Source organism: Pseudorhodoferax soli, assembly GCF_003337555.1.
Lineage (GTDB): Bacteria > Pseudomonadota > Gammaproteobacteria > Burkholderiales > Burkholderiaceae_C > Pseudorhodoferax > Pseudorhodoferax soli.
The window spans coordinates 332,042-442,792 of sequence record NZ_QPJK01000004.1 but is presented as its reverse complement, the minus strand read 5'-3'; the positions used below and the strand labels follow the sequence as shown (position 1 = coordinate 442,792).

The 110,751-nt window shown below is 69.6% G+C and carries 108 protein-coding genes and 1 pseudogene (2 of these 109 only partly in view); 63 read left to right on the top strand and 46 right to left on the bottom strand.

Annotated features, from left to right (window positions below; all coding sequences use genetic code 11):
* The 8 genes and pseudogenes from DES41_RS16825 to DES41_RS16790 form a co-directional block, all read right to left on the bottom strand.
* Positions 1-719, bottom strand: partial view of a TRAP transporter large permease gene (locus tag DES41_RS16825; protein WP_114469023.1) — the 5' portion only. Its footprint begins 565 nt before the window's first position; only the first 719 of its 1,284 coding nucleotides appear in the window; the start codon lies at positions 717-719; the stop codon falls past the left edge of the window.
* Positions 720-724: 5 nt separating this feature from the next.
* Positions 725-1,354, bottom strand: coding sequence for a TRAP transporter small permease subunit (locus DES41_RS16820; RefSeq protein WP_114468799.1), 630 nt, complete (start codon positions 1,352-1,354; stop codon positions 725-727).
* 25 nt (positions 1,355-1,379) lie between these two features.
* Positions 1,380-2,426, bottom strand: coding sequence for a TRAP transporter substrate-binding protein (locus tag DES41_RS16815; protein WP_114468798.1), 1,047 nt, complete (start codon positions 2,424-2,426; stop codon positions 1,380-1,382).
* 63 nt (positions 2,427-2,489) lie between these two features.
* Positions 2,490-3,302, bottom strand: a complete 813-nt coding sequence (locus DES41_RS16810; protein WP_114468797.1) for a putative hydro-lyase — start codon at positions 3,300-3,302, stop codon at positions 2,490-2,492.
* A 1-nt stretch (position 3,303) separates the two neighbouring features.
* Positions 3,304-3,696 (bottom strand): cupin domain-containing protein, encoded by a 393-nt coding sequence (locus DES41_RS16805; protein ID WP_114468796.1) that lies wholly within the window; start codon positions 3,694-3,696, stop codon positions 3,304-3,306.
* A gap of 127 nt (positions 3,697-3,823) precedes the next feature.
* Entirely contained in the window at positions 3,824-4,741 is a 918-nt protein-coding gene (locus DES41_RS16800) for a LysR family transcriptional regulator (protein ID WP_114468795.1), read from the bottom strand.
* Between the two features lie 211 nt (positions 4,742-4,952).
* A pseudogene (locus tag DES41_RS16795) lies at positions 4,953-5,159 on the bottom strand (type II toxin-antitoxin system RelE/ParE family toxin); the annotation flags it as partial.
* An 85-nt stretch (positions 5,160-5,244) separates the two neighbouring features.
* Complete coding sequence (locus tag DES41_RS16790; protein WP_114468794.1) at positions 5,245-5,517, bottom strand: YlcI/YnfO family protein; 273 nt, start codon at positions 5,515-5,517, stop codon at positions 5,245-5,247.
* Positions 5,518-5,611: 94 nt separating this feature from the next.
* Between DES41_RS16790 and atzF the strand changes: the two genes are divergently transcribed.
* From atzF to DES41_RS16715, 15 genes are all read left to right on the top strand, one after another.
* On the top strand, positions 5,612-7,354 hold the full coding sequence (atzF, locus tag DES41_RS16785; protein WP_114468793.1) for an allophanate hydrolase: 1,743 nt from the start codon (positions 5,612-5,614) through the stop codon (positions 7,352-7,354).
* 34 nt (positions 7,355-7,388) lie between these two features.
* Positions 7,389-8,396, top strand: coding sequence for an ABC transporter substrate-binding protein (locus DES41_RS16780; RefSeq protein ID WP_114468792.1), 1,008 nt, complete (start codon positions 7,389-7,391; stop codon positions 8,394-8,396).
* Between the two features lie 3 nt (positions 8,397-8,399).
* A complete protein-coding gene (locus DES41_RS16775; RefSeq protein WP_114468791.1) occupies positions 8,400-9,227 on the top strand; it encodes an ABC transporter permease in 828 nt (275 codons plus the stop codon).
* Positions 9,224-10,045, top strand: coding sequence for an ABC transporter ATP-binding protein (locus DES41_RS16770; RefSeq protein ID WP_114468790.1), 822 nt, complete (start codon positions 9,224-9,226; stop codon positions 10,043-10,045). Before DES41_RS16775 ends, DES41_RS16770 begins: the two co-directional genes overlap by 4 nt.
* A gap of 19 nt (positions 10,046-10,064) precedes the next feature.
* Positions 10,065-10,268 carry a DUF4089 domain-containing protein gene (locus DES41_RS16765; RefSeq protein ID WP_114468789.1) on the top strand — a complete coding sequence of 68 codons (204 nt, stop codon included), beginning with the start codon at positions 10,065-10,067 and terminating at the stop codon, positions 10,266-10,268.
* Positions 10,265-11,677 carry an AtzE family amidohydrolase gene (locus DES41_RS16760; RefSeq protein WP_114468788.1) on the top strand — a complete coding sequence of 471 codons (1,413 nt, stop codon included), beginning with the start codon at positions 10,265-10,267 and terminating at the stop codon, positions 11,675-11,677. The genes DES41_RS16765 and DES41_RS16760 overlap by 4 nt, the downstream gene beginning before the upstream one ends.
* A 348-nt stretch (positions 11,678-12,025) precedes the next feature.
* Entirely contained in the window at positions 12,026-12,406 is a 381-nt protein-coding gene (hpxZ, locus tag DES41_RS16755) for an oxalurate catabolism protein HpxZ (protein ID WP_114468787.1), read from the top strand.
* 127 nt (positions 12,407-12,533) lie between these two features.
* A complete protein-coding gene (locus tag DES41_RS16750) occupies positions 12,534-13,637 on the top strand; it encodes a BMP family ABC transporter substrate-binding protein (RefSeq protein WP_425466373.1) in 1,104 nt (367 codons plus the stop codon).
* A gap of 19 nt (positions 13,638-13,656) precedes the next feature.
* Positions 13,657-14,763, top strand: a complete 1,107-nt coding sequence (locus DES41_RS16745) for an ABC transporter permease (protein WP_114468785.1) — start codon at positions 13,657-13,659, stop codon at positions 14,761-14,763.
* Positions 14,760-15,680, top strand: coding sequence for an ABC transporter permease (locus tag DES41_RS16740; RefSeq protein ID WP_114468784.1), 921 nt, complete (start codon positions 14,760-14,762; stop codon positions 15,678-15,680). The genes DES41_RS16745 and DES41_RS16740 overlap by 4 nt, the downstream gene beginning before the upstream one ends.
* A 13-nt stretch (positions 15,681-15,693) precedes the next feature.
* Positions 15,694-16,722, top strand: a complete 1,029-nt coding sequence (locus DES41_RS16735; protein ID WP_114468783.1) for a formamidase — start codon at positions 15,694-15,696, stop codon at positions 16,720-16,722.
* Between the two features lie 2 nt (positions 16,723-16,724).
* Entirely contained in the window at positions 16,725-17,417 is a 693-nt protein-coding gene (biuH, locus tag DES41_RS16730) for a biuret amidohydrolase (protein WP_114468782.1), read from the top strand.
* 79 nt (positions 17,418-17,496) lie between these two features.
* Entirely contained in the window at positions 17,497-19,068 is a 1,572-nt protein-coding gene (locus DES41_RS16725) for an ABC transporter ATP-binding protein (RefSeq protein WP_114468781.1), read from the top strand.
* 10 nt (positions 19,069-19,078) lie between these two features.
* Positions 19,079-19,774, top strand: a complete 696-nt coding sequence (locus tag DES41_RS16720) for a cysteine hydrolase family protein (RefSeq protein ID WP_211332994.1) — start codon at positions 19,079-19,081, stop codon at positions 19,772-19,774.
* Positions 19,775-19,811: 37 nt separating this feature from the next.
* The gene (locus tag DES41_RS16715) at positions 19,812-20,540 is read left to right on the top strand and encodes a GntR family transcriptional regulator (RefSeq protein WP_114468780.1); all 729 of its coding nucleotides are present in this window, start codon (positions 19,812-19,814) and stop codon (positions 20,538-20,540) included.
* On the opposite strand, the gene DES41_RS16710 is transcribed toward DES41_RS16715, so the two are convergent.
* Entirely contained in the window at positions 20,525-22,351 is a 1,827-nt protein-coding gene (locus DES41_RS16710; protein WP_114468779.1) for a sensor domain-containing diguanylate cyclase, read from the bottom strand. The two genes, DES41_RS16715 and DES41_RS16710, sit on opposite strands and share 16 nt — an antisense overlap.
* Before the next feature lie 194 nt (positions 22,352-22,545).
* Positions 22,546-23,430: a LysR family transcriptional regulator gene (locus DES41_RS16705; protein WP_114468778.1), complete on the bottom strand. Its 885-nt coding sequence runs from the start codon at positions 23,428-23,430 to the stop codon at positions 22,546-22,548.
* Positions 23,431-23,506: 76 nt separating this feature from the next.
* Here DES41_RS16705 and DES41_RS16700 point away from each other — a divergent pair, with 76 nt between their 5' ends.
* Positions 23,507-24,754, top strand: coding sequence for an SGNH/GDSL hydrolase family protein (locus tag DES41_RS16700; protein ID WP_114468777.1), 1,248 nt, complete (start codon positions 23,507-23,509; stop codon positions 24,752-24,754).
* A 37-nt stretch (positions 24,755-24,791) separates the two neighbouring features.
* On the opposite strand, the gene DES41_RS16695 is transcribed toward DES41_RS16700, so the two are convergent.
* Positions 24,792-25,583, bottom strand: coding sequence for an exodeoxyribonuclease III (locus DES41_RS16695; protein WP_114469021.1), 792 nt, complete (start codon positions 25,581-25,583; stop codon positions 24,792-24,794).
* Between the two features lie 10 nt (positions 25,584-25,593).
* Between DES41_RS16695 and pyrE the strand changes: the two genes are divergently transcribed.
* The gene (gene pyrE / locus DES41_RS16690; RefSeq protein WP_114468776.1) at positions 25,594-26,310 is read left to right on the top strand and encodes an orotate phosphoribosyltransferase; all 717 of its coding nucleotides are present in this window, start codon (positions 25,594-25,596) and stop codon (positions 26,308-26,310) included.
* Positions 26,307-26,951, top strand: a complete 645-nt coding sequence (locus DES41_RS16685) for a DUF4124 domain-containing protein (RefSeq protein WP_245965741.1) — start codon at positions 26,307-26,309, stop codon at positions 26,949-26,951. Before pyrE ends, DES41_RS16685 begins: the two co-directional genes overlap by 4 nt.
* 15 nt (positions 26,952-26,966) lie before the next feature.
* On the opposite strand, the gene gatB is transcribed toward DES41_RS16685, so the two are convergent.
* Genes gatB through gatC form a run of 3 tightly spaced genes read right to left on the bottom strand, consistent with a single transcriptional unit; the run spans position 26,967 to position 30,243 of the window.
* Positions 26,967-28,460 (bottom strand): Asp-tRNA(Asn)/Glu-tRNA(Gln) amidotransferase subunit GatB, encoded by a 1,494-nt coding sequence (gene gatB / locus DES41_RS16680; protein WP_114468775.1) that lies wholly within the window; start codon positions 28,458-28,460, stop codon positions 26,967-26,969.
* A 2-nt stretch (positions 28,461-28,462) separates the two neighbouring features.
* Positions 28,463-29,929 (bottom strand): Asp-tRNA(Asn)/Glu-tRNA(Gln) amidotransferase subunit GatA, encoded by a 1,467-nt coding sequence (gene gatA / locus DES41_RS16675; protein ID WP_114469019.1) that lies wholly within the window; start codon positions 29,927-29,929, stop codon positions 28,463-28,465.
* Between the two features lie 14 nt (positions 29,930-29,943).
* Positions 29,944-30,243 carry an Asp-tRNA(Asn)/Glu-tRNA(Gln) amidotransferase subunit GatC gene (gatC, locus tag DES41_RS16670; protein WP_114468774.1) on the bottom strand — a complete coding sequence of 100 codons (300 nt, stop codon included), beginning with the start codon at positions 30,241-30,243 and terminating at the stop codon, positions 29,944-29,946.
* Between the two features lie 203 nt (positions 30,244-30,446).
* On the opposite strand from gatC, the gene DES41_RS16665 reads away from it, so the two are divergent.
* From DES41_RS16665 to mrdA, 4 genes are read left to right on the top strand one after another with little or no spacing between them, the layout of a single operon-like run.
* A complete protein-coding gene (locus DES41_RS16665; RefSeq protein WP_056671509.1) occupies positions 30,447-31,490 on the top strand; it encodes a rod shape-determining protein in 1,044 nt (347 codons plus the stop codon).
* A 16-nt stretch (positions 31,491-31,506) separates the two neighbouring features.
* Positions 31,507-32,451 carry a rod shape-determining protein MreC gene (mreC, locus tag DES41_RS16660; protein ID WP_114468773.1) on the top strand — a complete coding sequence of 315 codons (945 nt, stop codon included), beginning with the start codon at positions 31,507-31,509 and terminating at the stop codon, positions 32,449-32,451.
* The gene (gene mreD, locus DES41_RS16655) at positions 32,448-32,978 is read left to right on the top strand and encodes a rod shape-determining protein MreD (protein WP_114468772.1); all 531 of its coding nucleotides are present in this window, start codon (positions 32,448-32,450) and stop codon (positions 32,976-32,978) included. Before mreC ends, mreD begins: the two co-directional genes overlap by 4 nt.
* A 25-nt stretch (positions 32,979-33,003) precedes the next feature.
* Complete coding sequence (mrdA, locus tag DES41_RS16650; protein WP_114468771.1) at positions 33,004-35,034, top strand: penicillin-binding protein 2; 2,031 nt, start codon at positions 33,004-33,006, stop codon at positions 35,032-35,034.
* 209 nt (positions 35,035-35,243) lie between these two features.
* Here mrdA and DES41_RS16645 read toward each other — a convergent pair whose 3' ends face one another.
* On the bottom strand, positions 35,244-35,699 hold the full coding sequence (locus DES41_RS16645) for a hypothetical protein (RefSeq protein ID WP_114468770.1): 456 nt from the start codon (positions 35,697-35,699) through the stop codon (positions 35,244-35,246).
* Positions 35,700-35,780: 81 nt separating this feature from the next.
* A complete protein-coding gene (locus tag DES41_RS16640) occupies positions 35,781-36,260 on the bottom strand; it encodes an Lrp/AsnC family transcriptional regulator (RefSeq protein WP_114468769.1) in 480 nt (159 codons plus the stop codon).
* A gap of 151 nt (positions 36,261-36,411) precedes the next feature.
* Between DES41_RS16640 and DES41_RS16635 the strand changes: the two genes are divergently transcribed.
* From DES41_RS16635 to DES41_RS16615, 5 genes are all read left to right on the top strand, one after another.
* A complete protein-coding gene (locus DES41_RS16635) occupies positions 36,412-40,020 on the top strand; it encodes an indolepyruvate ferredoxin oxidoreductase family protein (RefSeq protein WP_114468768.1) in 3,609 nt (1,202 codons plus the stop codon).
* Between the two features lie 162 nt (positions 40,021-40,182).
* Positions 40,183-40,518 carry a preprotein translocase subunit YajC gene (gene yajC, locus DES41_RS16630; RefSeq protein ID WP_114468767.1) on the top strand — a complete coding sequence of 112 codons (336 nt, stop codon included), beginning with the start codon at positions 40,183-40,185 and terminating at the stop codon, positions 40,516-40,518.
* A 42-nt stretch (positions 40,519-40,560) separates the two neighbouring features.
* A complete protein-coding gene (secD, locus tag DES41_RS16625) occupies positions 40,561-42,444 on the top strand; it encodes a protein translocase subunit SecD (RefSeq protein ID WP_114468766.1) in 1,884 nt (627 codons plus the stop codon).
* A 15-nt stretch (positions 42,445-42,459) separates the two neighbouring features.
* Entirely contained in the window at positions 42,460-43,410 is a 951-nt protein-coding gene (gene secF / locus DES41_RS16620) for a protein translocase subunit SecF (protein ID WP_114468765.1), read from the top strand.
* 21 nt (positions 43,411-43,431) lie between these two features.
* Positions 43,432-45,795 carry a DUF1631 family protein gene (locus tag DES41_RS16615; RefSeq protein ID WP_114468764.1) on the top strand — a complete coding sequence of 788 codons (2,364 nt, stop codon included), beginning with the start codon at positions 43,432-43,434 and terminating at the stop codon, positions 45,793-45,795.
* A 231-nt stretch (positions 45,796-46,026) separates the two neighbouring features.
* Here DES41_RS16615 and DES41_RS16610 read toward each other — a convergent pair whose 3' ends face one another.
* Genes DES41_RS16610 through DES41_RS16600 form a run of 3 tightly spaced genes read right to left on the bottom strand, consistent with a single transcriptional unit; the run spans position 46,027 to position 48,872 of the window.
* The gene (locus DES41_RS16610; protein ID WP_114468763.1) at positions 46,027-46,476 is read right to left on the bottom strand and encodes a Smg family protein; all 450 of its coding nucleotides are present in this window, start codon (positions 46,474-46,476) and stop codon (positions 46,027-46,029) included.
* Between the two features lie 35 nt (positions 46,477-46,511).
* Positions 46,512-47,642: a DNA-processing protein DprA gene (gene dprA / locus DES41_RS16605; protein WP_114468762.1), complete on the bottom strand. Its 1,131-nt coding sequence runs from the start codon at positions 47,640-47,642 to the stop codon at positions 46,512-46,514.
* A gap of 24 nt (positions 47,643-47,666) precedes the next feature.
* Positions 47,667-48,872, bottom strand: coding sequence for a LysM peptidoglycan-binding domain-containing protein (locus DES41_RS16600; RefSeq protein WP_211332993.1), 1,206 nt, complete (start codon positions 48,870-48,872; stop codon positions 47,667-47,669).
* A 183-nt stretch (positions 48,873-49,055) separates the two neighbouring features.
* Here DES41_RS16600 and def point away from each other — a divergent pair, with 183 nt between their 5' ends.
* From def to DES41_RS16570, 6 genes are all read left to right on the top strand, one after another.
* Entirely contained in the window at positions 49,056-49,574 is a 519-nt protein-coding gene (def, locus tag DES41_RS16595) for a peptide deformylase (RefSeq protein ID WP_114468760.1), read from the top strand.
* A 5-nt stretch (positions 49,575-49,579) separates the two neighbouring features.
* Positions 49,580-50,050 (top strand): hypothetical protein, encoded by a 471-nt coding sequence (locus DES41_RS16590; RefSeq protein ID WP_114468759.1) that lies wholly within the window; start codon positions 49,580-49,582, stop codon positions 50,048-50,050.
* 3 nt (positions 50,051-50,053) lie between these two features.
* Positions 50,054-51,004, top strand: coding sequence for a methionyl-tRNA formyltransferase (gene fmt, locus DES41_RS16585; protein ID WP_114468758.1), 951 nt, complete (start codon positions 50,054-50,056; stop codon positions 51,002-51,004).
* Positions 51,004-51,744, top strand: a complete 741-nt coding sequence (locus DES41_RS16580) for an AzlC family ABC transporter permease (protein WP_114468757.1) — start codon at positions 51,004-51,006, stop codon at positions 51,742-51,744. The genes fmt and DES41_RS16580 overlap by 1 nt, the downstream gene beginning before the upstream one ends.
* Positions 51,741-52,079 (top strand): AzlD domain-containing protein, encoded by a 339-nt coding sequence (locus DES41_RS16575; protein ID WP_114468756.1) that lies wholly within the window; start codon positions 51,741-51,743, stop codon positions 52,077-52,079. The genes DES41_RS16580 and DES41_RS16575 overlap by 4 nt, the downstream gene beginning before the upstream one ends.
* A 69-nt stretch (positions 52,080-52,148) precedes the next feature.
* Entirely contained in the window at positions 52,149-53,342 is a 1,194-nt protein-coding gene (locus DES41_RS16570; RefSeq protein WP_114468755.1) for a phosphoglycerate kinase, read from the top strand.
* On the opposite strand, the gene DES41_RS16565 is transcribed toward DES41_RS16570, so the two are convergent.
* The gene (locus DES41_RS16565) at positions 53,343-54,278 is read right to left on the bottom strand and encodes a DUF3014 domain-containing protein (RefSeq protein WP_114468754.1); all 936 of its coding nucleotides are present in this window, start codon (positions 54,276-54,278) and stop codon (positions 53,343-53,345) included.
* A 70-nt stretch (positions 54,279-54,348) separates the two neighbouring features.
* On the bottom strand, positions 54,349-55,449 hold the full coding sequence (locus tag DES41_RS16560) for a fatty acid desaturase (RefSeq protein ID WP_245965760.1): 1,101 nt from the start codon (positions 55,447-55,449) through the stop codon (positions 54,349-54,351).
* A gap of 133 nt (positions 55,450-55,582) precedes the next feature.
* Between DES41_RS16560 and pyk the strand changes: the two genes are divergently transcribed.
* Positions 55,583-57,031, top strand: a complete 1,449-nt coding sequence (gene pyk / locus DES41_RS16555) for a pyruvate kinase (protein WP_114468752.1) — start codon at positions 55,583-55,585, stop codon at positions 57,029-57,031.
* Positions 57,032-57,037: 6 nt separating this feature from the next.
* On the opposite strand, the gene DES41_RS16550 is transcribed toward pyk, so the two are convergent.
* The gene (locus DES41_RS16550; RefSeq protein ID WP_114468751.1) at positions 57,038-57,808 is read right to left on the bottom strand and encodes a DUF481 domain-containing protein; all 771 of its coding nucleotides are present in this window, start codon (positions 57,806-57,808) and stop codon (positions 57,038-57,040) included.
* Between the two features lie 279 nt (positions 57,809-58,087).
* Here DES41_RS16550 and DES41_RS16545 point away from each other — a divergent pair, with 279 nt between their 5' ends.
* Both DES41_RS16545 and DES41_RS16540 read left to right on the top strand, forming a co-directional pair.
* On the top strand, positions 58,088-58,975 hold the full coding sequence (locus DES41_RS16545) for a fructose bisphosphate aldolase (RefSeq protein WP_245965740.1): 888 nt from the start codon (positions 58,088-58,090) through the stop codon (positions 58,973-58,975).
* A 121-nt stretch (positions 58,976-59,096) separates the two neighbouring features.
* Complete coding sequence (locus DES41_RS16540) at positions 59,097-59,993, top strand: phosphoribosylaminoimidazolesuccinocarboxamide synthase (protein ID WP_114468749.1); 897 nt, start codon at positions 59,097-59,099, stop codon at positions 59,991-59,993.
* Here the strand turns inward: DES41_RS16540 and DES41_RS16535 are convergent, their stop codons facing one another.
* Positions 59,994-60,962, bottom strand: coding sequence for a tetratricopeptide repeat protein (locus tag DES41_RS16535; protein WP_114468748.1), 969 nt, complete (start codon positions 60,960-60,962; stop codon positions 59,994-59,996). It lies immediately after the preceding gene.
* 35 nt (positions 60,963-60,997) lie between these two features.
* Between DES41_RS16535 and purE the strand changes: the two genes are divergently transcribed.
* Genes purE through DES41_RS16515 form a run of 4 tightly spaced genes read left to right on the top strand, consistent with a single transcriptional unit; the run spans position 60,998 to position 64,707 of the window.
* A complete protein-coding gene (purE, locus tag DES41_RS16530) occupies positions 60,998-61,489 on the top strand; it encodes a 5-(carboxyamino)imidazole ribonucleotide mutase (RefSeq protein WP_114468747.1) in 492 nt (163 codons plus the stop codon).
* A complete protein-coding gene (locus DES41_RS16525) occupies positions 61,486-62,670 on the top strand; it encodes a 5-(carboxyamino)imidazole ribonucleotide synthase (protein ID WP_114468746.1) in 1,185 nt (394 codons plus the stop codon). Before purE ends, DES41_RS16525 begins: the two co-directional genes overlap by 4 nt.
* A 2-nt stretch (positions 62,671-62,672) precedes the next feature.
* Positions 62,673-63,698 carry an L-threonylcarbamoyladenylate synthase gene (locus tag DES41_RS16520; protein WP_114468745.1) on the top strand — a complete coding sequence of 342 codons (1,026 nt, stop codon included), beginning with the start codon at positions 62,673-62,675 and terminating at the stop codon, positions 63,696-63,698.
* 40 nt (positions 63,699-63,738) lie between these two features.
* Positions 63,739-64,707, top strand: a complete 969-nt coding sequence (locus DES41_RS16515; RefSeq protein ID WP_114468744.1) for an SGNH/GDSL hydrolase family protein — start codon at positions 63,739-63,741, stop codon at positions 64,705-64,707.
* Positions 64,708-64,771: 64 nt separating this feature from the next.
* Here the strand turns inward: DES41_RS16515 and DES41_RS16510 are convergent, their stop codons facing one another.
* Positions 64,772-65,929 carry an SGNH/GDSL hydrolase family protein gene (locus tag DES41_RS16510; protein WP_114468743.1) on the bottom strand — a complete coding sequence of 386 codons (1,158 nt, stop codon included), beginning with the start codon at positions 65,927-65,929 and terminating at the stop codon, positions 64,772-64,774.
* 173 nt (positions 65,930-66,102) lie between these two features.
* Positions 66,103-67,545: a D-alanyl-D-alanine carboxypeptidase/D-alanyl-D-alanine endopeptidase gene (gene dacB, locus DES41_RS16505; RefSeq protein WP_114468742.1), complete on the bottom strand. Its 1,443-nt coding sequence runs from the start codon at positions 67,543-67,545 to the stop codon at positions 66,103-66,105.
* Between the two features lie 41 nt (positions 67,546-67,586).
* Between dacB and tsaB the strand changes: the two genes are divergently transcribed.
* Genes tsaB through DES41_RS16490 form a run of 3 tightly spaced genes read left to right on the top strand, consistent with a single transcriptional unit; the run spans position 67,587 to position 69,653 of the window.
* A complete protein-coding gene (gene tsaB, locus DES41_RS16500; protein WP_245965739.1) occupies positions 67,587-68,306 on the top strand; it encodes a tRNA (adenosine(37)-N6)-threonylcarbamoyltransferase complex dimerization subunit type 1 TsaB in 720 nt (239 codons plus the stop codon).
* Positions 68,303-68,773, top strand: a complete 471-nt coding sequence (gene rimI / locus DES41_RS16495; RefSeq protein ID WP_114468741.1) for a ribosomal protein S18-alanine N-acetyltransferase — start codon at positions 68,303-68,305, stop codon at positions 68,771-68,773. Before tsaB ends, rimI begins: the two co-directional genes overlap by 4 nt.
* 13 nt (positions 68,774-68,786) lie before the next feature.
* Entirely contained in the window at positions 68,787-69,653 is an 867-nt protein-coding gene (locus DES41_RS16490) for a uracil-DNA glycosylase (RefSeq protein WP_114468740.1), read from the top strand.
* Here DES41_RS16490 and DES41_RS16485 read toward each other — a convergent pair.
* Positions 69,640-70,533, bottom strand: coding sequence for a DMT family transporter (locus DES41_RS16485; protein WP_114468739.1), 894 nt, complete (start codon positions 70,531-70,533; stop codon positions 69,640-69,642). The two genes, DES41_RS16490 and DES41_RS16485, sit on opposite strands and share 14 nt — an antisense overlap.
* Before the next feature lie 41 nt (positions 70,534-70,574).
* Between DES41_RS16485 and pyrF the strand changes: the two genes are divergently transcribed.
* On the top strand, positions 70,575-71,417 hold the full coding sequence (pyrF, locus tag DES41_RS16480) for an orotidine-5'-phosphate decarboxylase (protein ID WP_114468738.1): 843 nt from the start codon (positions 70,575-70,577) through the stop codon (positions 71,415-71,417).
* A 3-nt stretch (positions 71,418-71,420) separates the two neighbouring features.
* Here pyrF and DES41_RS16475 read toward each other — a convergent pair whose 3' ends face one another.
* From DES41_RS16475 to DES41_RS16455, 5 genes are all read right to left on the bottom strand, one after another.
* Positions 71,421-72,146: an LrgB family protein gene (locus DES41_RS16475; RefSeq protein WP_114468737.1), complete on the bottom strand. Its 726-nt coding sequence runs from the start codon at positions 72,144-72,146 to the stop codon at positions 71,421-71,423.
* A 9-nt stretch (positions 72,147-72,155) separates the two neighbouring features.
* The gene (locus DES41_RS16470; protein WP_114468736.1) at positions 72,156-72,503 is read right to left on the bottom strand and encodes a CidA/LrgA family protein; all 348 of its coding nucleotides are present in this window, start codon (positions 72,501-72,503) and stop codon (positions 72,156-72,158) included.
* Positions 72,500-73,702: an ATP-binding protein gene (locus DES41_RS16465; RefSeq protein ID WP_114468735.1), complete on the bottom strand. Its 1,203-nt coding sequence runs from the start codon at positions 73,700-73,702 to the stop codon at positions 72,500-72,502. Before DES41_RS16465 ends, DES41_RS16470 begins: the two co-directional genes overlap by 4 nt.
* 71 nt (positions 73,703-73,773) lie before the next feature.
* Positions 73,774-75,243 carry an FAD-linked oxidase C-terminal domain-containing protein gene (locus tag DES41_RS16460; protein ID WP_114468734.1) on the bottom strand — a complete coding sequence of 490 codons (1,470 nt, stop codon included), beginning with the start codon at positions 75,241-75,243 and terminating at the stop codon, positions 73,774-73,776.
* An 83-nt stretch (positions 75,244-75,326) separates the two neighbouring features.
* Positions 75,327-76,220, bottom strand: coding sequence for a LysR substrate-binding domain-containing protein (locus DES41_RS16455; protein WP_114468733.1), 894 nt, complete (start codon positions 76,218-76,220; stop codon positions 75,327-75,329).
* An 87-nt stretch (positions 76,221-76,307) separates the two neighbouring features.
* Here DES41_RS16455 and asd point away from each other — a divergent pair, with 87 nt between their 5' ends.
* Positions 76,308-77,168: an archaetidylserine decarboxylase gene (gene asd, locus DES41_RS16450; protein ID WP_114468732.1), complete on the top strand. Its 861-nt coding sequence runs from the start codon at positions 76,308-76,310 to the stop codon at positions 77,166-77,168.
* Here the strand turns inward: asd and purU are convergent.
* The 4 genes from purU to DES41_RS16430 all read right to left on the bottom strand — a co-directional run bounded on the left by purU (position 77,161) and on the right by DES41_RS16430 (position 80,484).
* Positions 77,161-78,015: a formyltetrahydrofolate deformylase gene (purU, locus tag DES41_RS16445; RefSeq protein ID WP_114468731.1), complete on the bottom strand. Its 855-nt coding sequence runs from the start codon at positions 78,013-78,015 to the stop codon at positions 77,161-77,163. The two genes, asd and purU, sit on opposite strands and share 8 nt — an antisense overlap.
* A gap of 28 nt (positions 78,016-78,043) precedes the next feature.
* Positions 78,044-78,847, bottom strand: coding sequence for a ChaN family lipoprotein (locus DES41_RS16440; protein ID WP_114468730.1), 804 nt, complete (start codon positions 78,845-78,847; stop codon positions 78,044-78,046).
* Between the two features lie 42 nt (positions 78,848-78,889).
* Positions 78,890-79,222, bottom strand: a complete 333-nt coding sequence (locus DES41_RS16435; RefSeq protein ID WP_114468729.1) for a BTH_I0359 family protein — start codon at positions 79,220-79,222, stop codon at positions 78,890-78,892.
* A 110-nt stretch (positions 79,223-79,332) separates the two neighbouring features.
* On the bottom strand, positions 79,333-80,484 hold the full coding sequence (locus DES41_RS16430) for a DUF3108 domain-containing protein (RefSeq protein WP_245965738.1): 1,152 nt from the start codon (positions 80,482-80,484) through the stop codon (positions 79,333-79,335).
* A 56-nt stretch (positions 80,485-80,540) separates the two neighbouring features.
* Here DES41_RS16430 and DES41_RS16425 point away from each other — a divergent pair, with 56 nt between their 5' ends.
* From DES41_RS16425 to DES41_RS16405, 5 genes are all read left to right on the top strand, one after another.
* Entirely contained in the window at positions 80,541-81,533 is a 993-nt protein-coding gene (locus tag DES41_RS16425) for a fumarylacetoacetate hydrolase family protein (RefSeq protein WP_114468728.1), read from the top strand.
* Positions 81,534-81,575: 42 nt separating this feature from the next.
* Positions 81,576-82,235, top strand: a complete 660-nt coding sequence (locus DES41_RS16420; RefSeq protein ID WP_114468727.1) for a PhaM family polyhydroxyalkanoate granule multifunctional regulatory protein — start codon at positions 81,576-81,578, stop codon at positions 82,233-82,235.
* A gap of 75 nt (positions 82,236-82,310) precedes the next feature.
* Positions 82,311-83,579, top strand: a complete 1,269-nt coding sequence (locus DES41_RS16415; protein WP_114468726.1) for an FIST signal transduction protein — start codon at positions 82,311-82,313, stop codon at positions 83,577-83,579.
* A 48-nt stretch (positions 83,580-83,627) separates the two neighbouring features.
* Positions 83,628-85,559 (top strand): MFS transporter, encoded by a 1,932-nt coding sequence (locus DES41_RS16410; RefSeq protein WP_114468725.1) that lies wholly within the window; start codon positions 83,628-83,630, stop codon positions 85,557-85,559.
* A gap of 5 nt (positions 85,560-85,564) precedes the next feature.
* Positions 85,565-86,617, top strand: coding sequence for a zinc ribbon domain-containing protein (locus DES41_RS16405; protein ID WP_114469016.1), 1,053 nt, complete (start codon positions 85,565-85,567; stop codon positions 86,615-86,617).
* On the opposite strand, the gene DES41_RS16400 is transcribed toward DES41_RS16405, so the two are convergent.
* The 3 genes from DES41_RS16400 to DES41_RS16390 form a co-directional block, all read right to left on the bottom strand.
* Positions 86,572-87,675, bottom strand: coding sequence for an AI-2E family transporter (locus DES41_RS16400; RefSeq protein ID WP_114468724.1), 1,104 nt, complete (start codon positions 87,673-87,675; stop codon positions 86,572-86,574). The genes DES41_RS16405 and DES41_RS16400 overlap by 46 nt on opposite strands.
* A gap of 127 nt (positions 87,676-87,802) precedes the next feature.
* Positions 87,803-88,780 (bottom strand): Bug family tripartite tricarboxylate transporter substrate binding protein, encoded by a 978-nt coding sequence (locus DES41_RS16395; protein ID WP_114469015.1) that lies wholly within the window; start codon positions 88,778-88,780, stop codon positions 87,803-87,805.
* 26 nt (positions 88,781-88,806) lie between these two features.
* Positions 88,807-89,922, bottom strand: a complete 1,116-nt coding sequence (locus DES41_RS16390; RefSeq protein ID WP_114468723.1) for an aryl-sulfate sulfotransferase — start codon at positions 89,920-89,922, stop codon at positions 88,807-88,809.
* A gap of 110 nt (positions 89,923-90,032) precedes the next feature.
* On the opposite strand from DES41_RS16390, the gene DES41_RS16385 reads away from it, so the two are divergent.
* Positions 90,033-90,983, top strand: a complete 951-nt coding sequence (locus DES41_RS16385; protein ID WP_114468722.1) for a LysR family transcriptional regulator — start codon at positions 90,033-90,035, stop codon at positions 90,981-90,983.
* Between the two features lie 6 nt (positions 90,984-90,989).
* Here the strand turns inward: DES41_RS16385 and vapC are convergent, their stop codons facing one another.
* The 4 genes from vapC to queA all read right to left on the bottom strand — a co-directional run bounded on the left by vapC (position 90,990) and on the right by queA (position 94,211).
* Positions 90,990-91,421 (bottom strand): type II toxin-antitoxin system tRNA(fMet)-specific endonuclease VapC, encoded by a 432-nt coding sequence (gene vapC, locus DES41_RS16380; RefSeq protein WP_114468721.1) that lies wholly within the window; start codon positions 91,419-91,421, stop codon positions 90,990-90,992.
* Between the two features lie 12 nt (positions 91,422-91,433).
* Complete coding sequence (locus DES41_RS16375; RefSeq protein ID WP_114468720.1) at positions 91,434-91,664, bottom strand: antitoxin; 231 nt, start codon at positions 91,662-91,664, stop codon at positions 91,434-91,436.
* A 75-nt stretch (positions 91,665-91,739) separates the two neighbouring features.
* A complete protein-coding gene (tgt, locus tag DES41_RS16370) occupies positions 91,740-92,903 on the bottom strand; it encodes a tRNA guanosine(34) transglycosylase Tgt (RefSeq protein ID WP_114468719.1) in 1,164 nt (387 codons plus the stop codon).
* 201 nt (positions 92,904-93,104) lie between these two features.
* Entirely contained in the window at positions 93,105-94,211 is a 1,107-nt protein-coding gene (queA, locus tag DES41_RS16365) for a tRNA preQ1(34) S-adenosylmethionine ribosyltransferase-isomerase QueA (RefSeq protein ID WP_114468718.1), read from the bottom strand.
* A gap of 81 nt (positions 94,212-94,292) precedes the next feature.
* Between queA and DES41_RS16360 the strand changes: the two genes are divergently transcribed.
* From DES41_RS16360 to ubiA, 5 genes are all read left to right on the top strand, one after another.
* A complete protein-coding gene (locus tag DES41_RS16360; RefSeq protein WP_245965737.1) occupies positions 94,293-95,252 on the top strand; it encodes a TIGR01777 family oxidoreductase in 960 nt (319 codons plus the stop codon).
* Positions 95,246-97,309, top strand: a complete 2,064-nt coding sequence (gene recG, locus DES41_RS16355; protein WP_114468716.1) for an ATP-dependent DNA helicase RecG — start codon at positions 95,246-95,248, stop codon at positions 97,307-97,309. The genes DES41_RS16360 and recG overlap by 7 nt, the downstream gene beginning before the upstream one ends.
* A 21-nt stretch (positions 97,310-97,330) precedes the next feature.
* A complete protein-coding gene (locus DES41_RS16350) occupies positions 97,331-98,284 on the top strand; it encodes a hydrogen peroxide-inducible genes activator (RefSeq protein ID WP_114468715.1) in 954 nt (317 codons plus the stop codon).
* Positions 98,285-98,375: 91 nt separating this feature from the next.
* Positions 98,376-98,906, top strand: coding sequence for a Dps family protein (locus DES41_RS16345; RefSeq protein ID WP_114468714.1), 531 nt, complete (start codon positions 98,376-98,378; stop codon positions 98,904-98,906).
* Positions 98,907-99,848 carry a 4-hydroxybenzoate octaprenyltransferase gene (gene ubiA, locus DES41_RS16340; protein WP_114468713.1) on the top strand — a complete coding sequence of 314 codons (942 nt, stop codon included), beginning with the start codon at positions 98,907-98,909 and terminating at the stop codon, positions 99,846-99,848. It abuts the gene before it with no gap.
* Here the strand turns inward: ubiA and proC are convergent, their stop codons facing one another.
* The 4 genes from proC to DES41_RS16320 all read right to left on the bottom strand — a co-directional run bounded on the left by proC (position 99,849) and on the right by DES41_RS16320 (position 104,446).
* Positions 99,849-100,676 (bottom strand): pyrroline-5-carboxylate reductase, encoded by an 828-nt coding sequence (gene proC / locus DES41_RS16335; RefSeq protein ID WP_114468712.1) that lies wholly within the window; start codon positions 100,674-100,676, stop codon positions 99,849-99,851. It abuts the gene before it with no gap.
* The gene (locus DES41_RS16330) at positions 100,676-101,815 is read right to left on the bottom strand and encodes an esterase-like activity of phytase family protein (RefSeq protein ID WP_114468711.1); all 1,140 of its coding nucleotides are present in this window, start codon (positions 101,813-101,815) and stop codon (positions 100,676-100,678) included. The genes proC and DES41_RS16330 overlap by 1 nt, the downstream gene beginning before the upstream one ends.
* A gap of 12 nt (positions 101,816-101,827) precedes the next feature.
* A complete protein-coding gene (gene glpK, locus DES41_RS16325) occupies positions 101,828-103,321 on the bottom strand; it encodes a glycerol kinase GlpK (protein WP_114468710.1) in 1,494 nt (497 codons plus the stop codon).
* Positions 103,322-103,681: 360 nt separating this feature from the next.
* Positions 103,682-104,446 carry a DeoR/GlpR family DNA-binding transcription regulator gene (locus DES41_RS16320; protein ID WP_114468709.1) on the bottom strand — a complete coding sequence of 255 codons (765 nt, stop codon included), beginning with the start codon at positions 104,444-104,446 and terminating at the stop codon, positions 103,682-103,684.
* A gap of 172 nt (positions 104,447-104,618) precedes the next feature.
* Here DES41_RS16320 and DES41_RS16315 point away from each other — a divergent pair, with 172 nt between their 5' ends.
* The 7 genes from DES41_RS16315 to DES41_RS16285 form a co-directional block, all read left to right on the top strand.
* The gene (locus tag DES41_RS16315; RefSeq protein WP_114468708.1) at positions 104,619-105,695 is read left to right on the top strand and encodes an ABC transporter ATP-binding protein; all 1,077 of its coding nucleotides are present in this window, start codon (positions 104,619-104,621) and stop codon (positions 105,693-105,695) included.
* Positions 105,695-106,783 (top strand): ABC transporter ATP-binding protein, encoded by a 1,089-nt coding sequence (locus DES41_RS16310; RefSeq protein ID WP_114468707.1) that lies wholly within the window; start codon positions 105,695-105,697, stop codon positions 106,781-106,783. Before DES41_RS16315 ends, DES41_RS16310 begins: the two co-directional genes overlap by 1 nt.
* Positions 106,780-107,667, top strand: coding sequence for a carbohydrate ABC transporter permease (locus DES41_RS16305; protein WP_114468706.1), 888 nt, complete (start codon positions 106,780-106,782; stop codon positions 107,665-107,667). The genes DES41_RS16310 and DES41_RS16305 overlap by 4 nt, the downstream gene beginning before the upstream one ends.
* The gene (locus DES41_RS16300) at positions 107,660-108,472 is read left to right on the top strand and encodes a carbohydrate ABC transporter permease (protein ID WP_114468705.1); all 813 of its coding nucleotides are present in this window, start codon (positions 107,660-107,662) and stop codon (positions 108,470-108,472) included. The genes DES41_RS16305 and DES41_RS16300 overlap by 8 nt, the downstream gene beginning before the upstream one ends.
* Positions 108,472-108,780 carry a DUF2160 domain-containing protein gene (locus DES41_RS16295; RefSeq protein ID WP_114468704.1) on the top strand — a complete coding sequence of 103 codons (309 nt, stop codon included), beginning with the start codon at positions 108,472-108,474 and terminating at the stop codon, positions 108,778-108,780. Before DES41_RS16300 ends, DES41_RS16295 begins: the two co-directional genes overlap by 1 nt.
* Positions 108,781-108,856: 76 nt before the next feature.
* Entirely contained in the window at positions 108,857-110,587 is a 1,731-nt protein-coding gene (locus tag DES41_RS16290; RefSeq protein WP_114468703.1) for an ABC transporter substrate-binding protein, read from the top strand.
* A gap of 87 nt (positions 110,588-110,674) precedes the next feature.
* Positions 110,675-110,751, top strand: the 5' end (the start) of a protein-coding gene (locus DES41_RS16285) for a glycerol-3-phosphate dehydrogenase/oxidase (RefSeq protein WP_114468702.1). The gene runs 1,525 nt beyond the window's last position; only the first 77 of its 1,602 coding nucleotides appear in the window; its start codon is at positions 110,675-110,677; its stop codon lies off the right edge, out of view.

Below are 110,751 nucleotides of genomic sequence, written 5' to 3'. Positions count from 1 at the left end.
GTCGGGGTGGCCAGGCCGGCGTAGATGGAGCCCACCACCAGGATGAAGATCGCCAGCGGTGGCAGCAGGTGCACCAGGCTGGCGAAGCGTTCACGCCAGCTGGCCCGCACCGGCTCGCCGCCCCAGGCCGGACGCCACAGGCAGGCGGCCACGATCACCGCCATGAAGAGCAGCGCCGCCAGGATGCCCGGCAGGATGCCGGCCAGGTACAGCTTGGGCACCGAGGTGTTCGTCAGCACGCCGTAGATGACGAGGTTGATCGAGGGTGGGATCAGGATGCCCAGCGTGCCGCCGGCGGCGATGCTGCCCAGGAACAGCGGCTCGTTGTAGCCGAAGCGCTTGATCTGCGGCAGCGCCACCGTGCCCACGGTGGCCGCGGTGGCGACGCTGGAGCCCGAGGTCGCGGCGAACACCGTGCTGGCGCCGATGTTGGCGTGCATCAGCCCGCCCGGCAGCCAGCTCAGCCACTTGGCCATCGCCTCGTACATGCGCTGGGCAAAGCCTGCGCGCAGCAGGATTTCGCCCAGCATGACGAACAGCGGGATGGCCACCAGCAGGAATTCGTTGCTCGAACCCCAGGCCATCTCGCCCATGGCCCGCGCGAGCGGCAGCGACGAATACAGCGGTTCGAGGATCAGGCCCAGCAGGCCCAGTGCGGCCCCGACGGGGATGCACACGCCCAGCAGCACCAGCAGCAGGACGAGGGAGACGCCGATCATGCCCATCACGCACGCTCCGCAGCGACCAGGCGCTCGCCTTCGGCGGCACCTTCCTCGGCTTCTTCGACGGCGGACTTCATGCCCGCCACCGCGCGCAGCGTCTCCCAGTCGCCCGTGACCAGTGCCGTGCTGGCGCGCAGCAGCATCAACGCCAGCACCAGCACGAACCAGAACAGCCCCGCCAGCCACAGCAGCTGCGGAATCCACAGCGGCGTGCCCAGCGGGGTGTTGGCGGTGGAGTTGGCCGTCCAGGAGGTCTGCAGCACGTCGCTGGCATACCAGCCCAGGCACGCCGCGAAGCCGCCCAGGCTGGCCAGTGCCAGCCAGTCGAGCACGGCGGCAAGGCGCGTCGGCAGGTACTGGTAGAGCACGTCGATGCGCACGTTGGCACGCTCCAGCGCGGTGAAGGCCAGGGCCCAGGTCACGCTGATCGCGAAGGCGTAGCCGGACAGCTCGTCCGCGCCGCCCAGGCTGTGGCCGAACAGGCGGCGCACGACCACGTCGTAGGTCACCAGCAGCACGCTGGCGCCGGTCAGCGCGGCGCCGGCCCAGACCGCGGCGCGCGACAGGGTGCTGGCCAATGCCAGGCTGCGCCCCAGCAGGGACGGGCCGTAGGGATGGGGAAGGGGGCTCATGGCCAGGTCGTTCGGTGCGGGCGGACTACTTCTTCGCCACCACGCCCAGCGTCTTGCCGATGGTGGTGTTGAAGTCGTTCACGCACGCGGCCGAGCAGCGCTGCGCCCACTTGGCGACAACCTGCTCGCTGACCTGCTTGAGCAGCGCCTTGTCCTGCTCGGACGGCGTCACCAGCACCATCTTGCCCTTCACCGGCAACGTGCAGGCAGCCGCGCCGGTGTTGCAGTCGTAGCCCTGCTGGGTCTGCTTGGCGGCAGCGTCCCAGATCGTGTTGACCAGGCCGTCGACCTCGGTCTGCAGGAACTTCTGCAGGGCGGGGTCGTACTTGGACCAGGTCGCGCCGTTGACGGCGTGGACCTGCTGGTTCCAGTTGACGGGCAGGGCCAGCAGGTGGGTGGCGACCTCATACCACTTGGCCGAGTAGCCCGAGAGCGAGCCGGTGATGGCGCAGTCCACCACCTTGTTCTGCATGGCAGGCACCACGTCGCCGAAGGCCATCGTCACGCTCGTGCCGCCCAGGGCCTCGATGAAGTCGGCCTGCGTGCGGCTGCTGGTGCGCACCTTCTTGCCCTTGATGTCGCCCAGGCCCTTGATGTCGGCATTGCAGAACAGCACCTGCGCCGGGTAGGTGGAGATGCCCAGCAGCTTGACCTTGTTGCCCTCGCCGTAGGTCTTGGCCAGCACCGGCTGGAACGCGTCGGTCAGCGTGCGTGCGGTCTTCACATCGGTGGCCAGGCCGGCCAGGTCGATGGCTTCGTTGATCGGGTTGTCCGAGGCGAAGTACGACAGCGTGGCGGTGCCGTACTCGATCACGCCGCTGCCCAGCAGGCGCAGCAGCTCGGGGCCCTTCATGCCCATCTCGTTGAAGCCCTTGATCTCGGCCGTGACCTGGCCCTGGCTCTTCTCGCCGATGGTCTTGGTCCAGAACGGGCGTTCGTAGTCCTGGTAGGCCGTCAGGTTGGACAGGCCGCCGGTGACCTTCAGGTGCGTCTTGGGCAGGCTTTGGGCCGAGGCCGTGGCGGCGAGGAGCGTCGTGCAGACCAGGGCGGGCAGGCAGTGGCGGAGCTTCATGGTGTGGTCCTTGGGTGAATGGTCGGGAGCAGGAGCGGGAGCGAAGGCGGGGTGCAGCGGGGGTCAGAGCACGGCCAGCTGGTGGTCGCGCAGGTCGGTCACCAGCATGTGGCCGGGTGCATGGGTGATGCAAAAGGGAAGCCGGGCCGCTTCGATGACGGCCTGCGGCGTGACACCGCAGGCCCAGAATACCGGCAGCTCGCCGTCGGCGATCTCCACGGCATCGCCCCAGTCGGGCCGCCCGGCATCGGCGATGCCGATGCGCGCGGGGTCGCCCAGGTGCACCGGCGCGCCGTGTGCGCCCGGAAAGCGCGAGGTGACCTGCACGGCGCGGATCGCGTCCGCCGCCTTGAGCGGACGCATGGACACCACCAGCGGCCCGTGGAAGGCCCCGGCCGGCACGGTCTGCACGTTGGTGCGGAACATCGCCACATTGCGGCCCTGCGCCACATGCCGCAGCGGCACATCGGCCTGCAGCAGCGCCGTCTCGAAGGTGAATGAGCAGCCGATGGCGAAGGTGACGAGGTCGGCATGCCAGAGCGACGCGATGTCCGTCGGCTCGTCCACCAGCATGCCGTCGCGCCAGACGCGGTAGCGCGGCACATCGCTGCGGATGTCCACGTCGTCGCCCAAGGTGGGTAGCAAGGGGTCTCCGGGTTCGGACACCGCCAGCAGCGGGCAGGGCTTGGGGTTGCGCTGGCAAAAGCGCAGGAAGTCGTCGGCCTGGGCGCGCGGCAGGATCGCCAGGTTGGCCTGCACGTGGCCTGGCGCCATGCCGGCGGTGTGGCCCGTGTGCTGCCCGGTGCGGACCAGGCGCCGTGCCGTGCGGCCGTCGGGCGCGAGCGTCGCCAAGGGAAGGGAGGAGGCTTGGGCCATGTCAGTAGTAGCAGATTTCGAACAGCACACAGCCGGTGCGGGACGTGAACGGGCCGTGCAGCGCGCCGGGCGGGCGGCAGGCGAAGGTGTAGGCGCCGAAGGTCTCGCCGCCCTGGCCTTCGGCGTCGCAGCCGACCACGAAGTCGCCTTCGACGATGAAGACCTCCTCGTGGAAGTCGTGCACCACCGGGCGGTCGATCAGCGCGCCAGCCGACCAGCGGGCCAGCCGCGTGCGCGAGCCGGTGCCGCTGGCGGCATCGAAGTTGTCGGCCAGCACGATCTCCTCGATGCGGCCGGCGGTCGAGTCGACCGCCGTCCAGGCCGCGTCGGCGCGGCCGATGGCGAAGAACTCGCGGTGCAGCTTGGGGCGGGGTACGGAAGAGGAGGAGGGCATGGGGGCGCAGTGTTGTCCCGCACCCGGCCAGGGTCAAACGGGAAATTCTTGCGCCGCTGCAACAGATTTCCTCATGGCACAAGGCTGGCGCACGCGGGCGCCCCAGGCCCGTGCACCGTGCCCGGTTTCAGGGCGCCAGGATGTCGCGCCGGCTGGCCGCGACGAAGTCGTCGTTGGCCGATTGCGCCATGGCCACCAGGGCCTCCGCCATGGGCGAGGCCGGCTCCATGCGGAAGCTGGCGACCACCGGCAGCGGCATCGGCTGCGGTGCCACGTCCAGCAGCACCAGGCGGCCTTGCTCCAGGTCCTGCTGGATCGCGCAGACCGGCAGCAGCGCCGCGCCGAAGCCCGAGCGGGCCATGTCCACCATGGCGCCCAGCGACGAGAAGTAGCTCACGCGCAGGTTGGCGCAGCCGGCCGTGTTCTGCGCGATGTTGCGGTACACGCTGGACTCGCGGTGGAACGAGATGATGGGGTGCTGCGCGATGTCGGCGAACGAGAGCTGTGCGCGCGCGGGAAAGGTCAGCGCGCGCGCCGGGCTGGCGGCCCAGCCCATCGCGAAGTTGGCGAGCCGCCGGTTGTCGATGAAGCCCTGCGTGATCTCTTCCGACAGGATGGCGCAGTCCAGTGTGCCGCGCAGCAGCTCGTCGCGCAGCCGCGGCGTGATGTCGGAGATCAGCTCCAGCGTGGCGTTGGGGTAGCGCTCGGCAAAGCGCGACAGCAGCGCCGGCAGCCAGGTGTGCGCGATGGTCTCGATCACGCCGATGCGCAGCTGGCCCGTGAACGCGGCCGGCGCGCCCATGGCCGCCAGCATGCGCGACTGCATCTCCATCATGCGTTCGGCGTGGGGCATCAGCTCGGTGCCATGCCAGGTCAGCATCACGCCGCGGTGCTCGCGCTCGAACAGGCGCACGCCGAACTGTTCTTCCAGCGTGGCGATGCGGCTGGAGATGCCGGCCTGCGTGGTGTGCAGCTTCTCGGCCGCGGCCTTGAAGCTGCCGAGCTTGGCCACCCAGACGAAGGCTTCGAGGAAACGCACGTTCATGGCGGTGGGCGGCGGGTGTGCAGGAACGGGGGAAACGGAGCTTAGCGGAATGCAGTGGGATGAAGGGGCTGTGTTCGTGCAACCGGGCCTCTCGAAGCTGGCTCGCCCTGCGGTGCTCAGTGGTAGTCCTCTTCTCGCTGATGCCGGACTGCAGCACGACCACGCGTGAGGCGTTGGCGATCTCGTACAACGCCACGTAGCCCGTCGCACCAAACGGGATGATCAACTCGCGCCGGGTTGGGCTCGCGCCCACCTTGCGGAAGATGTAGGGCGTGGTGGCCAATCGCTCGAGGACGGCCGACCGGATGGCCTGCATCGCGGCGTCGGCCCGGTCCAGGTCTTCCAGGGTCTGTGCGCTCGCCAGGAGGTAGGTGAAGAGGCGCTCCAGATCGTCGTCAGCCTCAGGGCTGAACAGCACCTGGAAGCTCACTGGAGCCCCCTTCGGCCTGCGGCCTGCCCAACCGAGGGGGAGCGAGCTTGCTTGGGGCGGCCCGGCGCTCCGCTCATCCGCCCAACTGCTTGCGTCTGGCGTTCAGCCTGGCCTGCAGCTTGCCGAGGACCTGTTCCGCCGGCACGGCCTCGCCGGTGCGCCGGTAGTTCTCCCACGCCGCCTGGCCGCGCTCCTGGAACTGGGTTTGCGCCTGGCGTACCTCGACAGCGCGGCGCACGGAGGCTTCGACGAACTCCGACAGCGTCTCGTCCGGCTGCAACACTGCTTCGAGTTGCGCGCGCAAGCCCGGGTCCACGCGCACTTGGGGAATGACGGCGGTCTTCATCGGTGCAGTGTATTGCGTTCGGATTGCAAGACAGACGGCATGGCTTCGCGCGGCACAGACCGATGGCACGCTGCTTGCATCTCATCATGTACACATGATTGGATGCGTCAAAGTGGTGCAACACGAAACCTCCTCCCCAAGCCCCGCGACCGGCGCGGCCGAACCGCTCGCCCAGCCCGGCAACGCGTGGATCGCCCGCGCGTCCTCTCCCGTGCAGACCGCCACCAGTGGCCCGCTTGCCGGGCTGTCGTTCGCTGCCAAGGACAACATCGACGCGGCCGGTTTCGCCACCACCGCAGCGTGCCCGGCCTTTGCCTACCAGCCTGCGCAGAACGCCAGCGTGGTGCAGCGCCTGCTCGATGCGGGTGCAGCGCTGCACGGCAAGACGAATCTCGACCAGTTCGCCTGCGGGCTGAACGGCACGCGCTCGCCCTACGGCCCGGTGCCCAATGCCATCGACCCGGCGTACGTGTCGGGCGGCTCCAGCTCCGGCTCGGCCTACGTGGTGGCCACGGGCCAGGTCGATTTCGCGCTGGGCACCGACACGGCGGGCTCTGGCCGCGTGCCGGCGGGGCTCAACAACATCGTCGGCATCAAGCCCAGCAAGGGCCTCATCAGTACGCACGGCGTGGTGCCGGCCGCGCAGAGCGTGGACTGCGTCTCCATCTTCGCGCGCACGGTCGACGTGGCGGCGCGCGTGCTGGCCGTGGCCCAGGGCTACGACGCACAAGACCCGTACGCCCGCCGCCTGCCCATGGCCACCACGCCGCTGCCGGCCGCATTCCGCTTCGGCGTGCCGGCGCCGCTGGAGTTCCATGGCGACGCGCTGGCCGCCGACGCCTTCGCCCAAGCCATCGAGCGCCTGCGCGCGCAGGGCGGCACGCCCGTGGAGATCGACTACGCACCGCTGGCCGGCGCCGCCGCGCTGCTGTACGAGAGCGCGCTGGTGGCCGAGCGCTACGCCGCCGTGCGCCCCTTCGTCGACGCGCACGCCGACCAGATCGTCGAGCCCGTGCGCGGCATCCTGCTGGCCGGCAAGGGCTACAGCGCCGCCGACCTCGTGGACGCCCAGACCCAGCTGCGCGCTTTCGGCCAGCAGGCCGCCGCGCTTTGGGACGGCATCGACGTGCTGCTGGTGCCCACTGCGCCCACGCACTACACCGTGGCCCAGATGCTGGCCGACCCGGTGGTGCTGAACCGCAACCTGGGCGCCTACACGAACTTCGTCAACCTGCTGGACTACGCCGCCATCTCGGTGCCCAGCAGCCTGCGGCCCGACGGCCTGCCGTTCGGCATCACGCTGATCGGCCCCTGCGGCAGCGACTGGCAGCTGGCCGACCTGGGCCAGCGCTACCACCACGCCACCGGCCTCGCGCTGGGCGCCACCGGGGCGCCGTTGCCGCCCCCGGCCCCGATCGCCGCGCTGCGACCGGCCGCCACGGTCGACGTGGTCGTCGTCGGCGCGCACCTCTCGGGCCTGCCGCTGAACGGGCAGCTGACCGAGCGCGGCGCCGTGCTGCTGCGGGCCGGCGAGACGGTGCCCGACTACCGCCTGTTCGCGCTGCCCGGCACGGTGCCGCCCAAGCCCGGCCTCTTGCGCGTGGCGCCGGGGCAGGGCGCGCGCATCGCGGTGGAGGTCTGGCGCATGCCGGCCACCGCGTACGGCAGCTTCGTCGCGCTGATCCCGCCGCCGCTGGGCATCGGCACGCTGCAGCTGGCCGACGGCAGCGCGCTGCAGGGCTTCGTCTGCGAGCCCCTGGCGCTGGAGGGCGCGCAGGACATCACCCATTTCGGCGGCTGGCGTGCGTTTCTGCAGGCCCGTGCCACTGCGACCTGACCCTTTCCATCCATCGCCCTTGCAGGAGAGAACCATGCTGAACCGACCCGCTTCCCCGTCCCTGGCGCGACGCCGCCTGCTCAAGACCGCCGGTGCCTCGGCTGCGCTGGCCACGCTCGGCGCGCCGATGGCGCTGCACGCGCAGGCCGGCCCGAAGATCCGCGTGGGCTACTGGCCGATTGCCGCCGGCCTGCCGTTCTACGCGGCGGTCGAGCTGGGCTACTTCAAGGAGGCCGGCCTGAACGTCGAGCCGCTCAAGTTCGCCGGCGCCCAGCAGGTCATGGAAGGCATGCTGTCCGACCGCGCCGACGGCAGCGCCAACGGCACCGGCTCGGCCAACATCGCCATCGGCGAGATCGCCGCGCCGGGCACCTTCAAGATCTTCTGCTCCAACCCCAGCAACGCCAAGAACGTGCTGGACGAGGTCATCGTGCCGGCCGGCAGCCCGGCCAAGGTGATGGCCGACCTCAAGGGCAAGCGCGTGGGCTCGGGCCCCGGCATCCAGAACGTGACGCTGGCCAAGACCGTGCTGGAGCGCGGCGGCGCGACCGGCGCCACGGTGGTCGAGTTGCCCATCGGCCAGCACGTCGCGGCCCTGGCGGCGGGCCAGCTGGACGGCTGCTATACGCTGGAGCCCACCGGCACCATCGGCCGCATGAACGGCACCACCCGTGTGCTGGAGGCCGGCGTGATTGCGCGCTACGTGCTGGGCGACCCGATGGCGCCGTGGTTCGGCGGCTCGGCATCGCTGACATCCGCCTTCATCAAGAAGAACCCGGCCGAGGCCAAGAAGTTCATCGCCGCCTATGCCAAGGGCGTGGCCTACGTGCGCACCAAGCCGGACGAAGCGCGCCAGTACATGAAGGGCTACACCGCCATCGAAGGCCCGCTGACGGGCGAGGTGCCGCTGGCCGCCTACATGATGTACGACGAATTCAAGCCGGCCGACATCGCGCACTTCCAGAAGTTCTTCGACCTGTTCAGCGAGAAGGGCATCTTCAGCTCGCGGCTGATGGTTGAGACCATGCTCTACAAGGGTTGAGCCATGGCCGCCACCTCCCCGGCCGCCAAGCCCTGGACACCGCCTGCGGCCCAGGCCAGCGCCAAAGTGCCGCGCGAACCGGCCTGGAACAAGGCATTGCCCTTCATCGGCCCGGTCGTGCTGTTCATCCTGTGGGACCTTGCGGTGCGCACCGGCATGATCAAGGCGCTGCTGCTGCCGCCCCCGCTCGACGCGCTGGGCGCGCTCGTCAAGGGCCTGTGGGGCGGGCCGCTGCTGGGCGACTTCCTCATGACGGTGTGGCGCACGCTGCAGGCCTTCCTGATCGCCGCCATCGTCGGCATGCCGCTGGGCGTGCTGCTGGGCAGCAACGAGAAGGCCTACCGCAGCGTGGAGTTCCTGATCGACTTCTTCCGCTCTACGCCATCGTCGGCGCTGATCCCGCTGTTCCTGATGATCTTCGGCGTGTCCGACGTCAACAAGGTCGCCATCGCCGCGTTCGGCGCCTTCCTGATCGTGGTGTTCAACAGCGCCTACGGGGTCATCAATGCACGCAAGCAGCGCGTGATGGCGGCCAGGGTGATGGGCGCCACGCGCTGGCAGGTGTTCAAGGACGTGCTGATCTGGGAGAGCCTGCAGCCCAGCTTCGTCGGCCTGCGCTCGGCCGTGTCGATGGCGCTGGTGATCGTGATCGTGGCCGAGATGTTCATCGGCGCTGACAGCGGGCTGGGCAACCGCATCATCAATTCGCAGCAGGTGATGAACGTGCGCGACATGTACGCGTCCATCCTCGCGGCGGGGGCCCTGGGCTACGCGCTGAACATCCTGTTCCTGATGCTGGAACGCAAGATCGTGCATTGGAGCGGACGATGAATGCTGTTGTGAACGCCCCGGTCTTCGCCGACGTGCCGAAGCCCGCCTTCCAGCCCGGCCCGGCCGGCACCCACATCACCATCCGCGGACTGACGAAGTACTTCGCCGGCTGGCCGCTGTACGAGAACTTCGACCTCGACATTCCGAAGCACAAGATCGTCTCGGTGTTCGGGCCCAACGGCTGCGGCAAGAGCACGCTGATCAACATGATCGCCGGGCTGATTCCCATCGATTCGGGGGAGATCTTGTTCGACGGCAAGTCGCTCAAGGACACCAAGATCGGCTACGTGTTCCAGAACTACCGCGAGGCCATGTTCCCGTGGATGCGCACCATCGACAACATCGCCTATCCGCTCAAGCTGGCCGGCAAGAGCAAGGTCGAGGTCGACCGGCGCATGGCCGAGCTGGTGGCCAGCTTCGACGTGAAGTTCGACCTGAACCGCTACCCGTACGAGATGTCGGGCGGGCAGCAGCAGACTGCCTCGATCATGCGGGCGCTGGCGCCCAACCCCGAGGTGCTGTTCCTGGACGAGCCGTTCTCGGCGCTGGACTTCGAGATGACCCTCTTCATCCGCGAGAAGCTGCAGGAGGTGTTCATGCAGACCGGCACCACCATGCTGCTGGTCTCGCACGACCTGGAAGAGGCGGTGTACCTGGCCGACGAGGTGCTGCTGCTGACCAAGCGGCCGACCAAGGTGGCAGAGATCTTGCCTTACAACGATCCGCGCCCGCGCACGGTGGAGACGCTGAGCCAGCCCAGCTTCATCAGTGCCAAGAAGCTGAGCCTGGAGATCTTCCAGCGCGAGGTGCGGCGCTAGCGCGCACGAGGAGCCATCTTTGACACCACAGCAGATCGAAGCCTACGTGGGCGCCGCGGCGCCCGCGCTGGGCTTGACCCTGGACCCCGCGCACCGCCCTGGCGTGCTGCAGTTCTTCGCGCTGGCGGCCGGCATGGCCGACGCCGTGGACCGCGTGCCGCTGGCACCGCACGATGAGACGGCCGTGCATTTCACGCCGATCTCTCCGGAAGGAACCCCATGAGCGCTGCCGACCTGTTGCTCGGCGACGCCGCCGGCATGGCCGCCGCCGTGCGCGCAGGCGCGGTCAGTGCCACGGCGCTGGCCGAGGCCAGCCTGGCCCGCATCGCCGCCACGGACGGCCGCGTCAACGCCTTCACCGACCTGGTGCGCGAGCGTGCACTGGCACGCGCCGCGGCGCTGGATGCGGGCGGTGCGGAGATGGCCGCGCTGCCGCTGCTGGGCGTGCCGTTCGCGGTCAAGAACCTGTTCGACATCGCCGGCCTGCGCACGCTGGCAGGCTCCAAGATCGAGCGCGACAGCGCCCCCGCCAGCGCCGATGGCGTGCTGGTGCAGCGGCTGGAGGCGGCCGGCGCCGTGCTGGTCGGCGCGCTCAACATGGACGAATACGCCTACGGCTTCACGACCGAGAACAGCCACGAAGGGCCGTGCCGCAATCCGCACGACCTGAACTGCGTGGCCGGTGGTTCGTCGGGCGGCTCGGGCGCGGCCGTGGCGGCCGGCCAGGTGCCGATCACGCTGGGCTCGGACACCAACGGCTCGATCCGCGTGCCGGCCTCGCTGTGCGGCATCTTCAGCCTGAAGCCCACCTTCGGCCGCCTGCCGCGCAGCGGCAGCTACCCGTTCATCTCCAGCCTGGACCACCTGGGCCCGTTCGCGCGCTCGGTGCGCGATTTGGCGCTGAGCTACGACGCCATGCAGGGCCCGGAGCAGGGCAGCTTGCGCGACCCGGGCTGTGCGCAGCGCGTGGCCGAGCCCGTCACACCGGTGCTGGGCCACGGCATCGCGGGACTGCGGATCGGCGTGCTGGGTGGATGGTTCCAGCACAACGCATTGCCAGAAGCACTGGACGCTGTCGGCCGCGTGGCCGAAGCACTGGGCGCGCGCGACCGCGTCGAACTGCCGATGGTGGAAGAGGGCCGCGCCGCCGCCTTCCTGATCACCAACGCCGAAGCCGGCTCGCTGCACCTGGAAGACCTGCGCCGCCGCGCCCAGGACTTCGAGCCGCATTCGCGCGACCGCTTCCTGGCCGGCGCGCTGTTGCCGGCCGCCTGGGTGGCGCGCGCGCAGCGTGTGCGCCGCGTGTACGCCGAAGCCGTGGCGCGCGTGTTCTCGCAATTCGACCTGCTGCTGGCGCCGGCCACGCCCTGCGCCGCCACACCCATCGGCACCGAGTGGCTCACGCTGGGCGAACGCCGGCTACCACTGCGCCCCAGCATGGGCTTGCTGACACAGCCGATCTCGTGCATCGGCTTGCCGGTGTGCGCCGTGCCGGTGTGGGATGCGCATCCCAAGCTGCCCATCGGCGTGCAGCTGATTGCGGCGCCCTGGCGTGAAGACATCACGCTGCGTGCTGCGGCGGTGTTGGAGGGGCTGGGTGTGGTGCGGGCGCCTGTCGCCTCTTTGCCATGACGCGGTTTGTCGTTCCTAGGTGGCGAGTGGAGGCGCGAGACCGCGCCGACGGTGTGCTCTCCTCCGCGAATGTCACCCGCCCCGGGCCGCAGGCGGCCCGGGGCTCCTCCTTTATTTCGCTGCGGAGAACACACCATCGACGCGGTCCATGGGCGCCCCGCTTGACCGGCCTGCACGACGCGAAGTGTCCAAGGCCGAGGGTACTGGGTGGCCCCTGCAGCGAAATAAAGGAGGAGCCTGGGCCGCCTGCGGCCCTGGCGGAGGACATTCGCGGAAGGGGCCACCCGGTGGCCTCGGCCCACCCGCAACCCCAGCACGCACCGCGAGCAACACACCGCTGAACCGACCATGACCCAAGAGATCAACATTCCCCACGTGCTGGCCGAAGTGACCGCCGCATTCGCACAGTACGAAGACGCCCTTGTGAACAACAAGGTCGAGGTGCTGGACGCACTGTTCTGGAACAGCCCCCACACCCTGCGCTACGGCGCCGGCGAGAACCTGTACGGCTACGAAGCGATCCAGGCCTTCCGCGCCGGCCGCCCGTCGCAGGGCCTGGCCCGCACCGTCACGCGCACCGCCATCACCACCTACGGCCGCGATTTCGCCACCACCAACATCGAGTTCCAGCGCGAAGGCAGCCCCCGCATCGGCCGCCAGAGCCAGACCTGGGTGCGCCTGCCCGAGGGCTGGCGCGTGGTGTCGGCGCACGTGAGCCTGATGGCCTGAGCGCCCGGCCCTGTCGCAGGCACGCTCCTTGCACGCTTTCATGTATCCAAGTTGAAGTTCAAGACCCGCGCACTGCTTTGATGCAGCCCCCCAACTGATCGCAAATGGAGCCAGCCCCATGGACAAGATGAACCGCCGCGCATCGCTCAAGACCTTGGCCGCCGTTGGCGCCACCGGTGCACTGGGAGGGCTGCACGGCCTCGCCGCAGCGCAGGCGCCGTTGACGATCGGCGTGATCTACGTCGGCCCGCGCGACGACTACGGCTACAACCAGGCCCACGCCCAGGCCGCGGCCGAGGTCAAGAAGATGCCCGGCATCAAGGTGGTGGAGGAAGAGAACGTGCCCGAGACCGCGGCCGTGCAGAAGAGCATGACCGGCATGATCATGCAGGACGGCGCCAAGCTCCTGTTCCCCACCTCGTTCGGCTACTTCGATCCCCACCTGCTGGCGCTGGCCGCCAAGTACCCCGACGTGCGCTTCTCGCATTGCGGCGGCATGTGGACGGAGGGCAAGCACCCCAAGAACGCGGGCAGCTTCTTCGGCTACATCGACGAGGCGCAGTTCCTCAACGGCGTGGTGGCCGGCCACCTGAGCAAGAGCGGCAAGATTGCCTTCGTCGCGGCCAAGCCCATCCCGCAGGTGCTGCGCAACATCAACGCGTTCACGCTGGGTGCGCGCTCGGTCAAGCCGGGCATCACCTGCAGCGTGATTTTCACGGGCGACTGGTCCATGGCCGTCAAGGAGGCCGAGGCCACCAACAGCCTGGCCGACCAGGGCTGCGACGTGTTCACCATGCACGTGGACGGGCCCAAGGTCATCGTGGAGACCGCAGCCAAGCGCGGCAAGATGGTGTGCGGTTACCACGCCAGCCAGGCCAAGCTCGCGCCGCAGGCCTACCTCACGGGCGCCGAGTGGAACTGGATCACGGCCTACAAGACCATCATCGACGCCGCCCGCAGCGGCAAGCCGCACCCGAACTTCCTGCGCGGCGGCATGAAGGAAGGCTTCGTCAAGATGTCGGCCTACGGCCCGGCCGTGACCGACGCCGCGAAGAAGCAGGCCGACGAGACCAAGGCCAAGATGCTGGCAGGCACGTTCGACATCTTCAAAGGCCCGCTCAAGGACAACAAGGGCAAGGAAGTGCTCGCCGCCGGCCAGGTGCAGAAGCAGACCGACCTCGCGCTGGAAGGCATGAACTACCTGGTCGAGGGCGTGCAAGGTTCGTTCTGACGCAGCAGGCACCTGCACCATGAACTCCCTCGCCAAGGACATCGGCCTGCCGGTGGCCGCGATCGCGGCGGCGCTGCTGCTGTTCGGCGTCTTCGTCGGTTTCGCCGGCGTCGACCCGGTGGAGGTCTGGACGCTGCTCTTCAAGGGCGCGTTCGGCGACTGGTTCAGCTGGCAGAACACGTTGCAGCGCGCCGCGCCGCTGATGCTCACCGCGCTGTGCGTGGCCATCCCTGCGCGCGCGGGTCTCGTCATCATCGGCGGGGAGGGTGCGCTGGTGCTGGGCGGCCTGGGCTGCGCCGCGCTGCCCTACCTGATGCCGCTGCCCGGCAACGCGTTGGGCACGGTGCTGGTGTGCGCAGCCGGTGCCGTCTGCGGTGCGCTGTGGATCGCGCTGGCCGGCTGGCTGCGCCAGTACCGGGGCATCAACGAGACCATCAGCAGCCTGTTGCTGGCCTACGTGGCCATCGGCCTGTTCAAGCACCTGGTGGAGGGCGCGCTGCGCGACCCCGCCAGCCTGAACAAGCCCTCCACCTTGCCGCTGGACGAGGGCATCCGCATCACCGGGATGATGGGCTCCGACGTGCACTGGGGCCTGGCCATCGGCGTGGCGGCCTGCCTGCTGTTCTGGGTCTGGCTGCGCGCCACGGCCTCCGGCTTCTCGGTGCGCGTGGTGGGCGGCAACCCGCGCACGGCGCAGCTGATGGGCCTGCCCGCTTCCAGGCTGATCATCGCGGCCTGCGCACTGGGCGGTGCCTGCGCCGGCCTGGCCGGCGCGGTGGAGGTGGCGGCGGTGCACACCAACGCCAACGCCTCGCTGATCGCCAGCTACGGCTACGCCGGCATCCTGGTGGCCTTCATGGCGCGGCACAACCCGCTGGCCATCATTCCCGTGGCCATCCTGTTCGGTGGCTTCGGCGCGGCCGGCAGCCTGCTGCAGCGCCGCGTGGGCCTGCCGGACGCTTCGGTGCTGGTGCTGCAAGGCATCGCCTTCGTCCTGATCCTGGCCAGCGAGGCGCTGCGCAACGTCGACGGCAAGGTGGTGCTGGGCAAGCTGTTCTCGCGTCCGTACGAGGAACTGGAACAGCGGCCGCCACCGGCCGCTGCGTTGAAGGGAGCCGCCACATGACAGCCGACCAATGGATCGCCCTGTTCGCCGGCATCGTCGGCGGCGCGCTGCGCGTGGGCGTGCCGTTCCTGTTCGTGAGCCTGGGCGAATGCCTGACCGAAAAATCCGGCCGCATCAACCTCGGCCTGGAAGGCGTGCTGGTGCTGTCGGCCATGGCCGCGTTCGGCGGCGCCTACTGGAGCGGCTCGCCCTGGATCGGCGTGCTGATCGGCGCCATGGCCGGCGCCGTGCTGGCGCTGCTGCACGGCCTGCTGTGCTCGCTGCAGGGCGTCAACGACGTGGCCACCGGCATCGCGCTGATGCTGCTGGGCACGGGGCTGGCGTTCTACCTGGGCAAGCCGCTGATCCAGCCGCAGGCGCCGCAGCTGCCGGCGATTCCGCTGGGCGGCTGGAGCGATTCGACGGTGGTGCAGGCCGCGCTGCAGATCAACGCGCTGCTGCCCATCGGCATCGTGCTGGCGGTGGCGCTGTGGTGGGCTTTCGGCCGCACGCGCGCCGGCCTGCTGGTGCGGCTGGCCGGCGACTCGGCCATGGCGACCAAGGCCCTGGGCTATTCGGTCAACGGCATCCGCATCGCGGCCACGGCCGCCGGTGGGGCGATTGCCGGGCTGGGCGGCGCCTCGCTCACGCTGTTCTATCCGGGCAGCTGGAACGAGGGCATCTCCAGCGGCCAGGGCCTGATCGCGGTGGCGCTGGTGATCTTTGCGCGCTGGAGCCCGCTGCGCTGCGTGGGTGCGGCGCTGCTGTTCGGCGGCGCCGGCGCCATCGGCCCGGCCATGCAGTCCATCGGCGTGAGCTACGGCTACCACCTGTTCAACACCGTGCCCTATGTGCTGACGCTGCTGATCCTCGTGATCACCTGCAAGCCCGGCGCGGTGGCCACGGGCAGCCCGGGCGAACTGTCGTCGGCACGATGAGAGGAACGAAGCCATGAGTGGACTGGGTGGATTGAACAAGTCGAAGGCCGGCGTGGTGCTGGGCCTGGTGCAGCTGCAGCTGCCCGTGGTGGTGACGCCGGCCGATCTGGCGGCGCAGACGCGCCGCATCTGCGAGATGGTGGGCAAGGCGCGCCGCAACATGGCGACGATGGACCTGGTGGTGTTTCCCGAGTACGCGCTGCACGGCCTGTCGATGGACACCAACCCGGCCATCCTATGCACGCTCGATGGCCCCGAGGTGGCGGCCTTCAAGGCGGCCTGTGTCGAGCACCGCATCTGGGGCTGCTTCTCCATCATGGAGGCCAACCCGGGCGGCAACCCCTACAACAGCGGCCTCGTCATCGATGACCAGGGCGTGATCCAGTTGTACTACCGCAAGCTGCATCCCTGGGTGCCGGTCGAGCCCTGGGAGCCGGGCAACCTGGGCGTGCCGGTCTGCGTGGGGCCGAATGGCGTCAAGCTGAGCCTCATCATCTGCCACGACGGCATGTTCCCCGAGATGGCGCGCGAGGCCGCGTACAAGGGCGCCGAGGTGATCCTGCGCACCGCCGGCTACACCGCGCCGATCCGGCACGCCTGGCGCATCACCAACCAGAGCAACGCCTTCCAGAACCTGGCCTACACCGCCAGCGTGTGCATGTGCGGCAGCGACGGCAGCTTCGACTCCATGGGCCAGGGCATGTTCTGCAGCTTCGACGGCACGGTGATGGTGGAGGGCGGCGGCCGGCCCGACGAGATCGTCACCGCCGAGCTGCGGCCTGACCTGGTGCGCGAGGCACGCGCTGGCTGGGGCGTGGAGAACAACCCCTACCAGCTCTGGCACAGAGGTTATGTGGCGGTGCAGGGCGGTGCGCAGGATTGCCCCTATACCTTCATGCAGGACATGGTGGCCGGGCGCTACCGGTTGCCGTGGACCGACACGGTGCAGGTGACGGATGGCACGTCCTGCGGCTTCGCGCCGCCCACGCGCCAGTACGGCGGCGCCGAGCCCGACCCCCTGACCCTGAGAAAGGTGGCCTGACCATGACACCGCGCCATGTGGACGCCAAGCCCTACGCCTGGCCCTTCGACGGCAGCCTACGGCCCGACAACACCGCGCTGATCGTGATCGACATGCAGACCGACTTCTGCGGCAAGGGCGGCTATGTCGACGTGATGGGCTACGACCTGTCGCTCACGCAGGCGCCGATCCAGCCGATCAAGCGCCTGTTCGAGGTGATGCGGCCGCTGGGCTACACCATCATCCACACCCGCGAAGGCCACCGGCCCGACCTGTCGGACCTGCCCGCCAACAAGCGCTGGCGCTCGCGCCAGATTGGCAAGGACGGCCTGGGCATCGGCGACGCCGGCCCCTGCGGCCGCATCCTGGTGCGCGGCGAGCCGGGCTGGGAACTGATCCCCGAACTCGCGCCGCTGGCCGGCGAGATCGTGATCGACAAGCCCGGCAAGGGCTCGTTCTACGCCACCGACCTGGAGATGGTGCTGCGCACGCGCGGCATCGCCAACCTGGTCCTCGCGGGCATCACCACCGACGTGTGCGTGCACACCACCATGCGCGACGCCAACGACCGCGGCTTCGAATGCCTGCTGCTGTCCGACTGCACGGCCGCCACCGACCCGGCCAACCACCAGGCGGCGCTGAACATGGTCACGATGCAGGGCGGCGTGTTCGGCGCGCACGCGACATCCGCCGCACTCATCGAGGCAATGACATGACCCCCACGCTCATCGCTTCGCGTATCGCTGCCCCCCAGGGGGGCGCTTCGATGCCTTCGGGCGGCCGGGCGGCATCGCCATGATCGCCCCGGTCAACGCACTCCCCGCCGTCGAAGGCGCTCTGGCGCTGGAGACCTACCACCTGACCAAGCGCTTCGGCGCCTTCACGGCGATGGACCACGTGAGCATGCGCGTGGACCCCGGCAGCGTGCACGCGCTGCTGGGCGAGAACGGCGCGGGCAAGAGCACGCTGGTCAAGTGCGTGGCCGGCTTCCAGCAGGCCGAGGAGGGTTCGATCCTCATCGATGGGCGCGAACGCGACATCGCCAACCCCATCGTCGCGCGCACGCTGGGCATCGGCATGGTCTACCAGCACTTCACGCTGGCGCCCGGCATGACGGTGGCCGAGAATCTGCTGCTGGCCGGCGGCAAGACGCCAGCCGTGATCGACTGGAAGGCCCAGCGCGCCGAGCTGGAGGCCTTCCTCGCCACCACGCCGTTCCGCCTCGACCTGGACGCGCGCCCGGCCGAACTGGCGGCCGGCGAAAAGCAGAAGCTCGAACTGCTCAAGCAGCTGTACCTGAAGCCGCGCCTGCTGATCCTGGACGAACCCACCTCGGTGCTGACGCCGCAGGAGGCCGACGAGGTGCTGGGCCATGTGCGCGCCTTCGCGCGGAGCGGCCAGTGCACCGTGCTGATCATCACGCACAAGTTCCGCGAGGTGATGGCCTACACCGACGCCGTGACCGTTCTGCGCCGGGGCAAGGCCGTGCACCACTGCCGCGTGGCCGAGACCGATCCGTCGCGGCTGGCTGCGGCCATGATGGGTGAGGCGGCCACGCCGGCCGAGGTGCTGCATGCGGAGAGCGACACCGCTCCCGCGCGCAGCCCGTTGCCGGCCGGCGCCCGCGTGGCGCTGCAGTTGCGGGGCCTGAGCGCCATGGGCGACCGCGGCACGCTGGCCGTGCACGGCGTCGACCTCGCAGTCAAGAGCGGCGAGATCCTGGGCGTGGCCGGCGTCTCGGGCAACGGCCAGCGCGAACTCGTCGAGGCCCTGGTCGGCCAGCGCCCGCGCCATGCCGGCAGCGTGACCGCGATGGGCGAGCCCTATGCCGCGCGCCGCAGCGAGAACAAGCGCCTGAAGCTGCGCAGCCTGCCCGAGGAGCCGCTGCGCAACGCCTGCGTGGGCGACCTCTCGGTGGCCGAGAACATGGCGCTGCGCGACTACGACGCACCGCCTCTTTCCGCCGGCGGCTGGCTGCGCTTCGGCCAGTGGAGAAGCCGCGCCCGCGAGTGGATCAAGGAGTACGGCGTGAAGACCCAGGGCGAGGGCGCGCCGATCAAGAGCCTGTCCGGCGGCAACGTGCAGCGCGCCGTGCTGGCGCGCGAGCTGGCCGGCGACATCAACGTGCTGATCGCGGCGAACCCGGTGTTCGGCCTGGACTTCGCGGCCGTGCGCGAGATCCACGGCCGCATCGTGCAGGTGGCCGGCAAGGGCGGCGCGGTGCTGCTGGTCAGCGAAGACCTGGACGAACTGCTGGAGCTGTCGGACCGCATCGTGGTCATGAGCGAAGGCCGCATCGTGTACGAAACCGCAGCGGCCGATGCGGAGCGCCACGTGCTGGGCGCCCACATGGGCGGCGGCCACTGAGGAGCAGGACATGAACAGCGACGTGCGCGAGATCCGCAGCCTGGCCGTGCAGGCCCGGCCATTCGACTTTCCGTTCGACCTGGCCACCACGGCACTGGTCATCATCGACATGCAGCGCGACTTCATCGAGCCCGGCGGCTTCGGCGCGAGCCTGGGCAACGACGTGTCGCTGCTCGGGGCCATCGTGCCGGCCTGCCGGCGCACGCTGCAGGCCTGGCGCGCCGCCGGTGGCCTGGTGCTGCACACCCGGGAGGCGCACCGACCGGACTTGCGCGACTGCCCGCCCGCCAAGCGCCTGCGCGGCAACCCGCAGCTGCGCATCGGCGATGTGGGGCCGATGGGCCGGGTGCTGGTGAGCGGCGAGCCCGGTGTGGAGATCATCCCGGCCCTGGCGCCGCTGGCGGGCGAGATCGTGGTGGACAAGCCGGGCAAGGGGATGTTCTACGGCACGCCGGTGCAACTGCTGCTGCAGCAGGCCGGCATCCGCTCGCTCGTGTTCATGGGCGTGACGACCGAGGTCTGCGTGCAGACGAGCATGCGAGAGGCCAACGACCGCGGCTACGACTGCCTGGTGCTGGAGGACTGCACCGAGAGCTACTTCCCGGCGTTCAAGGCGCAGGCGCTCGAGATGGTCCGCGCCCAGGGCGGCATCGTCGGCTGGACGGCCACCAGCGCCCAGCTGCTGGCGGCCCTGCACTCGGAGTAAGGTAGCGCCTTCTCCATTTCCCTGGCTCCACGCGCCCGTGCCTCCTACCGTTTCCAAGAAGCCACCGGCTGCGCCGGCCGTGGCGTTCCGCTCGCGTGCCGACGAGGTCTACGAACAGCTCAAGCGCGATGTGGCCGACTTCCAGCTCGTGCCCGGCGACCGCTTCACCGAGAACGAGATCAGCGAGCGGCTGGGCGTCTCACGCACGCCGGTGCGCCAGGCGCTGTTCCGGCTGCAGCAGGAGGGCTTCGTCGAGGTGCTGTTCCGCGCCGGCTGGCGCGTGCTGCCGTTCGACTTCGACCAGTTCGAGCAGCTCTACGACCTGCGCATGGTGCTGGAGACGACCGCCATCCACCGGCTCTGCGAAGGCGTGGTGCGCGTGGACCACGGCCTGCTCGACGCGCTGGCCGCGATCTGGCTGGCGCCGCAGGCCGAGCGCAGCAGCGACATGGCCCAGGTCTCGCAGTGGGACGAGGAGTTCCACTGCCAGATCGTGGCGGCGGCCGGCAACGCGGAGATGGCGCGCGTGCACCGCGAGGTGACCGAGCGCATCCGCATCATCCGCAGGCTCGACTTCACGCAGCAGATGCGCATCGATGCCACCTACGACGAGCACGCCAAGATCCTCAAGGCGGTGCAGCGCAAGCGCGGCGACCAGGCCGCGATGCTGATGCGGGCCCACATCGAGACCAGCCAGGCCGAGGTGCGCAAGATCACGCTGCACCAGGTGCACCTGGCGCGGCAAGGGGGCTACGCGCCGCGCTGAGGTCCGTGCAGCGTGCGCGGCGTCGGCGTCGGCGCCATCGCGGCGCGGCCCCGGCCTTCGCTCTTGGCGCGGTACAGCATCGCGTCTGCCCGGGCCAGCAGCCCATCCCAGCCGCCGCTGGCATCCAGGCCGAGCGCCATGCCCACGCTGGCCCCGATCTGCAGGTGCAATGCGCCCACATGGAAGGGCCGGTGCGCCACCTGCAGCACTTTGTCGGCCACGGCCTGCAGCCCATGGCCGTCGCGCACGCCGGCCAGCAGCACGGCGAATTCGTCGCCGCCCATGCGCACCACGGCATCGCTGGGCCGCACCAGCATGCGCAGGCGCTCGGCGAAGACCTGCAGCAGCGCGTCGCCGACCGGGTGGCCGTGCTGGTCGTTGACGGGCTTGAAGCGGTCCAGGTCGATGCACAGCAGGCCGATCTGCGCGGCATCGCCGTGCGCCTGCTGGAAGTCGAGCCAGTCCTGCAGGCCGGCGCGGTTGAGCAGGCCGGTCATGGCGTCGCGCTGGGCCAGGCCCAGCAGGCGCTGCGCCTCCTGGCGGTGCTGGGTGATGTCCTGGCCCACCGCGACGAAGCCGTCCAGCGTGCCGTTGTCCAGCCGCAGCGGGATGTAGTTGACGGCCAGGTGCTGGCCATGGCTGCGCCCCGGAAAGTGCAGTTCGAAGCTGACCTCCTCGCCCGCCAGGGCGCGGGCGATCCACGGCCGCACGGGGTCGAACTCGGGCTTGCCGAGCAGGTCGTGCATGGTGCGGCCGACGATCTCGGCCCGCGGAAGGCCGTGCCAGCGCTCGAACGCGCCGTTGACGAAACGGTATCGGCCATCGGCATCCAGCACCGCGACGATCGCCGGGATCAGCTCGGCCACCGAACGCAGCGTGGCCGTCTGGCGCAGCAGCGCACGCTCGGTCTCCGCGCGTTCGGTGATGTCCACGCCGGTCGTGAACAGGCCCAGTACCTTGCCGCCTGCACCGAGGTGCGGGATCAGCTGGCAATCGATGCGGCGCACGGCGCCGTCGTCCTGCGCGTCGTCGAACTCGAAGCGCTGGGCCTGGCCCGTGAGTGCGTCGTCCACGCGCGCGCTGACGCTGGGGTCGGGCTCGCGCTTGATCAGCATGCGCGGGCTCTGGCCGACGATGGCGCCGGGCGGCAGGTCGTAGCGCTCGGCCTGCGCGCGGTTGACGAACTGGTAGCGGCGCTGGTTGTCCACGTAGCCGATGCGCACAGGCAGGTTGTCGGTGATCAGGCGCAGGAACTGCTCGCGGTCGGCCAGGGCGTGCTCGTACTCGCCGCGGATCGCCAGCGCGCGGTCCAGCAGCTCGCGCCGCATGATCAGCGCCTGCACAGCGAGCTGGCCCAGGCGCTGCAGCATGCGGGATTGCTCGGGCGTGAGCGCGCGCGCTTCGAAGTCGATCACGCACAGCGTGCCCACGCGTTCGCCGCCAGGCAGGGCCAGCGGCGCGCCGGCATAGAAGCGGATGTTGGGGTCTTGGCTGACCAGGGGGTTGGCGACGAAGCGCGGGTCCTGGTGGGCGTCGGGCACCTGGAAGACCGTGTCGCCCAGGATGGCGTGGGCGCAGAACGCGACATCGCGCGGCGTCTCGCGCGCCTCGCCGAGGCCGTAGTTGGCCTTGAACCACTGGCGCTCCGCATCCACCAGCGACACCAGGCCGGCCGAGGTGCCGCAGAACTCGGCCGCCGTGCGGGCCAGCGTGTCGAACAGCGGCTCGGGCTCGCTGTCGAGCACGAGCAACTCGCGCAGGCGTTGCAGGCGTTCAGCTTCGTTGTCGGGGACGGCGGCCGGCACGGTCATCGCTTGGACGGGTGTTGATGCAACGGGGCAGCGCCAAATGTAGCGGTCACTGCATGACTTGTCTGTCGGCCGAACGTGTCATGCGTTGCGGGGGCCGATTCACCGGTGGGCCTTGCCGCCCGCTGCGCAACGTGCCGGCCCCGGTCCGGCGACCTGCCTGGCCTGCGCCGGGCCAGTGCGCCACCGCCTGGGCGCTACAGCGCCTGGATCTCGCGGACCAGCAAGTCCTTCATGAGCTGCACCCGCATCGGCTGCCGACGGCGGCGCGGGTGGACCAGCCAGGCGTTCTGCGACGGCCCGTTCCACTGCGGCAGCAGGTGCACCAGCTCGTTGCGCTGGATCAGGTCGTTGACCATCCAGCAAGGCTGGAACGCAATGCCGGCGCCTGCGCGCACCGCGTCCAGCAGCGCGACCGCATGGTTGATGCGGTAGCGCGTGGCGACCGGCAGGTCCACGCGGCCTTCGGCGCTGCTGAGGGTCACCACGTCGTCGGTCCATCCCGGGTAGCGCAGGAAGCTGTGGCGGGCCAGGTCCTCCAGTGCACTGGGCAGGCCGTGGCGCTCCACGTATCCGGGCGAAGCGACGATGTAGCGTGGCCAAGTGGCCAGCGCGCGCGCCACCAGCTCAGGCGGCAGCGTGCCTCCGATGCGCACGGTGAGGTCGAAGCGTTCCTCGACCGGGTCGACGAATCGGTCTTCCAGCACCAGGTCGATCTGCAACTCGGGGTATTGCTGCAGCGTGCGCAGCATCAGCGCGCTGAGCTTGAGCTCGCCCAGCGCCACCGGCGCCGCGATGCGCACCAGGCCGCGCGGCGCGCGGGTGCTGTGGTCCAGGTCGGCGACCGCCTCCTCGTAGTCTTCCAGCAGGCGCCGCGCGCTGTCGGCGAAGCGCAGGCCTTCCTCGGTCAGCGCAGCGCGCGCGGGCCCGCGCTCCAGCAATTGCACGCCGAGCGAGGCCTCCAGCGCCGCGACCAGCTTGCTTGCCGTGGGCTGGGTGGTGGAGAGCGAGCGTGCCGCCGCCGACAGGCTGCCGAGCTCTGCCGCCCTGACGAACATGTGCATCGCACGAAGCCGGTCCATGTCATTCCAGTTTCGAATGGGAAGGCTTCCACTTTGCCATCTTCTCAAGCCGAACGGGAATGGCGACAGTGCGGGCATGCAACGCACCACACGCTTCCTCCTTGCCGCCCCGCTGGCGGCGCTTCTGTCCGTATCGGCTGCCGCCGCGCTGCCCGCGCAGTGGCAGCCGACCTGGTTCTCTGCCGCCCAGCCCGTCTGGGGCGAGGGCTGGGTCGTCCCGCTCGGAATGCCGACCAGCCTGCGCGATGTGACGCTGCGCCAGTCGTTGCGCAGCAGCCTGGGCGGAGCGCAGGTCCGGCTGGTCATCAGCAACGAACACGGCAGCGCGCCGCTGACGCTGGGTGCGGTGGCTCTGCGCAGGGAGGGTGCAGGACCGGCGCACGCGGTCCGCTTCCATGGGCAGGACGGCATGCTGGTGCCCCCCGGTGCGCGGGCGGTCAGCGACCCGCTCGACCTGCCCGTCGCTGCCGGCGAGCGGCTGCAAGTCGATCTCCATCTGCCGCAGGCCACCGGGACCGCCGGCTTCCACTGGGACGCGCAGGAGCAGACGCTGCTCCTGCAAGGCAATGCCGTGGGACGCCCCGAGGCACCGGTGCAGCAGACCCTGAGCACCCGCGCGTTCGTCTCCGGCCTGTGGGTCGACACCGGACATGCGCCGGCGACCGTCGTCGCGATCGGCGACTCCATCACCGATGGCAACGGCTCCAGCCTGGGTGCGGACCAGCGCTGGCCCGACCATCTGTCGCGGCGCCTCGCGCCGTGCGGCGTCGCCGTGCTCAACGCCGGCATCGCCGGCAACCGCCTGCTGCTTGGTGGCTGGGGCGCGAGCGCGCTGGCGCGCCTGGAGCGCGACGCGCTGGGCCACGCCGGCGTGCGCGCGGTCGTGGTGCTGGTCGGCACCAACGACATCGGCTTTCCCGGCAGCCCGTTTGCGCCCGGGGAGCCGCCGGCCGCGCTGGCCGAACTGACCGGTGCGTTCCGCCAGCTGGTCGAGCAGGCGCATGCGCGGGGCGTGCGCGTGGTGGCCGGCACGGTGCCACCCTTCGAGGGTGCGCTGGAAGGCACGCCCCTGCAGGGCCACCACAGCCCACGCAAGGAGGCGCTGCGCCAGGCGCTGAATGCATGGATCCGCCATGCGGGCGTGTTCGACACCGTGGTCGATTTCGACGCCGTGCTGCGCGACCCTGCGCACCCTGCGCGGCTCGATCCGGCGCTCGATTCGGGCGACCACCTGCACCCGGGCGACGCCGGCTACAGGCGCATGGCCGAGGCGATCGACCTGGAGGCCTTGCTCGGAGCGCCTGGCGAAAGGGCAGAACCGTGAGCACGCCCGCGCGTGGGCGTGCGGGCGCGTCAGCGCGTCACAGCGGGAAGTCGTAATCGATCGTCAGCGGGGCGTGGTCGCTGAAGCGCTGGTCCTTGAACACCGCGGCGCTGCGCGCATGGGCGGCCAGCGCCGGCGTGGCCAGGTGGTAGTCCAGCCGCCACCCCACGTTGTTAGCCCAGGCCTGGCCGCGGTTGCTCCACCACGTGTAGCACTCGCTGGTGGTTTCGGGGTGCAGGCGGCGGTACACGTCGACCACGCCGGTCTCGGACAGCAGCTTGGTCATCCAGGCGCGCTCTTCGGGCAGGAAGCCGCTGTTCTTCTGATTGCTGCGCCAGTTCTTGAGGTCGATCTGCTGGTGGGCGATGTTGATGTCGCCGCACAGGATGAATTCGCGTTCCTGCTTGAGCGCGACGAGGTAAGGATCGAACAGGTCCAGGAAGCGGAACTTGGCGGCCTGGCGCTCCTCGCCCGAGGAGCCGCTCGGGAAGTAGCAGCTGATCACCGAGAGCTTGCGGGCCGGCGTGTCGAAGCGCAGCTCGATGTAGCGGCCTTCGTCGTCGAACTCGGGTGCGCCGAAGCCGATCCGTACGTCGCTCGGCACATGCCGGCTGTAGATCCCCACGCCCGAATAGCCCTTTTTCTGTGCAAAGTGGAAGTAGCCTTGCAGCCCGGCCAGCTGCTCGAAACGCCCCTGCACGTCGGCCTGCTGGGCTTTGACTTCCTGTACACAAATACAATCCGGGCCCGTTGCCGAGATCCAGGCTTCGACGCCCTTGGTGGTGGCAGAGCGGATGCCGTTGAGATTCAGGCTGGTCAACTTGAACAAGGAAGCTCCCATGGTGGAACACAAGGCCGGCGCAGAGGGTGCTGGCCAACAAGATGGATTGGCCCAGGACTTCGTGCGCTTCGCGGTCGAGGCCGGGGTGCTGCGCTTCGGGGAGTTCAAGACCAAGGCGGGCCGCATGAGCCCGTACTTCTTCAACGCAGGCCTGTTCGACGACGGCGTCAAGCTGGCCCGGCTCGCAGAATTCTATGCGTCGGCCCTGGAGGCCAGCGGCACCGAGTTCGACATGGTTTTCGGCCCGGCCTACAAGGGCATCCCGCTGGCCGCGGCGCTGGCGGTGGAGTTCGCGCGGCGTGGCCGCAACCTGCCGTTCGCCTACAACCGCAAGGAAGCCAAGGACCATGGCGAGGGCGGCACGCTGGTCGGCGCGCCGCTCCAGGGCCGCGTGCTGGTGGTCGACGACGTGATGTCGGCGGGCACCGCGGTGCGCGAGTCCATCGCGCTGATCCGCGCCGTCGGCGCCACGCCGCATGCCGTGGTCATCGCGCTGGACCGCCAGGAGATGGCGACCGAGGATGGCCGCGACGTACCGCACAGCGCCGTGCAGTACGTGCGCGGCCAGCTGGGCCTGCAGGTCTGCGCCATCGCCCGGCTCGAAGACCTGCTGCAGTACCTGGCCGATGGCAGCCAGGCGGCCGTGGCCGAGCACCATGGCCGCGTGCTGGCCTACCGGCAGCGCTACGGCGTGCAGGAGGGCGCCGGCTCGTGACCCGCGCAGGCGCCCGCATGGGGCTCGGCCTGCTCGGCGCAGGCTGGGCCATGCTGGTGCAGGCGCAGGGCATCTACACCTGCGTGGACGGGCAGGGCCGGCACATCACCTCGGACCGGCCGATCAAGGAATGCATCGACCGCGCGCAGAAGGAGCTCAACCCGAGCGGCAGCCTGCGGCGTGAGGTCGGCCCCTCGCTCACGGCCAGCGAGCGGGCGCAGATCGAAGCGCGCGAGCGCAGGGCGGCGGAAGAGCAGGCCCGCAACAACGAGGAAATCCGCCGCAGCCGCGCGATGTTGTCGCGCTACCGCGACCAGGCCGCCCACGACCGCGCGCGCGCCGAAGCGCTGGCGCCGGTCGATGGCGTGCTGGCGTTGGCCCAGCAGCGCATGCAGGCACTCGACAAGCAGCGCCAGCTGCTGGACCGGGAGCTGGAGTTCTACCCGAACACCCCGCCCGAGAAACTGCCGCCCAAGCTGCGCAGCCTGCTCGACGAGCACAAGGCCAGCGTGGCGGCGCAGCAGCGCGTGATCGCCGAGCAGGATGCCGAGCGCAAGCGCGTGAACGACCGCTACGACGAGGAACTCGCGCGGCTGCGCCAGCTGTGGACCGAGCAGACCCTGCCCGGTCGGCCGCGCTGAGCGGCCGCTGGCGCGTCAGCCTTCCAGCTTCTTGCGCAGGAGCGCGTTGACCTGGGCCGGGTTGGCCTTGCCCTTGCTCGCCTTCATGGCCTGGCCGACCAGCGCGTTGAAGGCCTTGTCCTTGCCGGCCTTGAACTGCGCGACGTTGTCCGGGTTCGCGGCGATGACTTCGTCGAGGATGGCCGCGAGCGCGCCGTCGTCGTTCATCTGCTTGAGGCCCTTGGCTTCGATCACCGCGTCGACTTCGCTGCCTTCGCCGGTCCACAGCGCGTCGAACACCTGGCGCGCTGCGTTGTTGGAGATGGTGTTGTCGGCGATGCGGCCCAAGAGCGCGCCCAGCTGCGCGGCCGAGACCGGCGCCTGGTCGATGGCGAGTTCGCCCGCGTTGAGCCGGCGCGAGATCTCGCCCATGACCCAGTTGCTGGCCAGCTTGGCCTGGCCGCTGGCCTGGGCGGCCTGCTCGAAGTAGGCGGACGTGGCCTTGCTGGCCGTCAGCTGCGCGGCATCGTAGCCCGGCAGGCCATAGTCGGCGACGAAGCGCTGCGCCATGGCGCGCGGCAGCTCGGGCATCTCGCCGCGCACCTGCTCTACCCATTCGGGCGCGATCACCAGCGGCGGCAGGTCCGGGTCGGGGAAGTAGCGGTAGTCGGCAGCGTCTTCCTTGGTGCGCATGGCGCGCGTCTCGCCCGTGTCCGGATCGAACAGCACGGTGGCCTGCTGGATCTTGAGCCCGTCCTCGATCTGCTCGATCTGCCAGCGGATCTCGAAGTCGATGGCCTGCTGCATGAACTTGAAGCTGTTCAGGTTCTTGATCTCGCGCCGCGTGCCCAGCGGCTGGCCGGGCTTGCGCACCGAGACGTTGGCGTCGCAGCGGAAGCTGCCTTCCTGCATGTTGCCGTCGCAGATGCCGATCCAGGTCACGATCTTGTGCAGCTCGCGCGCATAGGCCACGGCCTCGGCCGCCGAGCGGATGTCGGGCTCGGTCACGATCTCCAGCAGCGGCGTGCCGGCGCGGTTCAGGTCGATGCCCGATTGGCCGATGAAGTCCTCGTGCAGCGACTTGCCGGCGTCCTCCTCGAGGTGGGCGCGCACCAGGCGCACTGTCTTGTGCTCGTCGCCGAGGTAGAAGCCCACCGTGCCGCCTTGCACCACCGGAATCTCGTACTGGCTGATCTGGTAGCCCTTGGGCAGGTCGGGGTAGAAGTAGTTCTTGCGCGCGAAGATGCTGCGCGGCGCGATGGTCGAGCCCAGCGCCAGGCCGAGGCGGATGGCGCGCTCGACCGCGCCCTTGTTCATGACCGGCAGCGTGCCGGGCAGGGCCAGGTCGACCGCGCAGGCTTGCGTGTTGGGCTCGGCGCCGAAGGCGGTGGACGCGCGGCTGAAGATCTTGCTGGCGGTGGACAGCTGGGCGTGGGTCTCGAAGCCGATGACGACTTCATAGCCCTGCACCAGCGGGCCCGTGGGACGACCGACCTGCGCGGCCTCGAAGGTGTTGATGGTCTCGCTCATGGTCAGAAGCCCTCCGGCGTGCGGAGGTGAAAGTCGGTCGCCTGCTGGAAGCGGTGGGCTGCGTTGAGCAGCTTTGCCTCGCCGAAGTAGTTGCCCAGCAATTGCAGGCCCACGGGCATGCCGCCTTCGCCGAAGCCGGCCGGCAGGCTCATGCCGGGCAGGCCGGCCAGCGAGCCGGGCAGGGTGTAGATGTCGGCCAGGTAGTTGGCCACGGGGTCGTCGGACTTGTCGCCGAGCTTCCAGGCCACGGTGGGGGCGACCGGGCCGGCGATCACGTCGCACGACTGAAAGGCCCGCTGGAAGTCGTCGGCGATCATGCGGCGGATCTGCTGCGCCTTGAGGTAGTAGGCGTCGTAGTAGCCGTGGCTCAGCACATAGGTGCCGACCATGATGCGGCGCTTGACCTCGTCGCCGAAGCCTTCGGCACGTGTCTTCTTGTACATGTCCAGCAGGTCGCCGTACTGGGCGGCGCGGTGGCCGAACTTGACGCCGTCGAAGCGGCTGAGGTTCGAGCTGGCTTCTGCCGGCGCGATGATGTAGTAGACGGGAATGGCCAGTTCGGTGCGCGGCAGCGAGATCTCGACCAGGCGCGCGCCGAGCTTTTCGTACTCCTTCAGCGCAGCGTCCAGCGCGGCGCGCACATCGGCCGCCAGGCCGTCGCCGAAGAACTCCTTGGGCACGCCGATGCGCAGGCCTTCCAGGCGGTCGCTGAGGCTGCGGCCGAAGTCTTCGGTCGGGCGGTCCAGCGAGGTCGAGTCGCGGTCCAGGTCAGGGCCGCAGATGGCCGAGAGCAGCAGCGCGCAGTCTTCGGCGCTGCGTGCCATCGGGCCGGCCTGGTCCAGGCTGGAGGCGAAGGCCACCATGCCGTAGCGCGAGGCGCGGCCGTAGGTCGGCTTGATGCCGGTGACGCCGCAGAAGGCGGCCGGCTGGCGGATCGATCCGCCCGTGTCGGTGCCGGTCACGGCCGGGGCCAGGCGCGCGGCCACGGCCGCGGCGCTGCCGCCCGAGGAGCCACCCGGGATGCGCGTGGCGTCCCAGGGGTTCTGCACGGCGCCGTAGGCCGAGTTCTCGTTGGACGAGCCCATCGCGAACTCGTCGCAATTGAGCTTGCCCAGCGTGACGGCGCCGGCCGTGGCCAAGCGCGCCACCGTGGTCGCGTCGAACGGCGAGCGGTAGCCCTTGAGCATCTTCGAGCCGGCCGTGGTCGGGAAGTCACGCGTGACGAAGATGTCCTTGTGCGCGATCGGCACGCCGGCCAGCGGGCCAGCGGTGCCGGCGGCAACCGCTGCGTCGGCCGCGCGCGCCTGGGCCAGCGTCTCCTCGGGGTCGACAGCGACAAAGGCGTTGAGGCCGCGGTGCGCCTCGATGCGCGCCAGGAAGTGCTGGGCTGCCTCGACGGCGGACAGTTCACGGGATTGGATGCGGGCCGCGATGGCGGCGACGGAGGCTTGGGTCAGGTCGAAGGCCATGTTCACTCGATCACTCACTCAATCACTTTCGGCACCAGGAACAGGCCGCGCTCGACGGCCGGCGCGCTGCGCTGGTTGGCTTCGCGCGCGTCGGGTTCGCTGACGGCGTCCACGCGCAGGCGCAGCGTCACGTCGGACACCACGTCGGCCGGGTGGGCCAGCGGCACCACGCCGGTGGTGTCCACGGCCTGCATGCGCTCGACGATGTCGAAGAAGCCGTTGATCTGGCCGAGCATGCGCGCACGCTCGGCATCGTGCAGTTCCAGCCGCGCCAGGTTGGCGATGCGCGAGATGTCGTCGGAGGTCAGTGCCATGGAAAAATTGCAAGCAGAAAGGTCGCGGAAACGGCCTGCCACAAGGCTTTGCAGCGGGTTTTCACGGGGGGATCGGGTATTATCCCGCCTTTGCGCGAGGGCCGGTTTCACGCTGCCTGACGCGCCTACACCCACCCGATTCGACCGAAGCCGGGGCGACCGCAAGCCGATGCGCATGCCGTGCCCCCGAGAGGAATTTTTCAATGTTTGGTGCTTTCCGTCGGTATTTCTCGACCGACCTGGCGATCGACCTTGGCACGGCCAACACCCTGATCTACGTGCGCGACAAGGGCATCGTCCTGGACGAGCCGTCGGTTGTCGCCATCCGCCACGAAGGTGGCCCCCAAGGCAAGAAGACGATCCAGGCCGTCGGCAAGGAAGCCAAGGCCATGCTGGGCAAGGTGCCGGGCAACATCGAGGCGATCCGCCCGATGAAGGACGGCGTGATCGCCGACTTCACCGTCACCGAGCAGATGCTCAAGCAGTTCATCAAGATGGTGCACCCGCGCGGCGTGCTGCGGCCCAGCCCGCGCATCATCATCTGCGTGCCCTGTGGTTCCACCCAGGTCGAGCGCCGCGCCATCCGTGAATCCGCGCTCGGCGCGGGTGCCTCGCAGGTCTACCTGATCGAAGAACCCATGGCCGCCGCGATCGGCGCCGGCCTGCCAGTGGCCGAGGCCTCCGGTTCCATGGTCGTCGACATCGGCGGCGGCACCACCGAGGTCGGTGTGATCTCGCTGGGCGGCATGGTCTACAAGGGCAGCGTGCGCGTCGGCGGCGACCGCTTCGACGACGCCATCATCAACTACATCCGCCGCAACTACGGCATGCTGATCGGCGAGCCCACGGCCGAGGCCATCAAGAAGAACATCGGCTCGGCCTTCCCGGGCTCCGAAGTCAAGGAGATGGAAGTCAAGGGCCGCAACCTGTCCGAAGGCGTGCCGCGCAGCTTCACGATCTCGTCCAACGAGATCCTGGAAGCGCTGACCGATCCGCTCAACAACATCGTCGCCTCGGTCAAGAACGCCCTGGAGATGACGCCGCCCGAACTGGGTGCCGACATCGCCGAGCGCGGCATGATGCTGACCGGCGGCGGCGCGCTGCTGCGCGACCTGGACCGGCTCCTGGCCGAGGAAACCGGCCTGCCGGTGCTCGTGGCCGAGGACCCGCTGACCTGCGTGGTGCGCGGCTGCGGCCTGGCGCTGGAGCGCATGGACCGCCTGGGTTCCATCTTCACCAGCGAGTAAGTCCCAGGGGTAGGCGATGCCACTCGGTACGCTGGACAGAACCCCGCCACCGTTCTTCAAGCAGGGCCCTTCCGCGCTCACCAAGCTCATGGTGTTCAGCGCGGTGGCCCTGTTCCTGATGGTGGCCGATGCGCGTTTCGCGCTGATGCGGCCGTTGCGCGCGGCCGTGGCGACCGTGCTCTATCCCGTGCAGTGGGCGGCGCTCGGGCCGGTGCGCCTGGTGCAGGGCGGTAGCGTCTACGTGGACAGCCTGACCGCGGTGCAGGCCCGTGCCGACGCGGCCGAGCGGCGCATGGCCGAACAGTCGCAGCGTGCCGGCCAGTCCGACCTGCTGCAGCTGGAAAACCAGCAGCTGCGCAGCCTGCTGGGCCTGCGCGAGCGGCTCACGGTGCCGGGCCAGGCGGCCGAGGTGCTCTACGACGCGGCCGATCCCTATGTGCGCAAGGTCGTCATCGACCGCGGTCTCACGCATGGCGTGGCGGCCGGCGCGCCCGTGCTCGATGCCGGGGGCGTGCTGGGCCAGGTCACGCGCGTGCTGCCGCTGGTCAGCGAGGTCACGCTGCTGATCGACCGGGACCAGGCGATCCCCGTGCTCAATGCGCGCACGGGCGCGCGCAGCGTGGCCTATGGCAACCCCGGCTACCTGGGCGGCGTTCTGGAGCTGCGCTTCATGGCCGGCAATTCCGATGTGCAGGTCGGCGACCTGCTCACCACCAGCGGCGTCGACGGCGTCTACCCGGGCGGCCTGCGCGTGGCCGTGGTGGAAGCCGTGGAGCGCCAGGCCGATTCGACCTTTGCGCGCATCTACTGCCGGCCGCTCGCGCAGCTGGCCGGCGTGCGCCATGTGATGGTGCTGGAGCCGCTGCGCCCGGCCGCCGAGATGGCCGGGGCCGAGGCGCCGGCGGCCAAGGCTTCGGCGCCGGCGGCGAAGGCATCCGCAGCCCGGGGGGCCACGAAATGATCATGCGCCCAGGCCAGCAGCTGCTGCTGCCGGCCAGCCCGGTCTTCATCTGGAGCAGCCTGGTCGTCGCGCTGCTGCTCAACATGGTCCAGAACATGGGCCTGTGGGGCCGCGCGGCCTGGACGCCCGACCTCGTGGCCGTGGTGCTGGTGTTCTGGACCGTGCACCAGCCGCTGCGCGTGGGCGTGGGCACGGCCTTCGTGTTCGGCCTGTGCATGGACGTGCACCAGGCCTCCTGGCTGGGCCAGCATGCACTGGCCTACACGGTGCTGAGCTACCTGGCCATCGCCATCCACCGGCGGCTGCTGTGGTTCAGCGTGCCTTCGCAGGCCATGCAGGTGCTGCCGCTCTTCGTGGTCGCCCATGCCATCGAATGGGTGCTGCGCCTCCTGGGCGGCGGCATCTTTCCCGGCTGGTGCATGCTGTTGACGCCGGTGGTGGAGGCCGCGCTGTGGCCGGTGGTCAGCGTGGCCTTGCTGCTGCCGCAGCGGCGCGCGCCCGATCCGGACGACAATCGGCCGCTTTGAGGCCAGCCCTCCGCGCGCCACCCGCATGACCGAGTTCAAGGACGTCGAACGCGAGCTCGCCGGCTTTCGGCGCCGGATGGTCGTGATCGGCCTGGTCGTGCTGCTGGCCTTCGCCGGCCTTTTCGCGCGGCTGGTGGTTCTGCAGGTGGGGCGCCACGAAGACCTGCGCGCCCAGGCCGAGCGCAACCGCACGGCCATCGTGCCGGTGGCACCCACGCGGGGCCACATCCTGGACCGCAACGGCGTGGTGCTGGCCAGCAACTACTCGGCCTACACGCTGGAGATCACACCGTCCAAGGTCGGGCCGCTGGAGCCGGCCATCGATGCGCTGTCCGAGGTCATCGAGGTCACGCCGCGCGACCGCCGGCGCTTTCGCAAGCTGCTGGACGAGTCGCGCAACTTCGAGTCGCTGCCGATCCGCACGCGGCTCTCGGACGAGGAGGTGGCACGCTTTGCGGCCCAGCGCTACCGCTTCCCGGGCATGGACATCAAGGCGCGGCTGTTTCGCCACTACCCACAGGGCGAACTCGGCGCCCATGTGGTCGGCTACATCGGCCGCATCAACGCGGCCGAGAAGGCGCGGCTGGAAGAGACCGACGACGAGGGTAACTACAAGGGCACGGAGTACATCGGCAAGCTGGGCATCGAGCAGAGCTACGAGACCGAACTGCACGGCAAGGCTGGCGTGGAGCAGATCGAGACCTCGGCCGGCGGCCGTGCGGTGCGGCGCCTGGCCAGCAGCAAGGCCACGCCGGGCAACACCGTGGTGCTGTCGATCGATGCGCGGCTGCAAAAGCTGGTCGAGGACCTGTACGGCGAGCGCCGCGGTGCGTTGGTGGCGCTGGATCCCCAGACCGGCGAGGTGCTGGCTTTCGTCAGCAAGCCGACCTACGACCCCAACCTGTTCGTCGAGGGCATCGACCAGGAGAGCTGGGCCGCGCTCAGCGAGTCCATGGCCCGGCCGCTGCTGAACCGTGCGCTGCGTGGCACCTACCCGCCGGGCTCGACCTACAAGCCCTTCATGGGGCTGGCCGCGCTGGAGACCGGCAAGCGCCGGCCCGGCGACATCACCAGCGACGGCGGCTCCTGGACCTTCGGTGGCCACACTTACCGCAGCCACGGCGACGGCGGCCTGGGCGCGGTGGACCTGCACCGCAGCATCGTCAAGTCCAGCAACGTCTACTACTACTCCCTGGCCAACGACATGGGCGTGGACGCCATCCACGATTTCATGGCACCGCTGACCTTCGGCCAGCTCACGGGGCTGGACCTTCAGGGTGAGGTGCGTGGCGTGCTGCCCAGCCAGGCCTGGAAGCGCAAGGCCTACCGCCGGCCCGAGCACCAGAAGTGGTATGCGGGCGAGACGATTTCGCTCGGCATCGGCCAGGGCTACAACACCTTCACCATGCTGCAGCTGGCGCAGGCCACATCCATCCTGGCGAGCAGCGGCGTCAAGCACCAGCCGCACCTGGCCCTGGCCGTGGAAGACAGCGTGACGGGCGAGCGGCGCCCGGTGGTGCGCGAGCCCGGCGTGAGCCTCAACTACAAGCCCGAGAACGTGGCGGCGATCCGGCGTGCGCTGGTCGGCGTGACGCAGGAGGGCACGGCCACGCGCGTGTTCTCCGGTGCGGCCTACCTGTCGGGCGGCAAGACCGGCACGGCCCAGGCCGTCACCATCGGCCAGAAGAGCAAGTACAACGCCGCCGCGCTGGCCGAGTACCAGCGCGACCACGCGCTGTACATGGCCTTCGCACCGGCCGACAAGCCCACCATCGCGCTGGCGCTCATCGTCGAGAACGCGGGCTGGGGCGCCGAGGCCGCCGCGCCGATCGCGCGCCGGGTCTTCGATTTCTGGGTGGCCGGCGTGTATCCCAACGAAGCCGACCTGGCCCATGTGCGCGCCGGCAAGGGCGGGCCACCGGTGGGCAAGCCACGGCCGATCGCCGAGGTGCCCGACCTGCCGGCACCGCCCGTCGTGGGCGCGTCCATGGCCGAGGCGGCGGCACCGGGACCGGTGCAGGTGGCGCAGACGCCAACGCCGGCCGTTGCCCGCTGAGCCTGGCTCCCCGTTCTGCGCAGGCAAAAAAAAACGCCGCAGAAGCGGCGTCTTGAAGTTTGGAACATCTCGTACGGATGTCTGAGTGATGTCTTGGACTTGGTTGGAATGTCTCCTCGGACCTCTCGTATCCGGTCGGCAGGGCCGCCGGACAACACAAAGGACTTTAGGACAATTTGTTCGTTGCTGGCCTCGGGATTTACCCTGCGTCAGTTTGCTGTCAGGGAGTGCGGCCGTGTCTCGACGCCGCTGCCGAACGCCAGTTCCTGTTCGGCCATGAAGTCGCTCAGGCTGTAGTCGTCGGCACGTTCGTTCTGCGCGGCCTCGGCTTCGCGGCGCTGGGTCTGGGCCAGCAGCGATTTCAATGCCATGGCGGTGCCGGGGTCGAGTGCACGTTCGCACTCGCGCAGGGTTTGCGCCACGTCTTCGGCGACCAGGTGGGCCTTGGCCGGGTTGCGGTATTCCAGCGCCCGCGTGAGCCGCTGCACCACGCGGCGCGTCGGCAGGAACCGGCTGCGGGCGAACTCGGGGCTCAGACGGCTCAATACCAGCGACAGGCCGCCTGCGGCGATCTGCATCTGCGTGAGCCCGGCATCCTGGGTGATCCGCGGCAGCAGCAGCTCGGTGTTCCAGGGGCTTTCGTGTTGCAGCAGGGGCGAATCCATGGCGCTCGATTCTAGAAATGGCCCACCCCTTCAAATCGCCCGGCAAGCAGGGAAAAGCCTGGCTCTTGCCGGCTTTGGGTGTCAGCGCGGCTGCAGGTGGCCGAGCGGCAGCGCACTGCTCTCCTTGACCTCGCCCAGCGAAAAGCTGGTGTGCAGGTCCTTCACGTTGGGCAGGTTGATCAGCACCTCGCGCGCGAACTGCGCAAAGCTGTCCAGGTCGCGCGAGACCACCTGCAGCTCGAAGGTGCCGGCGCCGCTGATGTAGTGGCACGAGACGACTTCGGGCAGCTTGCGGATCGCGTCTTCCAGCTCGCGCGTGACGTTGCCGTTGTTGCGGTCGGCGTCCAGCCGCACGAAGGCCAGCACCCCCAGGCCGATGCGGCGCCGGTCGATCTCGGCGTGGTAGCCCTTGATGAAGCCGGTGTCTTCCAGCGCCTTCACGCGGCGCCAGCAGGGCGCGGCCGACAGGCCCACGCGCTGCGCAAGCTCGGCGTTGCTGAGCCGGCCGTCGGCCTGCAGTTCTTGCAGGATTGCCAAGTCGAACTTGTCGAGCGTTTCCATAACAGCCAATTTACAGCAAGAAGCTTTCTGAATTGGTCGAAATTAGGGAATCAAAAGAAAGGACATATCTGCGCCATCTCAATACACTGGCCCGCAGAAACCGTCGCCAGCGCCCACGACGCGCAAGCCCTACTTTCAGGAGACCCCCACGATGAACGCACCGCTGCCCGAGCACATCCGCAAGGCGCTAGAAACCGTCACGCTCGACGACAAGTACAGCCTGGACTACGGCCGCGCCTTCATGAGCGGCGTGCAGGCGCTGGTCAAGCTGCCGATGCTGCAGCGGCTGCGCGATGCCCAAGTGGGCAAGAACACCGCCGGCTTCATCAGCGGCTACCGCGGCTCGCCACTCGGGGGCTACGACCAGGCCCTGTGGAAGGCCAGCAAGTTCCTCAAGGCGCAGAACATCGTGTTCCAGCCCGGCGTGAACGAGGAACTGGCTGCCACCGCCCTGTGGGGCACGCAGCAGCTGGGCTTCTCGCCGCCGGGCACCAACAAGTTCGATGGCGTGTTCGGCATCTGGTACGGCAAGGGCCCGGGCGTGGACCGTTGCTCGGACGTGTTCAAGCACGCCAACATGGCGGGCACCACGCCCTGGGGCGGCGTGATCGCGGTGGCCGGCGACGACCACATCTCCAAGAGCTCGACCGCCGCGCACCAGAGCGACCACATCTTCAAGGCCTGCGGCCTGCCGGTGTTCTTCCCGGCCAACGTGCAGGAGATCCTGGACCTGGGCATCCACGCCTTCGCGATGAGCCGTTTCTCCGGCGTGTGGGCCGGCATGAAGACCATCCAGGAAATCGTCGAATCCAGCGCGACCGCGATGATCGATCCGGACCGGGTGCAGATCCAGATTCCCACCGATTTCCAGATGCCCGAGGGCGGCGTGCACATCCGCTGGCCCGACCACGCGCTCGAGCAGGAGGCCCGCCTGTTCCACTACAAGTGGTACGCCGCGCTGGCCTACATCCGCGCGAACAAGCTCAACTACAACGCCATCGAGGGTGCGAACGACCGCTACGGCCTGATCGCCAGCGGCAAGGCCTACAACGACACGCGCCAAGCGTTGCTCGACCTGGGGCTGGACGACGCCACCTGCCGCCAGCTCGGCATCCGGCTGCACAAGGTCGGCGTGGTCTGGCCGCTGGAGGCCCAGCTCACGCGCGACTTCGCCACCGGCATGCAGGAGATCCTGGTGGTCGAGGAGAAGCGCCAGGTCATCGAGTACCAGCTCAAGGAAGAGCTGTACAACTGGCGCTCGGATGTGCGCCCCAACGTGCTGGGCAAGTTCAACGAAGTCGGGGGCGATTTCTCGGGCGGCGAATGGTCCATGGCCAACCCCACGGCCAACACGCTGCTGCGCGCCAATGCCGACCTGTCGCCCGCGCTGATCGCCAAGGCGCTGGCCCAGCGCCTGCACAAGACCGGCGTGCTGGCCGCAGGCGGCGCCGACATGGTGGCGCGCGTGGATGCACAGCTGGCCATCCTGGAGGCCAAGGAGCGCTCCATGCAGGTGCTGGAAGTCGGCGGCGTGCAGGGTGCGGACCGCCTGCCCTGGTTCTGCTCGGGCTGCCCGCACAACACCAGCACCAAGGTGCCGGACGGCTCGCGCGCCATGGGGGGCATCGGCTGCCACTTCATGGCGACCTGGATGGACCGCTCCACCATCGGCTTCACGCAGATGGGCGGCGAGGGCGTGCCCTGGGTCGGCCAGCAGCCCTTCACCACCGACCAGCACATCTTTGCCAACCTGGGCGACGGCACCTACTTCCACAGCGGGCTGCTGGCGATCCGCCAGAGCATCGCGGCGGGCGTCAACATCACCTACAAGATCCTCTACAACGACGCGGTCGCGATGACCGGCGGCCAGCAGGTCGGTGAGCGGCCCGAAGGCCACTCGGTGCTGCAGATCGCCGAGAGCCTGCATGCCGAGGGCGCCAAGAAGGTCGTCGTCGTGACCGACGAGCCCGAGAAGTACCAGGGTGTGGCCATTCCGGGCGACCACGTGACGGTGCACCACCGCGACCAGCTGGACGAGATCCAGCGGCAGTTCCGCGAGATGCCCGGCACCACGGCCATCATCTACGACCAGACCTGCGCCACCGAGAAGCGCCGGCGCCGCAAGCGCGGCACGGCCGTGGACCCGGCCAAGCGCGTGGTCATCAACGACCTGGTCTGCGAGGGCTGCGGCGACTGCAGCGTGCAGTCCAACTGCCTGTCGGTGGAGCCGCTGGAGACCGAGTTCGGTCGCAAGCGCACCATCAACCAGAGCACCTGCAACAAGGACATGAGTTGCCTCAAGGGTTTTTGCCCGAGCTTCGTGACGGTGGAGGGCGGCAAGCTCAAGGGCAAGTCCAAGGCGCAGGCGCCGTCGCCTTTCGAGCTCGGCGCGCTGCCTGAGCCGGCGCTGCCCGCCCTCAACGGCACCTGGGGCATCGTGGTGGCCGGCGTCGGCGGCACGGGCGTCATCACCATCGGCCAGCTGCTGGGCGTGGCCGCGCACCTGGAAGGCAAGGGCATCGTCACGCAGGACGCGGCTGGCCTGGCGCAGAAGGGCGGCGCCACCTGGAGCCACGTGCTGATCGGCAACCACCAGGACGACATCCGCACCACGCGCGTCTCCATGGCAGCGGCCGACCTGATCCTGGGCTGCGACCCGCTGGTGGCGGCGAACGAGGAATCCACGATGCGCATGCGCGAGGGTCGCACGCATGTGGCGCTGAACGTGCACGGCGCGCCGACGGCGGCCTTCGTCAAGAACATCGAATGGCAGAACCCGGCCGACGCCTGTGCCGCCGAACTCGCGCAGATCGTCGGCGACGTTGGCCTGGGCCGCTTCGATGCCGATGCGGCCGCCACCAAGCTGATGGGCGACACCATCTACGTCAACCCCATGATGCTGGGTTACGCCTGGCAGAAGGGGTGGATCCCGCTGGCGTTCGACTCGTTGATGCGCGCGATCGAACTCAACGCCGTGGCCGTGGAGCAGAACAAGGCGGCCTTCGCCTGGGGCCGCCGCGCGGCGGCCGAGCCCGCGGCCATGGAGCAGCTGCTGGCCGGCGCGGGCGGCAAGGTGCAGGTCATCGACTTCAAGAAGCGCGAGACGCTGGAGCAAATGGTCGCCCGCCGCGTGGAGTTCCTGACCGGCTACCAGAACGCCGCTTACGCAGGTGAATACCAGGCCTTCGTCGAGAAGGTGCGCGCACGCGAGCAGGCGATGGGCGCGCCCAAGCACCTGCCCCTCAGCGAGGCCGTGGCGCGCTACCTGTTCAAGCTGATGGCCTACAAGGACGAGTACGAGGTGGCGCGGCTGCACAGCGACCCGGCCTTCCTGGCCCGCGTGCACGGCATGTTCGAGGGCGACTACACCATCAACTACCACCTGGCGCCGCCCATGACGGCCAAGAAGAACGCCAAGGGCGAACTCCAAAAGACCAAGTTCGGCCCGTCCATGCTGACGGGCTTCAAGATCCTGGCGAAGCTGAAGGGCCTGCGCGGCACGGCGCTCGACGTGTTCGGCCGCACCGAGGAGCGCCGGACCGAGCGCGCGCTGATCGGCGAGTACCGCGCCAGCATCGACGAGGTGCTGGCCGGCCTGAACGCCGCCAACCATCCCGTGGCGCTGGACATCGCGCGCATCCCCGAGCAGATCAAAGGCTACGGCCATGTGAAGGAGCGCAACCTGGCAGCTGCCCGCCAGAAGTGGGTGCAGCTGCAGGCCGCTTTCCGCGACCCGGCCAGCCAGGCGCGCGCCGCCTGACCTTGCCCCAGCCCGGCCTTATGCCGGCTGGGGCCTCCGCGACCCGTCAAGGCCAGCGGCATACAATCGCCTGTTTTTCGCTTGCTTCGTGCGTTTACCGCGCGCGGCGTTGCGCGCATTCGCGCGCTTTTCGATCTTTGCATCCTCGTCTGGAGACGCTTCGTGCTGATTTCTTCCGCTTTTGCCCAAACCGCGCCTGCTGCAGCTTCCGGTGGCGGTGACCTGATGTCGTCGCTGGGCAGCATGCTGCCGCTGCTGCTGATGTTCGTGGTGCTGTACTTCATCATGATCCGTCCACAGATGAAGAAGCAGAAGGAGCACCGCGCCATGATCGACGCGCTGGCCAGGGGCGACGAGATCGCCACGGCTGGCGGCCTGATCGGCAAGGTCACCAAGATCGGCGAAGGTTCGCTGAGCGTGGAGATCGCCAATGGCGTCGAGGTGCAACTGCAGCGCCACGCTGTCGTGCAGGTTCTGCCCAAGGGCACCGTCAAGTAAGTCGTTTCCCGTGGAGAGGCGCCTTGCGGGGCGCGGCCGATCATGAACCGTTATCCGGTATGGAAGTACGTGACCATCGTGGTCGTGCTGCTTCTGGGGCTGATCTATGCCCTGCCCAATTTCTATGGCGAAGCGCCGGCCGTGCAGGTGTCTGCCGGCAAGGCCAGTGTGAAGGTGGACGCCACCACGCGTGAGCGTGTCGAGCAGATCCTGAAAGAGGCGGGCGCCACGCCCGATCTGGTGTCGCTGGACGGCGGCTCCGTGCGCGCGCGCTTCGCGACGCCGGACGGGCAGCTCAAGGCGCGCGACGCCCTGCAGCGCGCGCTGGTGCCGGACACGGCCGACCCCTCTTACGTGGTCGCGCTGAACCTGGTGCCGCGCTCGCCGGCCTGGCTGGCCGCACTGAACGCCCATCCCATGTACCTCGGCCTGGACCTGCGCGGCGGCGTGGACTTCCTGCTGCAGGTGGACATGAAGGGCGCCATCGACAAGCGCGCCGAATCGTTCGCCGGCGACCTGCGCACGGCGCTGCGGGACAAGAACATCCGCGGTGCCTCGGTCAACCGCAGTGGCCAGAACGTGGAAATCACTTTCCGCGACGCCCAGGCGCTGGCCGCCGCCAGGAATGTGATCCAGGACCAGTTCCCCGACCTGTCGTCTACCGACAGCCAGGAAGGCAACACCTGGAAGCTGGTCGCCAGCATCAAGCCGGAGGCCGCCCGCCGCCTGCAGGACGCTGCGCTCAAGCAGAACATCACCACGCTGCACAACCGGATCAACGAACTCGGCGTGGCCGAGCCGGTGATCCAGCAGCAGGGCCTGGAGCGCATCGTGGTCCAGCTGCCCGGCGTGCAGGACACGGCCAAGGCCAAGGACATCCTGGGCCGCACCGCCACGCTGGAGGTGCGCCTGGTGGACGAGAGCACCGAGGCCCGCAGCGCCGAGACCGGCACCGGCACCGTGCCGTTCGGCTCCGAGCGCTACCTGGACCGCGCCGGCCAGGCCGTCATCGTGAAGCGCCAGGTGGTGCTGACCGGCGAGAACCTGACCGACGCCCAGCCCGGCTTTGACAGCCAGACCCAGCAGCCCACCGTCAACCTGACGCTGGACGCCAAGGGCGCCCGCATCTTCAAGGACGTCACGCGCGAGAACATCAACAAGCGCATGGCCATCATCCTGTTCGAGAAGGGCCGCGGGGAAGTCGTCACGGCGCCCGTGATCCGCACCGAGATCGCTGGCGGCCGCGTGCAGATCTCCGGCAGCATGACCACCACCGAGGCCAACGACACGGCGCTGCTGCTGCGCGCCGGCTCGCTGGCCGCGCCCATGGAGATCATCCAGGAGCGCACCATCGGCCCGAGCCTGGGCGCCGACAACATCAGCAAGGGCTTCAACAGCGTGCTGTACGGCTTCGTCGCCATCATGGTGTTCATGTGCGCCTACTACGCGCTGTTCGGCGTGTTCTCGTCGATCGCGCTGGCCTTCAACCTGCTGCTGCTGGTGGCCGTGCTGTCGATGCTGCAGGCCACGCTGACGCTGCCCGGCATCGCGGCCATGGCCCTGGCCATCGGCGTGGCGATCGATTCGAACGTGCTGATCAACGAGCGCGTGCGCGAGGAGCTGCGCACCGGGGCCTCGCCGCAGGCGGCCATCCATGCCGGCTACGACCGCGCCTGGGGCACCATCCTGGACTCCAACGTGACCACGCTCATCGCCGGCGTGGCGCTGCTGGCTTTCGGCTCCGGCCCGATCCGCGGCTTCGCCGTGGTGCACTGCCTGGGCATCGTCACCTCCATGTTCTCGGCCGTGTTCTTCTCACGCGCGCTGGTGAACCTCTGGTATGGCCGGCAGAAGAAGCTCAAGAGCGTGTCCATCGGCACGGTCTGGCGGCCCGAGCAGGACGCGCTGGCGGTCCCCGCCAAGTAAGCGCAGGAGCACGACATGGAATTCTTCCGGATCCGCAAGACCATCCCGTTCATGCGCCACGCGCTGGTGCTGAACGCGATCTCGTTCCTGACCTTTGCGCTGGCCGTGTTCTTCCTGTTCCACCGCGGACTGCACCTGTCGGTGGAGTTCACGGGCGGCACCGTGATGGAAGTGGCCTACGAACAATCGGCCGACATCGGCAAGGTGCGCGAGACCATCGGCACGCTCGGCTACTCCGAGGTGCTGGTGCAGGCCTACGGCTCCTCGCGCGACGTGCAGATCCGCCTGCCTGCGCGCAAGGACATGAACGCCACCCAGCAGTCCACCCAGGTCGTGGATGCGCTCAAGGCGGTGGACCCCGGCGTCACGCTGCGTGGCGTGGAATTCGTCGGGCCGCAGGTCGGTGAGGAGCTCACCACCAATGGCCTGAAGGCGCTGGCCATGGTGGTGGTCGGCATCATGGTCTACCTGGCCTTCCGCTTCGAGTGGAAGTTCGCCGTGTCCACGGTGCTCGCCAACCTGCACGACGTGGTCATCATCCTGGGCTTCTTCGCCTTCTTCCAGTGGGAGTTCTCGCTGGCGGTGCTGGCGGCGGTGCTGGCCGTGCTGGGCTATTCGGTCAACGAGTCGGTCGTGATCTTCGACCGTGTGCGCGAGAACTTCCGGCGCTACCGCAAGCTCAGCACGCAGGAGGTCATCGACTCGGCCATCACCAGCACCATCAGCCGGACCATCATCACCCACGGCTCGACGCAGCTGGTGGTGCTGTCCATGTTCTTCTTCGGCGGCCCCACGCTGCACTACTTCGCGCTCGCGCTGACCATCGGCATCTGCTTCGGCATCTACTCGTCGTGCTTCGTCGCCGCGGCGATCGCGATGTGGCTGGGCGTCAAGCGGGAGGACCTGGTGAAGGCCACCAAGAAGGACGAAGACCCGAACGACCCGAATTCGGGCGCCGTCGTCTAGAAGGACAGCCACCGAACGTCCATGCCTACCACCGCCACACCCGACCATCCGCTGGCCCGGCGCACGCGCCAGCATTTCGTGGCCGAACTCAGCCGGCGCCTGGGCGAGGTCGGTGTTGCGGTCAAGGAGCGCCTGACCCAGGCGCTGGAGCAGGTCAGTTCGGTGCGCGAGATGCAGGAACGGCGCGACGCCTGGACGCTGTTCCAGAGCCATGGCCGCGCCTGGGAAGAGGCCGTGGCGGCCGCCTGGCAGCGCGCGGCCCGGGCCGATCCGGCGGCCGTGCCGTCCAAGCCGGTGCCGCCGGTGCTCGAGCTCTCGCTGGTCGGTGACGACGTGGTGGAGAACAAGATCCTGGCCTCGCGGTTGGCGCTGGCCTTGCTGGAGCGCGTCGGCGGGCCGCTGTCCGAACTGCGGGTGCGGGTGCAGCAACTGGAAAAGAGCGACGAGCTCGCGCCGGACGATGTGTTGCGGCCCGAGACGCTGATGCGCTTGCTGATCGAACAATGGCTGGCGACCCGCCTGCCGCGCGCGAGCCTGTTGCTTGTCGTCGAGGCCCTGCAGCGCGAACTGGCGGCGCATCTGCTGGACGCCTGCAAGTCCTGCGAAGCCCTGCTGGTGTCTTCGGGCGTGCAGACCGACGGCGAAACCAAGTACCGCGTGCGCCTGACGCAGATGTCTTCGGCGTCGCCGGGGCAGCCTGCGGCCCAGGCCCAGGCCCAGGCGCAGCGCGATGTGCCGACCGGCCAGGACGCGCTGGACAACGGGTCGTCGGGTGCCGCGCGCCGCGGCCCCGACACCGCGCAACCGCTCGCGCGGGACGACGGCCAGCGCAACCGCCACCTGGCCGACGGCCAGATGGTGGCCGCCATGTCGCCGCTGGCGCGCGCCCGCCGCCGCGCCCAGGGCGTGTTGGGCCAGCTGCGCCGCGTGCTGAGCGAGCAGACCGCCGGCATCTTCGAGGCCACCGCCAAGCAGGAGATCACGCCGACGCTGGCCAATGCGCTGCACCAGAGCCAAAGCCTGGTCGATCCGGACATGCTGATCGGCGACACCGAGTTGGGCAGCGGCGCGGCCTACACCCAGGCCAGCGTGGTCCGCGTGGCCGGCGTGCTGCGCGAGCGCTCCAACGAGCTCAAGAAGAAGGCGTCCACGGACGGCGAGAAGGCCACGATCGAGATCGTGGCGCTGATGTTCCAGAGCATCCTGGCCGAAGAGCGCATCCCGGCGGCGGTGCGTGTCTGGTTCGCCCGGCTGCAGCTGCCGGTGCTGCGCGTGGCGCTGGCCGAACCCGAGTTCTTCGGCACGCTGAACCACCCGGCGCGCCAGCTGATCGACCGCATGGGCTCGTGCGCATTGGGCTTCGACGCCCATGCCATCAGCGGCAGTGCACTGGAGGCCGAGATCCGGCGCGTGGTGCAGGTCATCGAGCAGTACCCCGAGACCGGCCGGCGCGTGTTCCAGCTGGTCTACGACGAGTTCCAGAAATTCCTCTCCAAGTACCTGACGGAAAAGGGCGCGGCCTCCAAGGTGGTCAGCGTGGCGCAGCAGGTCGAGCAGAAAGAGACGCTCGCGATCCAGTACACGATCGAGCTGCGCAACATGCTCAAGGACATGCCGGTGCGCGACGAGGTGCGCGAGTTCCTGTTCAAGGTCTGGGCCGAGGTGCTGGCCATGGCCGCCGTGCGCAAGGGGCCGCAGGATGAGGAGACGGTGGCCTTCAAGCGCTCGGCTGCCGACCTGGTGTGGGCCGCCAGTGCCAAGCCCAACCGGGCCGACCGCGCGCGCGTGATCCAGAGCCTGCCGGCGCTGCTGCAGCGCTTGCGCCAGGGCATGACGTTGCTGGGCTTGTCCTCGCCCGTGCAGGAAGGCCACATCAAGCGCATCAGCGACACGCTGGCCGACGCCTTCATGTCCAAGACCGAAGCCATCCCGCAGGCCCGCATCGACATGATGGCCCAGCGCCTGGCCAACCTGGAGGACTTCGTCAGCGACGAGAGCATGGGCGACCTGCCGCTGGACGCCGACAGCATCGAACTGATGCTGGGCATCGACGCCTCGTCCATCGACGTGATCCCCGACGCCGGCGCCAAGCCCAGCGAGGCCATGCTGGCCTGGGCGCACGAGTTGCAGCTGGGCCACTGGTTCACGCTGGACCACAACCAGAAGATCAGCCAGGTGCAGCTGGCCTGGCGCAGCGAGCGCAGGCAGCTGTTCCTGTTCGCGGCCATGGATGGGCGCAGCACCTTGATCCAGGCCAAGCGCCTGGCGGCCTACCTGCAGGCCGGCCTGCTGATCCCGCAGGAGGAAGAGGCACTCACGTTGCGCGCCACGCGCCAGGCGCTCGAGAAGCTGGACGCCAACCCGGGGCGGCTGCTGGCGGTCTGAGCTGCCGGCTCAGAAGCTGTGAATGAATCGGTCGCGGCCGCGACGGGGTGCGCCGGGCCGCAGGCGTAGGCGCAGGCCGCCGCGCGGGCTTGTGCCCGGGCAAGGACTGCAACGCCCGCATGTGGCCTGGCGTGCCCCGGCCGGAAGGGCGAGGCGCAGGACGCGACGAAGGCGATGGGCGCCGGCAGTCATCGGGCCTTGCGTGGTCGTGAGCGATTCGTTCACAGCTTCTTAGTGGGCCGTGCGTGCCGAGGTGTCCTGCGAGAGTTCGTCCAGCACCAGCGCATCGGGCTCGGTGCCGCTGCTCCAGTAGACCATCAGCACGATCATCTTGAACTCGGACAGCGCCACGGGCGCACCGGGCGCGGCCATGGCCCGGTCCACCACGAGTTCGCGCTGCGCGGGCGGCAGCACGCCGGCGCCCTCGAGCAGGTGCACGAAGCCCAGGCATTCCGGGCCCAGGTGCTCGCGCTCGGCGGGCGTGTAGACCCGCATGGCCGTGCTCGGCGGCAGTGCCTCGTGCACCGTGCCGATGCGCAGACCGCTCAGCCAGTCCAGCGCCTGGCTGATTTCCTCGGCCTCGAAACCCACGGCGCTGAGCTTGCGGCCCAGCTGCTGCGGCTCGGGGCAGGCATCGCCGCGCCAGTAGTTTTCGTAGACGTAAGCGAGCACTTCGAACATGGGCCCAATATAGCGCAGCCGCCCGGCTGCCTTGTTCAGGCTGCCGCGAAGCGTTGGAACAGCGCGCCGGGGAGGCGCACGATGTGGCCGTCCAGCTCCAACTCCAGCAGGCGCGCCTGCAGGACTGCGGTCGGCAGACCGGTGCGGGCCGCCAGTGCATCCAGGCCCATGGGGTCGAAGCCGATATGGGCCAGCACGTCGTCGTCGGGCGGCGGCTCGGGCGGCGCAGCCGTGGGGCGCGCTGCGGTCGCCGGGTCGAATTCCTCGAGCACGTCTTCGATCCGCGTGACCAGCTTGGCCCCTTGCTGGATCAGCTGGTGGCAGCCGCCCGCCTGTGGCGCATGGATGGAGCCGGGGATGGCGAACACCTCCTTGCCTTGTTCCGCTGCCAGCCGCGCGGTGATCAACGATCCCGAACGCAGCGCCGCCTCCACCACCAGCGTGCCGCGGCTGAGCCCTGCGATGAGGCGGTTGCGGCGCGGAAAGTTGGCGGCCAGCGGCGGCGTTCCGAGCGGGTACTCGGAGAGCAGCATGCCGCGCGCAGCGATGACGCGGGCCAGCGCGAGGTGGGCCTTGGGATAGACGCTGTCCAGCCCGGTGCCGACCACCGCCACGGTGGCCGGCTGGGAGGCGTCGTCGGCCGTGCCTTCCAGTGCGCCTTCGTGCGCCGCCCCGTCCACGCCCAGTGCCAGGCCGGAGACGATGGTCCAGCCGGCCGAGGCTGCCCCGCGCGCGAACTGCCGTGCATGGGCCAAGCCCTGGGGCGTGGGCTTGCGGCTGCCCACGATGGCCAGGCCGCGCCCCGCATCTGCGGCGAAGGCGCGCCAGCGCGCCAGGTCGCCCGTCGCGTACAGCAGCAGCGGTGGGTCGGCCATGTGCAGCAGCGTGGCGGGATAGTCGTCCTGGCCGGGCACCAGAACAGCGCGCTGCTCGGGCCGTTGTTGCAGCCACTGCCAGGTCTTGTCGAGCAGATCCGCATGCCCGGCCGGTGGCTCGGCCAATTGACGCAGTTGGCGCGCGTGCACGACCTGGGCCAGCGCCGCGGCGCTCTGATCGAACACCGCATGCGGCGAACCGAAGGCCGTCAGCAGGCGGCGCGCGCCATCGTTGCCGATGTCCGGCGTGCCCAGCAGCCGGAGCCAGTGGCTGAGGTCGCTGCGCTCCATGGGCGGCCCCTCGCGGGATGGGCCTCAGCGCGGGGCGACCAGCCGGTCGCCGACCTTCACGCCGCTCTGGATGTCCAGGATCAACCCATAGGACACACGCTCGAAGGTGCGGAACACCATCAGCATGCCGTTGGTCTCGTCGGGCAGCTTGAGCATGGCCTTGGCGGGATCGGTGCTGTCCGGCAGGCGCCCGCCATCGCTGAGCAGGGTCAGCACGTGGCCGCGTTCCAGGCCGTCGCGCGTGCCCTTGTTGATCGCCACCACCTGGCTCTGGGCCGCGTTGGTATTGGAGATGCCATTGCTGCCGTAGATCGACACCACGCGGCCGTCGACGGGGCCGGAAGGCGCATGCGGCACGTAGCGCGTCAGTTCGGGCGGTGGCTCGGGCAGCAGCCGGTCGCCCACGCGGATGTCTTCCTTGGACACCAGGATGTCCATGGACGCGGGCACCACCTCCACGGTGGTCTTGCCGTCCTTGTCGGTGATGTCGCGCGTGCCCTCGCCCTGCAGCAGCTGTGCCTTGCCCAGGTAGTAGGCCTCGTAGCCCAGCACCTCGCCGGACACCGGGTCCTTGAGCGGCACGGCGTTGCGCACCACGCGGAAGGCGGCCGGCTGGCTGCCCGGCACGGGCGCCAGCGGGAATTCCACCGAGCCGCGGGCGTAGGCGCGGTCGCCCTTGGCCAGCATCACGCGCTGCTCGCGCGTGGCGACGATGCGCGGCGCGTTTTGCAGCGCGTTCTCTTCGACGACCAGCGATTCGGTGAGGAAGGGTTCGATGGCGCTGGGCGACAGCGTGGGCAAGGCGCTGTCGGCCAGCGATGTGGAGCGCACGCGTGGCGACACGCGCACCGTGGCCAGGCCATCGGCGCCGGGGGCCCGCGTGCTGAGCCGTGCGCGGTCGCCGTCCTTGTGCAGGAACAGCTGCTGGCCCGGGTAGATCAGGTGCGGGTTGCGGATGTCCTGCAGATTCATGCCCCACAGCTCGGGCCAGCGCCAGGGCCGGGCCAAAAACAGGCCGGAAATGCCCCACAGCGTGTCACCGCTCTTGACCGTGTAACTGTCCGGCGCGCTGGGCGCCAGCTCCGACAGGGGCACGCCGCGCTGAGCCACCTGGGTGGCGGTGTCGCGCTGGCTGGGCGTGATCGGGTGGTTCTGGGCCTGCGCAGGGGCGGCCAGCAGGGCGGTCGCGGCGGCCAGCGCGGCGATCCCCAGGCTGTGGTTGGTCGTCATGCGTTGCACCAGAAACATCCTTTGAGCGAAGCGTGATGGTGGCCGCGCCGTTCGGAAATCGCGCGAAAGATCGCTGGCAATTGTGCGCGTGAGCCCCTGATCGGACAACGATTATTGCCCTGGCCGCCCAGGCGGTCGGCCAAAAGTGGCGAAAATAGCCACAACTCCGATCTTCGCGTTCCCATGGCTCTGCTTCCGATTCTTCAATACCCTGACGCCAGGCTGCACAAGGTGGCCAAGCCGGTGGCCGCCGTGGACGACCGCATCAAGGCCCTCGTGGCCGACATGCTGGAAACCATGTACGACGCCAAGGGCATCGGCCTGGCCGCCACACAGGTCGACGTGCACGAGCGCGTGATCGTCATCGACGTGTCCGAAGAGCGCGATACACCGCTGGTCCTCATCAACCCCGAGATCACCTGGTCCAGCCCCGAGCGCGAGCTCGGCGACGAAGGCTGCCTGTCCGTACCCGGCATCTACGACGGTGTCGAGCGCGCCAGCCGCATCCGCGTGCAGGCGCTCGATGGCGAGGGCCAGTCGCGCAGCGTCGAGGCCGAGGGGCTGTTGGCCATCTGCATCCAGCACGAGATGGACCATTTGCTGGGCAAGGTGTTCGTCGAGTACTTGTCGCCGCTCAAGCGCAACCGCATCAAGACCAAGATGCTCAAGGCCCAGCGCGACCTGGCCCGCGACGCCGCCTGATTCCCATGCTGCGCCTGATTGCCGCCGCGCTGCCCCTGCTGCTGGCGGCCTGCGCCAGCGTGCAACCCGGCATGGCGCGAGAGCAGGTGCTGTCGTCCTGGGGCCAGCCCACGCGCACCGTGGCCCTGCCGGGCGGCCAGCGGCTGCAGTATTCGCAGCAGCCTTCTGGCCAGCGGGTCTTCATGGTCGACCTGGATGCCGGCGGCAAGGTGCGCAGCGTGCGCCAGGTCATGACGCGCAGCGACTTCGCGCGCATCGCCACCGATGGCTCGTGGACGCGCGCCGATGTCGAGCGCGAGTTCGGCCCGGCGCCCGACAACGAGCGCGTCAGCAGCTGGGACGGTCCCATCCTGAGCTACCGCTGGCGCGAAGGCATGATCGACTTGTACTACTGGGTCTACCTGGACCCCGCCGGTGTGGTGCGCCGTGCCCATGAGGGCGTGGACTGGCGCAACATGCGGCACACCATCAACTGATCCATGCGCATTGTTTTCGCGGGCACGCCCGAGTTCGCGCGGGTGGCCCTGGCGGCCCTGCACGCCGACGGTTTCGAGATCCCCCTCGTCCTGACCCAGCCCGACCGGCCCGCCGGCCGCGGCATGAAGCTGCAGGCCTCTCCGGTCAAGCAGTTCGCGCTGGAGAACGGCTGGCCCGTGGCCCAGCCGCGCAGCCTGCGTCTGGACGGCAAGTACCCCGAGGACGCGGCCGCCGCGCGCGAGGCCCTGCTGGCTGCGCGGCCGGACGCCATGGTGGTCGCCGCTTACGGGCTGATCCTGCCGCAATGGGTGCTGGACCTGCCGCGCCTGGGGTGCCTGAACATCCACGCCAGCCTGCTGCCGCGCTGGCGCGGCGCCGCGCCGATCCACCGCGCCATCGAGGCTGGCGACCAAAAGACCGGCGTGACCATCATGCAGATGGACGCCGGCCTGGACACCGGCGACATGCTCGTGGAGGAGTGCCTGGCCATCGGCGAGGACAGCACCGCCCAGCTGCACGACCGCCTGGCCGAACAGGGCGGGCGCCTGATCGTCGAGACGCTGCGCCAGGCCGAAGCCGGCCGCCTGCAGCCCCGGCCCCAGCCGGCCGAAGGCATCACCTACGCCCACAAGATCGAGAAGTCCGAGGCGCCCATCGACTGGACGCTGCCGGCCACCGCCATCGCACGCCGGCTGCGCGCCTTCGACCCGTTCCCGGGCGCGACCACGCAGCTGGGCGGCGAGACGCTCAAGTGCTGGGCCGGCCGCGTGCTGCCCGGCGCCTGCGGCCTGCCGCCAGGCACCGTGCTGGCGGCCGACGCTGCCGGCCTCGCCGTGGCCACCGGCGACGGCGTGCTGCTGCTGACCGAGTTGCAGCGTGCCGGCGGCAAGCGCCTGCCGGCTGCGGCTGTGCTGGCAGGCTTCGCCATCCAGCCCGGCCAGGTGCTGGGCTGATGTTCTGGTCGTCGGAGATCCGGCGCCGGCCGGCGTTCGGCGAAGCCTGGCGCGAGATGCTGCCGGTGGCCATGGGCATCGGCGCCTGGGGCCTCATGACGGGCGTGGCCATGCTCAAGTCCGGCCTGTCGGTGGTCGAGGCCGTGGCCATGACGCTGCTGGTCTACGCGGGCAGCTCGCAGCTGGCGGCGCTGCCCCTGTTGATCGCGGGCGCGCCGTTCTGGGTCATCCTGGCCACGGGCTTCTGCGTGAACCTGCGCTTCGTGGTGTTCAGCCTGCATCTGCGGCCCTACCTGCTGCACATGCCGCGCTGGCGCCGGCTGCTGCACGGCTACCTCACGGCCGACATGAGCTACGCCATGTTCACGCGCCGCTATGCGACGCCCGGGAACACGCCAGCCGAGTTGCAGGCGCAGGAGGCCTTCCTCACCGGTGGCTACTGCGTGACCTGGATGGCGTGGATGGGCATGAGCCTGGTCGGCATCGCGCTGGCCAACTTCATCCCTTCGCACTGGGGCCTGGGTTTTGCCGGCGTGCTGAGCCTGTTGGCCATCGTCTGCTCGATGGCCACCACGCGGCTGCGCATCCTGGCCGCGCTGATCGCCGCTGCCACCGCCGTGGCGGCCTATGCGCTGCCGCTCAGGCTCAACATCGTCGCTGGCATCGGCACGGCCGTGCTGGTCTGCTTCTGGCTGGAGAAGCAACTGGGCCTGAACCCGGACGAGGAAGACGAGAGGTGAGCGGCACGACCGACTTGTGGACCTTGGCCGTCATCGTCGGGCTGGCGGGCGTGACGGTGTTCACCCGCTGCTTCTTCTTCATCCTCGACCGGCCCTGGGGCCTGCCCGACTGGGCGCACCGCGCGCTGCACTACGCGCCGGTGGCGGCGTTGGCGGCGGTGGTGCTGCCCGAGGTGGTGATGACCGACGGCCATGTCATCTCCACCTGGCAGGACGCGCGCCTGTACGCTGCCTTGGCCGGCGCCGCCTGGTACTTCTGGCGGGGCGGCGTACTGGGCACCATGCTGGTGGGCATGGCCGTCTACCTGCCATTGCACCTGGGGCTGGGCTGGTAGGGGTAGGAGCAGCGGTAGGGCGCTTTCTACAATGGTCGGCTGTCGTCCACCATCCTCTACCACCACACCATGAACGTTCTCCGCTTCTCCGACCTGTGTGCCCAAGGCAAGGCCGCCGGCCAGCGCGTCTTCATCCGCGCCGACCTCAACGTGCCGCAGGACGATGCCGGCAACATCACCGAGGACACGCGCGTGCGCGCCTCCGTGCCCTGCATCCGCATGGCGCTGGACGCCGGCGCGGCCGTGATGGTGACCTCGCACCTGGGCCGCCCGACCGAGGGTGCGTTCAAGCCCGAGGACTCGCTGGCCCCGGTGGCCAAGCGCCTGGGTGAACTGCTGGGCCGCGAGGTTCCGCTGGTTGCGAACTGGGTCGACGGCGTGCAGGTGCAGCCCGGCCAGGTCGTGCTGCTGGAGAACTGCCGTGTCAACAAGGGCGAGAAGAAGAACGACGAGGCGCTGGCCAGGAAACTCGCCGCGCTGTGCGACATCTATGTGAACGATGCCTTCGGCACGGCCCACCGCGCCGAGGCCACGACCTACGGCATTGCCCAGTTCGCCAAGACCGCCAGCGCGGGCCCGCTGCTGGCGGCCGAGATCGATGCCATCACCAAGGCGCTGGCGGCGCCGAAGCGCCCGCTGATCGCCATCGTGGCCGGCTCCAAGGTCAGCACCAAGCTGACCATCCTGCAGTCGCTGGCCAAGAACGTGGACGGCCTCATCGTCGGCGGCGGCATCGCCAACACCTTCCTCCTCGCCGCCGGCATGCCGATCGGCAAGAGCCTGGCCGAGACCGACCTGGTCGGCGAGGCCAAGGCCGTGATCGAGGCCATGAAGGCACGCGGCGCCGAGGTGCCCATTCCCGAGGATGTGGTCACGGCCAAGGCCTTCGCGGCCGACGCGCCGGCCACGGTCAAGGCCGCAGCCGACGTGGCGGCGGACGACCTGATCCTGGACATCGGTCCCAAGACCGCGGCCCGGCTGGCGGCCCAGCTCAAGGCGGCCGGCACCATCGTCTGGAACGGCCCGGTCGGCGTGTTCGAGTTCGACGCCTTCGCCAAGGGCACGCAAGCCATCGCACGCGCCGTGGCCGAGAGCAGCGCCTTCAGCATCGCCGGTGGCGGCGACACGCTGGCCGCCATCGCCAAGTACGGCATCGAGAAGGACGTGGGCTACATCTCCACGGGTGGCGGCGCCTTCCTCGAGGTGCTGGAGGGCAAGACCCTGCCGGCCTTCGAGATCCTGTCCAAGCGCGCCGCCGGCTGATCAGCGCGGCGCCGAGGCCGCCGGTGCCACCGGCGCTCCGATCGCGGGTGCGGTGGCTGCGCCAGCGGCCACCAGGCGGCGCAGCTTGGTCAGCAGCGTCTTGGCACGCTTTGCATTGGCCGGGCCCATGCGCACCAGCATCTTCTGGCCGGCCGACAGCGATTGCAGCTGCGGATCGGTGAACTCCCAACGGACCCAGGGGCGCGGATCGGCCACCTCGCCGCGCACCTCCAGAAGTTGCAGCGCCAGCGGGCCCTGCGGTTCGGGCGCCTGCAGCAGGTGGTCGAGCACCGCCACCAGGCGGTCGTTGAAGTAGCGGCCCGGGTAGCCCAGCTCCTCATAGCTCTGCTGGAACAACGGGTAGAGCCGGCCGTAGAGCTGCACCGCACGCTCGAGCGGAATGGCCTCGGCGAACGACAGCAGGGCGCCATAGCGGCCGGCGTTCGTCGGCGCGATCTGGGCCTTGTCTCCCTCTCCCTGTACCAGGAAGCGCTGCGGCGTGGGCTGCACTGGCCACAGCCGCGCCGGCGCGCTGGCGCGCGGCAGGTTGTCGACGGTGGCGACCACGCGGCGCACGAAGCCGTCTGTCAGCAGCAGGGCCTGCACGGGGCCGCGGCCGAGCAGCTCGACCAGTGCATCGGTGACCGGGCCATCGGCCTCGGCCAGCGCCGGCAGGGCCTGGCCCTGGGCCGGCGGCACCTCGATCGGATGCTCCGGCCCGGAGGCCGCCACCTGCGGTGGTGGCGCGCTGGCTGCAGCGGCGGGCGCGGGCGGTGCCGCCACCACGGGCGGCGGGGCGGGTGGTGCAGGCTCGGCGGGCCGGCCCCAGAACCACCAGGCACCGCCCGCTGCCAGCGCGACGGCCAGCAGCCCCAGCATCCAGGACGCGCCCGATGCGCGGGGCGGGTGCAGGTCGCGGTGGTCGGATGCGGGCATGCGGTCTCCTTTCAGTGTGTGGCCGTGTGATCCTCGCATGGCCCGCGCGTTCCCCCTGCGCGGCCTGGGGTCAAGCCATCTCGAGGGTGGGGCGGCCCTGGAAGTCGGTCCAGCACTGGCGCGAGAAGTCGTAGAGCTTGCAGGCGCGCGCGGTGGCGAAGTACCACCTCCACGAGAACCGCTGGACGATGATGCGTTCGGGCAGCAATTGCTCGAGCACGGCCTGGGCCTCCTTGAGCTTGTACAGCGGGATGCTCATGTCCACGTGGTGCGCCGTGTGCTCCATGATGTGGTGGATCAGCGCGCCGATCTGCAGCGGGAAGGTCAGGTGCACGGTGGTCGAGACGAAGGGCTGGGCGCGCTGCCAGGCGGCCTTGTCGTCGTGCCACTTCACCTTGACGTGGGTGTGGTGGCCATAGATCACGAAGCCCATCATGTGAAACCAGAACACCATGGGCACACCGAAGCCCAGCAGCAGCACGAGCCACACCGCCTGGTCGGTGGCCAGCGCGGCGGCGACCAGCGCGGCGATCCACAGCGCGGCGAAGCCGGTCACCAGCAGGCAGTCGCGCGTGAAGACCGGGCGGTAGCTGTTGCCCATGCCGCTGCGGCGCGGGAACATCATCTTCTTCCACCAGATCTCCACCATGTAGTACAGGCCCGGCCCCCAGCCGCTGCGGTAGATGCGCTCGCACAGCCGGCGCAGCGGCGGCATGGCGCGGTATTCGGCCTGCGTGGCCGGGGCCCAGACGAAGTCCACGCCCTTGAGGTTGGTGAAACCGTGGTGCACCACGTTGTGCCCCATGTCCCACAGGCTGTAGGCCGTCAGCGAGGGCAGGAAGGCGATGCGGCCGAGCCAGCGGTTCAGGCGCCGGTGCGGCGTCAGGCTCTGGTGGCAGGCGTCGTGGCCGATGACGAAGAGCCGGCCGACCACGAAGCCGGCGGCCAGCGCGCAGGCCAGCTGCAGCCACCAGGCCGGCATCAGCACGGTGCCGACGACCAGCGCGGCGAACAGCACCAGGTCGAAGGCCAGCAGCACGCAGGCGCGCAGCGTGCTGCGCTGGGCGATCGGCACCAGCCAGGAGCGGATGGTCTTGCGGTGCGGCAAGGGCGCTTGGGGCGCGAGCGGCGCGGGCAGTTCCGGCCGGGCCGGAGCGGGAGAGCGGTACATGGCGGAAACAGTGCGTGCGAAGGAAGGACCGGCACCGTAGCCCAGCGGCCGGGCCGGTGTCGTGACGGAGGTCAAAGCCTGCGTGATCTGTCGCACTGCCATGTGAGAATGGCCGGGACAAGGAGACTCAAGCATGAGCACGACCCGACTTCCCCGCCACGCCACCAAGATCGTCGCCACCCTGGGCCCGGCTTCCAGCACGCCCGAGATGCTGGAGCAGATGATCATCCACAAGGTCAGCGTGGTCCGCCTCAACTTCAGCCACGGCACGGCGCAGGACCACATCGCGCGTGCCGCCATGGTGCGCGAGGCCGCCCGCAAGGCTGGCCGCGAAGTGGCGATCATGGCCGACCTGCAAGGCCCCAAGATCCGCGTCGGCAAGTTCGCCGAAGGCAAGGTGCTGCTGGTGCCGGGCGAGAAGTTCGTCCTCGACGCTGCGCGCACCGAGCCGGGCGACATCGACGGCGTGGGCCTGGACTACAAGGACCTGCCGCGCGACGTGAAGGCTGGCGACCGGCTGCTGCTCAACGACGGGCTGATCGTGCTGGTCGTCGATGCCGTCAAGGGCGACCAGGTGCTCACCACGGTCAAGCTCGGCGGTGAGCTGTCCAACAACAAGGGCATCAACAAGGAAGGCGGCGGCCTGACTGCGCCGGCGCTGACGGCCAAGGACATGGAGGACATCAAGACCGCCATGAGCTTCCAGGCCGACTACGTGGCTGTGAGCTTTCCCAAGAACGCCACCGACATGGAGATGGCACGCCAGCTGTGCAACGTGGCGGGCGCCGAGAGCGGCCACAAGCCCGGCATGATCGCCAAGATCGAACGCGCCGAGGCGATCCCCAAGCTCGAGGAGATCCTGCGTGCCAGCGACGGCATCATGGTCGCGCGCGGCGACCTGGCCGTGGAAGTCGGCAACGCGGCTGTGCCGGCGCTGCAGAAGAAGATGATCCGCATGGCGCGTGACATGGACAAGGTGGCCATCACGGCCACGCAGATGATGGAGTCCATGATCACCAACCCGGTGCCCACGCGCGCCGAGGTCAGCGACGTGGCCAACGCCGTGCTGGACGGCACCGACGCGGTCATGCTGTCGGCCGAGACGGCCTCGGGCCGCTACCCGCTGGAAACCGTGCAGGAGATGAGCCGCATCTGCGAAGCCGCCGAAGGCGCCGAGGACAAGAACCTGGACGCCGACTTCAGCGGGCGCCACTACGCGCGCATCGACCAGTCCATCGCCATGGGCGCGCTGTTCACCGCGCACCACGTGGGCGCCAAGGCCATCGTGGCGCTGACCGATTCCGGCTCGACCATGCTCTGGATGAGCCGGCACCGCGCCCACATCGCCATGTACGCGCTGACCTCGCGCCTGGCCACGCAGCGCAAGCTGGCGCTGTACCGCAATGTGCGTCCGTTGCTGATGGACTCCCACACCGACCGCGACACGGCCCTCGAGCAGGCCGAGTCCCACCTCAAGAAGCGCGGCATCGTGCAGACCGGCGACGTCTACACCATCACCTGCGGCGAGCCCATGGGTGCCCCGGGCGGCACCAACATGCTCAAGATCTGCGTGGTGCGCTGAGGCGCCTCAGTCGAAGCGGAACGACACGCCGGTCACGAACATCGCGTCGGTCTTCTTCACGCCCGAGCCTGGGTCGCTGTTGTAGCGCACGCTGAGGCCGGCCGTGAGGTTCATGGACTGGGTCATCGCCACCGTGACGTTGGTGTCGAAGCTGGCGCGGTATTCACCTGTGTCGCGCAGGTTGGGGTAGAGCGCCAGACGCTGGCGCAGGCTGGTGGTCTGCGTCAGCTTGTGGTTGGACTCTTCGGCCAGCACCAGCTCCAGGCGGCCGTAGCCGTCGCTCACGCTGCCGTCGATCTCGGTCGGCTCGATGAAGCGGTCGCGGCTGTAACCCAGGCCGCCCGACACGTCGAAGGTGGTCTGCTCGTTCTTGATGACGTGGTAGCCCACACCGGAGGCCACCGACATGCGCGAGGAGAGGTTGGCCAGCTTGTCGCGCAGGGCATCGGCCGAGCCGAAGCCGAACCACACCGGCGTCAGGTCGCGCGTGTACTGCGTGCCCAGCGCGAAGCGCTCGGTCTGCGTCTCACCATCGCTGTGGGCGTAGGCGCCCTGGCCCAGGAAGGTCCACTTGTCGATCGCGCTCACCCGCGCGGCCTCGCCGGTCAGGTTCAGGGCGACCGATTCGTTGTTGCCGGTGGCGGCATTGGCGCCGGCGGTGAAGAGGTAACGCCACTTGTTGTCGGGCTTGAGCGTGACCTGGGCCGACGCCAGCAGCGGTGCTGCGAGCAGGGTGGCCATGGCGGCATGGCGGAGCGAGAGACGGGTCGACGGCATCGGATGGATCCTCCTGGCAAAGAAAAAGCGCTGGGCGCGCTCGGGTCCGTAATGGTGTGCGGTGCAGCAATTGGGCTTTGGAGAAATTGCTGAGACCGGCGCCGGGTCGCGCCCTTGTCCGACAGCGCCGCAGCGTCCTGTCCGTCCCCGATGTTGGTTACGGGCTGGTTACCAGCCGCGGCACTCGGGTTTCACCGGATTTCGCCGGCCATCCCCCTACAATTCCGCGGTTTTGTGCATCCCCGCCGCCCCGGCCCCCATCCCAAGAAGGTGTCACCAGTGAATCAGGAACAGCTGAACAAAGTCTCCACCGGCAACGGTTTCATCGCCGCTCTGGACCAGAGCGGCGGCAGCACGCCCAAGGCGCTCAAGCTTTACGGCGTGGATGAATCCACCTACAGCGGCGACGCGCAGATGTTCGACCTGGTGCATGCCATGCGTAACCGCATCGTTACCAGCCCGGCCTTCGACGGCCGCCGCGTGCTGGGCGCCATCCTGTTCGAGATGACGATGGACCGCCAGTTCGACGGCATGGACGCCGCCCAGTACCTGTGGGAGAAGAAGCAGGTCGTGCCCTTCCTGAAGGTCGACAAGGGCCTGGCCGACGAAGCCGACGGCGTGCAACTCATGAAGCCCATGCCCGAGCTCGACGCCCTGGTGGCGCGTGCGGTCAAGAAGGGCATCTTCGGCACCAAGATGCGTTCGGTCATCAACAGCGCCAATGCCAAGGGCATCGCCGCTGTGCTGGACCAGCAGTTCGCCGTGGGCCTGCAGATCCTCAAGGGCGGCCTGATGCCCATCATCGAGCCCGAAGTCAACATCAAGGCCACCGACAAGAAGGAAGCCGAGGCGCTGCTCAAGGCCGGCTTCATCCAGCGCCTGGACGCGCTGCCGGGCGATGCCAAGGTCATGCTCAAGCTGACCATCCCCACTGTGGACGGCTTCTACAGCGACCTGGTCAAGCACCCCAAAGTTGTGCGCGTGGTGGCGCTGTCGGGCGGCTACAGCCGTGCCGACTCGAACGCCATGCTGGCCAAGAACCCCGGCGTGATCGCCAGCTTCAGCCGCGCGCTGACCGAAGGCCTGACCGCCCAGCAGTCCGACGCCGAGTACAACAGCGCGCTGGACGGCGCCATCGAATCGATCTACCAGGCATCGATCACCTGAGCCCTGGCGACCACGCCAGGCCAAGGCCGCGGAATCCGCGGCCTTTTTTCTGGGCGGCCGCCGTCGTGGACAATCGCCGACGACCCGTTTCCCGACTCTCCGACGCCTTGCGGCCCGCACCATGACCTCTGCCCTGCACACCTCCAAGCTGACTTCCCTGCCGCTGCTGGCCCGCGGCAAGGTGCGCGACAACTACGCTGTCGGCACCGACCGCATCCTGATGGTGGCCAGCGACCGCATCAGCGCCTTCGACGTGATCATGGGCGAGCCCATCCCCGGCAAGGGCGCGCTCTTGACGCAGATGGCGTTGTACTGGTTCGACCAGCTCGGCCACCTGTGCCCCAACCACCTGACCGGTGATGCACCCGAGAGTGTGGTGGCGCCCGACGAGGTGGAGCAGGTGCAGGGCCGCGCCATGCTGGTCAAGCGCTTGAAGCCCATTCCCGTGGAGGCCGTGGTGCGCGGGTACCTGGCCGGCAGCGGCTGGAAGGAATACCAGGAAGGCCAGGCCGTCTGCGGCGTGCCGCTGCCGGCAGGCCTGCAGAACGCGAGCCGGCTGCCCGCGCCGATCTTCACGCCGGCCTACAAGGCCGAGGCCGGGGCGCACGACGAGAACATCACGTTCGAGAAGGTGGTCGAGATCGTCGGCCCGGAACTGGCCGCAAAGATCCGTGACACCAGCATCGCGATCTACGAGGCCGCCTGTGCCATCGCCCGGACCAAGGGCATCATCATCGCCGACACCAAGTTCGAATTCGGCCTGGACGATGCCGGCACGTTGCACCTGATGGACGAGGTGCTGACGCCGGATTCCTCGCGCTTCTGGCCGGCCGAGAGCTGGCAGGAAGGCAGCAATCCGCCCAGCTACGACAAGCAGTTCGTGCGCGACTGGCTCGAATCGGTGCGCATCAACGGCAAGCCCTGGGACAAGACCCCACCGGCGCCGCGGCTGCCGCGCGAGGTGATCGACAAGACCGCTGCCAAGTACCAGGAAGCCTGGCAGCGCCTCAACGGCTGATCAGTTCAGCGCCATGCTGAGCTTGCGGCGGTAGCTGGAGACCAGCGCCGCCTGCGGGTCTTCCGCCATGGCGGCCTTGCCGGTCAGCTCGATGCCGCCGGCGCTCTTGCCGCCGGCCTCGGCCGCCGCCTTGGGCTTGGGCGGCGTCAGCAGCTCCAGGATGGCGATGTAGGTCTTGCGCGGCAGCTCGTCGCTCCACTTCTTGTCGCGCATGACGATCTCCAGCAGCTCCTCCATGGCGGCGGTGGGTTCGCCACGCGCCAGCAGCACGCGGCTCTTGGCCAGGCGCAGGTCGAAGTCGCGCTTGTTCTCGGCGATCTTGGCGTCGAACTGCTCCACGCTCCAGTCCCGGCGCGGGTCGGCAGCCACCGCCTCCAGTGCCGCGCGCCATTGCGCCAGCGCCTCGAAGCGCAGCTGCACCGGGATCTGCACCAGCGCCGGCTGCAGCGCAGCGCCTGCATCCTCGAAGTGGCCGGCGGAGATCAGCAGCTTCACATAGTCGTAGCGGGCATCGTCGTTGGCCGGGTTCACGGCCAGCGCTTCCTGCAGCTTGACCAGCGCGGCGTCGGCATCGCCGGCTTCCAGCAGCTCTTGCGCGGCCTCGGCCTCGTCGGCGCTGGCCAGTTCCTCCTCGCCCGGCACGTGCTTGTCCAGGAACTCGCGGATCTGCGACTCCGGCACCGCCCCGACGAAGCCGTCCACCGGCTGGCCGCCCGAGAACATCACACAGAACGGGATGCTGCGCACGCCGAACATCTGGCTCAGCTGCTGGGCGATCTGCGGCACCTTGTCGGCGTCGAGCTTGGCCAGCAGGAAGCGGCCGTCGTAGTCGCGCTCGAGCTTTTCCAGCACCGGGCCCAGCTGTTTGCAGGGGCCGCACCATTCTGCCCAGATGTCCAGCAACACCGGCTGCTGGAGGGAGGCTTCGATCAGGTCGGCCTGGAAATTGTCGAGAGTGATGTCAATCATCGGGAGAACCTGGGGGTGAAAAGTAAAATTGCGCGATGAGCGCAGTTCAAATTGGAATTGTCATGGGCTCCAGCAGCGACTGGGACACCATGCAGCATGCGGTGGGGATTCTCCAGCAATTCGGTATCGCACACGAAGCACGGGTGGTCTCCGCCCACCGCATGCCGGACGAGATGTTCGCCTACGCCGAGGCCGCCGCCGGCCGCGGCCTGGCGGCCATCATCGCGGGCGCGGGCGGTGCTGCCCACCTGCCCGGCATGCTGGCGGCCAAGACCACGGTGCCCGTGCTGGGCGTGCCCGTGGCCAGCCGGCACCTGCAGGGTGTGGATTCACTGCACAGCATCGTGCAGATGCCCAAGGGCATCCCGGTGGCCACTTTCGCGATCGGGGTGGCCGGGGCCGCCAATGCGGCGCTGTTCGCCGTCGCCATGCTGGCCGTGAACGACCCGGCCTTGCGCGCCAGGCTCGATGCCTTCCGCGCCGAGCAGACCGCGGCCGCCCAGGCCATGACGCTGCCCCCGGTATGACGCAGCCCCCCTTGTTGCCCGGCGCCACGCTGGGCGTGATGGGCGGCGGCCAGCTGGGCCGCATGTTCGTGCACGCGGCGCAGAGCATGGGCTACTTCACGGCCGTGCTGGACCCGGATGCGTCCAGCCCCGCGGGGCGCGTGAGCCACCACCATGTGCAGACCGATTACCTGGATGCCCAGGGTCTGGCCGAATTGGCGCGCCTGTGCGATGCCGTGACCACCGAGTTCGAGAACGTGCCTGCGCCCGCACTGGCGCAGCTGGCGGCGCAGCGGCCCGTGGCCCCCGCGGCCGAAGCCGTGGCCATCGCCCAGGACCGCAGCGCCGAGAAGGCGCACTTCACGCGCATCGGCGTGCCCTGCGCGCCCTATGCCGAGATCACGGACCAGGCCTCGCTCGAGCGGGTCGGTGCCCAGCTCCTGCCAGGCATTCTCAAGACCGCGCGCATGGGCTACGACGGCAAGGGCCAGGCGCGGGTGCGCACGCGCGAAGAGCTGGCGGCCGCCTGGGCGCGCCTGCAGCGCGTGCCCTGCGTGCTCGAGCAGATGCTGCCGCTGGCCGACGAATGCTCGGTCATCGTGGCGCGTGGCCGTGACGGTGCCATGGTGAACTTTCCGGTGCAGCACAACCTGCACCGCGATGGCATCCTGGCCGTGACCACCGTGCACGAGGGTGTGCTGCCGGCCGCCATCTGCGAGAAGGCCGTCGCCGCCGCGCGCGCCGTGGCCGAGGGCCTGGCCTACGTGGGCGTGCTGTGCGTGGAGTTCTTCGTGCTGCAGGACGGCCGCCTCGTCGTGAACGAGATCGCGCCGCGCCCGCACAACAGCGGCCACTACAGCATCGACGCCTGCGACGTCTCGCAGTTCGATCTGCAGGTGCGCACGCTGGCCGGCCTGCCGCTGGTCGCGCCGCGCCTGCACAGCCCCTCCGTCATGTTGAACCTGCTCGGCGACCTGTGGTTCGACGCCAATGGGCAGCGGGCTCAGGTGAGCGCAGAGGCTGTCACGCCGCCCTGGGATGCCGTGCTGGCCCTGCCTGGGGTGCACCTGCACCTGTACGGCAAGCTCAAGGCCGCGCGCGCCCGCAAGATGGGCCACCTGAACGTGACGGGCGCCACGCCCGAGGCGGTGCGCGCCACCGCGTTGCGGGTGGCCGCCATCCTGGGCATCGCGCCGTTCTGACCATGATCCTTGCTGCTGCCGAACCGGGTGCCATCGCGCGCGCGGCCCAGACGCTGGCCGCCGGCGAGCTGCTGGGCCTGCCGACCGAAACCGTCTACGGCCTGGCGGCCGACGCGGGCAACGACGCGGCCGTGGACAAGATCTACGTCGCCAAGGGCCGCCCGGCCGACCACCCGCTGATCGTGCACGTCGCGCCTGGCGATGCCGGCGGCCTGCCGCCCGCGCTCGCGCACTTCGCGCAGGACTGGCCGGCATGGGCCGAAGCGCTGATCCGGCGCTTCTGGCCCGGTCCGCTCACGCTGATCCTGCCGCGGCGCGGCGCCGTGGGCGCCAAGGCGGCCGGCGGACAGGACTCCATCGGCCTGCGCTGCCCCTCCCATCCCGTGGCCCAGGCCGTGTTCCGCGCCGCCGCCGAGCTGGGTGTGGCCGGCGTGGCGGCGCCAAGCGCCAACCAGTTCGGCCGCGTGAGCCCGACCACGGCGGCACACGTGGCCTCGGAGTTCGGCGAGGGCCTGCTGGTGCTGGACGGTGGCGCCTGCGATGTCGGCATCGAATCGACCATCGTCGACGCGACGCGCGGCGTGCCGGTGTTGCTGCGCCCCGGCGGCATCAGCCGCGAGCAGATCGAGGCCGTCTGCGGCCAGCCCGTGCGCGGCAAGGACGAGCTGGCGGCCGACCCGCGCGCTTCGGGCACCCTGGCTGCGCACTACGCGCCGCAGGCCAGCGTGCGCCTGATGGACGCTGCCGCCTTGCAGGCCGCGCTGCAGGTGCTGGGCACGGAGCTGGATGCGGCCGTGGATGCCACGCCCACCGTGGCGGTCTATGCGCGCACCGCCCTGCGCAGTCCTTCGCGCCGCGTTCTGGTGCGGCGCATGCCGGCCGACGCGGCCGGTGCGGCGCGCGAACTGTTCGCCGTGCTGCGCGAGCTCGACGCGACAGGCGTGCGCCTGATCTGGGTGGAAATGCCCCCGTCCGATGACGCGTGGGCGGGTATACGTGACCGTTTGCAACGTGCGGCAGCTGCCTGACCGCGGTCGTACACTCCCGCAACTTTTTCTGGAGAGACCGATGAGTCGAATTTCCTGGCGGCGCGCCCTGGCCGCCGTGGCCCTGGGTGCCTCGGCCGTGTTGCTGAGCGCCTGCGGATCGAGCACCACCGAGTCGGAGCTGAAGCCCAGCCGTCTGATTTCCTTTGGCGACGCCTTCTCCGATGTGGGGCAATCCAGCGGCAACAGGTACACCGTCAACGACGGCACGACCAACCACTGGCTGGCGCAGGTGGCCGCGGAGTACGGCATCACCATCACCGCCTCGAACGCTGGCGGAACCGGCTACGCCAGGAACGGTGCCCGCGTGGTGGAAAAGCCCGACCTGCTGGGCAGTTCCGACACCTTGACCGTGACCGAACAGGCCGCCGCCTTCCTGGCCGCAGGCAACACCTATGCGGAGAGCGACCTGGTCATCGTCAACGGCGGCATGGCCGATGTGCTGGCGCAGGCCAAGGCCTTCCTGGCCGGCACCCAGACGCAGGACGAGTTCGTGAAGAACGCGGACACGGCGGGCAAGGCGCTCGGCACCGTGGCGCGGAACCTGGTCGCATCCGGCGCAAAACACGTGGTGGTGGTCGGCACCATGAACCTCGGCATCACGCCCTGGGCCCAGGCTTCTGGCCAGGCCTCTGCCATCGAAAGCGCCAGCCAGGCCTTCAACTCTGCATTCCTGGTTTCCGTGGTCGACCTGGGTGAAACCGTGCTGTACGTGGACGCGGCCTACTACTTCAACCTCGCGGCCGACAAGGACACCATTTCGAGCTTTGGCCTGAACAATTCGGTCAACGTCGCCTGCACGTCGGCGGATGCGGGTGCAGGCATCGGCATCGGCAGCAACGAGATCAACTCGTCGCTGTGCACGACCGGCACCATCGCTTCCGGCGTCACGTACAACAGCTACATGTTCGCGGACAAGCTGTACACCACGCCGAATCTGCAGCGCCAGTTCGGCACGTACGCCTACGGTCGGATCAACAACCGCTGGTGAGTACGCCAGGACAAGAATGAAAAAGAGCCCCGCGGGGCTCTTTTGTTTTGGGCTGGCTGGAGGTTCAGAGCCAGTCCTTGGCCTTCAGCGCTTCGAAGGCCATGTCGCGCACCAGGGTGTGCCCGTACGGCGTCGGGTGCACGGTGTCGGCGAACAGGTAGCGCGAGGAGTTGACCAGCGTCGTGGCGGTGGTGCAGGTCAGCGAAGGGGCGAGGAAGCCCGGTGCGTCAGGGAAGGTGTTGGTGCAGGCGGGGGTGTTCGCATTGGTGAGTCCAAATGCGGCTGGCGTGACAGAGTGCTGGGAGTTCTGGGCATAGAAGTCGATCTGCAACACCTCGGCCGTGCCGTCGAGCCCGGCCTTGAGCGCGGCATTGAAGGTCGTGGTCATCAGATCGACCAGTTGTTGCGAACCCGGCAGGGCTTCTTCGGCTTCCAGCGTTGCAGGCGTCTTGCTGATGTTGGGCAGGTTCAACACTATGACGCGTTTGGCGCCTTTGGCGACGATCTGGGTCTTGATCTGCACCGCGAGTTCGGTGCCGGCTTGGGCCATTGCGGCGATCGCCGTGGGGGCGGCGGACTGCACGGCCGCCTGGACTGCCGCAGCCACCTGTGCGGGCGACGTAGCGGTCGGCGTCGCTGCTGCTGCAGCAGCAGCGCCAACGGCAGCGAGTTCATCGGTCGCGACGAAAACATCGTTGGCGCCCGCCAGCACCGTCACGAGTTCCTTGCCCGTGAAGCTGCCGCCAGAGGCCGCCAGGTGGTTTGCGATCTGCTGGACCACAGGAACCGTCAGCTGGCCCAGTTGACCCTGGAACTGGGTCTGTTCGCCTGGAATCGTCAGCAATGCCTTGTTCCAGGGGCCGACTGGATTGGTGACGCGCGAGCCACCTTGGCCATAGGCGGTGCAGCCCGCATGGTTGGTGATCGCCGCCGCGAGTGCCGCGAAGATGCCGGTGGCTTCGAGACCGGTCTGCGCTGCGCAGGGTGCTGCCAGCCCCAGTTGCACCGACAACTGCTCGATCCAGATCTCGTTCCCCCCGCCATTCACCGTGTACTTGCCGCCGCCCAGGGCTGCGATGCCCGGCGTCTTGTAGCTGCCCACGTCGGACAGGCTGTCGCCGAACGACACCAGCCGGCTGTAGGTCGGACCGTCATCACCACCGCCGCAGGCGGCCAGCGCAAGGGCCGCGAGCACGGCGAGGCAAGTCTTCTTCAATTGCATGGAATTCCTTTCAACGGCTTGATGCAAGCGGCCAGTGCATGTGCGCGGACCCGCTCACAAAATTTACAGCCAGACACGCTTTCGCGGGCGATTTTTGAACGAAAGAGCATGCAAGTCGACCAAAGAAGATGTGCAAATTCCCTTGTCATCGGGCGTTTGCATGCATTAGGCCGTCACCGGTCGTCGTCGGCAGCCCATTCCAGCAAGGCATCCAGCGCCGGCCGCGCGGCCGGCGCACTGGCATGGTTGACCATGGCCACGACCACGTAACGCTGCCCGCTGCGGCCCCGCACGTAACCTGCAACGGATGCCACGTCGCGCAGCGAGCCGGTCTTGAGCCAGGCATTTCCGACCACGTTGGTCAGTCCGCGCTCGCGCATGCGTTCGGTCGTGCCGTCGACGCCGGCCAGCGACAGCGACTGCAGGTAGGTGGTGGCCTCGGCATGCCGGCTGGCACGCGCCAGCATGCGCGCCAGCGCGCTTGCGCTGATGCGCTCGTCGCGGCTCAGGCCTGCGCCGTTCTCCAGCACGGGCCCTGGCGTGGCGCTGCCGACGAATCGGAGCCACCAGGCGGCGATGGCTTCGCGTCCGTCCTCCATGCGCGCTGGCAGCCGCCGCTGGGCCGCCAGCGTCAGCAGCAGTTGCTGGGCCATCACGTTGTTGCTGCGCTTGTTCACATCGGCAATGACCTCGGCCAGCGGCAGCGAGGGCGCTTCCAGCAGCAGGCGGGCGCTGGCCGGCCGGCGGCCCTGGCGGGCGCCGCCGTCCAGTTGGCCGCCAGCCGCGCGGAACAAGGCGAGCAGCGCGCGCTGCGCATAGCTGGACGGCTCCACGTAGGCCACGGCCCAGTCGCGCTCGCCGCAGCGGGCGGGGAAGCTGCCCTGCAGGTGCACGGCGTTGGGATCGGAGAAATCGGCTTGCAGGGCGCTGCGCCAGTCGCCGCAGGCCTGGCCGCGGGCCAACGGTACGGCGTCCGGCACGGCCACCCCGGTCAGCGGCGGCTCGCTCGTCACCAGTGCGGTGCCGTCGGCCTGCGGCGTGAAGCGCAGGATCAATGCCTTGAAGTTGACCAGCAGCCCGTCGGGCGCGACGTTGTAGGGGCGCAGGGGCTCGTTGTCGAAGGCGGCCGGGTCGTGCGCCGGCACCTCGAAGATGCCGTTGTCCAGCACCATGTCGCCGCGCACCTGGCGCACGCCGGCCGCCTGCAGCGCGCGGAAGGCACTGTCCACGCGTTCGAGCACGAGCTTGGGATCGCCGCCGCCCTCGATGTACAGGTTGCCATGCAGCACGCCATCGGCCACGGCGCCATCGGCATAGAAGCGTGTCTTCCAGGTGAAGGCCGGGCCCAGTTGGTCCAGGGCGGCCAGCGTGGTGACCATCTTCATGACCGAGGCCGGGTTCATGGGCGCGTCCACGCGGTGGGCCAGCCGCGGGGCGGCACCGTCCAGTGGTTGCACGAGGAAGGCGACGGCGTCGCGCGGCACCTTGGCCTGGGCCAGCGCTGTGGCCACCGCCGGCGGCAACGGGCGTTCGGCACCAGGCGCGGCGGCCCCGCCCGGCAGGCTCAACATCCAACCCGCCAGCAGCGGGACCAGCCGGGACAGGGGCAAGCGCATGGCGGGCGAGTCTACCGGCGGCCCATCGGATAATCCTGCCCATGCTTTCCGTTTCTCCCAGCCTGCGCCTGCTGGCATTCGACACCAGCACCGAAAGCCTGTCGGTCGCCGTTTGCGACGGCGCGCGCGTGCTGGAGAGCAGCGGCCCCGGCGGTGCGCAGGCGTCCTCCACGCTGCTGCCGATGGTTCTGGACCTGCTGCACCAGGCTGGCCTGGCGCTGGCGCAGCTCGATGCCATCGCATTCGGCTGCGGGCCGGGCTCATTCACGGGCTTGCGCACCGCCTGTTCGGTGGCCCAGGGTCTGGCGTTCGGCACACGGGCCACGCGCCCGGAAGGCGTGCCGCTGCTGCCGGTCGATACGCTGCTGGCCGTGGCCGACGAGGCGCGGCATGTGGCCGGCCTGACCCAGGTCGTGGCGGCGCTGGACGCCCGCATGAACGAGGTCTACGCCGGCCACTACCGCTTCGTGGACGGCCATTGGCTGCAGGAAGGCGATTTCGACCTGCTGGCGCCCGAGGCGCTGGCCGTGCCCGACGGCTGGACGCTGGCCGGCAATGCGGGTGCAGCCTACGGCGCGCGGCTGGCCGGTGCGCCGGGCGTGGCGGTGTTGCCACTGGCCACCGCCATGCTGCGGGTGGCGCCACAGTTGCTGGCCGCAGGCCTTGCCGTGCCGGCCGAGCAGGCGCTGCCCCGCTATGTGCGCAACAAGGTGGCCAAGACCACCGCGGAGCGCATGGCCGAGAAGGCGGCTGCCCCATGAGCGCATTGCCGGAACTGACGGGCGAGGCCCGTTTCGAGCCCATGACCGAACATTGGCTGTCGGCAGTGGTCGCCATCGAACAGCAGGCCTACACCCACCCGTGGACGCGCCGCAACTTCCAAGACGCACTGGCGTCCGGCTACCAGGCCCAGGTGCTGCTCGGCGACAACGAGGTGCTGGGCTACTTCATCGCCATGAAGGGCGTGGACGAGGTGCACCTGCTCAACATCACCGTGGCGCCCACGCACCAGCGCCGCGGCTGGGCCCGCTTGATGCTCGATGCGCTGTGCCTGTGGTCGCGCGGCCAGCGCGCGCAGTGGCTCTGGCTGGAGGTGCGCGTGAGCAACCTGCGCGCATTCCAGATCTACGCGGCCTACGGCTTTCGGCGCGTGGGCCAGCGCAAGGGCTACTACCCGGAGTCGGCGTTCAAGCGCGAAGACGCCATCGTCATGAGTCTGCCACTGTGAGCGCGCGCTGCTGATGGCCCTCGAACTCGATGCGCGCCAGCGCGCCATGCTGGAAGAGATGCATGTGCGCGTCTGGTGGCCGCAGGCGCCGCAGGCGGTGGCCGCAGCGCCGCTTGCGGCCCAGGCTGCACCCCTTGCCGCGCCCGTCGCGCCGCCGCCCGTGGTCGCGCGGCCGGCGCCTGCCGTGGCTGCGGCCGCCCCTGCGGCAGCAGCGCCGCGGCCCGCTGCGGCCCAGGTCGACGACGGCCGCGCCGCCGCCATCGCCGCCATGGACTGGGCCACGTTGCAGCAGTCCGTGGCCGGCTGCGTGGCCTGCAAGCTCTGTGACACGCGCAAGAACACCGTGTTCGGCGTCGGCCCCGCCGCGCCCCAGGCCGATGCGCCGCCGCGCGTCGACTGGCTCATCGTCGGCGAGGCGCCCGGCGAGCAGGAAGACCTGCGCGGCGAGCCCTTCGTCGGCCAGGCCGGCAAGCTGCTGGACAACATGCTGCGCGCCGTCGGCGTGAGCCGCCATGGCGAGGTGCAGGGCGCGCAGGCGGCCTTCATCGTCAACGTGCTCAAGTGCCGCCCGCCCGGCAACCGCAATCCGGCGCTCGACGAGGTCGCGCAGTGCGAGCCCTTCCTCAAGCGCCAGATCGCGCTGCTGCAGCCCAAGATCATCCTGGCCGTGGGCCGCTTCGCCGTGCAGTCGCTGCTGGCCGGCAGCGTGCCGGACGTGCAGACCCAGCCGTTGGGCCGGCTGCGCGGCAAGGTCTACCGCTACGAGGGCGTGCCCGTGGTCGTGAGCTACCACCCGGCCTATCTGCTGCGCAGCCTGCCCGAGAAGGCCAAGGCCTGGGCCGACCTGTGCCTGGCCATGGAGACGATCAAGTCTCTGTAAGGGCGCGCCGGGCTGGCCACAGCACCGAGGCGATCGCCACCACCATGAGGCCCATCGCGGCCCAGTCCTGCCAGTGCAGCGCTTCGCCCAGCCACCAGGCGCCGCTGAACACGCCGAGGATGGGGATCAGCATCACCCCCAGCGTGGAGGCCACGGGCGGCAGTGCGCGTGCCAGCGAGAACCAGACCACCTGCGCCAGCGCGAAGATCAGCACGCCGTTGTAGAGGATGGCGCCCCAGACCGGCGGTGTCGGCGCGGTCCAGCGCTCGCGCTCGAACAGCCAGGCCAGCACGGTCATGATGACCATGCTCATGGCGGTCATCCAGAACACCAGCGCGGGCGTGGAGACCGGGATGGTGTGGCGCCGCATCTTCTGCGTGCCGATGGCCCAGGTCGCTGCGCCCACCAGGGCCAGCAGCACGCCCAGCGGCCGGCCCGCCATGTTGGACAGTTCATGCCAGAGCAGCAGCAGCACCCCCAGCGCGGCCGCAGCCACACCAGCCCAGGCGCGGGCGCGCAGCCGCTCGCCGAAGAACAGCGCGCCGAACACGGCCGAGAAGATCGGCATCGAATAGCCCAGGATGGCCGCGCGCCCGCTGGACAGCGCCTGCACCGCCAGCACCATCAGTGCGTGCCAGACGAACATGTTGGTCACGCCGAGCCAGAACAGCTCGCCCCAGTACTTGCGCGGAACCGCCAGCGGCGTGCGCAGCGCGAGCAGGCCCAGCCCCAGCAGCGGCGCGCCGATCCATAGCGAGATGACGCGGAAGGTGATCGCCGGGTAGCCCGTCACGCCGATCTTCATGACCGGCCAGTTCAGCCCCCAGACGAGGGTGAGCGCCACCAGCATGGCGGCTTGTCTCGTGCTCAATGCTTGCATAGGCGGTCGATGGTAGCGGGCCCGGTTCGTAGAATCGCCGCATGACTTTCCTCGACATGCTGCGCGGTGCCGAGCAGCGCAATGGCTCGCTGCTCTGCGTGGGCCTGGACCCCGACCCAGCCCGTTTCCCCGCCGCGCTGCGCGGCGACGCCAGCCGCATCCACGATTTCTGCGCCGCCATCGTCGACGCCACGGCCGACCTGGCCATCGCCTTCAAGCCACAGATCGCCTACTTCGCTGCGCACCGCGCCGAGGACCAGCTCGAACGCCTGATCGCCCACATCCGCCGCGCCGCGCCGCACGTGCCCGTGATCCTGGACGCCAAGCGCGGCGACATCGGCTCCACGGCAGAGCAGTACGCCATCGAAGCCTTCGAGCGCTACGGCGCCGACGCGGTCACGCTGTCGCCCTTCATGGGATTCGACTCGGTCGAGCCCTACCTGCGGCGCGAGGGCAAGGGCGCCTTCCTGCTGTGCCGCACCTCCAACCCCGGCGGCGACGACCTGCAGAACCAGAGCCTGGCCAGCGTCGATGGCCAGCCGCGCCTGTACGAGCACATCGCGCAACTGGCACAGGGCCCGTGGAACCGCAACGGGCAGCTGGGCCTGGTGGTCGGCGCGACCTATCCGTCGGAACTGGAGCGCGTGCGTGCGCTGGCGCCCACGCTGCCGCTGCTGATCCCGGGCGTGGGCGCACAGGGCGGCGATGCCGTGGCCACGGTGCGTGCCGCCTGGCGTGGCGACGCCACGCACACCACGGGGCCGGTGGTGGTCAGCTCTTCGCGCGCGATCCTCTATGCGTCGTCTGGCGACGACTTCGCCGCCGCTGCGCGGCAGGAAGCGCTGCGCACGCGCGACGTGCTGCACGCGGCGCGCGCCGCCTGACGCTCACAACCAGCGGAACGCCAGCGGAATCAGCAGCGAGGCCAGCACCACCTGCAGGCCCAGCGCCAAGCCGGCGTAGGCGCCCGCATCGGCATCGACCTGCAGCGCCCGGGCCGCGCCGATGCCGTGGGCCGCGGTGCCGAGCGCAAAGCCGCGCGCACGCCAGCCGGTCGGGTCGCGCGCGATGCGCAGCCCGTCGAACAGGTACTTGCCGCTCAACGCACCGACCAGCCCGGTCAGCACCGCGAACACCGCCGCCAGCGCCGGAATGCCGCCGATGGCCTGTGCCACCCCCATGGCCACCGGCGCGGTGACCGACTTGGGCGCCATCGACAGCACCACATCGGCCGGCAGGTCGAGCGCACGGCCCAGCGCCACGGCCGTGGCGCTGGCCGCCCCACCCCCAGCCAATGCGGCCAGCAGCAGCCGGCCCCAGCGCGCGCGCAGTTCGGCGCGGCGCTGCCACAGCGGCCAGCCCAGCGCCACCACGGCCGGCCCCAGCAGGAAGTGGATGAACTGCGCCCCCGCGAAATAGGTGGGGTAGGGCAGGCGCGTGGCCAGCAGCACGGCGCCGATGCACACCACGCTCCACAGCACCGGATTGGCCCAGGGCGCATGGCCGAGGCGGGCATAGGCGGCCTGCGCCAGCACATACACCACGAGCGTGGCCGTCAGCCCGAACAGCGGCGAGGCGGAGAGGTAGACCCAGAGTTCGACGAACTGCGCCATGGCGTTTCCTCACTTCGGCGGGCGCTGGCGCCCGACGTACAGCACCAGCGCCGTGACGGCCAGGCCCACCCAGGTCGACAGCACCAGCACGACCAGCATGCGGCCGCCGTACTGCGCCAGCAACGGCAGGTGCACGATCACGCCGACGCCGACCGGCACGAACAGCAGCGACAGGTGCGACAGCAGGAAATCGGCGCAGGCCGCGACCGGCGTGCGCACCGGTTCCCAGCGCAGGGCCACGAGCAGCAGCACCATGCCGATGACGGGGCCGGGAAACGGCAGGTGCAGGCCGCGCGCCAGCAGCTCGCCCAGCGATTGCAGCGCCAGCAGCCAGGCGAGACCGCGCAGGGGGATCATGGTGTGGTGAACCAGTGGTGGAGGTCGAGGCCGCCAGTACCGACGACCAGCGGCCTGGCTGCCGGATACGCCGTGCGGAACGCGTCGAGCCCGGACACGTTGCCGCGTTGCCGGCCGCTCTTGACCTCCAGCGCGAACAGTTCCCGCCCATCGGGCAGCACGTAGTCGACCTCACGGCCGGCCTCGTGCCAGTAGTACAGCGCAGGCTGCGTGCTGCTGTGCGTGAGCCGGCGCGCCAGCAGTTCGGCGCCGACGGCGCTTTCCACCAGGCGGCCCCACTGCTCGGGCGTGGCGCGCAGCTGCGCGAAACCCCAGCCTTCGGCCACGGCCAGCGCGCCCATCAGCGCCGTGTTGTAGACCTGCAGCTTCGGGCTGGAGGCGCGCTGGCGCAGCGCCTGGCCGGAGTATTTCTGCAGTCCGCAGACCATGCCGGCGCCTTCCAGCAGCTGCAGGTAGTGCGCCAGCGTGGTGGTGTTGCCGGCATCGGCCAGCTGGCCCATCATCTTCTGGTAGCTGAGCATCTGGCCACTGTAGCGGCAGGCCAGGTCGAACAGCCGGCGCAGCAGCGCGGGCTTTTGCACCGGGGCCATGAGCAGCACGTCCTTGCTGATGGTGGTCTCGATCAGCGCGTCGCGGATGTAGGCGGCCCAGCGGGTCTCGTCGTGCACCAGTGGCGCCGCACCCGGGTAGCCGCCGAAGAAGATGTATTGCTCCAGCGTGAAATCGAAGGCCTCGCGCATCTCTGTGTAGCGCCAGTGGCCCAGGCGGGTGATCTCGAAGCGGCCGGCCATGCTCTCGGTGAGGCCGCGCGCGATGAGCAGCGGGGCCGAGCCGAGCACCACGGCGCGCACGTCGCGGCCGGCGGCCGTGTCTTCGTCCCACAGACGCTTGACCTCCTCGGTCCACCCGGGGAGCTTCTGCACTTCGTCGAGCACCAGCACGCAGGCACCGGCCTGTGCAGCCAAGCCGCGCGCGGTTTCCCATTGCGTGGCCAGCCAGCTGGCGCCTTGCAGGCCCGGGCTGTCGGCGCTGACGCTGTGCTGCGCGATGCGCTCGTCTGCCAGTGCGGCCAGTGCCTGGCGCACCAGCGTGGTCTTGCCCACCTGGCGTGGGCCGGCCAGTACCTGCAGCAGACGGCGCGGCTCGCGCAGGCGTTCGACAAAAGCGGGCAGTGCTGCGCGCTGGATTTGAAGGGGCATCTGAAATTACTCAATGCATTGAGATGATTTACTCAATGGACTGAGTAATTTAACTCAACGCATTGAGCAGATCAGAAGCGCGGCAGATCCGGATGCGCGATCTTGCCGCCGCGCACCAGCATCTTTCCGTACTCGGCGCAGCGGTTCAGCGTGGGGATCACCTTGCCGGGGTTCAGCAGGCCCTTGGGGTCGAAGGCGTGCTTGATGCCGAACATCTGCGCGTTCTCCTCGGCGGAGAACTGCACGCACATGCTGTTGAGCTTCTCCACGCCCACGCCGTGCTCGCCGGTCACGGTGCCGCCCATGGCCACGCTGGTCTCCAGGATGTCGGCGCCGAACAGCTCGCAGCGGTGCAGCTGGTCCGGGTCGTTGGCATCGAACAGGATCAACGGGTGCAGGTTGCCGTCGCCCGCGTGGAACACGTTGGCGCAGCGCAGGCCGTACTTCTTCTCCATCTCGGCGATCGCCAGCAGGATGTCGGCCAGCCGCTTGCGCGGGATGGTCGAGTCCATGCACATGTAGTCGGGGCTGATGCGGCCCGAAGCGGGGAAGGCGTTCTTGCGGCCGCTCCAAAAGCGCAGGCGCTCGGCCTCGTTCTGGCTCACCGTGATGGCGGTTGCGCCGCATTCGCGCAGCACCGCGCTCATGCGGCCGATCTCTTCCTCGACCTCCTCGGGCGTTCCGTCGCTCTCGCACAGCAGGATGGCCTCGGCCGTGAGGTCGTAGCCGGCGCGCACGAAGTCTTCCACAGCAGCGGTCATGGGCTTGTCCATCATTTCCAGCCCGGCCGGGATGATGCCGGCCGCGATCACGGCGGCGACCGCGTCACCGGCTTTGCGCATGTCGTCGAAGCTGGCCATGATGCAGCGCGCCAGTTGCGGCTTGGGCACCAGCTTGACGGTGACCTCGGTGGCCACGGCCAGCATGCCTTCGGAGCCGATGGCCAGCGCCAGCAGGTCCAGGCCAGGCGTGTCCAGCGCTGCGCTGCCGAAGGTGACGGGCTCGCCCTCGGCGGTGAAGCCGCTGATCTGCAGCACGTTGTGCACCGTGAGACCGTACTTCAGGCAATGCACGCCGCCCGAGTTCTCGGCCACGTTGCCGCCGATGGTGCAAGCGATCTGGCTGGAGGGGTCGGGCGCGTAGTACAGGCCGTGCGGCGCCGCCGCTTCGCTGATGGCCAGGTTGCGCACGCCGCATTGCACGACGGCCGTGCGGCTCACCGCGTCCATCTTGAGGATGCGGTTGAACTTGGCCATGGAGAGCGTCACACCCTGGGCGTGCGGCATGGCGCCGCCGGACAGGCCGGTGCCGGCGCCGCGCGCGACCACGGGCACGCCCAGCGCGTGGCAGGTCTTGAGCACGGCCTGCACTTGTTCATACGTTTCGGGCAGCGCCACGGCCATGGGGCGCTGGCGGTAGGCCGTGAGGCCGTCGCATTCGTAGGGCGTGGTGTCTTCGGGCTGCGACAGCAGCGCGTGCGCGGGCAGCACGCGGCGCAGTGCGGCCAGGGTATCGGCAGGGGGCGGGGCAGTGGCGGCCATGGTGTCTTTCGTGGGGCCGGCAGACTTTAAGCCAGCCGCTCGCGGCCAGGCTGAGGAATGTTCAAGCGCCGCGTGAAGCGGCTTCAGGCCAGCGCCTGGCGCAGCCAGTCGGAGAAGGCCGCGCACTCCCAGCGGTCCATCGTGCCGGTGCGCCAGCACAGGTAGTGCGCGTGCGGGCTGGGCACGCTGTCGGTGAAGGCGGGCGTGGTGCCCAGGCGCACCAGCGCGCCGCTGTCGAGCCAGGGCGCGGCCAGCTTCAGCCGCACCAGAGCGATGCCCATGCCCGCGGCGGCGGCATCGCACATGAGGCCCACGTCGTTGAACTGCGAACCTTCGCCGGGCTCGGGCCAGTCCAGCTTGCGGGCCGCGAACCAGGTGCGCCAAGGGTCCAATGCCGAACGCAGCAGGCGCTGGCCTTCCAGGTCTTCAGCCTGGGTGAAGGGGCCGCCGGCTTCGCGCAGGTAGCTCGGTGCGGCCAGCGGCGTGACCTCGTCGCGCGCGAGCAGCAAGTGCTCGACATCGGCATAGCGGCCGGCGCCGAAGCGCACCATCAGGTCGGCATCCTCGGCCACCACGTCCAGCAGCGGGATGCTGACCTGCAACAGCAGGTCGATCTCGGGGTAGGCCTCGGTGAACTGGCGCAGCCGCGGGATCAGGATGGCGCGCGCGAAGGTCGGCGTCACGGCCAGGCGCAGCTTGCGCTTGCCCGGCGCCGGCTGGGCGCCCGGGAAGCGGCCCAGCATGGCCAGGCCCTCGCGCACATGGGCGAGGTACTCGCTGCCCTCTGTGGTCAGCGAGAAGTCGGCGCGGCCGAACAGCTTGGTACCGATGCTTTGCTCCAGCTGGCGCACGCGGTGGCTGACGGCGCTGGGCGTGACGCACAACTCGTCGGCCGCCAGTGTCACGCTGCGCAGGCGCGCCAACGCCTCGAAGGTCAGCAGGCACTGGATCGGCGGAATGCGGGCGGTGGCAGCCATCGTCCGATTGTCGTTGCAGCCGCCGGCCTACGTGGTGCCCAGGTGCCCCAGCTACACTCGAAGACCCACGCCAAAGAGAGTGCCCACTTGTCCGATCGCCTTGCCGTCCTGCCGCAATACCTGCTGCCCAAGCACCGTCTGACGCGGTTCGCAGGGCGGGTCGCATCGGCCCGGCGCGGCGCGCGCACCACGGCGCTGATCCGCTGGTTCGTCAACAAGTACGGCGTCGACATGGCCGAGGCGGCCGATCCAGACATCGCGTCCTACCTCAGCTTCAACGAGTTCTTCACGCGGGCGCTCAAGGACGGCGTGCGGCCGCTGGCGCAGGCCGATCTGGTCTGCCCGGTCGATGGCGCCATCAGCCAGTTCGGCCGCATCGAGGACGACCAGATCTTCCAGGCCAAGGGGCATGCCTATTCCACGCGTGCGCTGGTCGGGGGTGATGCGGCGCTGGCCGAGTATTTCCGCCATGGCAGTTTCGCCACGCTGTACCTGAGCCCGCGCGACTACCACCGCATCCACATGCCCTGCGACGGGCGGCTCACACGCATGGTCTACGTGCCGGGCGAGCTGTTCTCCGTCAATCCGACGACGGCGCGCGGCGTGCCGGGCCTGTTCGCGCGCAACGAGCGCGTCGTCTGCGTGTTCGAGACGGCCCATGGCCCGTTCGTGCTGACGCTGGTGGGTGCCACCATCGTCGGCAGCATGGCGACGGTGTGGCACGGGGTGGTGAACCCACCGCGCCTGGGCGAGTTGCGCGAATGGCGCTACGAGGGCAGAGAGTCCGTCACGCTGCGCCAGGGCGAGGAGATGGGGCGCTTCCTGCTCGGATCCACCGTGGTCATGCTGTTCCCACAGGGGCCGCTGGCCTTCAACGCTGACTGGGCGCCGGCCCGCGCGGTCCGCCTGGGCGAGCGCATGGCCGACTGGGGTTCCCCCGCTACTTGAAGATCACGGTCTTGTGGCCGTTCAGCAGCACGCGGTGCTCGCTGTGCCACTTGACCGCGCGCGCCAGCACCTGGCTCTCGGTGTCGCGGCCCATGGCCGTCAGGTCTTCCACGGTCTTGCTGTGGTCGGCACGGGCCACGTCCTGCTCGATGATGGGACCTTCGTCCAGATCGGCTGTCACGTAGTGCGCCGTGGCGCCGATCAATTTCACGCCGCGGTCGTGCGCCTGGTAGTAGGGCTTGGCACCCTTGAAGCTGGGCAGGAACGAGTGGTGGATGTTGATGGCCCGGCCGGACAGCTTGCGGCACAGGTCGTCCGACAGGATCTGCATGTAGCGCGCCAGCACCACCAGCTCGGCGTTCTCGCCCTGGATCACCTCGTGCGCGCGGGCCTCGGCCTGGGCCTTGGTGGCGCCGGTCACCGGGATGTGGTGGAACGGCACGTTGTAGCTGGCCGCCAGCTGGTAGAAATCGCGGTGGTTGGAGACGATGGCGCGGATGTCCACCGGCAACAGGCCGCTCTTCCAGCGGAACAGCAGGTCGTTCAGGCAATGGCCTTCCTTACTGACCATGATGACGGTGCGCATGGGTTCGGCCGTGGCATGCAGGCTCCAGCGCATCTGGAAGCCCTCGGCGAACGGGGTCAGCTGGGCCTGCAGCGTGGCGTGGTCGTCCACACTGGCGAAACGCACGCGCATGAAGAACAGGCCGGTGGCGTGGTCGTTGTACTGGGCCGCCTCTTCGATGTTGGCGCCGCGCTCGAACAGGAAACCAGAGACGGCGTGGACGATGCCGGTGCGGTCGGGGCAGGACAGAGTCAGGATGTAGGAGGCGCTGGTCGTCGTCATAGGGGCGCGATTGTCGCAGCCCCTCGCTTCACCCGCCCAGGCGCTGGCGCAGGGCCGCGCAGTGGTCCCGGGCCGGCAGCGCGGGTGTGGTCCACACCGTGTCGAAGGCCGGTGATGCGGCGGCCGAGCCGCCGGCCTGCAGACGCACGGCGCGCGCCGTGAAGCCGGGCGGCAGGTGCTGCGGCACGCCGAGCTGCCGGTCGACATGCCCGCTGCCAGCCAGCATCACCACCACTTGGCCAGTCCGGGCTGCGGCCTGCAGTGCGCGGGCCATGGACTGGTCGCGCGCGATCTGGATGCGGGCCATGGGCGCCAGTTGGGTCGCGGGCAGCAGCCCGCAATGGCCGACGCGGATGGCCTCCCGCTGCGCGAAAAGGGCGGGTGGCGCCAGTGCTGCGTCCAGCGTCTCGTCCTGCATGACAGCGGCAAAGCGCGCACGTGGCAGGTTGCCACCCAGCACCGGAACGCCTGCCTGCACGGCCGCCATCACCGCCGGGCCGTAGGCGGCCCAGGGCCAAGCCTGGTCGTTCCATTGCAGCGCCTGGCGCACGGCCGCTTCGTCCGCCTGCGGCGACAGGCCGGCTGTGGTCCGGCCGGCGTCGGCCATTTCGACGACCAGGGCCGCGAGCAGGCCGCGGCCGGACACCTGGCGCACGACGCGGGCATGGGCCTGTTGGTGTTCGGGAGCGTCGTGTTGCTCGCCCAGCAGGATGGCGTCGGCCGGCAGCAGGGCTGAAATCCCGTCCTCTGGGCGCCCGCTGGCGCAACCGCCCAACAAAAAGGCCACCAGAACGGTGGCCAGGATGACAAAAATGCGCGGGGCCGCTTGCATGCCCCGATGATGCACCGGGCCGGCGATGGCCGGCCCGGTGGGTCAATGCATCACGACCGGGTTCTGCGCTAGTTCGGCATAGCGGTCCAGCGTGTCCTCGACCTCTTCCTGGGTCGGGGTATGGGCCCGCCAGGCGGCGATCTGTTGCTGGAACAGTTCGGCCCACGAGCCGTCCAGGTAGACCTCCTTGCCGGAGCGCTTGTCGACGATCTCGAAGCCGTGGCGCTCCAGGGCCGGATGGGCGGCAGGCTCCGCGTCCGTCTCCTTCGCGCGCGCGACCAGGCCCACGCCATCCTGCATCTGCACGTCGATGTCACCGGCGTGCGGCTCCATGTGGACCACCACGAAGGAGTCGGAGTCATACAGCATGTTCATGTCGGTGCCCTTTCCAATTGGCGCTATCTTGCTCCCTACATTGCAACTTCCGGGCCGGTTTCAAGGCCGGACTGTGGTAGTCCTGCGACTACTTGCCAGAAAAACGCCGTTCAGGGGCTGTCCACGCTGCGCAGCAGCTGATCCACGAAGTCGCCGTTGGGCTGGGTGATGCGCACCCGCACCGGCATGTAGGCCAGGCTCGGGGCCAGCCAGGCCTCGACCTTCTGGTCGAACTCCTTGCGCGGGTTGCGCATGAGCTTCCACGTCTGCAGGTTGTCGTAGGGCAGATAAGACAGCTCCTCGCCCTGCATCGTGAAGGTCCAGACATCGGCGTCGCGCGGGCCGACCACGGGCAGGGTGATGCTGGCGCCGGCCCCGAAGCGGGCCGGGTCTCCCGCCACCATGCTGGAAAGCTGCAGCAGCACGCTGAGCTGGTCCTGCGCATCGGGCAGCAATGGGGCGCTGGGCGTGTTGGCGCTGAAGCTGACGATGCCCTTGTCGCGCTCGAAATGCGCGGCCAGGTCGCGCTTGCGCCATTTGTCGGAGAAGCGCGCTGGTTCCAGGCCGCGTTCGCTGAGCTTGCCGCTGCTGGTGCGCACGCGCGAGCCGATCAGGAAGGCGCTGTACTCCAGCCGCGCGTCGTAGGTCTTGCCATCCTGCAGCCACAGCAACTCGCCCAGGGCATGGTAGGTCTGCTGCTTGGCCTCACCCGTCAGCGTGTACTTGAGCCGCACCGAGCCCGGGATGCCCAGGGCCAGCGCGGTGGCGGGGGCGGGTGGCGCAGCCGGCTCTGGCGCTGGGGCTGGGGCTGGGGCAGGCGCCGGTCCCGCTTCTGGCGCAGAGGCGGCCGGCGCTGGCGGCTCGGGCTGTGAGGCGGCTTCTTCTGCAGGGGCAGCAGCCGGATCGGGCTGAGCCGCTGCTGGTTCCGGTGCCGCCATGGCGATGGGCGCCTCTGCCGCGGGCGCGGGTGGTGGTTCTGCAGCTGGGGCGGGCCGCGGCCTCCTGCGCGGCGGCGGTGGGGGCGGCGGCGGCGCAGGTTCCGGTGCCGCGGCCACGGGCGCTTGCGGCGGTTGCACCACGATGCTGCGTGTGGTGAAGGCCCGCGTCTGCGCGAGATCTGGGGGCGCCAGCACGGCCGGCAACTGCTGCAGGGCCACCAGGTGTGCCAGGACCACGGCCACGCCCAGCGCCAGCAGCGGCCGGCTGCTGTGCGAATTGCTTGTATCCTGCGCGCCACCGGCCGCCATGCGATCTGCTTGCACGCCCGGATTGTCTGCCGGGCGCTGGCCCGGCGCCATCGAGCCCCACCGATCACCCCATGAAACTTGCCACCTACAAGGACGGCTCGCGCGACGGCCAGCTGGTCGTCGTCTCGCGCGACCTGGCCAGTGCGCACTACGCCACCCACGCCGCCCACCGCCTGCAGCAGGCGCTGGACGACTGGAATTTCATCGCCCCGCAGCTGCAGGACTTGTACGACGCGCTGAACGCCGAGCGCGCGCGCCACGCCTTTCCGTTCGATCCGCGCCAGTGCATGGCGCCGCTGCCGCGCGCCAGCCACTGGGCGCTGGCCCAGGCCTGGGAGCACGGACTGGAGCCCGCCGACGCGGCCGATCCCGGCTTCCGCCTGGCCGCAGGCGACAGCCTGTGTGGCCCCTGTGATCCGCTGGTGCTGGCTGCTGAACAGCTGGAGATGGACTTCGGCGCCGGCCTGGCCGTCGTCACCGGCGACCTGCCACAGCGCGCGAGCCCGGCCCAGGCATTGGAGGGCGTGCGCCTGCTGCTGCTGGCCAATGCCGTGCAACTGCAGGCGGGCGGCCTGTCGGCCGTGCAGCGCCTGCCTGCCACCGCCTTCGGCCCGGTGGCGGTGACGCCAGACGAACTCGGCGAGACCTGGGCCCAGGGCCGCGTGGGCCTGGCGCTGCAAACCAGCTGGAACGGCCGGCGCGTGGGCATTGCCGATGCCGACGAAGACATGCGCTGGTCTTTCGGCGAGCTGATCGCCCACCTCTGCGCCACGCGCAGCCTGCGTGCCGGCAGCATCGTGGGCGCTGGCACGGTGCGCCAGCGCGGTGTCGACAACGGCAAGCGCCGGGACTGGCCCAAGGGCTATCACGCGATCGCCGACAAGCGCGCCTTCGAGCAGGCGCAGGACGGCGAGGCCCGCACCGCCTTCTTGCGGCTGGGCGACACGGTGCGCACCGAGATGAAAGACGGCGCGGGCCACAGCCTGTTCGGCGCGATCGAGCAGGAGGTGGTGGCGCTGGACCGTGCCGACACATCGACCAGCGGCTTCGCGCCGGTGCAGTAAGCTGCACGCGTATCCAAAGACCCCCGATCCAGGAGGAGACCCATGAGCAACGAGACACCCGGCGCCGGCTTCGGCAAGTTCGTCCCCGGCTTCGACTTCCTGCAAAGCCTGGCCAAGGGGGCGGCGCAGAGCATGCCCCAGATGCCCGGCCTGGGCGGTTGGGTCGCCCCCACGCTGAGCGTGGAAGACCTGGACAAGCGCATCACCGAACTCAAGGCCGTGCAGTTCTGGCTGGACCAGAACGCCATGGCGCTCAAGGCCACGATCCAGGCGCTCGAAGTGCAGAAGATGACGCTGGCCACGCTCAAGGGCATGAACGTGAGCATGGCCGAGGTGGCGAAGGCCTTCACCGTGCAGCCGACCGAAGCCGCCGAGCCGCGCGCACCCGCGCCGCCGCCCGCGGCCCGGGCCGCAGCCGAGCCCGCGCCCGCTGCCGCTCCGCAGGCCGAGGAAGCCGCCGATGCAGATGCCGATGCCGCACGGCCCGGCGTGATCGACGCCATGCAATGGTGGGGCGCGCTGACCCAGCAGTTCCAGCAGATCGCCGCCACCGCCATGAAGGAGGCCGCGGCCCACGCCAAGCCTGAGCCTGGCGCGGCCCCCGCAGCGGCGCGCCCACGCGGCGCCAGCAAGACGGCCGCTGCGCCCTCCAAGAAGGCTGCACCCACCAAGAAGGCGGCACCGCGCAAGCGTGCCACTTGACGCGCGGCGCGGCGCGCCCATGCCTGCCATGGGGCCAAGTGCCGCGGTCTGCGCGACCCGTGGCAGGATGACCCCATGAAGCTTTTTCCCTACGCCCACGCGACCCACCCGCAGTGGCGCATGGCCGCCGGCCTGGTGCTGGCGCAACTGCGCGCGCAGCTGGCCTTGCCGGACTACGCCAGCGCGCCCTCGCTGGCGCTGCTCTACATCACCGACCACTACGCCAGCGCGGCCCAGGACATCCTGGACCATCTGAGTGCCGAACTGCCCGAGGTGACCGACTGGTCCGGCACTGTCGGCGTGGGCATCGCCGCCAACAACGTCGAGTACTTCGACGAGCCCGCCATGGCTGTCATGCTGCTGGGCCTGCCCGCGCACCAGTACCGCGTGTTCTCGGGCGTGGCGCCGCTGGGCATGGCCTTCGAGGCGCACACCGCCCTGGTCCATGCCGACGGCAATACCCAGGATCTGTCCGAGCTCGTGGCCGAGATGGCCGGCCGCACCGACACGGGCTACCTGTTCGGCGGCCTGGCCTCCAGCCGCTCCAGCACCGTGCAATTCGCCACCGGCGGCAACGGCAACATCAAGGGCCAGGGCGGCGCGCGCGGCGTGTTCCATGGCGGGCTGTCGGGCGTGGCCTTCACGCAGGACGTGGCCCTGAGCTCACGCGTGACCCAGGGCTGCCAGCCCATCGCGCCCGAACGCAGCGTGACGGCCTGCGAGGGCAACGTGGTCACTGCGCTCGATGGCGAACCCGCGCTGCAAGTGCTGCTCGGCGACCTCGGCGTCTCCCTGGACGAACCGCGCGAGGCCCTGGGGCGCGTGCGTGCCACGCTGGCCGGCCTGCGTGCCGCACCGGGTGCGGCCGGCAGCGACGCCGTGCGCCGGCCCGGCAGCTTCGGCCCCGATGTGCGCGTGCGCCACATCATCGGCCTGGATCCTGCGCGCGAGGGCGTGGCGGTCGCCGAGGCGCTGGAGGTCGGCATGCGTCTGTCCTTCTGCCAGCGCAATGCCCAGGCGGCGCGGGCCGACCTGGTCCGCGTCTGCGCCGAGATCCGCGAGGAACTGGAGCCCGAGGACATGCCGGCCGAGGCCGCGCTCGCGCTGTCGAGCAACCTGGCGGCCTCGGCGCCGCACCCGGCGCGGCGCATGGCCGGTGCCATCTACGTGAGCTGCGCGAGCCGCGGCGGCGCGCACTTCGGCGGTCCCAGCGCGGAGCTGCAGATCGTGCGCCACGCGCTCGGCGACGTGCCGCTGGTCGGCTTCTTCGCGGGCGGCGAGATCGCCCGCCACCACCTGTACGGCTATACCGGCGTGCTGACGGTGTTCACCGCGCCCGCCTGAGGGCCGCCGCAGCGGCGTCATGGCGCGGCATCGACAATCGCCGCCGCCATGACCGACCACAACGAACACCCCAACCAGTTCGCCCTGCTGCGCCAGCGCCGTTTCGCGCCGTTCTTCTGGACGCAGTTCTCGGGCGCGGCCAACGACAACCTCTTCAAGTTCGCCTTCACGGTGATGGTGACCTACCAGCTGAGCGTGGCCTGGCTGCCGCCGGCCATGGCGGGGCTGGTGATCGGCGCGCTGTTCATCCTGCCGTTCCTGCTGTTCTCGGCCACCAGCGGGCAGCTGACGGACAAGCTGCCCAAGACGCAGGTGATCCGCTTCGTCAAGAACCTGGAGATCGCCATCATGGCCGTGGCGGCGCTGGGTTTCCTCACCGACGACGTGGGCCTGCAGGTGCCGCTGCTGCTGGCCTGCACCTTTCTCATGGGCCTGCACTCCACGCTGTTCGGGCCGGTGAAGTTCGCCTACCTGCCGCAGGTGCTGCACGAGCGCGAATTGACGGGCGGCAACGGCATGGTGGAGATGGGCACCTTCGTCGCCATCCTGCTGGGCAACATCGTGGGCGGGCTGTTGATCGCGCTGCCGGGCGTCGGCCGCACTTACGTGGCCGTAGGTTGCGTGGCCCTGGCGCTGCTGGGCCGCCTGGCGGCGCAGGGCATCCCGCAACTGCCGGCCACCGACCCGCAGCTGCGCATCAACTGGAACCCGGTCAGCGAGACCTGGCGCAACTTGAAGCTCGCGCACGGCAACACCGTGGTGTTCCGCTCGCTGCTGGGCATCAGCTGGATGTGGTTCTTCGGGGCGGTGTTCCTGAGCCAGTTCCCCAGCCTGGCCAAGGAGGTGCTGCACGGCGACGAGCACGTGGCCTCGCTGCTGCTGGTGGTGTTCTCCATCGGCATCGCCACCGGTTCGTTGCTGTGCGAGGTGCTGAGCAGGCGCCAGGTGGAGATCGGCCTGGTGCCGCTGGGCGCCATTGGCATGAGTGTCTTCGGCGTGGACCTGTACTTTGCGCTGCGCGGCCTGCCGGCCTCCAGCCTTCTGGGCCTCTCGGAGTTCCTGGCCCGGCCCGCGCACTGGCGCGTGATGGCCGACCTGGTGCTGCTCGCGCTGTCGGCCGGCCTGTACAGCGTGCCCATGTACGCGCTGATCCAGCTGCGCAGCCCGGCCACGCACCGGGCGCGCATCATCGCGGCCAACAACATCCTCAACGCGCTGTTCATGATCGCCAGCAGCCTGATCGCAGGCAGCCTGCTGGGCGCCGGCTTCACGGTGCCGCAGGTGTTCCTGTTCGTGGCCCTGGCCAATGCCGCCGTGGGGCTGTACATCTTCCTGCTGGTGCCCGAGTACCTGCTGCGCTTCATCGCCTGGGTGCTGTCGCACTTCGTCTACCGCTTCCGCGTGCGCGGCGACGCCCACATCCCGCTGGGCGGCCCGGCCGTGCTGGTGTGCAACCACGTGAGCTTCGTCGACGCCATCCTGCTCATGGCCGCCAGCCCGCGGCCGATCCGCTTCGTGATGGACCACCGCATCTTCCGCGTGCCGGTGCTGGGTTGGCTGTTCCGGCTGGCCAAGGCGATCCCGATCGCGCCGCAGAAGGAAGATCCAGCGGCGTACGCCAGCGCCATGGCCGCCGCGGGCCAGGTGCTGCGAGAGGGCGACCTGCTGGGCATCTTTCCCGAGGGCGCCATCACGCGCGACGGCAGCCTGCAGGCCTTCAAGGGCGGCGTGGCCAAGATCCTGGCCCAGGCCCGCGCTGACGGCCTGGCCGTGCCCGTGGTGCCGATGGCGCTGACCAACCTGTGGGGCTCGTACTTCAGCCGCATCGAGTCCGGCGGGGCGATGGTGCGGCCGTTCCGGCGCGGTGCCTTCAGCCGCGTGGGCCTGAACGTGGGGCCCGCGCTGGCGGCCCAGGCGGCGACACCCGAGGCGCTGCAGGGCGCGGTGGCCGCCTTGCTGGCCCAGCAACCGGGACAATGAGCGCCATGGCCAATGCACTGCGTCTGTCTGAAAAGTGGTTTCGCCGCGGCCTGTGGCTCGTGGCCTTCGTGTTCGCCAGCTTCCTGATCGGCTTGGGCGGCAGCATCGTGGGCGACCTGCCGCAGGTCGAGCGCAGCCTGCAGCTGGACGACTTCATCGACCGCACGGCCGCCGAACCGCTGCGCACCCAGCTGCGCGAGGGCGAGCGTGCGCAGCAGGCGTCGGAGGCCGCGCGCGAACAGGCCGAGCTGGCCTTGCAGGTGGCGCAGCAGGCCACGGCCGCTGCGCGCGAGACCTTCACCAACTGGCTGGCGACGCGGCGCGCCACCGCGCAGCCCGACCAGGATGCGGAGCTGATCGCGCGCACCCAGGCCCTGGACGCGCTGAAGGCAAGGGAAGGCGAGGCACAGCGCCGCATCGACACGCTGCGGCAGGCCGAGCTGGACCAGGCCCAGCAGCTGGACGGCGTGCGCGCCCAGCTGAACGAACTGGAGTCCGCAGCGCACGAGCTGCTGCAGGCGGAGCAGCGCCGCATGGAGCTGCGCGTGTTCGGCTACCGCCTTGCGCTGACGCTGCCCCTGCTCGCGCTGGCCGGCTGGCTCTTCGCCAGGAAGCGCAAGAGCACCTGGTGGCCCTTCGTCTGGGGCTTCATCTTCTTCGCGCTGTTTGCGTTCTTCGTCGAGCTGGTGCCCTACCTGCCGAGCTATGGTGGCTATGTGCGCTACATCGTGGGCATCGTGCTGACGGTGCTGGCCGGCCGCTACGCCATCGTGGCGTTGAACCGCTACCTGGCGCGCCAGCGGCTCGCCGAAGACCAGCCCGACGCGGTGCGCCGCAACGAGCTCAGCTACGACACCGCGCTGACGCGGCTGGCCAAGGGGGTGTGCCCCGGTTGCGAGCGCGGGGTCGATCTGAAGGACCCGGCGATCGACTACTGCCCGCACTGCGGCATCCACCTGTTCGACCGCTGCGCGGCATGCCAGGCACGCAAGAGCGCGTTCTCGAAGTTCTGCTACGCGTGCGGCACGTCGGCCGCGCGCCCGGCGGCTGGTGGCTGAGCCTGCTCGGTGCGGATGCTCAGCACCCATTCGCGCCAGACCGCCACCAGCAGCGCCATCAGCACCGGGCCGACGAACAGGCCGACGAAGCCCATGGTCTTGACGCCGCCCACCAGCCCGAAGAAGGTCGGCAGGAAGGGCAGCTTGACCGGCCCGCCCACCAGGTGCGGGCGCAGCGTCTTGTCGACGATGAAGAGCTCGACCGAACCCCACAGGAACAGGCCCACGCCCGCCGCGAGATGCCCGGCGCCCACCAGGTACAGCGAGACCAGCGTGAACGACAGCGGCGCGCCGCCCGGGATCAGCGCCATGAAGCCCGTGACCACGCCCAGCAGCACTGGCGAGGGCACGCCCGCCACCCAGTAGGCCACGCCCAGCACCAGGCCCTCGCCCAGCGCGATCAGGCCCATGCCCGTGACGGTGGAGCTGACCGTGGCCGGCACCACGCGCGAGAAACGCTGCCAGCGCTGCGGCAGCGTGCGCTCGCCCACCACGTCGAGCTGGGCCGCCAAGCGCGCGCCGTCCTTGTAGATGAAGAACAGCGTGATCAGCATGAACAGCAGCGTGAGCGCCAGCTGCAACAGATTGCCCGTGGTGGCCAGCGCCAGCCGATAGATGTTGCCGATGTGCTGGCCGCTCAGCAGTTCGACCCATTCGCCCAGGGCGCCCGGCGCGCCCAGGTGCTCGACCCACCACTGCGCCATGCGCTGGCCGACCATCGGGAACTCCTGCACCCAGCGCGGCACCACCGCGCCCACGCGGTTGGCCTTGAGCAGCCATTGCACGAAGGTGACGGCTTCCTGCAAGGCGTAGTGCAGCGCCAGCGACAGCGGCACCACCAGGCCCACCACGACCACCAGCGTGGCCAGGCTGGCGGCCAGCGCGGTGCGCCCACCGCAGCGCTGCACCAGCCGTTCGTACAGCGGCCAACTGGCGAAGCCGATGATCAGCGCCGCCAGCACCGGCACCAGGAAACCGCTGAAGAAGTAGACGCCGGCGGCCAGCACCAGCAGCAGCAGCACGCGGGCGATCAGGGGGGCTTGCAGGACCGGGCGCATGGGCGGTGTCTCGGGGTGAGCGGTGCGGCCGGTCAGCGCACGCGGGCTCGGGATAGGGCGGAGCTGAAAAGTATAGACACCCGCCGTAGCGCGACTCCGGAGCCCTTTCGGCCCCGACGGCCATGCGTCAATCCACGGTGATCCGGGCCGCGGCGATGGTTGCTGCCAGTTCCTTCTTCTCCTGCGCGAGGTAGTCGGCGAACTGGGCCTGCGTCATGGCCATCGGCGCAAAGCCGGCGTCGGCCAGGCGGCGCTGCGTGTCCGGCTCGGCCAGCACGGCGGCGGTCTCGCGCGCCAGCCGGGCCGCGATGGCGGCATCGGTGCCGGCCGGCAGCAGCAGGCCCTGCCAGGCCAGCACGTCCAGGCCCGCGAATGCGGCCGTCTCCGACAGGCTGGGCGTGTCCGGCAAGGTGGCGGCGCGCTGGCGCGAGGTGACGCCGTAGCCCTTGACCTTGCCCTCGCGCACCATGCCCTGGGCCAGCGCCACGGGCAGCACCGCCAGATCGATCTGGCCACCGGCCAGTTCGGTCAGCACCTGCGGGCCGGACTTGTAGGGCACGTGGACCATGTCGAGCGCGGCCTTCTGCTTGAGCATCTCGGCCGTCACGTGCAGGCTGGTACCCACACCGTCGGTGCCGAAGTTGAACTTGCCGGGCTGGCTGCGCACGAGTTTGACGAGTTCAGCCGCGTTGGCCGCAGGCAGGTCCGGCCGGCCGACCAGCACGAAGGCCGAGGCCGCAACGGGCACCACGGGCAGCAGCTCCTTGAGCCCGTCGTACTTGAAGCGGCCGGGCGAAACCAGCGGCGCCACCGTGACCGGGCTGGCCACGCCGAACAGCAGGGTGTAGCCATCGGCCTTGGCCTTGATCACGCGCTGCGTGGCGATGGTGCCGGAGGCGCCCACGGTGTTCTCGACCACCACGGGCTGGCCCAGGCGTTCGGCCAGCCGGGGCATGACGACGCGGGCGGCCACGTCCACGCTGCCGCCGGCCGAGAACGGCACGACGGCGACGATGGGCTGGCTCGGCCAGGAGCCGCCCTGGGCCTGGGCCAGCAGCGGCAGAGTGAGCATCAGGGCGGATGCGAGGCGACGGGTGATGGGCATGGTGGGCATCTCGTGGAAAGCAGGAATCACGCCTTGAGCCAGGGCAGCGCCGAGGCCGGATAGCGGAAGGTCTGGAACACGCTGTTGAGCCGGCCCGGGCCGGTCTTGCGCGCGGCCGCGTCGGGGTATTCGGCAAACCAGGGCAGGATGAATTCCCAGACCACCTCGCCCTGGGGATTGACCTCGAACAGCCGGCCCGTGGCCGATTCGGTGATGTGGGTGTTGCCGTTCCACAGCCGCTGGGCGTTGCCCATGAAGGCCGTGTAGAACGCGTTGACCATCTCGTCCTGGTAGCTCCAGACGACGGCGTTGCTGCGCGGGTCGACCTCGACCACGCGCGAAAAGCCCACGTGCGCGCCCTCGCGGAAGTTGCCGTTGTCGAAGGCCAGCACATTGCCGTTGGGCAGCGGCACCGGCGCATGCTGGTGCGAGACCACCGAGGGCGGGATGTGCTGCTGCACAGCGCCGCTGGCCTTGTCCACGCCGATGATGCCGGCCGTGGTGCGCAGGCTCATGAGCACCGTGCCGTCGGCCTGCACGCCCAGGCCGTTGACCAGCGGCCAGTGGTAGCGGCCGAAGCCGGGATGGATCGGGAAGTCCTCGGGGTTCAGATGCTCCCAGGCCTTCCACTCCCAGACCAGCTTGCCGGCGCGATCGACCTCGCGGATGACGTCGCCGTACATCGTCTCGTTCTCGCCGTGGGCGGTGCCGCCAGGCACGCGCGCGGCGAAGCCCTCTGGCACCGGCGCGCAGGCCGCGTAAAGCAGGTTGCCGTTGGGCAGCCACTGCGCGTCGTGGTGGTGGGCCGGATCCTGGTAGCGCCAGACGGTTTCGCCGGCCGGCGTGACCTCGTAGAAATCACCGCCGTGCCACATCGACCAGGGTGCATAGCGGTCGGGCGAATCGGCGTGGTTGCCGTTGTAGCCCAGGTTGCCATTGGGCAGGATCACGGCATGGCGGCCCGCGCGCACGGGCATCTGCCACTCATGCGCCACCCGGCCTTCGATGTCGATCAGGTAGACCTTGCCGCCAGCCGTCTGCGGCGCGATCAGCGTGTAGCCGCCGGCGCTGGCGGCGGGGTCGTGGGCAATGAGGCCGACGCCGCGGCGGCGTTGGGTGATCTGGTCGACGGTGGTGGCCATGGGATTGCTCCTGCAAGGGGTTGCGATGGAGCGAATTCTGGGGACCGCCTTGCGTCTGGAATAGCGAAACGTTTTTGCATGGGCGTCAACTTTTTTCTTACACTCGGCCGATGCCCGCGATCTCCCAGGCCTTCCGCTGCTTCGACGAGGTCGCGCGCCGCGGCTCGGTGCGCAAGGCGGCCGAGACGCTGCACCTCACGGCCGCCGCCGTGAACCAGCAGGTGCTGAACCTGGAAGCCACCGTGGGCGTGCCGCTGTTCGACCGCCTGCCGCGCGGCATGCAGTTGACGACGGCCGGCGAACTCATGATCGCGGCCGTGCGCCGCAGCCAGCGCGACTTCGACAACGCGCTGTCGCAGGTGGAAGACCTGCGCCAGGTGCGGCGCGGCCATGTCAACGTGGGCGTGCCCTATGCCACGGCCGAGCACCTCTTGCCGCAGGTGATCGAGAACGTGCAGAAGAGCCATCCCGACATCACGTTCAGTGTGCGTTCGGGCAACGGCGAGGCGCTGCAGCGCTGGGTGGCCAACGGCGAGATCGACGTCGCCTTCTGCCTGCGCCGCAAGCCGCCGCCCGGCGTGGAGGAGGTGCGCGCCTACGCGCAGCCGCTGGGCGTGGTCACGGCGCCCGGCCACCCCCTCACGGCCGCGCCACGCCTGCTGCGCCTGCGCGACTGTCTGGACCATTCGCTGATCATGCTGTCACCCGAGATGGAGCTGCGCAGCCTGCTCGAGCGGGTGGACCCGCGGCTCACGCGGCTGGGCCGGCCGCTGGTGGAGACGAGCTCGGTGCCGATGGTGCGGCGGCTGGTGGCCGGCAGCCAGGCCGTGAGCTTCCTGGTGCCCGACAACGTGGCCGAGGACGTGGAGGCCGGCCGGCTGGTGTGGGTGGGCCTGGAAGACCAGGGCGCCGCGCTGCACAGCTGCATCTACCAGCGCTCGGGCTATTCCACGGCGGTGGCGATGGGCCTGTTCCTCGAAGCGCTGGACGTGGAGATCAACACCATCCGCGGCCGCTTCGACACGCAGCATGCACTGCGCTTGCAGGCCTTCGCGAACTGAGCAAGATCAGCCGCCGGCCGGCGCTTCGGCCCAATCCTCCAGCCGCAGGCCCGGTACGCGCGTTAACTCCCGGGTGTTGTGCGTCACCAGCACCCAGCCCTCGGCACGCGCGTGCGCTGCCAGCCAGAGGTCGTTGTTGCCGATCGGCTGGCCGAGCCGCTGCAGGCATGCGCGGATGTCGCCGTAGTGCTCGGCGGCTGCCACCGGGAGGGGGCAGGGCTGGATGGTCAGGACCAGCTGCGCGATGGTGGCCAGCGCACGGTCCCGGGCCTGGCTTTTCTCGGCGCCGAAGCGCAGTTCGCCCACCGTGATCGCGGACATGGCCAGGCTGCCCAGGGCATGCCGCTCGAAATGCCGGCGCACCGCAGGCGGCTGGCTCTTGGCGATATAGATGCAGATGTTGGTGTCCAGCAGGTAGCGGACGGCGGCGCGGGCCATGGAGCAGCTGGCTCAGAACGCGTCGCGCTCCTGCGGCGGGGCATCGTCCCGACCCTCTGCCATGAAGTCCGGCGGCAGGCTGGCCAGCAGGTCGAACACCGCGGTGGCGGGTGGCGGTGTCTGGCGCAGCACGATGTCATCGCCCTGGCGGAAGATCTCCACCTGGTCCACATCCAGGCGGAACTCCCTGGGCAGCCGGACGGCCTGGCTGTTGCCGGACTGAAAGACGCGGGCGAAGGTCATGGGCGGCTCCTGCGGTATGTATCTACATTGAGTATATACATCGCGCGCGCAGGCCGTGCAGCCACCTGCCAGACCTCAGACGCCGCGCGCCCTGTCGCGTGCGAACTGCGCGCGGAACTCCGTGAAGGTGCCTGCTTCCAGCGCCGCGCGGATCTCGGCCATCAGGCTCAGGTAATAGTGCAGGTTGTGGATGGTCGTCAGCATCGGCCCCAGCATCTCGCCGCAGCGGTCCAGATGGTGCAAATAGGCGCGCGAGAAGCCGCCCGCCCCTTTGGCCACGCCGCTGGTGCCGGCGCAGGCATGGCAGGTGCAGGTTTCGTCCAGCGGGCGCTCGTCGCTGCGGTGCTTGGCGTTGCGGATCTTGAGGTCGCCGTAGCGGGTGAAGATGGTGCCGTTGCGCGCGTTGCGCGTGGGCATCACGCAGTCGAACATGTCTACGCCCTGGGCCACGCCCTCGACCAGGTCTTCGGGCGTGCCCACGCCCATCAGATAGCGCGGCTTGTGCGCCGGCAACCGGTGCGGCGTGTGCGCCATGATGCGCAGCATTTCGGGCTTGGGCTCGCCCACGCTGACGCCGCCGATCGCATAGCCCGGGAAATCCATCTCCACCAGCTGCGCGAGCGATTCCTCGCGCAGGTGCTCGAACATGCCGCCCTGCACGATGCCGAACAGCGCGTTCGGGTTCTGCAACCGCGCGAATTCGGCCTGGCAGCGCCTGGCCCAGCGCACGCTGAGTTCCATCGAGGTGCGGGCCTCGGCCTCGGTCGTGATGTGGCCCTTGGTGTCGTAGGGCGTGCACTCGTCGAACTGCATCACGATGTCGCTGTTCAGGATGGTCTGGATCTCCATGCTGATCTCGGGCGTCAGGAACAGCTTGTCGCCGTTGACGGGCGAGGCGAACTTCACGCCCTCCTCGCTGATCTTGCGCATGGCGCCCAGGCTCCAGACCTGGAAACCGCCCGAGTCCGTCAGGATGGGCTTGTTCCACACCTCGAAGCGGTGCAGGCCGCCGAAGTGGCGCACCACGTCCAGGCCCGGGCGCATCCACAGGTGGAAGGTGTTGCCCAGGATGATCTGCGCACCCATCTCTTCGAGCGAACGCGGCATCACGCCCTTGACCGTGCCGTAGGTGCCCACGGGCATGAAGATGGGCGTCTGCACCACGCCGTGGTTCAGCGTGAGCGTGCCGCGGCGGGCGTGGCTGTCGGGGTCGGTGTTCAGCAGGTCAAATTGCAGCATGGTCGTCTCTGGGAGCGTGGTCGGCAGAAATACGGGCCCGCGTGGGGCCTGCAAGGGGGTGCAGGCTAGGCGCCGGCCGCAGCGCGGGCTGGCCGCCTGCGCAAGGACGGCAACGACGCATGCGCCCCCTTGCAGGCCCCACCCTTCGGGCCGGGGCGATTGGCGGCGCCATCCTTCGTTGCCGGCTCGTTGTGTGATGCATCACACGGCCTCCCCGGCGCCTCGGCTTGCGCCGCCACTCGCCCCGGCGCGGGCCCGCATTTCTGCCGACCACGCTCCTTCAAGCAGCATGGCGTCGCCATAGCTGAAGAAGCGGTAGCCCTGGGCTATGGCGTGGCGGTACAGGCCCATGATGTGCTCGTAGCCCGCGAAGGCGGAGACCAGCATCATGAGCGTGGACTTGGGCAGGTGGAAGTTGGTCAGCAGCAGGTCCACCACCTGGAAGCGGTGGCCCGGGCGGATGAAGATGCTGGTCTCGCCCTCGGTCTGGCCGCTCTGGGCCCAGGACTCCAGCGTGCGCACCGTGGTCGTGCCCACGGCCAGGATGCGGCCGCCGTTGGTGCGCGTGCGCTCCAGCGCCGCCAGCGTGGCGGGCGGGATCGCGTACCACTCGCTGTGCATGCGGTGGTCGTCCAGGTCCTCGGTCTTGACGGGTTGGAACGTGCCTGCGCCCACGTGCAGCGTGACGCTGGCGCGCCCCACGCCCCGGGCGTCCAGTGCTGCCAGCACGGCTTCGTCGAAGTGCAGCGCGGCCGTCGGCGCAGCCACCGCGCCGGGCGCACGCGCGAACACGGTCTGGTAGCGCTGGGCGTCCTCGGCCGAATCGGTGTGCGTGATGTAGGGCGGCAGCGGCACGTGGCCGTGTGCTGCCATCAGGTCGTGCGGCGTCTCGCCGGCCGGGCCGGTGAACGCCAGGCGGAACAGCGGGCCGTCGTCCTCGGGCCAGCGGCCCAGCAGTTGCGCCGTGAAGCCGCCCGCCATGTGCAGCACCGTGCCGACCGGCGGCTTCTTGCTGACCTTCATGTGGGCCACGACCTGGTTGCCCACGAGCACGCGCTCGACCAGCAGTTCGAGCTTGCCGCCGCTGGGCTTCTCGCCGAACAGTCGGGCCTTGATCACCTGGGTGTCGTTGAACACCAGCAGGTCGCCGGCCTGGAGCAGGCCGGGCAGCTCGCGGAACACGCGATCGGTGGCGGGGGAACTGCGGCCATCGAGCAGGCGCGAGGCGCTGCGTTCGCAGGCCGGGTGTTGCGCCACCAGTTCGGGAGGCAGCGAGAAATCGAAATCGGACAGGGTGTAGGAGCGCATGGCTTGAGGGCCGGACAGGCCCGTTCCAAGAAGGGGCGGGATTCTCCCATGGCCCCGGAGGCGGCGGGCACAATGCCTTCCATGTCCTCTGCCAGCACTCCCATCCGCTTCGGCTCCGGTCCGCAGCACGTGCTGGTGACCGGGGGCACCGGCTTCATCGGCCGCCTGCTGGTGCGGGCCCTTGTGCAGGACGGGCACCGCGTGAGCGTGTGGACGCGCGACCCGGCGGCCTCGGCGCGCCGCTTCGGCGACGGCGTGGCCTGCGTGGCCACCTTGCAGCAGCTCGCGCCGTGCGACGTGGTCGTCAACCTGGCCGGTGCGCGCATCCTGGGCTGGCCGTGGACGGCGTCGCGCCGCGCCACACTGCTGGCCAGCCGCGAAGGGCTCACGCGCCAACTGGTCGACTGGATCGCCGCGCAGCCGCACAGGCCCTGGCTGCTGCTGTCGGCGTCGGCCATCGGCTACTACGGCGTGCAGCCGGCCGGCAACGACGCGGCCCTGGACGAGACGGCGCCACCGCAGCCGATGTTCATGTCCGAGCTGTGCCAGCGCTGGGAGCAGGCGGCCTTGCGTGCCGCAGAGTTCGGCCTGGCCGTCGTGCGGCTGCGCTTCGGCGTGGTGCTGGGGCGCGAGGGCGCGTTGCCGCAGATGCTGCTGCCGGTCCGCCTGGGGCTGGGCGGTCCGCTGGCCGGCGGGCGGCAATGGTTCAGCTGGGTGCATGTGCACGACCTGCTGCGCGCCATCGCCCACACCTGGACGCTGGCGGATGCCGCGCGGGCCGCAGGCCAGCCGCCGGCCACGCCGGTCTACAACGTCACCGCGCCCGGCGCACTGCGCCAGGCCGAGTTCAGCCGTGCCGCGGCCCGGCAACTGGGTCGGCCCAGCTGGTTGCCCACGCCGGGTTTGCCGCTGCGCCTGGCGCTGGGCGAGCAGGCCGAGCTGCTGACCGAGGGCCAGCGCGTGGTGCCACGCCAGCTGCTGGCCAGCGGCTTCGCGTTCCGTTTCCCGGACGTCGGCGCCGCGCTCGCAGACCTTTGCTGAGCGTGGCTGTCGACCGATCGCGCGAGAGTCCGGCGCAGCGTGCGCTGCGCAAGCTGGGCCTGCGGCGCCCGATCGACCTGGCGCTGCACCTGCCGCTGCGCTACGAGGACGAGACCCGCATCACGGCGCTGGCCGACACGCACGATGGCGATGTCGTGCAGATCGCCGCCACGGTGGTCGGCAGCGAGATCCGGCCCGGCCCGCGCCGCCAGCTGCTCGTGACCGTGGACGACGGCACCGACCGCTGCCTGTTGCGCTTCTTCAGCTTCTACCCTTCGCACCAGAAGGCGCTGGCGCCTGGTGCGCGCATCCGCGTGCGCGGCGAGGTGCGCGGCGGCTTCGCCGGGCGGCAGATGCTGCATCCGCAGTTCCGGCCCGACACCGGCGAGCTGCCCACCGCGCTGACGCCGGTCTACCCGACCACGGCCGGCCTGCCGCAGAGCTACCTGCGCAAGGCGGTGCTGGCCGGCCTGGCGCGGGCCGATCTGTCGGAGACGCTGCCGGCGCAGGTGCAACATGCGCACTGGAGCCTGCGCACGGCGCTCGACTTCCTGCACCACCCCACGCCCGAGGTCTCGCTGGCCGCGCTGGAAGACCGCAGCCACCCGGCCTGGCAACGGCTCAAGGCCGAGGAACTGCTGGCGCAGCAGCTGTCGCAGCTGACCGCCAAGCGCGAGCGCGACCAGCTGCGTGCGCCGCGACTGCAAGCCATGGCCGGCGCCGTGCACGACGGGCTGCTGGCGGCGTTGCCCTTCGCACTGACGGGCGCGCAGCAGCGCGTGGTGGCCGAGATCACCGCCGACCTGGCGAAGCCGCAGCCGATGCACCGCCTGCTGCAGGGCGACGTGGGCTCGGGCAAGACGGTGGTAGCCGCGCTGGCCGCTGCGGTTTGCATGGACGCCGGTTGGCAGTGCGCACTGATGGCGCCCACCGAGATCCTGGCCGAGCAGCATTTCCGCAAGCTCGCCGACTGGCTGGAGCCGCTGCTGGCCGCGCGCGGCCGTGGCATTGCCTGGCTGGGCGGGGGGCAGAAGAAGAAGGAGCGCGAAGCCGTGCTCGCGCGCATCGCCAGCGGCGAGGCCGCGCTGGTCGTCGGCACCCATGCCGTGATCCAGGACAAGGTGCAGTTCCAGCGCCTGGCGCTGGCCGTCATCGATGAACAGCACCGCTTCGGCGTGGCGCAGCGCCTGGCCCTGCGCGGCAAGCTGGCGCGCGATGGTCAGGAGCCGCACCTGCTGATGATGAGCGCGACGCCCATCCCGCGCACGTTGGCCATGAGCTACTACGCCGACCTGGACGTCTCCACCATCGACGAGCTGCCGCCGGGGCGCACGCCGGTGGTCACGCGCGTGGTGAACGAGGGCCGGCGCGACGAGGTGGTCGCGCGCATCGGCGAGCAGCTGCGCGAGGGCCGGCAGGTCTACTGGGTCTGCCCGCTGATCGAGGAGAGCGAGGCCGTCGACCTCGTCAACGCCACGGCCACGCACGCCGAGCTGTCCGACGCGCTGCCCGGCGTGCTGGTCGGCCTGCTGCACGCGCGCATGGCGCCCGCCGAGAAGAAGGCCGTCATGGCGCTGTTCACCGAGGGCCTCATGGGCGTGCTGGTCAGCACCACGGTGATCGAGGTCGGCGTGGACGTGCCCAACGCCTCGCTGATGGTCATCGAGCATGCCGAGCGCTTCGGCCTGTCGCAGCTGCACCAGCTGCGCGGGCGCGTGGGCCGCGGCGCAGCGGCCTCGGCGTGCGTGCTGCTGTACGCCACCGGCGATGCGCCGCGCCTGGGCGAGACCGCGCGCGCACGGCTCAAGGCCATGGCCGAGACCACCGACGGCTTCGAGATCGCGCGGCGCGACCTGGAGATCCGCGGCCCCGGCGAGTTTCTGGGCGAGCGCCAGTCCGGCGCGCCGCTGCTGCGCTTCGCCGACCTGGAGGAAGACGCGGCGCTGCTGGCCTGGGCGCGCGAACTGGCGCCGCAGATGCTCGATGCCCACCCCGATCTGGCCGAGCGCCACGTGCACAGATGGCTTGGCGGAAAAGCGGAATTTCTCAAGGCCTAGCAGGCCGGAGACAATGGCGGCATGACGCTGACGGAACTCAAGTACATCGTGGCCGTTGCCCGCGAGAAGCACTTCGGCAAGGCCGCCGAAGCCTGCTTCGTCTCGCAGCCCACGCTGTCGGTGGCCATCAAGAAGCTCGAGGAGGAGCTGGACCTCAAGCTGTTCGAACGCAGCGCCAACGAGGTCACGGTCACGCCGCTGGGCGACGAAATCGTGCGCCAGGCGCAGAGCGTGCTGGAGCAGGCGGCCAACATCAAGGAGATCGCCAAGCGCGGCAAGGACCCGCTGGCCGGCCCGCTCAAGCTCGGCGTGATCTACACCATCGCGCCCTACCTGCTGCCCGACCTGGTGCGCCAGGCCATCGCGCGCACGCCGCAGATGCCGCTCATGCTTCAGGAGAACTTCACGGTCAAGCTGCTGGAGTCGGTGCGCACGGGCGAACTCGATTGCGCCATCATGGCCGAGCCCTTCCCCGACGCCGGCCTGGCGATCGCGCCGCTTTACGACGAGCCCTTCGTTGCCGTGGTGCCCACCAGCCACCCGCTGGCCACGCAAGACCACATCACCTCGGCCCAGCTCAAGAGCGAGACCATGCTGCTGCTGGGCAACGGGCACTGTTTCCGCGACCACGTGCTGGAGGTCTGCCCCGAGTTCGCGCGTTTTTCCAGCGACGCCGAGGGCATCCGCCGCAGCTTCGAGGGCTCCTCGCTGGAGACCATCAAGCACATGGTGGCGGCGGGCATGGGCGTGACCCTGGTGCCGCGCCTGGGCGTGCCCAGCGAGGCGCTGGAGCGCAAGGGCAAGCGCAGGCGCGCCGACGAGCCCTATGTGAAGTACCTGCCCTTCGATGGCGACCCGCCCACGCGCCGCGTGGTGCTGGCCTGGCGCCGCAGCTTCACGCGTTACGAGGCCATCGCCGCGCTGCGCAACGCCATCTACGCCTGCGAGCTGCCGGGCGTCAAGCGCCTGTCCTGACGCAAGGCTATCGCCGGCATAGCCCGACTGGGGGTTGCCGCGAAACGCCCGCATGTTAAAAAACCACCCTTTGCCTCAACAGGAGCACGACATGGCCAAGAAGAAGTCCGGCACCACCCAGCTCATCGCACTGCCCACCGGCGGCGCGCCGGCGATCAACATCGGCATCAACGACAAGGACCGCGAGGCCATCGCCAAGGGCCTGTCGCGCCTGCTGGCCGACACCTACACGCTGTACCTGACCACGCACAACTTCCACTGGAACGTGACCGGCCCCATGTTCAACACGCTGCACGCGATGTTCATGGGCCAGTACACCGAACTGTGGAACGCGGTGGACCCAGTGGCCGAGCGCATCCGCTCGCTGGGCCACAAGGCACCGGGCTCGTACGCCCAGTTCGGCGCGCTGACCAGCCTGGCCGACGCGCCGACCGAGCCGCCGGCGGCGCTCGAGATGGTGCGCATCCTGGTCAAGGGCCACGAGGCCGTGGCGCGCACCGCGCGCGAGCTGTTCCCGGTGGCCGACAAGGCCAGCGACGAGCCCACGGCCGACCTGCTGACCCAGCGCCTGACCGTGCACGAGCAGACCGCCTGGATGCTGCGCTCGCTGCTCGAGGAGTAATTGGCGGCGACCCTGCCAGCGCCCTCCAGCCCGGGGCGGCTGGCGCTGTACCTGGACTTGATCCGCTGGAACCGTCCGGCGGGCTGGCTGTTGCTGCTGTGGCCCTCGCTGGGTGCGCTGTGGATCGCAGCGGGCGGATTCCCGGGCTGGCACCTGCTTGCCGTGTTCGTGCTGGGCACCGTCCTCATGCGCAGCGCCGGTTGCTGCGTCAACGACGTGGCCGACCGCGACTTCGACCGCCACGTCAAGCGCACCGCCCAGCGGCCCGTGACCAGCGGGCGCATCTCGCCGCGCGAGGCCTTGCTGTTCGGCGCAGGGCTGGCGCTGGCGGCCTTCGGCCTGGTGCTGACGACCAACCTGGCCACCATCGCCTGGTCGTTCGCGGCGCTGGCCGTCACGCTCATCTACCCGTTCGCCAAGCGCTACGTGTCCATGCCGCAGGCCGTTCTGGGCGTGGCCTTCAGCTTCGGCATTCCGATGGCGTTCTCGGCCGTGCGCGGCGGGCCGCCGTGGGAGTTGGCCACAGGCGGCGCGTTCAGCCTGTCCGCTGCCTGGGCCAGCGTGCCGCCGTTGGCCTGGCTGCTGCTGCTGGGCAACCTGTTCTGGGTGATCGCCTACGACACCGAGTACGCCATGGTCGACCGCGACGACGACCTCAAGATCGGCATGAAGACCTCGGCCATCACGCTGGGCCGCTTCGACGTGGCGGGCGTGCTGGCGAGCTATGCGCTGTTCCTGGCGATCTGGACGCTGGCGCTGCGGTCGCTGGTGCCGGGCTGGCTGTTCTACGCCGGCATCGTGGCCGCTGCGGCGCAGGTGCTGTGGCATGCCACGCTGATCAAGGGCCGCACGCGCGAAGGCTGCTTCAAGGCCTTCCGGCTCAACCACTGGCTGGGGTTCGCGGTGTTCGCCGGCATCGTGGCCGGCTACACCTTCGCCTGATCAGGCCTTGCCGAACTCGTCGCCCAGTTCCCTGGCGCGTTGTTCGGCCGCCTGCATCGCACGCTCGAACGCCGGGCCCACGCCGGCATCCTGCATCGAAGTGATCGCCGCATAGGTGGTGCCGCCCTTGGAGGTCACACGCTGGCGCAAGGTCGCCAATGGCTCGTCCGAGCGGCGCGCCAGTTCGGCCGCGCCGGCGAAGGTGCCGATGGCCAACTGCTGGGCCTGTGCGGCCGACAGGCCCATGGCGCTGCCGGCCTGCACCATGGCTTCGAGGAAATAGAACACGTAGGCCGGGCCCGAGCCCGACAGCGCAGTTACGGCATCGAGCTGCGCTTCCTGCTCGACCCACAGCGCCGCGCCCGTCGTGGCGACGACCTGCTCGACCTGGGCGCGGTCGGCCGCGCTGACGGCGTCGCGCGCGAACAATCCCGTCATGCCCAGTCCCACCAGCGCCGGCGTGTTGGGCATGGCGCGCACGATGCGTTCGCTGCCCAACCACCGCGCGATGCTGTCGCTGCGGATGCCGGCTGCCACGCTCAGGTGCAGCGCGCCGGCGGCGTGCGCACGCACAGGCGCGGCGGCTTCGGCGAACACCTGGGGCTTGACGGCCCAGACCACGAGGCCGGCGTCGGCCAGCGCCGGGCCGGCGTGCTCCAGCGCCTGTACGCCGTGGTCGGCCAGCAGTTTGGCCCGGGTCTCGGCGAAGGGCTCGACCACGCGCACGCGCGCAGCCGGCAGGCCCTGGCGGACCAGGCCGCCGATGATGGCGCTGGCCATGTTGCCGCCGCCGATGAAGGCGATCGTGGTGTCGAAGGTGGTGGGCATCACAAGGGTTCCGTCAAGGCGAAGGCCACGAACTGCGTGACCTGGCCGGGGTTGAAGTTGTCGTCGCTGAGCAGCACCAGCGTGCGCTGCGCGGGCCGGTCGGCGGTGGCCGGCAGCACGGGGCCCCAGGCCAGCGATTCGGTATTGTCCAGCCGCGAAAGACCGGAACCGAGCCAGGCCGACAGGTCGGCCACCAGTGTCTTGGCCAGCGGCCGGAAGCGCCCCGGCACGAGTGTGTCGACGGCCAGCGTGTCGTCGCCGCTGGCCAGATCGACGCGGAACAGGCGCAGCGTGTTGCCCATGCCCACGGCGTAGGCGCGCTCGAGGACCAGCATGCGGCCGGCGTCCAGCATCAGCACTTCCGACACACCGTTGTCTGCGAACACGCCGGGCACCCGGGGCGCCTGGGGGATGGGCTCGGGGATGTAGGCGCGCTGGCCGAGTGCGCGGCCGCTGGCCAAGTCGAACAGCGTGAAGCGGCACGGTCCGCCGGGTTGGCCCACGGTGGGTTCGGGCCCGTCCTGCAGTAGCGCGTTCTCCATCGCCACCCAGGCCTGGCCGCCGTCGCTTGTCAGCGCCAGGCCTTCGAGGCCGAGGTTGTGGCGTGGGCCGCGCCGGCCCGCAGGGTCCACCGCGAAGTGCGGCGGCAGCGTGAAGCTGCGCAACAGCCGGCCGTCGCGCGCGGATTCGTGCAGGGACGGTGCCGTGCCATGGCGCACGTCGCCCTCGGTGGACCACAGCAGCGTGCCGGCACCGGGCCGCCAGCGGATGGCCTCGGCATCCGGCTGCGGCGGCGCGGCCAGGCGCGTCACGTCCAGTAGCTCTGGGGTGCCCAGCCGCTCGGCCGACAGCGGCAGGCGCAGCGTGTAGAAGCGCGCACCGCGCGGGTCGTCGCTGACGGCCACCCACAGGTCTTGCGCCGGGTCGTAGTCCAGGCCCGAGAGGCCGCCGACGGTGGTCTCGCGAAAGCGCAGACGGTGGGGCAGGGTGGCCTCGCCGATCAGGCGCAGGCCGGGGGGGCGGAGGGGGCCGGGGGTGACCGCGTGGCTGCAGGCACCCAGCGCCAGGCTGGCGCTGGTACCGAGCAGCAGTTGGCGGCGTCGCGGGCTGAAGGCGCTGGAAGGTCTGGCGGGCGGCATCGGCCCGCGAGTCTACGCGGCCGTGGCCTGGCGCACGGCGTGTTCCCAGGCCTGCATGCGCTCGGCCGCCTGGGCGCGCGACAGGGTCGGCAGGAAGCGCCTCTCCACGCGCCACAGGCTGGCCAGTTCGTCGCGGCCGGCGAACACGCCGGTGGCCAGGCCGGCCAGGTAGGCCGCCCCGAGCGCCGTGGTCTCGGTCACGGCCGGGCGCAGCACGGGGATGCCGAGCAGGTCGGCCTGGAATTGCATGAGCATGTCGTTGACGGCGGCCCCGCCATCCACCCGCAACTCGGCCAGCGGCGGCGCACCGGCCGCCACGGCGTCACGGCTCATGGCTTCGAGCAGGGCCGCGCTCTGGTAGGCGATGCTCTCCAGCGACGCACGCGCGATGTGGGCCAGCGTGCTGCCGCGAGAGAGCCCGGTGATGGTGCCGCGCGCGTCGGGCTTCCAATAGGGCGCGCCCAGGCCCGTGAAGGCGGGCACCACCATCACGCCGCCGGCATCGGGCACGGTCTGCGCCAAGGCCTGCACCTCGCCGCTGCTCTGGATGGCCCGCAGGCCGTCGCGCAGCCATTGCACGACGGCGCCGCCCACGAACACGCCGCCTTCCAGCGCGTATTCGGGCGTGGCGTCGGTCTGCGCCGCGCTGGTGGTGATGAGGCCGTTGCGCGAATGCAGGAACGACGTGCCGGTGTTCATGAGCATGAAGCAGCCCGTGCCGTAGGTGTTCTTGGCGAGCCCGGGCGTGAAGCAGGCCTGGCCGAACAGCGCGGCCTGCTGGTCGCCCGCGATGCCGGCGATCGGCACGGCGTGGCCGAGCAGGGCGGTGTCGGCCTCACCGAACAGCGCGCTGGAGGGACGCACCTCGGGCAGCAGCGCGGCGGGGATGTTCAGCAGCGCCAGCAGTTCGTCGTCCCAGGCGTTGCGGTGCACGTCGAACAGCATGGTGCGCGCGGCATTGCTCACATCGGTGGCGTGCACGCGGCCGCCGGTCAGCTGCCAGACCAGCCAGCTGTCCACGGTGCCGAAGGCCAGTTCGCCGGCCTCGGCCTGGGCCCGCACGCCGGGCACGTTGTCGAGCAGCCAGCGCAGCTTGGTGGCCGAGAAGTAGGCGTCGATCAGCAGGCCGGTGCGCTCACGCACGAATTCGGCCTTGCCCTGGGCACGCAGTTCGGCGCACAGCGGCTCGCTGCGCCGGTCCTGCCAGACGATGGCGTGGTGCACGGGCTGGCCGGTCTTGCGGTTCCACAGCACCGTGGTCTCGCGCTGGTTGGTGATGCCCAGCGCGCGCACCTCGCGTGCCGCGAGGCCTGCCTTGGCCAGGGCCTCGCGCGCCGTGGCGAGCTGCGTGCTCCAGATCAGCAGCGGGTCGTGCTCGACCCAGCCGGGCTGCGGGTAGATCTGCGGCAGCTCCTGCTGTGCGCTGGCCACGACCTGGCCGCGCGCGTCGAACACGATGCTGCGCGAACTGGAGGTGCCCTGGTCCAGGGCGAGCAGGTAGGTCATCGATGGTCTCCGTTCAGTTCTTCATGGGGCGGCGCGTGCCATCCGATCGCGTGCCTATGTTGCGCTCTGGCCGAGGCCACCGGGTAGCCTTCTCCGCGAATGTCCCCCGGTCCGCGCTGGGCGCGTCCCTCCTCCTTTATTTCGCTGCGAAGGCCACCCGATGCCCTCGACCTTGGAAGCCTCGCGTCGTGCGGGCTGTTCCGGCGCGGCACTGCCAGACCACGTCGATGGCGTGCTCTGCGCAGCGAAATAAAGGAGGAGCCCCGGGCCGCCTGCGGCCCTGGGCGGGGGACATTCGCGGAGCAGGGTACGCCGTCGGCGCGGTCCCGCGCACGAATCGCCTCACGACACAAGCGTGCATCAACCCGCCACATGGCAGCGCACCTGTGCCTTGTCCAGCAAGGCCGGAAACGGCTCTGGCACCGGCGCGTCGGTGAACAGCCGGTCGATGCCCGACAGCCGCGCCACCTCGACCATGGCCGGTCGGTTGAACTTGCTGTGGTCGGCGGCCAGCCAGACCTCGCGGGCGTGGGCCATGATGGCCTGCGAGACCTTGACCTCGCGGTAGTCGTAGTCGCGCAGCGTGCCGTCGGCCTCGATGCCTGAGATGCCGACCAGCGCGATGTCGACCTTGAACTGGCGGATGAAGTCGATCGCGGCCTCGCCGACCACGCCGCGGTCGCGCCCGCGCAGCACGCCGCCGGCCACGATCACCTCGCACTGCGGATTGGCCGACAGGGTCAGCGCCACGTTCAGGTTGTTGGTGATCACGCGCAGCCCGGTGTGGCGCAGCAGCGCCTGGGCGATGGCCTCGGTGGTGGTGCCGATGTTGAGGATCAGCGAGCAGTCGTTGGGCACCTCGCGCGCCACGGCCTGGGCGATGCGCGCCTTGCCCTCGGCATGCAGGGTCGTGCGCTGCTGGTGCGCGATGTTCTCGGTGGTGGAACTGGGCACGCGCACGCCACCGTGGAAGCGCGTCAGCAGGCCCTCGTCGGCCAGGCGCTGCACGTCGCGGCGCACGGTCTGCAGCGTCACGCCCAGCGTGCTGGCCAGTTCGTCCAGCATCGCCGAGCCCTGGGCCTGCACGGCCTGCAGCAGCAGCATCTGGCGCGGATTCGGACTCATGGAAGGGGTGGAGGCGTGCAAGCGGGCATGGACGGTGGGCACTTTAAAGCGAACAAAAAGGAAAGCTCTCGAGGGTTTGCACCGAGTAAATCGCAAAGCATGCGAACAATAATTCTCAAAATCGAACACGCAGGGCGGAATTACTTCACGCTTTGCACAGGAGACGCGCCGCATGCAGTTGTCGCTGGAGCAGATCAGCAAGAAGGTCGGGCCCGAGACCTGGCTGCATGCCATGAGCCTGGCGCCGCAGCCTGGCGCAGTGACCGTGCTGCTGGGCGCCACGCAGGCCGGCAAGACCAGCCTGATGCGCATCATGGCCGGACTGGACATGCCCAGCCATGGCACCGTGCGGGTCGACGGTGCCGACGTGACGGGCCGGCCCGTGCGCGAGCGCAACGTGGCCATGGTCTACCAGCAGTTCATCAACTATCCCTCGATGACGGTGCGGGGCAACATCGCCTCGCCGCTCAAGCTGCGCGGCGCGCCCGACACCGCCGCGCGCGTGCAGGCGCTGGCCGCCAAGCTGCACATCGAGATGTTCCTGGACCGCTACCCGGCCGAGCTGTCGGGTGGCCAGCAGCAGCGCGTGGCGTTGGCGCGCGCGCTGGCCAAGGCCGCGCCGCTGATGCTGCTGGACGAGCCGCTCGTGAACCTCGACTACAAGCTGCGCGAGGAGTTGCGCGACGAACTGGGCGCGCTGTTCGCGGCCGGCGACTCCACCGTCATCTACGCCACCACCGAGCCCGGCGAGGCGCTGCTGCTGGGCGGCTACACCGCCGTGCTCGATGCCGGCGAACTGTTGCAGTACGGGCCGACGGCCGAGGTCTTCCACCGCCCGCAATCGCTGCGCGTGGCGCGTGCGTTCAGCGACCCGCCGATGAACCTGGTGGCGGGCACGGCCACGGCCGGCGGCGTGCAGCTGCAGGGCGGCCCGGTGCTGGCGCTGGAGGGCGCGACCGTGCCCGCAGGTGTGCTGACGGTCGGTGTGCGCGCCAACGCGCTGCGCCTGCAGCCGCAGCCGGGCGATGTGGCCTTGCCGGGCCGCGTCGAGTTGGCCGAAATCTCCGGCTCCGACACCTTCGTGCACGTGGAAACGCCGGTGGGTGAACTGGTGGCCCAGCTCACGGGTGTGCACGCCTTCGAACTTGGCACGGCGCTGACGCTGCACCTGAGCCCGGCGCAGGCCTACCTGTTCGATGCGCAGGGCGCACTGCTGCGCGCACCGGCGCGGCGCGAGGGCGTGCGCTGATGGCCCGCATCGCGCTCGACCTAGCGCACGCCTACCGCGCCGACCCGCAGCAGGACAGCGACTACGCGCTGCTGCCGCTGCAGATGGTGTTCGAGGACGGTGGCGCCTATGCCCTGCTCGGCCCCTCGGGCTGCGGCAAGACGACCATGCTCAACATCATCTCGGGCCTGCTCCAGCCCTCGCAGGGCACGGTGCTGTTCGACGGGCGCGACATGACACGCGCCACGCCGCAGCAGCGCAACATCGCCCAGGTGTTCCAGTTCCCGGTGGTCTACGACACCATGACGGTGGCCGAGAACCTGGCCTTCCCGCTGCGCAACCGCAACGTGCCGCAGGCGCAGATCGACCAGCGCGTGGGCCAGATCGCCGAGATGCTGGAGATGAGCGGCCAGCTGCAGCAGCGCGCGGCCAACCTGTCGGCCGATGCCAAGCAGAAGATCTCGCTGGGCCGCGGCCTGGTGCGCCCAGACGTGTCGGCCGTGCTGTTCGACGAGCCGCTGACGGTGATCGATCCGCACCTGAAATGGCAGCTGCGGCGCAAGCTCAAGCAGATCCACCGCGAGCTCAAGCTCACGCTGATCTATGTCACGCACGACCAGGTCGAGGCGCTGACGTTCGCCGAGCAGGTGGTGGTCATGACACGCGGGCGCGCCGTGCAGACCGGGTCGGCCGCCGCGCTGTTCGAGCGGCCGCGCCACACCTTCGTCGGCAACTTCATCGGCTCGCCGGGCATGAACTTCCTGCCGGCCGAGGCGGTGGGCGGCGTGCTGCGGATCGCCGGCCGTGCGCTGCCGCTGCCGCCGGGTTTGCCCAGCGGCGCCTTGAAGCTGGGTGTGCGGCCCGAGTACCTGCGGCTGGCCGCGGCCGAAGCCGCCGGCGCGCTGCCGTTCACGGCCGACAAGCTGCAGGACCTGGGCACGCACGTGATGCTCACGGCCAGCGCAGGCGGCGCCACGGGCCAGGTCGTCAAGGCCAGGCTCGGCCCCGATGCTGTGCTGCCCCAGGTGGGCGCGCCTGTCTGGCTGCAGGTATTGGGCACGCACACCTGCTTCTACCGCGACGAGGAACTTGTGGAGGTCGGAACATGACCATCAAGCCCGTGAACCAGAAGGCCTGGCTGCTCGTGCTGCCGGTGCTGGTCTGCGTCGCGTTCTCCGCCATCGTGCCGCTGATGACGGTGGTGAACTACTCGGTGCAGGACATCATCTCGCCCGAGCGCCGCGTGTTCGTCGGCACGGAGTGGTTCGCCGCGGTCATGCGCGACGAGGAGCTCCACGGCGCGCTGGCGCGCCAGCTGGGCTTCTCGCTGGCCGTGCTGCTGGTGGAGTTGCCGCTGGGCGTGCTGCTGGCGCTGTCCATGCCGGCCACGGGCTGGAAGGCGTCGGCCGTGCTGGTGATCGTCTCGCTGTCGTTGCTGATCCCGTGGAACGTGGTCGGCACGATCTGGCAGATCTTCGGGCGGGCCGACATCGGCCTCATGGGCGCGGCGCTGCAAGGCCTGGGCATCGACTACAGCTACACCGGCAACGCCACGCACGCCTGGTTCACCGTGCTGCTGATGGACGTGTGGCACTGGACGCCGCTGGTGGCGCTGCTGGGCTATGCAGGGCTGCGCTCCATCCCCGACGCCTATTACCAGGCCGCGCGCATCGACGGCGCCAGCAAGTTCGCGGTGTTCCGCTACATCCAGCTGCCCAAGATGCGCGGCGTGCTGATGATCGCGGTGCTGCTGCGCTTCATGGACAGCTTCATGATCTACACCGAGCCCTTCGTGCTGACCGGCGGCGGGCCCGGCAACGCGACCACCTTTCTCTCCCAGTACCTCACGCAGAAGGCCGTGGGCCAGTTCGACCTCGGGCCCGCGGCGGCCTTCTCGCTGATCTACTTCCTCATCATCCTGCTGCTGTGCTTCATGCTCTACAACTGGATGCAGCGCGTGGGCACCGAGGAGAAGGAGGAGCCCCATGCCTGAACGCAAGTTCCAGAAGAGGACGCTGTTCCTCTGGGCCTACCTGGTCTTCGCGCTGGTGCCCATCTACTGGATGGTGAACATGTCGTTCAAGACGAACGCGGAAATCCTGTCCAGCTTCTCGCTGGTGCCGCGCGAGTTCACCTGGGCGAATTACCGCACCATCCTGACCGATCCGTCCTGGTACGGCGGCTACATCAACAGCCTGATCTACGTGGGCATCAACACGGTGATCTCGCTGGTGGTCGCGCTGCCGGCGGCCTACGCGTTCTCGCGCTACAGCTTCCTGGGCGACAAGCATGTGTTCTTCTGGCTGCTGACCAACCGCATGACGCCGCCGGCGGTGTTCCTGCTGCCGTTCTTCCAGCTCTACACCACGGTGGGCCTCATGGACACGCACCTGGCCGTGGCGCTGGCGCACCTGCTGTTCAACGTGCCGCTGGCGGTGTGGATCCTGGAAGGCTTCATGAGCGGCATCCCGCGCGAGATCGACGAGACGGCCTACATCGACGGCTACACCTTCCCGCGCTTCTTCATGACCATCTTCCTGCCGCTGATCAAGGCCGGTGTGGGCGTCGCAGCCTTCTTCTGCTTCATGTTCAGCTGGGTCGAACTGCTGCTGGCGCGCACGCTGACCAGCGTGAACGCCAAGCCCATCGTGGCGACGATGACGCGCACCGTGAGCGCGTCCGGCATGGACTGGGCAACGCTGGCCGCGGCCGGGGTGCTGACCATCGTGCCGGGGGCCATCGTGATCTGGTTCGTGCGCAACTACATCGCAAAAGGTTTTGCGATGGGGAGAGTCTGATGTTCGAGTGGATGGCCTGGACGCTGCCGGTCGCGGTGTTCTTCTGTTGCATCGTGGCGATGCTGGCGGGCATGACGCTGTGGGAGCTCAAGTCGCCGACCACGCTGCGGCGCGGCTTCCTGCCGATCGCCACCACGCGCGGCGATCGGCTGTTCATCGGCCTGCTGTCTGCCGCCTATGTGAACCTGGCCTTCGTCGGCCTCTCGGGCAAGTTGGCCGAGTGGTTCGGCCTGGAGGCCGAGCCGTCGGTCTGGTTCAGCTTCGTCGCGTCCATGCTGCTGCTGGCACTGGTGATGCGCAAGGGTTGAGGTTTCGAAGATTCGGCTTGCTGCCCCCGGTAGCCGAGCGTTGTGTGAGCCAGGGGGTCCAATGAGGAGACAAGTCATGCAATTGCGATATTCCGTCCTGGCCGTCGCCGCCGCCTGCGCGGTGATGGGCCAAGCCGTGGCCGGCGAGGCCGAGGCGAAGAAGTGGATCGACGCCGAGTTCCAGCCGTCGACCCTGAGCAAGGAGCAGCAGATGGCCGAGATGAAATGGTTCATCGACGCCGCCAAGAAGCTCCAGTCCAAGGGCGTCAAGGAGATCTCGGTGGTCTCCGAGACCATCACCACGCACGAGTACGAGAGCAAGACGCTGGCCAAGGCCTTCGAGGAGATCACCGGCATCAAGGTCAAGCACGACCTGATCCAGGAAGGCGATGTGGTCGAGAAGCTGCAGACCTCCATGCAGTCGGGCAAGAGCATCTACGACGGCTGGGTCAGCGACTCGGACCTGATCGGCACGCACTACCGCTACGGCAAGATGATGAACCTGACCGACTACATGGCCGGTGCGGGCAAGGAGTGGACCAATCCCGGCCTGGACATCAAGGACTTCATCGGCACCAGCTTCACGACCGCACCGGACGGCAAGCTCTACCAGTTGCCCGACCAGCAGTTCGCCAACCTGTACTGGTTCCGCGCCGACCTGTTCGCGCGCCAGGACCTCAAGGACAAGTTCAAGGCCAAGTACGGCTACGACCTGGGCGTGCCGCTGAACTGGAGCGCCTACGAGGACATCGCGGCCTTCTTCAGCGAGGACGTGAAGACCATCGACGGCAAGCCGATCTACGGCCACATGGACTACGGCAAGAAGGACCCCTCGCTGGGCTGGCGCTTCACCGACGCCTGGCTGTCCATGGCCGGTACGGCCGACATCGGCATCCCGAACGGCAAGCCGGTGGACGAATGGGGCATCCGCGCCAGCGCCGACGGCTGCACGCCGCTGGGCGCCTCCGTCTCGCGCGGCGGGGCCACGAACTCGCCGGCCGCCGTCTATGCGCTGACCAAGTACGTGGACTGGATGAAGAAGTACGCGCCCAAGGAGGCCACGGGCATGACCTTCGGCGAGAGCGGCCCGGTGCCGGCCCAGGGCCAGATCGCGCAGCAGATCTTTTGGTACACGGCCTTCACGGCCGACATGGTCAAGCCGGGCCTGCCGGTCGTGAACGCCGACGGCACGCCCAAGTGGCGCATGGCGCCTGGCCCGAACGGCCCCTACTGGAAGCAGGGCATGCAGAACGGCTACCAGGACGTGGGCTCGTGGAGCTTCTTCAGCGGGCACGACGCCGACAGGACGGCGGCCGCCTGGCTCTACGCGCAGTTCGTGACGGCCAAGACCACCTCGCTCAAGAAGACCATCGTCGGCCTGACGCCGATCCGCGAGTCCGACATCCGCAGCCAGGCCATGACCGACATGGCGCCCAAGCTGGGCGGCCTGGTCGAGTTCTACCGCAGCCCCGCGCGCGTGGCCTGGACGCCGACCGGCACCAACGTGCCCGACTACCCCAAGCTGGCCCAGCTGTGGTGGAAGAACGTGGCCGTGGCCGTCACCGGCGAGAAGACACCGCAACAGGCCATGGACACCCTGGCCGAGGAGATGGACCAGGTCATGGCCCGGCTGGAGCGCGCGGGCATGGCCAAGTGCGCGCCCAAGCTCAACAAGAAGGAAGACCCCAAGAAGTGGCTGTCCGACAAGGGCGCGCCGTGGGCCAAGCTGGCCAACGAGAAGCCCAAGGGCGAGACCATCGCCTACGACACGCTGCTCAAGGCCTGGAAGGATGGCAAGGTTCGATAATCGGCCGCGCGCCGCCCGCCAATCGTGGTTGCGGCGCGCACCAGGGCCGTGCGGCGCCACCAGCGCAGGGCGCGGCCCCACCATCCGATGAGCTCCAACCCTTCCTCTCCTCAAACCACCGAGCGTGCCGCGCTGTTCGCGGCGCTCGGTGCTGCGCCGCCGTT

Coding starts and splice junctions, on each gene's coding strand:
- DES41_RS16820 (WP_114468799.1), bottom strand. CDS start 1,354: ATGAGCCCCCTTCCCCATCCCTACGGCCCGTCCCTGCTGGGGCGCAGC.
- DES41_RS16815 (WP_114468798.1), bottom strand. CDS start 2,426: ATGAAGCTCCGCCACTGCCTGCCCGCCCTGGTCTGCACGACGCTCCTC.
- DES41_RS16810 (WP_114468797.1), bottom strand. CDS start 3,302: ATGGCCCAAGCCTCCTCCCTTCCCTTGGCGACGCTCGCGCCCGACGGC.
- DES41_RS16805 (WP_114468796.1), bottom strand. CDS start 3,696: ATGCCCTCCTCCTCTTCCGTACCCCGCCCCAAGCTGCACCGCGAGTTC.
- DES41_RS16800 (WP_114468795.1), bottom strand. CDS start 4,741: ATGAACGTGCGTTTCCTCGAAGCCTTCGTCTGGGTGGCCAAGCTCGGC.
- DES41_RS16790 (WP_114468794.1), bottom strand. CDS start 5,517: ATGAAGACCGCCGTCATTCCCCAAGTGCGCGTGGACCCGGGCTTGCGC.
- atzF (WP_114468793.1), top strand. CDS start 5,612: ATGATTGGATGCGTCAAAGTGGTGCAACACGAAACCTCCTCCCCAAGC.
- DES41_RS16780 (WP_114468792.1), top strand. CDS start 7,389: ATGCTGAACCGACCCGCTTCCCCGTCCCTGGCGCGACGCCGCCTGCTC.
- DES41_RS16775 (WP_114468791.1), top strand. CDS start 8,400: ATGGCCGCCACCTCCCCGGCCGCCAAGCCCTGGACACCGCCTGCGGCC.
- DES41_RS16770 (WP_114468790.1), top strand. CDS start 9,224: ATGAATGCTGTTGTGAACGCCCCGGTCTTCGCCGACGTGCCGAAGCCC.
- DES41_RS16760 (WP_114468788.1), top strand. CDS start 10,265: ATGAGCGCTGCCGACCTGTTGCTCGGCGACGCCGCCGGCATGGCCGCC.
- hpxZ (WP_114468787.1), top strand. CDS start 12,026: ATGACCCAAGAGATCAACATTCCCCACGTGCTGGCCGAAGTGACCGCC.
- DES41_RS16750 (WP_425466373.1), top strand. CDS start 12,534: ATGAACCGCCGCGCATCGCTCAAGACCTTGGCCGCCGTTGGCGCCACC.
- DES41_RS16745 (WP_114468785.1), top strand. CDS start 13,657: ATGAACTCCCTCGCCAAGGACATCGGCCTGCCGGTGGCCGCGATCGCG.
- DES41_RS16740 (WP_114468784.1), top strand. CDS start 14,760: ATGACAGCCGACCAATGGATCGCCCTGTTCGCCGGCATCGTCGGCGGC.
- DES41_RS16735 (WP_114468783.1), top strand. CDS start 15,694: ATGAGTGGACTGGGTGGATTGAACAAGTCGAAGGCCGGCGTGGTGCTG.
- biuH (WP_114468782.1), top strand. CDS start 16,725: ATGACACCGCGCCATGTGGACGCCAAGCCCTACGCCTGGCCCTTCGAC.
- DES41_RS16725 (WP_114468781.1), top strand. CDS start 17,497: ATGATCGCCCCGGTCAACGCACTCCCCGCCGTCGAAGGCGCTCTGGCG.
- DES41_RS16720 (WP_211332994.1), top strand. CDS start 19,079: ATGAACAGCGACGTGCGCGAGATCCGCAGCCTGGCCGTGCAGGCCCGG.
- DES41_RS16710 (WP_114468779.1), bottom strand. CDS start 22,351: ATGACCGTGCCGGCCGCCGTCCCCGACAACGAAGCTGAACGCCTGCAA.
- DES41_RS16705 (WP_114468778.1), bottom strand. CDS start 23,430: ATGGACCGGCTTCGTGCGATGCACATGTTCGTCAGGGCGGCAGAGCTC.
- DES41_RS16700 (WP_114468777.1), top strand. CDS start 23,507: ATGCAACGCACCACACGCTTCCTCCTTGCCGCCCCGCTGGCGGCGCTT.
- pyrE (WP_114468776.1), top strand. CDS start 25,594: ATGGTGGAACACAAGGCCGGCGCAGAGGGTGCTGGCCAACAAGATGGA.
- gatB (WP_114468775.1), bottom strand. CDS start 28,460: ATGAGCGAGACCATCAACACCTTCGAGGCCGCGCAGGTCGGTCGTCCC.
- gatA (WP_114469019.1), bottom strand. CDS start 29,929: ATGGCCTTCGACCTGACCCAAGCCTCCGTCGCCGCCATCGCGGCCCGC.
- gatC (WP_114468774.1), bottom strand. CDS start 30,243: ATGGCACTGACCTCCGACGACATCTCGCGCATCGCCAACCTGGCGCGG.
- DES41_RS16665 (WP_056671509.1), top strand. CDS start 30,447: ATGTTTGGTGCTTTCCGTCGGTATTTCTCGACCGACCTGGCGATCGAC.
- mreC (WP_114468773.1), top strand. CDS start 31,507: ATGCCACTCGGTACGCTGGACAGAACCCCGCCACCGTTCTTCAAGCAG.
- mreD (WP_114468772.1), top strand. CDS start 32,448: ATGATCATGCGCCCAGGCCAGCAGCTGCTGCTGCCGGCCAGCCCGGTC.
- mrdA (WP_114468771.1), top strand. CDS start 33,004: ATGACCGAGTTCAAGGACGTCGAACGCGAGCTCGCCGGCTTTCGGCGC.
- DES41_RS16645 (WP_114468770.1), bottom strand. CDS start 35,699: ATGGATTCGCCCCTGCTGCAACACGAAAGCCCCTGGAACACCGAGCTG.
- DES41_RS16640 (WP_114468769.1), bottom strand. CDS start 36,260: ATGGAAACGCTCGACAAGTTCGACTTGGCAATCCTGCAAGAACTGCAG.
- DES41_RS16635 (WP_114468768.1), top strand. CDS start 36,412: ATGAACGCACCGCTGCCCGAGCACATCCGCAAGGCGCTAGAAACCGTC.
- secD (WP_114468766.1), top strand. CDS start 40,561: ATGAACCGTTATCCGGTATGGAAGTACGTGACCATCGTGGTCGTGCTG.
- secF (WP_114468765.1), top strand. CDS start 42,460: ATGGAATTCTTCCGGATCCGCAAGACCATCCCGTTCATGCGCCACGCG.
- DES41_RS16615 (WP_114468764.1), top strand. CDS start 43,432: ATGCCTACCACCGCCACACCCGACCATCCGCTGGCCCGGCGCACGCGC.
- DES41_RS16610 (WP_114468763.1), bottom strand. CDS start 46,476: ATGTTCGAAGTGCTCGCTTACGTCTACGAAAACTACTGGCGCGGCGAT.
- dprA (WP_114468762.1), bottom strand. CDS start 47,642: ATGGAGCGCAGCGACCTCAGCCACTGGCTCCGGCTGCTGGGCACGCCG.
- DES41_RS16600 (WP_211332993.1), bottom strand. CDS start 48,872: ATGACGACCAACCACAGCCTGGGGATCGCCGCGCTGGCCGCCGCGACC.
- def (WP_114468760.1), top strand. CDS start 49,056: ATGGCTCTGCTTCCGATTCTTCAATACCCTGACGCCAGGCTGCACAAG.
- DES41_RS16590 (WP_114468759.1), top strand. CDS start 49,580: ATGCTGCGCCTGATTGCCGCCGCGCTGCCCCTGCTGCTGGCGGCCTGC.
- fmt (WP_114468758.1), top strand. CDS start 50,054: ATGCGCATTGTTTTCGCGGGCACGCCCGAGTTCGCGCGGGTGGCCCTG.
- DES41_RS16580 (WP_114468757.1), top strand. CDS start 51,004: ATGTTCTGGTCGTCGGAGATCCGGCGCCGGCCGGCGTTCGGCGAAGCC.
- DES41_RS16570 (WP_114468755.1), top strand. CDS start 52,149: ATGAACGTTCTCCGCTTCTCCGACCTGTGTGCCCAAGGCAAGGCCGCC.
- DES41_RS16565 (WP_114468754.1), bottom strand. CDS start 54,278: ATGCCCGCATCCGACCACCGCGACCTGCACCCGCCCCGCGCATCGGGC.
- DES41_RS16560 (WP_245965760.1), bottom strand. CDS start 55,449: ATGTACCGCTCTCCCGCTCCGGCCCGGCCGGAACTGCCCGCGCCGCTC.
- pyk (WP_114468752.1), top strand. CDS start 55,583: ATGAGCACGACCCGACTTCCCCGCCACGCCACCAAGATCGTCGCCACC.
- DES41_RS16550 (WP_114468751.1), bottom strand. CDS start 57,808: ATGCCGTCGACCCGTCTCTCGCTCCGCCATGCCGCCATGGCCACCCTG.
- DES41_RS16540 (WP_114468749.1), top strand. CDS start 59,097: ATGACCTCTGCCCTGCACACCTCCAAGCTGACTTCCCTGCCGCTGCTG.
- DES41_RS16535 (WP_114468748.1), bottom strand. CDS start 60,962: ATGATTGACATCACTCTCGACAATTTCCAGGCCGACCTGATCGAAGCC.
- purE (WP_114468747.1), top strand. CDS start 60,998: ATGAGCGCAGTTCAAATTGGAATTGTCATGGGCTCCAGCAGCGACTGG.
- DES41_RS16525 (WP_114468746.1), top strand. CDS start 61,486: ATGACGCAGCCCCCCTTGTTGCCCGGCGCCACGCTGGGCGTGATGGGC.
- DES41_RS16520 (WP_114468745.1), top strand. CDS start 62,673: ATGATCCTTGCTGCTGCCGAACCGGGTGCCATCGCGCGCGCGGCCCAG.
- DES41_RS16515 (WP_114468744.1), top strand. CDS start 63,739: ATGAGTCGAATTTCCTGGCGGCGCGCCCTGGCCGCCGTGGCCCTGGGT.
- DES41_RS16510 (WP_114468743.1), bottom strand. CDS start 65,929: ATGCAATTGAAGAAGACTTGCCTCGCCGTGCTCGCGGCCCTTGCGCTG.
- dacB (WP_114468742.1), bottom strand. CDS start 67,545: ATGCGCTTGCCCCTGTCCCGGCTGGTCCCGCTGCTGGCGGGTTGGATG.
- tsaB (WP_245965739.1), top strand. CDS start 67,587: ATGCTTTCCGTTTCTCCCAGCCTGCGCCTGCTGGCATTCGACACCAGC.
- rimI (WP_114468741.1), top strand. CDS start 68,303: ATGAGCGCATTGCCGGAACTGACGGGCGAGGCCCGTTTCGAGCCCATG.
- DES41_RS16490 (WP_114468740.1), top strand. CDS start 68,787: ATGGCCCTCGAACTCGATGCGCGCCAGCGCGCCATGCTGGAAGAGATG.
- DES41_RS16485 (WP_114468739.1), bottom strand. CDS start 70,533: ATGCAAGCATTGAGCACGAGACAAGCCGCCATGCTGGTGGCGCTCACC.
- pyrF (WP_114468738.1), top strand. CDS start 70,575: ATGACTTTCCTCGACATGCTGCGCGGTGCCGAGCAGCGCAATGGCTCG.
- DES41_RS16475 (WP_114468737.1), bottom strand. CDS start 72,146: ATGGCGCAGTTCGTCGAACTCTGGGTCTACCTCTCCGCCTCGCCGCTG.
- DES41_RS16470 (WP_114468736.1), bottom strand. CDS start 72,503: ATGATCCCCCTGCGCGGTCTCGCCTGGCTGCTGGCGCTGCAATCGCTG.
- DES41_RS16465 (WP_114468735.1), bottom strand. CDS start 73,702: ATGCCCCTTCAAATCCAGCGCGCAGCACTGCCCGCTTTTGTCGAACGC.
- DES41_RS16460 (WP_114468734.1), bottom strand. CDS start 75,243: ATGGCCGCCACTGCCCCGCCCCCTGCCGATACCCTGGCCGCACTGCGC.
- DES41_RS16455 (WP_114468733.1), bottom strand. CDS start 76,220: ATGGCTGCCACCGCCCGCATTCCGCCGATCCAGTGCCTGCTGACCTTC.
- purU (WP_114468731.1), bottom strand. CDS start 78,015: ATGACGACGACCAGCGCCTCCTACATCCTGACTCTGTCCTGCCCCGAC.
- DES41_RS16440 (WP_114468730.1), bottom strand. CDS start 78,847: ATGCAAGCGGCCCCGCGCATTTTTGTCATCCTGGCCACCGTTCTGGTG.
- DES41_RS16435 (WP_114468729.1), bottom strand. CDS start 79,222: ATGAACATGCTGTATGACTCCGACTCCTTCGTGGTGGTCCACATGGAG.
- DES41_RS16425 (WP_114468728.1), top strand. CDS start 80,541: ATGAAACTTGCCACCTACAAGGACGGCTCGCGCGACGGCCAGCTGGTC.
- DES41_RS16420 (WP_114468727.1), top strand. CDS start 81,576: ATGAGCAACGAGACACCCGGCGCCGGCTTCGGCAAGTTCGTCCCCGGC.
- DES41_RS16415 (WP_114468726.1), top strand. CDS start 82,311: ATGAAGCTTTTTCCCTACGCCCACGCGACCCACCCGCAGTGGCGCATG.
- DES41_RS16410 (WP_114468725.1), top strand. CDS start 83,628: ATGACCGACCACAACGAACACCCCAACCAGTTCGCCCTGCTGCGCCAG.
- DES41_RS16405 (WP_114469016.1), top strand. CDS start 85,565: ATGGCCAATGCACTGCGTCTGTCTGAAAAGTGGTTTCGCCGCGGCCTG.
- DES41_RS16400 (WP_114468724.1), bottom strand. CDS start 87,675: ATGCGCCCGGTCCTGCAAGCCCCCCTGATCGCCCGCGTGCTGCTGCTG.
- DES41_RS16395 (WP_114469015.1), bottom strand. CDS start 88,780: ATGCCCATCACCCGTCGCCTCGCATCCGCCCTGATGCTCACTCTGCCG.
- DES41_RS16390 (WP_114468723.1), bottom strand. CDS start 89,922: ATGGCCACCACCGTCGACCAGATCACCCAACGCCGCCGCGGCGTCGGC.
- DES41_RS16385 (WP_114468722.1), top strand. CDS start 90,033: ATGCCCGCGATCTCCCAGGCCTTCCGCTGCTTCGACGAGGTCGCGCGC.
- vapC (WP_114468721.1), bottom strand. CDS start 91,421: ATGGCCCGCGCCGCCGTCCGCTACCTGCTGGACACCAACATCTGCATC.
- DES41_RS16375 (WP_114468720.1), bottom strand. CDS start 91,664: ATGACCTTCGCCCGCGTCTTTCAGTCCGGCAACAGCCAGGCCGTCCGG.
- tgt (WP_114468719.1), bottom strand. CDS start 92,903: ATGCTGCAATTTGACCTGCTGAACACCGACCCCGACAGCCACGCCCGC.
- queA (WP_114468718.1), bottom strand. CDS start 94,211: ATGCGCTCCTACACCCTGTCCGATTTCGATTTCTCGCTGCCTCCCGAA.
- DES41_RS16360 (WP_245965737.1), top strand. CDS start 94,293: ATGTCCTCTGCCAGCACTCCCATCCGCTTCGGCTCCGGTCCGCAGCAC.
- DES41_RS16350 (WP_114468715.1), top strand. CDS start 97,331: ATGACGCTGACGGAACTCAAGTACATCGTGGCCGTTGCCCGCGAGAAG.
- DES41_RS16345 (WP_114468714.1), top strand. CDS start 98,376: ATGGCCAAGAAGAAGTCCGGCACCACCCAGCTCATCGCACTGCCCACC.
- proC (WP_114468712.1), bottom strand. CDS start 100,676: ATGCCCACCACCTTCGACACCACGATCGCCTTCATCGGCGGCGGCAAC.
- DES41_RS16330 (WP_114468711.1), bottom strand. CDS start 101,815: ATGCCGCCCGCCAGACCTTCCAGCGCCTTCAGCCCGCGACGCCGCCAA.
- glpK (WP_114468710.1), bottom strand. CDS start 103,321: ATGACCTACCTGCTCGCCCTGGACCAGGGCACCTCCAGTTCGCGCAGC.
- DES41_RS16320 (WP_114468709.1), bottom strand. CDS start 104,446: ATGAGTCCGAATCCGCGCCAGATGCTGCTGCTGCAGGCCGTGCAGGCC.
- DES41_RS16315 (WP_114468708.1), top strand. CDS start 104,619: ATGCAGTTGTCGCTGGAGCAGATCAGCAAGAAGGTCGGGCCCGAGACC.
- DES41_RS16310 (WP_114468707.1), top strand. CDS start 105,695: ATGGCCCGCATCGCGCTCGACCTAGCGCACGCCTACCGCGCCGACCCG.
- DES41_RS16305 (WP_114468706.1), top strand. CDS start 106,780: ATGACCATCAAGCCCGTGAACCAGAAGGCCTGGCTGCTCGTGCTGCCG.
- DES41_RS16300 (WP_114468705.1), top strand. CDS start 107,660: ATGCCTGAACGCAAGTTCCAGAAGAGGACGCTGTTCCTCTGGGCCTAC.
- DES41_RS16295 (WP_114468704.1), top strand. CDS start 108,472: ATGTTCGAGTGGATGGCCTGGACGCTGCCGGTCGCGGTGTTCTTCTGT.
- DES41_RS16290 (WP_114468703.1), top strand. CDS start 108,857: ATGCAATTGCGATATTCCGTCCTGGCCGTCGCCGCCGCCTGCGCGGTG.